The following is a 102,608-nucleotide window of genomic DNA, read 5'->3' on the forward strand; positions in this document are numbered from 1 at the left end:
ATTCTGCGATTGACGGCCTCATCTCGCTCACCGGCCGGGACAAGCTGAACGTCTTCCCGGTCTATGAAGTGAACGGAGATGTCGACTACACGACAGGGAACATCGACTTTGTCGGGACCATCGTCATTTGGGGCAATGTCCTGAGCGGCTTTCGCGTCAAAGCATCGGGCGATATCCGTATTTACGGCGGCGTAGAAGGGGCACAGATCGAGGCCGACGGCTGCGTCGAGATTAGCGGAGGCATCATCGCAGGGAACAAAGGCTGCGTCAAGGCGGGTACGCATGTAAAATGTAGCTTCATCCAGGAAGGGAATGTGAATGCGGCGACCGACGTGATGGTAACGCAGAGCATCATGCATTCCACGGTACGGGCCGGTACGCAGGTCATCTGTCAAGGAACCAAAGGACTTATTGTCGGAGGCGTGATTCAAGCGGGAGATAGGGTCATAGCTCGCACCATCGGCAACTCGATGTCTACCGCGACGACCATCGAGGTAGGCGTGAGGCCGGAGCTGCGGAACGAGCTGGCGGAGCTCCGCCAAAAATTTAAAACAAGCCTGGAAAATTTAGAGAAAACGAAGAAAGCACTTTGTATTTTGGATCAATTGGCGTCTGCAGGCCAGCTCTCGAGCGACAAAGCGGCGATGCGGAGCAAGCTGAGTTCCACCAAGAAGCAGGCCGAGGAGCAGCAGTCGGACATGCGGGATCGCATGTTCGAGATTGAGAAGGTGTTGGAAGAAACCGCTTCGGCTTCGGTCGATGTGTTCAATGTGATATATGGCGGGGCTAAAATTGTAATCGGCCACAATGCGCGGTATGTGAAGGATGCGGCGAAGAGGATCTCTTTCCGGATGCTTGACGGCAATATTACGATGTCTTCAGATTTGTAAGTGCATGTTCTAGCGGATTTTTTGAACGTTCTCAATCAAGCGATTGCTGGGGTGATGAGATGAATGTGAAGCCGGTAGAGTTGCAAATCGCAATAACTAGGACGCAAGAGGCATCGGAGGTTCATCAACAGCAGCAGCAGCGTCCTGCTACCGAACAGATGCTTTTGAACGAGCAAGCGGAGAAGATGACGAAAAAGCGGCGCGAGCGCAACGAGCAGGTAGAAACTGCGCAGGAGGCCCGGATCCGGGATAAGGCAAAGCGCGACCCATCGCACGCGGACGGATCCGGCCCCGAGTCGGAGCCAGCAGCTCCTCTGCCGGCTGTTCCCGCAGAGCACCCTTACAAAGGAAATCATATTGATTTCACGTGCTGAACACGTGCTGAATCGGTAACGCTGACCACCTTGTCTACAAGGTGCCACGTTGCCTTTTTTGCCGTAACGGCGGCCATGATGGGTGCGGGTGAAGCAAGAGATGGATGCCCTGCATTCGCACTGGAGCGCAAAGAGTCTGACCACAGCTGAAAAGGAGGTGCCCGCGATGGGACCTTGGATCTATGTAGCGCTGCTGGGGGCGGTCCTTGTCGTGCTTGGCCTGCTCAGGCCGAGAACAGGGAACGACAGTACCGAGCTTCGGCACAATATGGAGGAGACGCTTGAGCATTATATGCGAGAGCTGGAAACCGATAACGAGAAATTGATCAGCGTGATTGAGCAGATGAAAAAAGAAGGGCAGTTGACGGACGAGGCGCTGAGGAAGCGAATTGACCAGCTTGAGCAAAGATGGAGCCGAAGCGAGGAACGGCATGCGGCTCTGGAAGCGCGTGTGGCGGAGCAGCAGGCAGTCCGCTTGTGGAACGGACAGGCTCCCGCGCTGCAGAGGGTGGAAGCGGTGGAGACGGCAGCGCCGCATTCCATGCCGATGGAAGCAGCTTCCCTTCCTCCGGAGGCAGAGCCTGTCCAGGATGCACGAGCGCAAGCGGATTCCGAGACGCCGGAGCCTTCTTTGATTCGCAGCCGGTATCCGGAGCTGTTCGCCCTGGCCGATGAGCAGGTGCCTGCGAACCAGATTGCCGAGCGGCTGTCCATGCCGATAGGCGAAGTTCAGCTTATTATCCAACTTGGCATACAGGAGGTCGGCCGTGTTTAAAGATCGTCGGTTACTTATCGGACTTGGCGCAGGGATGATTTGTGGCAGCCTGCTGCTTCAGCTGATGCTTTTCGGCGAGCGCGCCGCCGAGCCGCTGACAGAACCGGAACTGCGCAGACAGGCGGAACGGGCCGGTTATGATCTGATTCCGCGCGGCGCGATGGCGAACGGAACGGAGGAAGGCGGAAGCGCGACCCAGCCGCAAGCGCCTGCAAGCAATGGAACACCGCGTCAGCAGGAGGGCGTGGAGAAGAAGGCGGCCGGCGGCAGCGACTCGGCGGCGGAGCCGGGTTCATCCGCTGAGAAGAAGCAGGATCCTCCCTCTGAGGTGGAACAGGAGGCGAAGATTAAGGTGGCCTACGGCAGCGGTTCCCGGGATATCGCCAAGCAGTTGGCCGAAGCGGGAATTGTTGAGAGCGCGGAGGAGTTCGAACGCTATGTTGCCAACCAGAAGAAGCAAGGCAAGCTGCGGACGGGTACGTTCCGGTTCCCTGTTCCCTCCACAAAGGAGGAAGCGCTGCGAATCCTTACCAGCAAGCCGAACGGCTAGTTGCTCAACGCGGCGTTATTGTTCTGGGAGATGTTTTTTCAACGATGTATGTATTGGCCCAATCTAAAAATGTCATACACTCCCTAAGTAGGGGGACATTTTGTAAGACATTGAACAATCGTTGTTGCAACTCATGGGTCATTATGGTATATTAATTAACGGTGCTAAGAACACACGTCGATCAATTTCTGCAAGGGTGCTCTGTCTCATCGGGCGGAGTCTTGGAGGAAGATGACATCGGCGGAGGACAAATAACCATATTGGGAGGTGCAGTGAAGATGGCAGTTATCTCCATGAAGCAGCTGTTGGAAGCTGGGGTACACTTCGGTCACCAGACTCGTCGTTGGAACCCGAAAATGGACAAATATATCTTCACCGAACGTAACGGCATTTACATTATTGACTTGCAAAAGACAGTGAAAAAAGTCGAGGAAGCTTACAATTTCGTAAAATCCCTCGCCGCTGAGAACGGGACAATCCTGTTCGTCGGCACGAAGAAGCAAGCTCAAGATTCCGTGAAGGAAGAAGCAGAGCGCTGCGGAATGTACTATATCAACCAACGTTGGTTGGGCGGTACGCTCACGAACTTCCAGACGATTCAGAAGCGCATCGATCGCCTGAAGCAGCTGGAAGCGATGGAGCAAGACGGTACATTTGAAGTGCTGCCTAAGAAAGAAGTTATCTTGCTCCGCAAAGAGCAAGAGCGTCTGGAGAAATTCCTGGGCGGTATCAAAAATATGAAGGGCTTGCCTAGCGCATTGTTCATCATCGATCCTCGCAAAGAACGCATTGCGGTGGCGGAAGCTCGCAAATTGGGCATCCCAATCGTAGGTATCGTTGACACGAACTGCGATCCGGACGAGATCGATTATGTTATCCCTGGTAACGACGATGCGATCCGCGCAGTCAAGCTGCTCACTTCGAAAATGGCAGACGCGATTGTCGAAGCGCATCAAGGCGAAGAAGCATCCGCGTAATATAACAGCTTGCATTTGGATGAACAAATAAGGGTGGTTGGCAGGTGATTCACCTCTCACCGCCCTTTTTTTAAGCGGTACGAATAGCTTGAATCCTCCCGGTATCACGCTGGGGCATATCTCATTGATGGAGGGAATTAGGCATGGCAGTTAATGCAGGTGCAGTTAAAGAATTGCGTGAAAAAACAGGCGCAGGTATGCTTGATTGCAAAAAAGCATTAGAGGAAGCAAATGGCGATCTGGAAAAAGCGGCTGAATTGCTTCGTGAGAAAGGCTTGGCGGCAGCAGCGAAAAAAGCGGGCCGCGTAGCTACGGAAGGCGTCGTTGAATCCTACATCCACGCTGGCGGACGCATCGGCGTCCTGGTAGAGATCAACTGCGAGACGGACTTCGTCGCGAAGACGGATCAATTCAAGGAATTCGCACGCGACATCGCGATGCAAATCGCGGCAGCTTCGCCGAAATTCGTTCGTCGCGAAGAAGTGCCTCAAGAAGAGATCGAGAAAGAAAAAGAAATTTTGAAGGCGCAAGCGCTGAACGAAGGCAAGCCTGAAAAAATCGTCGAAAAAATGGTCGAAGGTCGCATCAACAAATATTTCGAAGAGTTCTGCTTGCTGGAGCAATTCTTCATCAAGGATCCGGACAAGACAATCGAGACGCTGCTGAACGAAAAAATTGCAGCGATCGGTGAAAACATTTCGATCCGCCGCTTCGTTCGTTACGAGCTGGGCGAAGGCTTGGAGAAAAAAGAAGATAACTTTGTTGAAGAAGTCATGGCGCAAGCGAACTTGAAGTAATCCTGGTCAATGGGCGCTTCCGTTCATAAACTGCTAGCAATCAACAGTCGGGCTGGAAAAGATGGAACACGTAGTGTTCCTTCTTTTTTAGCACGTTGTTAAAAGTGGAGGGTAAACATTGAAAGAACCGGTTTTTAAACGCATCGTGCTAAAAGTAAGCGGCGAATCACTGGCAGGTCAGGCAGGCTACGGGATCGAATCCGGCGTCATCAATTCTATTGCAGAACAGGTGAAGGAAGTTGTGGATCTTGGGGTTGAAGTTGCCATCGTATGCGGCGGCGGAAATATATGGCGCGGCATCGCAGGAAGCGAAAAAGGCATTGACCGCGGGACGGCTGACTATATGGGGATGCTTGCCACGGTAATGAACGCACTTGCCTTGCAGGATGCGCTCGAGCAAATCGGCGTGCCGACACGCGTGCAGACTTCGATTGCCATGCAGCAAATCGCTGAACCTTATATCCGTCGCCGTGCCATCCGCCACTTGGAAAAAGGGCGCGTCGTCATTTTTGCGGCAGGAACCGGGAATCCGTTCTTCTCGACGGATACGACAGCAGCTTTGCGTGCGGCAGAGATTGAAGCCGATGTTATCCTCATGGCTAAGAACAAGGTCGACGGCGTGTACTCTGCCGATCCGTTCAAAGACGAGACTGCGGAGAAATTCGAGCAATTGACTTACATGGAAGTGCTGAACCGCAATCTGGGCGTTATGGACTCGACCGCTTCTTCGCTTTGCATGGATAACAACATTCCACTCATTGTGTTTGCGATGACGGAGAACGGCAACATCAAGCGAGTCGTGCTCGGTGAGAAGATTGGAACCATTGTAAAAGGGAGTGTAGACTAGTGCCACAATCAGTAAAGAAACACGCAGAAGAACGTATGGAAAAGGCAATTGTGGCTTTGAAGCGCGATTTGGCTACGCAGCGCGCCGGACGTGCTTCCGCCGCGCTGCTTGATCGTATTCAAGTCGAATATTACGGTGCGATGACGCCAATCAATCAATTGGCGAACATCAGCACGCCGGATCCGCGCACGCTGCTGATCCAACCCTGGGACAATAGCTCGCTCGGAGAGATTGAACGCGCGGTCATGAAGTCGGATCTTGGCTTGACGCCAGCCAATGATGGCTCCATCATCCGCATCTCTATTCCGGCATTGACCCAGGAGCGTCGTACGGAACTTGTGAGACAGACGAAGAAATTCGGTGAAGACGCGAAGGTAGCCATCCGCAACATCCGCCGCGACGCGAACGATGACATCAAGAAGCTGGAAAAAACCGATATTTCGGAAGATGATTCCCACCGTCATCAAGAGGATATTCAGAAGATGACGGACAAATATATCGCGGAAGTCGATAAAGTATTGGCAGCAAAAGAAAAAGACATTATGGAAGTCTAATGAAGGCGCACCGCAATGTGCGACATCTTAATGCCCCTCCGCACGGTGGGGTTTATTGTCTTTTTCCGGTGCCGGTTTTATCAACAGGTTGGAGGAGACCGAATGATTAAGCGATTCCAAGCGTGGGTGCAGTGCAGGAAGGATAGACTAGGGCCTGAGCTGCTGCCGGACAATATCCCACAGCATGTCGCGATTATTATGGACGGCAACGGACGTTGGGCGAAGAATCGCGGATTGCCGCGTGTCGCAGGACACCATACGGGGATGAAAGCCGTAAAGCGAGCGACCATCGCCGCCAATGACATCGGAATCAAAATACTGACGATGTACGCTTTTTCCACAGAGAACTGGGTGCGCCCGAAAGAAGAAGTGGAGTTTCTGATGAAGCTTCCTCAGCAGTTCCTCACCATTGAACTCGATGAATTGGTGGAGAAAAATGTGCAAGTGCGCATGATGGGCTATCGGGACCGCCTTCCCGTTCATACGCTTGCGGCGATGGAAGAAGCCGTGGAGAGAACGAAAAATAATACGGGACTCATACTCAATTTTGCGTTGAATTACGGCGGAAAGCGGGAATTGATCGAAGGCTTCCGCGAGATTGCCCGGGACGTCGCTGCGGGCGCGGTACGGCCGGATGATATCGACGAGGATCTCATTCATCATCATCTGTTGTCCAGCAGCTTACCGGACCCGGATCTGCTGATTCGCACGAGCGGGGAATTGCGGCTAAGCAATTTCATGCTGTGGCAACTGGCTTACAGCGAGCTGTGGTTTACCGATGTGTACTGGCCCGAGTTCACGGAACGGCATCTGAAGGAAGCCGTGCTGGAATATCAGCGCCGAACACGGAGATATGGCGGATTACAATAAGTTGGAGGAACAGTCGTTATGAAACAGCGTATCGTTACGGGGCTTACAGCCGGTATCCTATTCGGCGGACTGTGCGTCATGGGCGGCATGCCGTATGAGCTGCTTCTCCTCGCATTGGCCCTGATTGGCTATTACGAGTTTGCCCGTATGCATCATTCCCGGCCCTTTGATTTCACATCCATCATCGGCTATGTTACGCTGCTTGCTGTGGCTGTGCCTTGGCAGCGTTGGTCCATCACATGGCCGGTCTCGTTCGAGACGCTTCTATGGTTCAGCATGTTCATCCTGCTGTGTATGACCGTCGTGACCAAAAATCGAGTGCCGATCGGGAACGCCGCCCAATTATGGCTGGGGGCGTTCTATATCGGCAGTGGATTCAAATATATGATGCTGACCCGTACGATGATGGAGGAGGGCCTGTTCTGGACGCTGCTGCTCTTTGCTGCCATCTGGTCCTCCGATATCGGCGCTTATTTTACGGGAAGAGCCTTAGGGAAGCATAAGCTGTGGCCCGCCATCAGTCCGAACAAGACGATGGAAGGGGCGCTGGGCGGGATCGCGGCATCGGTAATCGTGTCGTTCTTGTTTATACTCGCCCGGCCGGATATTCTCGATTGGCGCACGGCACTAGCGATCGGGGCTTCGGCCGCCGTAATCGGGCAGCTTGGCGATCTCATCCAGTCTGCTTACAAGCGGGTGCGCGGGGTCAAGGATTCCGGCATGATTCTGCCTGGGCACGGCGGCATTCTAGATCGCTGTGATAGCTGGATCGTCGTATTCCCGTTCGTTCATCTGATCGGCTTACTGACACTATAACAGCTGGACGGGCAGTCCGGGCCACGAGCGGGCGATGATAGTACACTTGAATGAAGATGAGGTGCAGGAATGAAACGGATTACAGTACTTGGCTCGACGGGATCGATCGGTACACAGACGCTGGACGTTGTCCGCCATCATGCGGACGAGTTCGCGGTTGAAGCCCTTGCGGCAGGGCGGAACGCGGAGTTCATCGTTCAGCAGGCGAAGGAATTCCGGCCTCGCAAAGTATCCGTTCAAGACCGGGAGACGGCGGAGCGGATCCGCCACGATCTCCCCGCCGGAACGGAACTCTATTACGGAGACGAGGGTCTGATTGAAGTGGCGGCTGCAACGGACGCCGATACCGTCATTACGGCGGTTGTCGGCAGCGTCGGGCTGGAGTCGACCTTGGCCGCGATCGCCGAAGGCAAGAGCATCGGCTTGGCGAACAAGGAGACGCTCGTGTCGGCTGGACACCTGGTGACCGAGCTGGCTGTGGACAAGGGTGTGAGCATCCTGCCTGTGGACAGCGAGCATTCCGCTATCTTCCAATGCTTGAACGGAGAAGCGGTCGCGGATGTGCAATCGATTACGGTAACGGCTTCTGGCGGCAGCTTTCGCGATTATTCACGGGGCGAGCTAGAGAACGTGACGCTGGAGCAGGCGCTGAATCATCCGAATTGGTCGATGGGAGCGAAGCTGACCGTCGACTCGGCGACGATGGCCAACAAGGGCTTAGAGGTAATTGAGGCGCACTGGCTGTTCGGGATGCCGTATGACCGGATTCATGTCCTGATTCATCCGGAAAGCATCATCCATTCCTTCGTGGAATATAGGGATGGCAGCATCATCGCCCAGTTGGGCGTGCCCGACATGCGGGTTCCGATACAATACGCGCTGACGTATCCGAAGCGTCTGGACAGCCCTGCGGCCCGTCTCCATTTGGCGGAGTTCGGCAAGCTTCATTTCCGGGAAATGGATTTCAAACGCTTTCCGATGATGCAGTGGGCCTATGATTGCGGTCGTGCAGGCGGAACGGCGACAACCGTGTTCAACGCGGCAAACGAAGTGGCCGTAGGGCGCTTCCGAGAGGGCGAGATCAAGTTCCTCGACATCGAGCGCATCGTGTACGAGATCATTTCCGGACATGAGCGTATCCCGCATCCTTCGCTCGCAGAGATTAAGGACGCGGATCGACGGGCACGCGCGGAAGCACGGCAAATGTTGCGGCCCTGATGGCATCCGGTCGATTCTCTTGTGCGGGATCGGAGAATAATGATAATCTAAAAGAGGTTGTTCAAAACGTCCGTGCTTCGAGTTCGGTGCTGAGAGAAACGTAAAGGAGGATGCATCGCGTGCAGATGGTACAGATTGTAATATTGACGATACTTGTCTTCTTCATCATTGTGACGATTCACGAGTGGGGACATTTTATCTTTGCGAAACGTGCGGGCATTCTCGTTAGAGAGTTCGCCATCGGGTTTGGTCCGAAAGTGTTCTCCCATACGCGCGGAGAGACCCGTTATACGCTCCGGCTGCTGCCGGTCGGCGGCTTCGTCAGGATGGCGGGGGAGGATCCGGAACTGGTGCAGATTCAGCCCGGGCAGACGATTGCCGTCCGGCTGAAGGACAATCAAGTCGTAAAGCTGTATTTGGATCAACTGGATATGCGCAAGCAAGTCGTGCGTGGTGAAGTGAAGGAGATCGATCTGGAGCACGCATTGAAGCTTACGATGGACGTGGAAGGGGAAGAAGTGATCTTAGACGTTCATCCGCAAGCGAAAATGATCGTCAAAGGCGAGGACACGCAAATTGCACCTTGCAATCGCCAGTTCGGCAGCAAGACGGTCGGACAGCGGGCGCTGGCTATTTTCGCCGGGCCTTTCATGAACTTCGTGCTGGCGTTTATTTTATTCGGAGCCTACATTCAGATGGTCGGCATGCCGGTCGAGAACCCGTCGTATGTTAAGATTGGTGACGTGACTTCGAATATGCCTGCGGCGGAAGCGAATTTGCAGAAGGGCGATATTATTGAAAAGGTGAACGATTTCGTCGTCGGAGGCAACCGGGACAAAATGATCGAGATGATCGAGAAATCGGAAGGCAAGCCGGTGGACATGACGATTGTTCGGGGAGACGAACGGTTTACCATCCGGCTGACGCCAGTGAAGGTGGAAGGCCAGAAAGGCGGCAAGGTCGGAATCGCGCCCGTATTCCCGACCCGCAGCGCCACGATCGGGGAGACGTTCAAATATGCGGGCATGTCCATGGTCGACACGACACAGCGTATCTTCGAAGGCTTCCGCATGCTTGTTTTTGGCCAGTTCAGTCTGGATGATCTGGGCGGGCCCGTGCGAACGTTCGAAGTGACGGGACAGTTCGCGAAGCAGGGGATTGGCCAGCTCACCTTATGGACTGCTATTCTTAGCCTGTATCTGGGCATATTTAATCTGCTGCCCATTCCAGCATTAGACGGAAGCCGTCTTGTCTTTCTCGGCATTGAAGGACTTCGCGGCAAGCCCGTCGATCCGAACCGGGAGAGCATGGTGCACTTCGTCGGCTTCGCCATGCTGATGCTGCTGATGCTGGCGGTGACCTACAACGATATATTGCGATTGGTAAAAGGTTGACTATCGGCACGATCATTGTTCGCAACATCATGCGCGATGGGGTTGTGTCTTCGGGAGGATGGTAACGGTTATGTCGAAACAGAAACAGTTCGTTACGGAAATTACGCCCCAGCAGGAGGATTTTTCCCGTTGGTATATTGACGTTATCAAAAAAGCGGAGCTGATGGACTACTCGCCAGTGCGCGGCTGCATCGTCTTCCGTCCGGATGGCTATGAGATCTGGGAGCATATCAAGGACGAACTGGATCGCCGCTTCAAGGAGACGGGCCATCGCAACGCCTATTTCCCGCTCTTCATTCCCGAGAGCTTCTTCCAGAAGGAAAAGGAGCATGTCGAAGGGTTCAACCCGGAGCTGCCGTGGGTTACGGAAGCGGGCGGCGAGGAACTGGAAGAGAAGCTCGCGATCCGTCCGACATCCGAGACGATGATTGGGCATATGTATGCGAAGTGGATCCAATCCTATCGGGATCTGCCGGTGCTTATTAACCAATGGGCCAACGTCGTCCGCTGGGAGAAAAGAACGCTCCCGTTTTTGCGTACGAGCGAATTTCTGTGGCAGGAGGGCCATACTGCGCATGAGACCGAGGCGGAAGCGCGCAAAGAGACGATGCGCATGCTTGCGATCTACCGCGAATTCGTCGAGGATTACTTGGCGATACCGGTAATGAAAGGCCAGAAGACGCCATCCGAGAAATTCGCTGGAGCGGTAGACACGTACTCTATCGAAGCGATGATGAAGGACGGACGCGCTGTTCAGGCCGGAACATCCCACTATATGGGCACGAATTTCTCCGTCGCGTTCGATATTCAATTCCTGGGGCGGGAGAACGAGCTTGAATATGCACATACGACATCATGGGGCGTAAGCACCCGGCTTATCGGATCGCTCATTATGGTGCATGGGGACGATCGGGGACTCGTACTCCCGCCGAAGGTCGCTCCGACCCAAGTCATCATGATCCCGATCGGTCCGGCGAAGCTGCGCGATCAAGTCGGCGGCCGCGCCGACGAGCTGTTTACGGAATTGAAGCGGTCCGGCATCCGTGTCCGGATGGACGACCGCAGCGACATTAGCCCGGGCTGGAAGTTCAACGAGTATGAGATGCGTGGCGTTCCGGTCCGCCTCGAGATCGGGCCGCGGGATATGGAGAACGGCGTGTGCGTGCTCGTGTCGCGCGTATCCGGCGAGAAGCGGATCGTGGAGCAGAGCAAGCTGGTTGAAGAAGTGAAGCGGATGCTGGAGGATGTCCATCAGGAGATGTACGAGCGTGCGCGCCAGTTCCGCGACGACCACTTCTATTCGGTCGACTCGATCGAGGAGATGAAGGCGCTGATGGAAGAGAAGCGCGGCTTCACGCTCGCCGGCTGGTGCGGCTCGGAGGTGTGTGAGAAGCATGTCAAGGACGAGACCGGCGCCACAAGCCGCAATATCCCGTTCGCGTCGCAAGAGAGCAAGAAGACCTGCCTCGTATGCGGAGAAGAGGCGAAGCATACCGTCGTCTTCGCCCGCGCGTATTAAGGAGACATCCAACGGAATACAAGATTACGAACCGATACAACCGGTTGTCATGGGGGTGGAAATCGGCATGTCGGATAACAGAATGCGATTCGAGTTGTTAATGAAGCAGGCGGGCATTTCTGCGAAGCTGGCGGAAGGAAGCTATCATGACGCCAGAATTGAGCGGGTCGAGTGCAGCCGTTCCCATCAGGAATGGACGATCCATATCGGCAAGGCGTCGATAGCGTCGGCGGAGGCTTACCGTACCTTTTGTCTACGCGTGCAGGAGAAGCTGTCCCATATCGCCAAGATCCGAATTATTTTTCATTATGATGGAAATGTGAGCAACGCGGAGGTCGTGGATGCCTATTGGGGGCTGTTCGTCGAATGGGTCAAGCGGGAAGTCGCGTCGGTCAACGGCTGGCTGCATCGCGCCAAGTTCGATGTGAAAGGTGATCTGGTCAAGCTGACTCTGGCCGACGCGACGACCTTGGAGCTCGCCAAGAAGAAGCAGATCGATAGCTACGCCGTTCAATTTTTCCAGACGTATTTTACCCGTTCCTTGCGCTTCATGATGCAGAGTGGCAGTTTTGATGCGGATGCTTATGAGGCGTTTCAGGCCAAGCTCGTTGAGGAAGAGCGGCAGGTCGTCCAGCAGATAATGGTGGAAGCCGAGCGCGAGGCCGCCGAAGCGGCCGCTCCCGGAGCAGCGCCGGAACGTCTCCATGTCGGTTATGATATTAAGGACGATGCGACACCGATTATGGATATTCAGGACGAAGAGAAGCGGATCACGATTCAGGGAACCGTCTTCGGACTCGACATGAAGGAGCTGCGGAACGGCAGTACGCTGTTCACCTTCAACGTGACGGACTTCAGTGATTCGCTTATGATGAAGATGTTCGCGAAGACGAAAGAAGATCTCGCCATGCTTCGCCTCATCGCCAATGGCAAATGGGTGAAGGCGCGCGGACGCGTGGAGTATGATCGCTTCATGACCGTGCCCGAGCTTGTCATGATTCCTTCGGACTTGAACGAAGTAACGCCGCCTGCACAGCGGCAGGATACAGCAGAGGAGAAGCGAGTCGAATTCCATCTCCATTCCACGATGAGCACGATGGATGCGGTGGCGCCGATTGACGCTTATATGAAACAGGCGGCCAAATGGGGTCACCGTGCGATTGCGGTCACGGATCACGCCAACGTGCAGTGCTATCCGGAAGCGGCCAAGGCGGCCAAGAAGCATGGCTTGAAAATGATCTACGGCCTGGAAGCGAACGTCATCAACGACGATCTGGAAGTGGTCATGAACGCTGAGCCCCGCAACTTGAAGGAAGCGACCTATGTCGTGTTCGATATCGAGACGACGGGTCTATCGGTCACGAATACGAAAATGACGGAGATCGCCGGTGTCAAAATACAGGACGGCAAGGAGATCGGACGGTATGCCACCTTCGTCAATCCGCATGAGCCGATTCCGTACCCTATTCAGCAGTTGACGAATATAACGGATGAGATGGTGAAGGATGCGCCGGATATTGATCAGGTGCTGCGCGAGTTCATGGAATTCGTCGGCGATGCAATATTGGTCGCGCATAACGCGAGATTCGATGTCGGGTACGTTCAGTACAATCTACAGAAGCTGGGTATGCCCGAGTTGACCAACCCGGTCATCGATACGCTGGAGTTGGCCCGATTGATCCATCCGAAGCTGAAAAATCACCGTCTGAATACGCTGGCGGACAAATATAAGGTGTCGCTGGAAAACCATCACCGCGCCATTGACGACACGATTGCGCTGTTTGGCATTTTGAACGGGTTGATGAAGGACGCCCTGGCGATCTACGGCATTGAGATGCTCGACCGCTTGAATGATTATGTTGGCCAGAATCTGAAGACCGCGCGGCCGTTCCACTGCAATATTTACGCGTTGAACAGCATTGGCAAGAAAAATTTGTACAAGCTCGTCACGCTGTCGCATACCGAATACTTCAATCGCGTCGCCTGCATTCCGAAGAGCAAACTGGTGGAGATGCGGGAAGGGCTGCTGCTTATGTCGGGCTGCGAAAAGGGCGAGTTTTTCGAGACGGTGCTCAACAAATCGAGCGAAGAGGCGGAGCGGGTAGCGGAGTTCTATGACGTGCTGGAGATTCAACCGCTGACGATGTATATGCATTTAGTTGAAAAAGGACTTGTCGCCTCGAAGCAACAGATCGAGGAGGCACTGCGCAAAATTGTCCAGATTGGGGAGAAGCTGAATAAGCCGGTAGTCGCTACGGGCAACGTGCACTATCTCAGCCCTAGGGACAAGCTGTTCCGCGACATTACGATTCACGGCATCACGGGCTTTAGCCCGCTCAAAGATATGCGGAAGCCGGATGCCCATTTCCGCACGACGACGGAAATGCTGCAGGAATTCGAGTTCCTCGGCAAAGAGACGGCCTACGATGTCGTCGTCCGCAATACGAACGAGCTCGCGAATCGGTTCGAGGAATTGGTTCTGTTCCCGGACAAACTGTTCACTCCGATGATCGAAGGGGCAGACGAAGAGATTCGGACGACCTGCTATCGGACGGCGGAAGAAATCTACGGCAAGCCTCTGCCGGATATCGTAGTCAAGCGGCTCGAAAAGGAGTTGGAGCCGATTGTCAAATACGGCTTCTCCGCCAACTACCTGATCTCCGAGCGGCTCGTCAAAAAATCGAATGAGGACGGCTATCTTGTCGGTTCGCGGGGCTCTGTCGGCTCATCGGTCGTCGCGACCTTCCTCGGCATATCCGAGGTCAACCCGCTGCCGCCGCATTATACATGCAAAAATCCCGAATGCAAGCACAGCGAATGGATTACGGACGGAAGCGTGCCGAGCGGCTTCGACCTTCCGGACAAGCGGTGCCCGCAATGCGGGCGCATGCTGAAGGGCGAGGGCCAGGATATCCCGTTCGAGACGTTCCTCGGCTTCAAGGGAGACAAAGTTCCCGATATCGACTTGAACTTCTCCGGGGAGTATCAGCCGCATGCCCATAACTTCACGAAGATCATGTTCGGAGAGAAGAGCGTATTCCGCGCAGGGACGATCGGAACAGTGGCGGAGAAGACGGCGTTCGGCTTCACCAAAAAGTATGAGGAAGCGCACGGGAAATCATGGCGAGGCGCCGAACTGAACCGGTTGGCGGCAGGCTGCACTGGGGTGAAGCGGAGCACCGGCCAGCATCCTGGCGGGATCGTTGTCGTCCCGGATTACATGGAAGTCGAGGAGATAACGCCGGTTCAATATCCGGCGGACGACACGTCAGCCGAATGGAAGACAACGCATTTTGACTATCACGCCTTCGACGCCAATCTGCTCAAGCTCGATATTCTTGGACACGATGATCCGACGATGATGCGCATGCTGCAGGACCTGACCGGCGTAGATCCGACGGCGATTCCGATGAACGATCCGAAGGTGATGAGTTTGTTCAACTCGACGGACGCGCTGGGCGTCACGCCGGAGCAAATACGCACGCCGGTCGCCACCTACGGGATTCCGGAGATGGGAACGCGCTTCGTCCGGCAGATGCTTGTGGAAGCTCAACCTTCCTCGTTCGCGGATTTGCTGCAAATCTCGGGCTTGTCCCACGGGACAGGCGTATGGCTCGGCAATGCGCAGGAGCTTATCAAGAACGGGGTCTGCACGATCAAGACGGTCATCGGCTGCCGGGACGAGATTATGCTGTACTTAATCTACAAGGCGGGAATGGATGCCGGCCTCGCCTTCAAAATAACCGAGAGCGTGCGGAAGGGGAAAGGATTGACTCCGGAATGGATCGAAGAGATGAAGCGGTGCAACGTGCCGCAATGGTACATTGATTCCTGCCTTAAGATCCAGTACATGTTCCCGAAAGCCCACGCTGCGGCGTACGTTATCTCGGCGGTGCGAACCGCGTATTTCAAGCTCTACCACCCGATTGAATACTACGCGACGTACTTCACGGTGCGCGCCGAAGACTTCGATATCGAGCTGTGCTGCCAAGGCTATGATGCGATCAACCGCAAGATCGGCGAGATCGAAGCGAAGGGATTCCAGGCGACGACGAAGGAGAAAAGCATGGTGTCGATCCTGGAGATGGCGCTCGAAATGACCGCCCGCGGGTTCACGTTCAAGCCGATCGATCTGTACCGGTCCGACGCCACCCGCTTCCAAGTGGACGATGGTGCGCTCATCCCTCCGTTCTCTGCCGTGCAGGGCATCGGGGAGAATGCGGCTCGCAATATCGCGGCTTCCCGCGAGGCGGGAGAATTCCTGTCCGTGGAGGACTTCCAGAACCGCTCCAAGGCGACGAAAACAATCGTAGAGCTGCTGAGCCAGATGGGCTGCTTCCGCGGATTGCCGGAGAGTAATCAGCTATCGCTGTTCTGACCGGGTGCTTCGAGAGCCGGCGGGCACATTCCCGGAAGGCAGAGGTTGGGATTGCCCTTGCCATTCCGTATCGGGCTATGATATAATTTTTTTGGTAATCATGTGGATAAATCTGTTGCGCAAAGAGTGGGGAAACCCACTCTTTCATGTTTGCGTACGGATTCTGAAATATACTGCAACTATTTCCAACGAAGCAGGAGGTCCTTGAATTTGAGTTCACCGAACATTAAATCGGTAGTCGAAAGCATGATCACGCCGTATTTGGAGGAAAACGGTTTCGATTTGGTCGACATCGAGTATGTCAAAGAAGGCAGCAGCTGGTTTTTGCGCATTTTTGTCGACAAAGAAGGCGGTATCGATATCGAGGACTGTGGGCGCATCAGCGAGTACGCAAGCCAGAAGCTGGATGAGACCGATCCGATTGAGGATGCTTATTTCTTGGAGGTATCGTCTCCGGGGGCGGAACGTCCGTTGAAAAAGCCGCAGGATGTGGCCAAGTCGGTTGGCAAGCATGTATTTATCACTACATACGAACCAATTGGCGGAGGGAAGGAGTTCGAGGGAGAACTGGTGTCATTCGACGGCGAGACGATGGTGATTCAAGTTAGGGGCAAAGATCGCGCCATCCCGTATAACAAAGTAGCCAGCGCGCGACTCGCGATTGTCTTTTAAATCACTACGCGTTCAAAAAGGCCGGTTTTCAGGGCTTGAACTCGCATCCTTTTTGAACGGAATAGGAATCAGGCCGTGACCGGTCGGAAGGGGGAGCTAACCAATCATGAGTACGGATTTTATTGAGGCGTTGACCGAAATCGAACGAGAAAAAGGAATTAGCAAGGATGTATTGATTGAGGCGATTGAAGCGGCTCTAATTTCCAGCTATAAGCGCAATTTCAACACCGCACAAAATGTGCGTGTCGACGTGAACCGCGCGACGGGCGTCATCAAAGTATTCGCCCGTAAGACGGTCGTGGACGAAGTTCTCGACCCTCGTCTCGAAATCTCGCTTTACGCTGCCCGCGAAATGAACCCGAATTACCAGATGGATGACATTTGCGAGATCGAAGTGACGCCGCGCGATTTCGGGCGCATTGCGGCCCAGACGGCGAAGCAGGTCGTGACCCAGCGCATCCGCGAGGCGGAGCGCGGCCTTATCTATAACGCGTTCATCGACAAGGCGGAAGATATCGTGACCGGTATCGTGCAGCGTCAAGATATGCGCAACGTCTTCGTCGACCTGGGCAAGGTGGAGGCGGTTCTGCCGCTGAATGAGCTGATGCCGAATGAGAAGTTCAAGCATGGGGACCGGGCGAAGGCCTATATTACGAAGGTGGAAAATACGACAAAAGGGCCGCAGATCGTCTTATCCCGGACGCATCCGGGTCTGCTGAAGCGGCTGTTCGAACTGGAAGTGCCCGAAATTTTCGATGGGGTCGTCGAAATCAAGTCGGTCGCACGCGAAGCGGGGCAGCGCTCCAAAATCGCTGTTCATTCCCGCAACGAAGAGGTAGATCCGGTAGGATCCTGCGTCGGACCTAGAGGCATGCGGGTGCAGACGATTGTGAATGAGCTGCGCGGCGAGAAAATCGATATCGTCCGCTGGTCGGATGATGTGAAGGAGTATGTCGCCAATGCGCTCAGCCCTTCCAAAGTCGTCGATGTCACCGTATACGAATCCGATAAGATGGCACGGGTTATCGTGCCGGATTATCAATTGTCGCTCGCTATCGGTATCAAAGGTCAGAATGCGCGCCTCGCCGCCAAGCTGACCGGATGGAAGATTGATATCAAGAGCGAATCTCAGGCAGAGCAGGAGCCTGTTCAAGCCGAGAGCGGCATAGCGGAAGACACAGACAGCCTCGATAGCTTCGAAGAATAACACCGAAGGCGCGACCATCACCATATGTTACGGTCGCAGCCTCCACCGGAAGCTCGATCGGATCGTAAGGGGGAATGAGTCATGAGAACAAGGAAGGTTCCGCTGCGCAAATGCGTCGCCTGTCAAGAAATGATGCCGAAAAAAGAACTGATTCGCGTCGTCCGGACGCCGGAAGACGAAGTCCTCATTGATCTGACCGGCAAGAAATCGGGCCGTGGTGCTTACTTGTGCGGGAAGCTGTCCTGCTTCAAGCTGGCGCATAAATCGCGGGCTTTGGACAGAGCATTGAAGCATCAGGTGCTGCCTGAACTCTATGAGCAGCTTGCGCAAGATTTCATCAAGGTGGAAGATAAATTCAATGCGATGAAGGAACAGGTGGACGAGAATGAGTAAGCTGATGTCCCAGCTCGGCCTTGCTCAACGGGCGGGCAAGCTGGTGACGGGCGATGAGATTGTCCTTAAGGCGATTCGCGGCAGTCAGGCTCAGCTCGTCATCGTAGCGGGGGATGCATCCGAGAACACGAAGAAGAAGTTTCGGGATAAGTGCAAATCGTACGGTATTCCGTTGGCCATCGGATTTGACAGAGACAGGCTGGGAGGCAGCATCGGCAAGCCGGAGCGGGTCGTGCTGGCTGTATTGGACGGTGGATTTGCGACCATGATGCGGAACGGACTGAAAACTATGTCGGAGGTGGAGTATATTGAGTAAACAAGAGAAGGACAATAAAGATAAATTGAGAGTTTACGAATATGCCAAATCGCTCAATATGAGCAGTAAGGAAATTATTACGATACTAAAGCGTTTGAATGTTCCAGTCAACAACCATATGAGCGTAATGGAGAATGATGCCGTGAAGAAGGTTGAACAGTTTTTCCGTGATGTCAAAGCAAATGCGCAAGCCAAGCGAGAAGGAGGGCAACCTTCGAAGCCGCAAGCGCGAACGAATCAAGCGGGAATGAAGCAGACCGAAGCGGCGAAAAAGCCGGAACAGCACAAAGAATCGAATGACCGATCGCAAGGCCAGCGCGGTTCGCGCGACGGCCAGCGCCAACCGCAGCGTGGCGATCAGCAGCGTGAAGGCAATCGCGGACAAGCGGGACGCAATTCCGAACATAGTGCCCAGCGTGGCGGAGGCGGTCAACGAGATCAACAAAGACAGGGCGAGAAGCAAACGACAATGAATACGAGACCGAACCAAACCAACAACAGACCGGGCGGACAGAATTCCACACAACGCAAGCCTCAGGGCGGACCAGCTAACCATTCGAACCGTGGCGGCGGACAAGGCGGCCAAGGGCAACGGCAAGGGCAAGGACAAGGGAAGCCGGGCACTGCGGCAGCTTCGAACCGTCCCAACTCGCCGCGCCGCTCCGAGGGTTCTAACGAGAAGGAGGGCAATCGGAACAACAATAAGCCAGGCAACCGCCGCTTCGACGACAATAAAAAGTTCGGCGGTTCCCGGGGCGGACAAGGCCGTGGCCGCAACAAAGGCAAGAACAACAATCAGCAGCAGGAGCGCCGTGAGAAAGTCGACAATACACCGAAGAAAATTATCGTTCGCGGTACGATGACGGTGGGGGAACTGGCGAAGCTGCTTCATAAGGATGCTTCCGAGGTGATCAAGAAGCTGTTGTTCCTCGGGGTCATGGCGACGATCAACCAAGAAGTCGATCTGGATACGATCCAGCTGATTGCCGCTGAGTTCAAGGTCGAAGTCGATCTGAAGCTTCCGGCTGTCGAGGATCCGTTCGAAGCAGAGGAAGAAAGGGAAGACGAGGCCGATCTGATAGAGCGTCCGCCGGTCGTTACGATAATGGGCCACGTCGATCACGGGAAGACGACGCTGCTCGACGCTATCCGCAAGACGAACGTCACAAGCGGCGAAGCGGGCGGCATTACCCAGCATATCGGCGCATATCAAGTTGAATTCAATCAGAAGAAGATTACGTTCCTGGATACCCCGGGCCACGAAGCGTTCACGCTGATGCGGGCGCGCGGTGCGCAGGTAACGGACATTACGATTATCGTCGTCGCGGCGGACGATGGAGTCATGCCGCAGACGGTAGAGGCGATCAGCCACGCGAAGGCGGCGAACTGTCCGATCATCGTCGCTGTCAACAAAATTGACAAGCCCGAGGCGAATCCAGATCGCGTAAAGCAGGAACTGACAGAGTACGAGCTCGTACCGGAGGAGTGGGGCGGAGACACGATCTTCGTTAACGTATCTGCGAAGCAGCGCATGGGTCTGGAAGAACTGCTAGAAATGATTCTACTCGTCGCCGAGCTCAATGAATTCAAGGCGAACCCGGACAAACGCGCCCGCGGCACCGTCATTGAAGCCGAGCTCGACAAAGGACGCGGCCCGGTTGCCCGCATTCTCGTGCAGCACGGCACCTTGCGCGTCGGTGACGCGTTCGTCGCAGGCACCTGCTTCGGGCGTGTGCGCGCGATGGTCAATGACAAGGGACGCCGGCTCAAGGAGGCAGGGCCGTCGACGCCGGTCGAAATTACCGGTCTGACGGATGTTCCGCAGGCGGGCGATCCGTTCATGGCGTTCGAGGAAGAGCGCAAAGCCCGCTCCATCGCTGAGAAGCGCGCGACGACGCTTCGGGAAAGCCAGTGGGGTGCGAACTCCCGCGTCACCCTGGACGATCTGTTCAAGCATATTAAGGAAGGCGAGATGAAGGAACTGAACGTCATCATTAAGGCGGACGTTCAGGGATCGGTAGAAGCCTTGCGTGGATCGCTCGAGAAGATCGATGTCGAGGGCGTGCGCGTAAAGATCATTCATTCCGGCGCTGGGGCGATTACCGAATCGGATATTATTCTCGCAACGGCGTCCAACGCGATTGTTGTCGGCTTCAACGTGCGTCCGGACGCTCAAGCGAATGCGACGGCCGAGCAAGAGAAGGTGGACATCCGCCTGTACCGCGTCATCTATTCCATCGTGGAAGAGATTGAACAGGCGATGAAAGGGATGCTCGATCCGGAGTACAAGGAAGTCGTCATCGGACACGCGGAAGTGCGCCATACGTTCAAGGTCGGCAAGGTTGGGACGATCGCCGGCTGTATGGTGACGCAGGGCAAGATTTCGCGTTCTGCCGGTGTTCGCCTGATTCGCGACGGCATCGTCGTGTTTGACGGCAAGATCGATTCCTTGAAGCGCTTCAAGGACGATGCCAAGGAAGTGGCGCAAGGCTACGAATGCGGAATTATGCTGGAGAAGTTCAATGACCTCAAGGAAGGCGACATTATCGAGGCGTTCGTCATGGAAGCCGTTGAGCGATAATCGTGCGGCCTGGCTTGGCCAGCATAGGTTGAACCAACAAATGAAATGAGGTGTATCCCATGGCAAACTTCCGATCCGGACGGGTTGGAGAACAGATGAAGAAGGAGCTGAGCCAGCTCATCCAATTGGAATTAAAAGATCCTCGAATCGGGTTTGTCACGGTGACAGGCGTCGATGTGACGAATGATCTGTCGCTGGCCAGAGTCTATCTCAGCGTGATGGGGACGGAAGAAGAAAAGGAAGATACGATCAAAGCACTGGAAAAGGCCAGCGGCTTCCTCCGCTCCGAGATCGGCAAGCGAATCCGTCTGCGCCATACGCCGGAGCTTTCGTTCAAGATAGATGCTTCCATTGAATATGGCAGCCGGATAGAAAAGCTGCTTGGCGATATTCGCGATGATCGCGAGACGACATAAATGCAAATGAAGGATTGAACAGGCAAATCGAGCTTCTGGCTCGGTTTGCCTGTCTTCACGGAGGTGCCTATGGCAGAAATGTTATCCGACCGCTATGCAGACGATATCGAGCGGGCATGCGCGTTCCTGCGATCATGTGACGATGTGCTCGTCGTGTCGCATGTGCAGCCGGACGGAGATGCGATCAGCTCTACACTCGTTATCGGCTGGCTGTTGGACAAATGGAACAAAACATACCGGCTGGTCAACGAAAATGGTGTGCCGGGCCGGCTGGCTGACTTGCCGATGGCCGAGCAGATCGACAGTTACCAGGATGGAGAAGGAGTGCCGGAAAAGAAAGCATCGACGGTCATATGCGTAGATTGCGCCGATTATGCCCGGATCGGCAAGATAGCGAACTGGATTGCGCCAGATGCCCGCATCTTGAATATCGATCACCATCCAACGAATGATCGATATGGCGAGGCGGCGCTGATTCGCGACAATGCCGCAGCGACGGCGGAGATTCTGTATGATCTTCTGCTGGCAGCGGGCGTCGAGCTGGACGAGTTGGTCGGGACGATGCTCTATACCGGGCTGTTGACCGATACGGGCGGCTTTCGCTACAGCAATACGACTCCCCATGTGATGAGCATGGCCTCCGAGCTGCTGAAGCTGGGGGTGCAAGGGAACGCCATCGCGGAACGGTTGCTGGAGACGATGTCGATGGCGCAGTTGAAGCTGATTCAGCGCGGATTGTCCCGGCTCGCTTTTACGCCGGATCAGCGAATCGGCTGGCTCTTCGTCACGCCGGATGATATGCGGGAGACGGGGGCGGTCAATGAAGACCTGGAAGGTCTCGTTAACTATGCCCGCAATGTCGAAGGGGTTGACGTTGGCTTGCTGTTCAAGCAAATCGATGATCGGAGCGTTAAAGTGAGCCTGCGCTCCTCGGAGCGGGTCGACGTGGCTGCGATCGCGCAATCGTTCGGAGGCGGAGGTCATATCCGAGCGGCTGGCTGCAAAGTATCCGGCCCGCTGGAGGATATCATAAGACAAGTAGTGGAACGGGTGAAACAAGAATGTTGACAGAGCTTCATGGTGTTCTTCCGGTATGGAAGCCAGCTGGCTGGACGTCGCACGATGTCGTGGCCAAAGTCCGCCGACTCATTCGGGAAAAGCGGATCGGGCATACGGGCACGCTCGACCCTCAAGTCGTGGGGGTCCTGCCGTTATGCGTCGGCAGAGCGACCCGACTGGTTGAGTATTTGCAGGAAATGCCGAAGGAATATGAAGCGACACTGCGGCTTGGCGTGTCGACCGATACGGAGGATATGTCAGGCGAAGTGGTGGAACGCGCCGATGCATCCCATGTAACCGAAGCGATGATCGCGGAAGCGCTGCTATCGTTCATCGGGCCGATCGAACAGGTTCCTCCCATGTACTCCGCGGTTAAAGTGAACGGCAAGCGGCTCTATGAGCTGGCGCGCGAAGGCAAGACCGTGGAGCGCAAGCCCAGACAAGTAACGATCCATCACATCAAGCTGATCGGATTGAGGCTTGGCGACGTGGAACCGGAGGTGCGGTTCCGCGTTCAATGCTCCAAAGGAACGTACATACGCACCCTGTGCGTCGACATCGGACGCAAGCTAGGGGTGCCGGCGACAATGGCAAAATTGATCCGGACCCGCTCCGCCAACTTCGGACAAGAGGACAGCGTCACCTTCACCCAGATTGAAGCAGGGATGGCGGCCGGAACGCTTGATGAGCTGCTGGTTCCGATGGATCGCGCCGTCTCGCATTTTCCCGAGCTGTGGGTCGCTCCCGCCTTCGCGCCGCATGCGGTTCAGGGCAAGGGCATACCGGAACGAGGGCTGAGCGTTCCGCCTTTGACGAATTGCATCTATCGGTTGTATGATGAAGAGGGAACTTTCTTCGGCTTGTATCATAAGCCAGACACGGAGCAGGTGCTGCGTCCGATCAAGGTTTTCGTGCCTTAATCGTTCTGCGCAAGAAGGGGAACCCCTTTTTGCGCTGTCCCTTGCCCTGTTTTGTGAAACAGATAACATACCGACAATGTATGCTTGTACCGGATTTGTGGCAACAACTACCAAGGTGGGAACGGCGGTTGTGTGCAACCGGAAATACGAATGCAGGGGTTCTGATTTCAAATGGAAAAGATAGTGATACATGCAACAGACGGACATGCGGATTGGAGGGTATGGCAACAGCCGCAAGTGGTGATCATGGGTCATTTCGACGGTATACATGCCGGTCATGTGAAGGTGATCGAGCGTGGGCTTACGTATGGGCGGAAGCATGGCCTGCCTGTCGCCCTGATGACCTTCCACCCTCATCCGAAGGCGGTACTTGGAAATGATCGGTATGCAAGATGCTTAACTCCGCTGAAGGAGAAGGAACGGATTCTGGCCCAGCTCAGAATCGATCGCTTGTACATCTTAGACTTCAATCTGAGCTTCGCCCAGCTTCAGGCCCGCAAGTTCGCAGACTCCCTGTGTAATCTAGGCGTGAAGCATGCCGTGGTCGGCTTCGATAACCGATTCGGCTATCGCGGGGAAGGCTCGGCCGAGTTGCTGGCCGAATGGGGAGAGGGCTGCTTCTCCGTCGATATTGTGCCGGCCCACAACGATGATCATGCGAAGATAAGCAGCACCCGTATTCGCCAATGCCTTGCCGAAGGCGAAATCACGAAAGCCAATCAATTGCTGGCTCGCCCTTATCTGCTGCGCGGGAAGGTCATCCATGGGGATGCCCGCGGCCGCACGATCGGCTTCCCGACCGCGAACATTGACCTGAATGAACCATATGTCATTCCGAGAAACGGCGTCTATGCCGTCAAGGTGAAGGTTGGCGGGAAGTGGCATGACGGCGTGATGAACATTGGCTTGAAGCCTACCTTCAAGAGTGGGGAGACGAGACCTTCGATCGAGGTGCATCTGTTTGGCTTCGATGGGGACATTTATGGGGAGGAAGCGACCGTTGCCGTCATGGATTTCCTGAGAGCTGAGCAGAAATTCGACGGTATTGCGGCGCTCGTCGCTCAGATAACGGCGGATGCCGAGGAAGCCCGTCGGCGGCTGGCTTTCATTGAGGGCGCGCCTGCATTGGAGAGCATGTTTCAGGGATAGCATCGGCTGCCATGAAAACTTCGCGAATCTGCGTTTACTTTTAAATCTGATAGTGATATACTAATAATGTTGTCGCGAATAAGCGGCAATCGCGTTAGCTTGGTTGTTCGATCTCACCGTCGGCAACGAGGCTATCGGTTGAATGGATAACATATTGGGAGGTGAATAGGATGGCATTGACTCAAGAGCGCAAGCAAGAGCTCATTGACATGCATAAGAAGCACGAATCGGATACTGGATCTCCGGAAGTGCAGATCGCTATCCTTACAGAGAACATCGTTAATTTGACGGATCACTTGCGGACACATAAGAAAGACCATCATTCCCGCCGCGGATTGTTGAAAATGGTCGGTCAACGTCGTAAGCTTCTTGCTTACTTGAAGAAGAAGGATGTTAAACGTTACAGCGTATTGATCGAGAAGCTCGGACTGCGCCGTTAATAGCAAAAACCTCTAGCAGCCTGGTTGCTCATCCCGCCTGATAGTGCGGCATGCAGCCGGGTTGCTTTTTAACGATGGGCGAACTTTGCCAGCTTGCATTGATGCGATGGAGATGAGATCAGGCAGAAGGCTGGACGAGCCCCGGCCCGAAGCGTGTTGATACATAATCCGATAACTACATTTAAATGATTTGCCGATTGATTCCGGGTTTACATCCCCCCCCCCCTTGTTTTTTCAGATGGGATGCAGGAGATAATGGTAGATGTAACGAAGATAACTATGGGTAGAAGGTAAGGAGGGATCCGATGAACCGAATCGAGATGGAACTTGGCGGAAGACCGCTTGTACTTGAGACGGGACGATTGGCGAAGCAGGCCAACGGCGCTGTCAAGGTTCAATACGGTGACACGGTCGTCCTATGTACCGTGACCGCTTCGAAAGAACCAAAAGATTTAGACTTTTTTCCGCTAACCGTGAATTATGAAGAGCGTCTGTATTCCGTAGGCAAGATTCCCGGGGGATTCATCAAGCGGGAAGGACGTCCGAGCGAAAAGGCGATCCTGGCGAGCCGTCTCATTGACCGCCCGATTCGCCCGTTGTTCCCGGACGGCTTCCGCAATGATGTTCAGATTGTCGATCTCGTCATGAGCGTCGATCAGGATTGTTCGCCAGGGATAGCGGCCATGATTGGAACGTCTGCTGCGCTATCGATCTCCGATGTGCCGTTCAATGGTCCTATCGGAGGGGTTATCGTCGGTCGGATTGATGGTCAATTCATCATCAACCCTACCGTGGAGCAGGAAGAGAAGACGGACATTCACGTCACGGTCGCAGGCACGAAGGATGCGATCATGATGGTCGAAGCGGAAGCGAACGAAGTGCCTGAAGAAGTGATGCTGGAAGCGATTATGTTCGGCCACGAAGAAATTCGCAAGATTGTCGACGTGATCGAGCGGTTCACCGTGACTGCCGGAACGGCGAAGATGGAGGTCAAGCTCCATGCCGTTGACGCCGACGTCAATGCCGCGGTGCGCGCATTTGCGCAGGATCGCCTAGTGGAAGCGATCCGCATTCCGGAGAAGCATGCACGCCAGGATGCGATCGATGTCATCAACCAAGAAGCGCTCAAGCATTTTGAAGCGCAGTATATCGAGTCGCCTGACCGGATGGATGATGTGAAGGAGACGCTGTACGACATTGTCAAGGAAGAAGTGCGCCGCTTGATTACGCATGAGAAAGTGCGCCCGGACGGCCGCAAGCTGGATGAGATTCGACCGATCGAATGTGATACGAGCCTGCTGCCGCGCACGCACGGATCAGGTCTGTTCACACGGGGCCAGACGCAGGCGCTGAGCATCTGTACGTTGGGTGCCCTGGGTGATGTGCAGATTCTGGACGGCATCTCGCTGGAAGAATCGAAGCGCTTTATGCATCATTATAACTTCCCCCCGTTCTCCGTAGGGGAAGCTCGTCCATTGCGGGCGCCAGGTCGCCGTGAGATTGGACATGGCGCTCTCGGCGAACGCGCGCTATCCAAGGTGATTCCGCCGGAGTCGGATTTTCCGTATACGATCCGTCTCGTATCCGAGGTGCTGGAATCGAACGGCTCTACATCCCAGGCCAGCATCTGCGCAAGCACGCTGGCAATGATGGATGCAGGCGTTCCGATCAAAGCGCCGGTCGCCGGCATTGCGATGGGACTTATCAAGGACGGAGAGCATTTCTCAATTCTGTCCGATATTCAAGGGATGGAAGATCATCTCGGAGATATGGACTTCAAAGTGGCAGGGACCTCTGAAGGGGTTACCGCCATCCAGATGGATATTAAAATTGATGGCATTGACCGCAGCATATTGACGCAAGCCTTGGCGCAAGCTCGTGAAGGGCGCATGTTCATCCTCGACAAGATGCTTCAGGTCATCGACATGCCGCGCGCAACGCTATCTCCGTATGCGCCTAAGATTTTGATTATGCAGATCAATCCGGACAAAATTCGCGACGTCATCGGCGCAGGCGGCAAGGTGGTCAACAAAATCATCGATGAGACCGGTGTCAAAATCGATATCGAGCAGAATGGACGCATCTTCATTGCATCGCCGAATGAAGAGTCCAATATCCGCGCTCGCGATATGATCGAAGCGATCGTCAAGGAAGTCGTCGTTGGTGAAGTATATACCGGAACGGTGAAGCGCATCGAGAAGTTCGGCGCGTTCGTAGAGATTCTCCCTGGCAAGGAAGGGCTCGTTCATATTTCGCAAATGGCGGCCGAGCGCATCGTGAAGGTGGAGGATGTGGCTTCCATTGGTGATAAGATCGAAGTCAAGGTTGTCGAGATTGATCAACAAGGGCGCATCAATCTGTCACGCCGCGTATTGCTTGAGCCGACACAGCCGGAAGGGGCAGCGCCTGCAGACGGAAGTGCATCGGATCGTCCGCGCAGCGGAGGACGTCCGTCGCATGGAGGATCGCGTCCAAGAGGACCGCGCCCGCCACGGCCGCAATCAGAATGAGGAAGAACAGCATAGAAACAAGGAAAGAGGCAGACTGGTTTCTGGCTCTTTTTTTGCGTTCATGTTTTTATGGGTTCGAACCAGCGCCGTCTTCCGCCGCATAACGAAGCCCGATTTGGCATAGAATCAGAAGGACAAACTGTGGAAAGGAATGGACTCCATGCGGCCAGTCACACGAAAATGGATTTTCATCATCGTTGCCTTCATCGGGGCGCTATATATCGGAACGGGAACAGAGGCCGACTCTTTCATTAAAGAGCGCAAAGCGATGCTCGCTATCAGCGAGGCATACCAGCTGCATGAGGCGGGATCGCTGGTACAGATTCCGCAGCGAAAACGGATTGCGGAGGAAGCTAAAAGCAAATATATCGCACCGATCGACGCGCGAATCGACCGGGTCTGGAAGGCCATTCCGGGGTACAACGGGTTGGAGGTTGATCTCGAGCGAACGTACGAAGCCAATAAAGCGAAACCGGTGGATGCCAATATCACGTGGGTCATGCGAGAAATTCCACCGCGGGTGACGCTCGATCAATTGGAGCCGCAGCCGATCTATCGCGGTAATCCGAATAAGAAGATGGCCGGGCTGATGATTAATGTCGCTTGGGGGAACGAGCATATCGAGCCGATGCTGGCGACGCTGAAGGAAGAAAAAGTAAAGGCGACGTTCTTCCTTGATGGAAGCTGGCTGAAAAAAAACCCGGAGATGGCGAAGCGGATTCAGGAGGAAGGGCATGAGCTTGAGAATCATGCTTATTCCCATCCGAACATGAGCGAGTTGAGCGCGGGCTTGCAGGTCCAGCAAATCGAGAAAACAAAGCGCCTGCTGGAGACGACCCTTCAGGTGAAGAACAAATGGTTCGCGCCTCCATCCGGTGATTTCAACGCGCTGACGGTTCAGACTGCTCACGCGTATGGATTGAAGACCGTCCTGTGGACGGTGGATACCGTCGATTGGAAAGATCCGGAACCTTCTGCCGTCATTCGCAAAATCGACGCGAAGGTGGAGCCCGGCTCTCTCATCCTGATGCATCCGACGCCTTGCTCCAAGGCTGCGCTCCAAGGCATCATCCGCACGATTCGCAACAAAGGCATATTGCCCGGAACGGTCAGCGAGACGCTGTCCGAGAAGCGGCTTGAATTGGAGTCGGTTGAGCGGCGTTACGTTTTTTGGTAGGATTAGAGAGGCAACAAGGTTGAACTTCGGATGAGGAGGATTACCGGTGGAGAAAGTGCAGTTAAGCAACGGCCTTCGGGTCGTTATGGAAAAAATACCAACTTGCCGTTCCGTGTCATTCGGCATTTGGGTAAAGACCGGTTCGCGCAATGAGAATGAGACGGCCAACGGTATTTCTCATTTTATTGAGCACATGATGTTCAAAGGTACGGAGCGGTTCGATGCCAAGGCGATTGCGGATTCGTTCGATGCCATCGGAGGGAATGTGAACGCATTTACTTCGAAGGAATATACGTGCTACTATGCGAAAGTGCTGGATGAGCATCTCCCGATAGCCGTCGATGTGCTATCGGACATGTTTTTCCGTTCTGCCCTGCAGGCAGAAGAGCTGGGCAAGGAAAAAAACGTCATACTCGAGGAAATCGCGATGTATGAAGATACGCCCGATGATACGGTACATGATCTCGTAACTCGTGCCGCCTATGGCAGCCATCCGCTCGCGTATCCGATACTCGGTACGAGGGAACGTCTGGAGCCGATGGGATCTGCCGACTTGCACCAATACATGCAGGAGCACTATACGATTGAAAATACGGTGATCGCCGTGGCGGGCAATTTCGATGCCTCTCTGTTGGAGGTACTGGAGAAGCATTTCGGATATTTCCGCAATTCCCGCCCGTCTCATCTGTTGGCTGCGCCGATATTCGGCGGGAACTCACTCTTCCATCAGAAGAAGACCGAGCAGAATCATATTTGCTTGAGCTTGCCAGGCTGCTCCATGACCGATCCGCGGCTCTATGCCATGATCTTATTGAATAACGTTATCGGAGGCGGCATGAGTTCGCGCCTGTTCCAGGAAATCCGCGAGAAGCGTGGCTTGGCCTACGCGGTCTATTCCTACCATTCCTCTCATACGGATTGCGGACTGTTCACTATCTATGCGGGCACGGCACCGAAGCAGACGCAGGACGTGCTGGACATTACGCTCGAGGTGCTTGGCAATCTCGCTGCGCACGGTCTGACGCAGGATGAATTGAAGAAGGGCAAGGAGCAGTTGAAAGGAAGCTTGATACTGGGGCTGGAGAGCACCGGCGCCCGAATGAACCGGTTGGGCAAGAACGAGTTGATGCTCGGTCGGCACTATACATTAGATGAAATGATTGCGCGGATCGAATCGATTACGATGGATGACATTACATATGTTTTATCCCACATGCTGTCCGAGCCGCTGGCTGTGGCCATGGTTGGAGCGAACGAACGCGCAATTTCGGCTTTCAGGAGGGATTACTTTGTTACAGCAAGTCCATCAAGTTCAAATTAAAAAAATGCCCGGCAATGAAGACATTCCTTTGCCGCAGAAGATGTCCGATCTGGCGGCAGGCTTCGATCTATATGCGGCGGTTGTGGAGCCGCTGACGCTGGCGCCAGGCCACCGCGCTCTGATACCGGCCGGATTCGCGATGGCGATGCCTCCCTATTTGGAAGCGCAGATTCGCCCCCGCAGCGGGCTGGCCTTCAAGCATGGCATAACTTGTCTCAATTCGCCAGGAACGATTGACGCGGATTACCGCGGCGAGGTGAAGGTGCTGCTTATCAATGTCGGACAGCAGCATTTCACGATTGGGCGCAAGGAGCGGATTGCACAAATGGTGCTTCAGTTCGTGCCACAGATCGAATTGGTCGAAGTGAATGAGCTGTCCGACACCGCTCGCGGCGAAGGTGGCTTCGGCCACACCGGAACGAAATAGGTTGCCAATGCAGTCACTCTTACGGGAGTGGCTGCTTTTTCGATCTCACAGACAGGGACGGACCGCCGCTTGAAGCCGCTCCGTCGCGGAAGAACGGCCGAGCGCGTTTCTCCTTCCGGCTGTTCGTTGCACCTTTTGTGGGCTCACGAATAAAATGTTCTATACACTGCAGGTATAAAGGAGTGAACGGCAAGCATGTTAACCGGAGTTCAAGTGGTGTTCATCGGCGGCGACGCCCGACAGCTTGAAATCATTCAAAAGCTATCCGAGCTGGACGCTACCGTTATTTTAGCGGGCTATGAACAGCTGCAAAATCCGTTCCACGGCGTTCAGCGCCTGCCGTTGACACCGGAGCTGCTGAGAAAAGCCGATGCGGTCGTCCTGCCAGCGGTAGGGACGGATGACAAAGGCAAGGTTCATGCCATATTCACGTCGGAAGAGTTGGTGCTGGCGGAAGAGCATGTGGCCGCTTTGCCGGAGCATGCCGTGCTGTTTACCGGAATGGCGAAATCGTATGTAAGCAAGTTGTGTACGAAATATCGGCTGAAGCTGTTCGAGCTGTTCGATAGGGATGACGTGGCGATCTATAACTCGATCCCGACGGCCGAGGGCGCCCTCATGATGGCGATTCAGCACACGGACATTACACTGCACGGCTCCGAGTCGGTCGTGCTCGGCATGGGACGAACCGGATTTACGATGGCACGGACGCTGCTCGGTGTCGGAGCGCGGGTGCGCATCGGGGTAAGGCGGAACGAGGACTTCGCCAGGGCGATGGAGATGGGCTTCAACCCTTTCTATATAAGCGATTTGGCGCGGGAAGTATCGAACATCGACTTGCTTTTTAATACGATACCGACTATGATAGTCACAGCGCAGGTCATTGCCCAAATCCCCCATCGCGCGGTCATTATCGACCTGGCCTCGATGCCTGGAGGCATCGACTTCCGGTTCGCCGAGAAGCGCGGAATCAAGGCGATGCTGGCCCCGGGATTGCCGGGGATCGTCGCTCCGAAGACGGCGGGACGTATCTTGGCTCAGAGCATCTCACAGCTTCTGCAAGAGTCCATGGTGGAACGGGGGATAGTAGGGCAATGAATACCAAGGGAATCACGGTAGGTTACGCGCTGACGGGATCTCACTGCACGCTCGAGGAAGCGATGTCCCAGATTCAGCGGTTCGTCGATGCGGGAGCGCAGGTGATACCTATTGCTTCGAATACGGTGATGACGACGGACACACGGTTCGGAACATCGCAAGGTTGGCAAGAGCAGTTGAAAGAAATCACGGGGAATGATATCATTTCTACCATTGTGGAGGCAGAGCCGCTTGGCCCGTCCAGGCTGCTGGACGTTCTGGTTATCGCTCCTTGCACGGGCAATACGACGAGCAAGCTGGCGAATGCGATGACAGACAGCCCGGTCCTGATGGCCGCCAAGGCGCAGTTGCGCAATCAGCGTCCGCTTGTGCTGGCTATCTCCACGAATGACGGCCTTGGATTGAATGCGGCCAATATCGCCAAGCTGTTAGTGGCGAAGAACATATACTTCGTTCCATTTGGGCAGGACAATCCGGTTCAGAAGCCGAATTCGCTTGTCGCCCGGATGGATCTCGTGCTCGAGACCTGTCTTGCGGCGCTGGAGGGAATACAGCTTCAGCCCGTGCTGGTGGAGCGTTGCCAATGAACATAACGTAGTGAATCATCTACTGCGGGGCGCTTGCAAGCATCCCTCGACACTTGCAAGCATCACTCGACAGATTGATATAGACGATGGCAAGAGGGGAGAAAGGACAAATGACTAATCAGAAGCGGCACAATGTTGCAGTAGTTGGCGCAACTGGCGCTGTAGGAGAACAGATTATCAAATTGCTGGAACAACGTCAATTTCCTATTGAGACACTGACCTTGCTGTCATCCGCGCGTTCCGCCGGAACGAAGATTGCATGTAACGGTCAGGAGATTACGGTGCAGGAAGCGAAGCCGGAGAGCTTCGAGGGGATAGATATTGCCTTATTCAGCGCAGGCGGCGACGTATCGAAGGCGCTTGCTCCGGAAGCGATAAAGCGGGGAGCGGTATGCATTGACAACACAAACGCCTTCCGCATGAATCCGAATACGCCGCTCGTCGTTCCTGAAGTGAATATAGATAAAGCGGCAGAGAATCAGGGCCTCATTGCGAATCCGAATTGCTCGACGATCCAGATGGTTGTCGCGTTGAAGCCGCTTTATGATCGGTACGGCATCTCCAAAGTAATCGTCTCTACTTATCAAGCGGTATCCGGAGCGGGAAGCCGCGCGATTGACGAGTTGCATCGCCAGACGAAGGAAGCGCTGGAGGGACGTGACGTGAATCCGGATATCCTTCCGGTGGGCTCCTTGCCGATGAAGCACCAGATTGCCTTTAATGCGATCCCGCAAATCGATAAATTCGAAGACAATGGCTTTACGCTCGAAGAAATGAAAATGATTCGGGAAACGAAAAAAATTATGGGGGATGAAGATATACAAGTTACGGCGACATGCGTACGCATCCCTGTCGTTTACGGCCATTCCGAGTCCGTATATGTCGAATTGAAGGAAGACTTCCAGCTTGATGAAGTCAAGGAGCTGCTGGCCAACGCCCCGGGCATTACTGTGGTAGACGATCCGGAAGCTCAACAGTACCCGCTGGCGACGGAATGCGCCGGGAAGCCGGACGTATTTGTAGGACGGTTGCGCAGGGACTTGAACAAACCGCGCGCGCTTAACATGTGGATTGTATCCGATAACTTAATGAAGGGCGCTGCATGGAACGCGGTTCAAATTGCTGAACATATTGCGTCGGAGCGGCCATAACGGCAGGTTGCTCCTGCCTTTTTTTGTCTATCGGCGGTTATCTGGCAGTAAGTCTTCATGGTTGGAGGAAACGCTATGCGTATACGAGTACAAAAATTCGGTGGCACTTCTTTATCTACCGCCGAAGCAAGAGAAAAAGTAGTTCAACATATACGGCGGGAGCTGGATCAAGGCTACCGCCTTGCCGTCGTCGTCTCAGCGATGGGCAGACGGGGAGAGCCTTATGCAACGGATACCCTGCTTGATTGGATGCAAGAGAACGGTAGCGATCTGCCTCCGCGAGAGAAGGATTTATTGCTGTGCTGCGGTGAAATCATATCGGCCACGACCTTGTGCGGCCTGCTTCGCCGCCACGACATTTCGGCGACCGTGCTAACGGGAGCCCAGGCTGGATTCCGGACGGACCGCCAGTTCGGCAAGGCCCGTATCCTGGACGTATGTCCCGAACGAGTTGTCGAAGGCTGGAACCATGCTGATGTCGTTATCGTCACCGGCTTCCAGGGCCAGACCGATGAGGGCGATATCACGACTTTCGGCCGGGGAGGAAGCGACACGTCCGCCACGGCGCTGGGTGCGGCGCTGCATGCGGAAATTGTAGATATATATACCGATGTGAACGGCATATTGACCGCCGATCCGCGCGTGGTGGAGGATGCGAGGCCGCTATCCGTCGTAAGCTATACGGAGATGTGCAATCTGGCCCATCACGGGGCGAAAGTCATCCATCCGCGTGCGGTCGAGATTGCGATGCAGGCTCAGGTGCCTGTCCGCGTCCGCTCTACCTTCAGCGAAGACGAGGGGACGTTGGTTACTCATCCAGAAGGCTTCCAGTCAGTAGAGACGGCCTTCGTCGATCGGTACGTGACAGGGATTGCTTACGTGAGCAACGTGACGCAGATCTCGGTGGAAGCCGAGGTCGGCGTCTATGATTTGCAGCTCAAAGTATTTAAGGCGATGGCGCAAAATCATATTAGCGTAGACTTTATTAATGTTACCCCGTCGGGCGCCGTTTATACGGTGTTCGATACCGATGCGCCAAGAGCGCGGGAAGTGCTGGAGGAGATGGGCTTTGTGCCCAGATTCCTGTCCGGCTGCGCCAAAGTGTCGGTTATCGGCGGCGGCATCAATGGTGTACCGGGAATTATGGCCACGATTGTGGAAGCATTGACGGAGCAGGAGATACAGATACTACAATCCGCCGATTCGAATACAACGATATGGGTTCTTGTACGGAAGGAAGATATGGTCCGGGCGCTGCGGGCGCTGCATTCCAAGTTCCATCTGGATCGGTGATACAGGATGCCTTTCAGGCACTTAAGTCTGAAGCTGCAAGAGGAGGAGTCTGACAGTGGAGTTCGGAAGATTGATAACCGCCATGGTGACCCCGTTCGATGCTAACGAACGGATTTATTGGCCTGAAGTGGAACGTCTGATTAAGGATTTGATTGAGGTGCAGAGGAACGACAGTCTGGTCATATGCGGAACGACGGGCGAATCACCGACCTTAACCGATGAGGAGAAGGTGGAGCTGTTCAAGTTCGCTGTGCAAAAGGCCGCCGGACGCGCTCGGATTATTGCTGGAACAGGCAGCAACAACACGGCCCACTCGATTCATCTGACGAAGCTGGCCGAGGAATCCGGTATCGACGGCGTTTTATTGGTCACTCCTTACTATAACAGACCGAATCAGGAAGGCTTGTACCGCCATTTCAAGGCGATTGCCGAATCGACGAAGCTGCCGGTCATCCTGTATAACGTTCCGGGACGGACCGCTGTAAGCCTGTCCGTCGAGACAACGCTTCGGCTGGCGGAGATACCGAATATCGTCGCGACGAAGGAATGCGCTTCGCTCGAGCAGATGACGCTGATAGCAAACGGCGCACCGCAAGGGTTCTACGTTTACAGCGGCGACGACCCGTTGGCGCTGCCGCTCCTGGCCGCGGGCGGGCACGGCATTATTAGCGTAGCGAGCCATCTTGTCGGCGCGGAGATGAAGACGATGATCGAATCCTATTTAAACGGCAAGCATGCGGAAGCGGCCCGTTTGCATCGCCGTCTGTACCCGGTCTTCAAGGGTCTGTTCCACTGTCCGAATCCGGTTGCTGTGAAGTACGCACTTCAGCTCCGGGGCTATCATGTCGGCGGTGTCCGTCTTCCGTTGACAGAGCCGTCTGAGAGCGAGGCCGCATTTATTCGCGAACTGGTTGAAGCGCTTAATTGAGGTCTAATTTTAGTGAAATGTAATGAATGCTTTTAGGAGCCGATGCCTTGCGGGGGATCGGTTTTCGTTTTTAGGAGATCATCGCTGACTTGTGTTTTTTACTTTTGTTCATGTATAATGGGAATTAAGTGACTGGGTGCGGTATAATTTGAAATGAAGGATGTTCATTGGTTGACGGCCAACTGAATATTGTAGGAGGTTAAGATCCACTTGTCGAAGAAAAACACCGCTGACAAATTATCTATCTTCGCATTGGGTGGCGTGGGCGAAATCGGGAAAAATATGTACGTCGTCCAATACGGAAACGATATCGTCGTCATCGATGCAGGGTTGAAGTTCCCGGAAGAAGATATGCTCGGAATTGATATTGTCATTCCGGATATTTCATATTTGACCGATAATCGTGACAAAGTAAGAGGAATCCTCATTACGCACGGACACGAAGATCACATCGGTGGTCTTCCCTATGTACTGAAGCATTTGAATGTGCCTGTGTATGGCACACGCTTGACGCTCGGCTTGATTGAGAGCAAGCTGCGCGAAGCCAATCTCCTGGGTGAGACGAAGCGCATGCTGATTACGGCAGATTCCGAAGTGCAGCTCGGGTCGATCCAGGCGACGTTCTTCAAGACGAACCACTCGATACCGGATTCGGTGGGGGTATGTCTAGAGACGCCGGAAGGCAATGTCGTCCATACGGGCGATTTCAAGTTCGATCATACGCCAGTTAATGGGCAATATGCCGATCTGCAGCGCATGGCTGAAATCGGTAGCAAGGGCGTGCTTGCCCTGTTGTCCGATAGCACGAATGCTGAGCGTCCAGGCTATACGCCTTCCGAGAGCAGCGTCGGCATTGTATTTGAGGACATTTTCCGCAGCGCTCAACAGCGCGTCGTGGTTGCCACGTTCGCTTCCAACATTCATCGGATACAGCAGGTGATTGAGGCAGCCCATGCGACGAACCGGAAGCTAACCGTGGTAGGGCGCAGCATGGTCAATGTCGTTACGATCGCTTCGGAACTCGGATATTTATATATTCCGGACGGCATGCTGATTGAACCCGATGAAGTGAACAAGATGGCTGCTGACCGGGTAGTCATTTTGTCAACCGGCTCCCAGGGCGAGCCGATGTCAGCTCTGACGCGGATGGCGCGTTCGACGCACCGCAAGGTTGATATTTTGCCGGGCGACACCGTCGTTATTGCCGCTACTCCGATTCCCGGGAATGAGAAGTATGTTGGACGAACTATCGATGAGTTGTCTCGCTTAGGCGCGCATGTCATCTATAGTGGCATGAGAGCCGGCATCCACGTATCCGGACACGGCAGCCAGGAGGAGCTCAAGCTGATGCTCAACTTGATGCGGCCTACATTTTTCATTCCGATTCACGGCGAGTACCGGATGCTAAGACACCACGCTCAGCTCGCGGAGTCGGTCGGAATTGAGAAAGAAAATATTTTCATTACGGACATCGGAGATACCGTCGAGATTCAGAATGGCGTCGCCCGGCGCGGATCGAAGGTGCAATCGGGCTACGTGCTCATTGACGGACTCGGCGTCGGCGATGTCGGCAATATCGTATTGCGTGATCGCAAATTGTTGTCTCAGGACGGTATTCTGGTCGTCGTTGTCACTTTAAGCAAGCAGGATGGAACGATTCTGTCCGGTCCGGATATCATTTCTCGCGGATTCGTCTATGTCCGTGAATCGGAAGGTCTGCTGGATGAAGCCAATCGCATCGTCACTTCGACGCTTCATAAGCTGATGAACGAGAATGTCAATGAGTGGGCTTCGCTTAAGACGAATGTGAAGGATGCGCTGGGCCGGTTCCTGTATGAGCAGACCCGCCGCCGTCCAATGATTCTCCCTATTATTATGGAAGTCTAATAAGGATGAGGACGGGAACCCCAGTCACCAGTTATTCTCGTCCCGGCTTATTTTGAAGGAAAGCTGACACCCTTGTATTCGGCGGGGGCTGTCAGCTTTATTGCACGCCGGAGAGGATAGGCATAACGTCAGTATGAGTTGTGCAACCTATGACAGCACCCACTAGACATAATGGAGGGATTACAACAGATGCCTGATCCGAACATAGATCCTTATCAGCCGGCATTTCATCAGAACGATACCCCGCCCCACGGAACCAATCCATCTGGTGCGAACACCCCGCCCCCTGTCGAGAACATCCAGCAGTTGGGCACCGCTTCCACACCGTCGCCAGGAGAATCCAACATGTACTGCCTGAATATTATCGGGCAGATTGAAGGACATATCGTACTGCCGCCTCAAAATAAAACGACGAAATATGAGCATGTCATTCCACAGTTGGTCGCCGCGGAGCAGAATGCCAAAATCGAAGGCGTCCTGATTATATTGAATACGGTTGGAGGAGACGTGGAAGCAGGCTTGGCGATTGCGGAAATGATCGCATCAATGTCGAAGCCGACTGTCACGCTCGTATTGGGCGGAGGGCACAGCATCGGCGTGCCGATAGCTGTTGCCTCGCAGATGAGTCTGATCGCGGAGACGGCCACAATGACAATTCATCCGATTCGGTTGACTGGGCTTGTCATCGGCGTACCGCAAACGTTTGAATATTTAGATAAAATGCAGGAGCGAGTCGTAAGGTTCGTAACCGCTCATTCTCGTGTATCCGAGCATAAATTCAAAGAATTGATGTTCACGACGGGAGAGCTGACCCGGGATATCGGAACGACGGTTATCGGGCACGATGCGGTACGTTACGGCCTCATCAATGAAGTAGGCGGAGTTGGAGCGGCTCTGGGTCATCTCAATCGTCTGATTGACGAGTGGAAATTGAATAAAAAAGTACAGCCAGGCAACGGAGCAACGATGCCGCGTCCCGTCCAGCAGCCGCCATTCGAGGGAGGGGAAGTCTGATGCTCCATTCGATCATTCCAATGGAAGAAATATGGAGAGACTATGAGAAGGAGCCCCGCTTCTTCGAGATGAAGTGGAACGGGCGGACACTGCTCGTCGCAGCGGTCGATGGCAGAACGGTCCGGATCGAACGGCTGCTGCAGGAGCAGGATATTCAAGATTTCCTTCAACCCGAATATATGCCAGGCACGATGATTTCTCTCGGATAAGACGGACTCGCGGGACCGAAAGCTAACAAGCACGCTTCATGATTGGAGCGTGCTTGCTCCTGTTCTGAGGTAGGTCCCCGTTAATCAATGATGTGTAGAATTACGCCCCAAGGACTCTTCCATCCCGATAGGAAGAACGGTTGTTCTGTGATATAATGGATGGATGGATGGAGGTGAGGTACTTGCCACGGAGGAAGAAAAAAAAGGCGTCCTTCAGCAAGAGTCTAAAATATGAAATCTACGGTATTTTGCTGATAACCTGTTCGGGAATTGCTCTTGCTGGCGGCGCGGCATTCGGCCGCTCTTTGTCCAAAATCGCGGGTATGCTGCTGGGGAAATTCTATTTTGTTATCCCGCTCGTGTTCATATATTTCGGACTTACTGCGATGATTAAGCGCCAGTGGCCTTCCGGCTGGAATCCGCGAAAAACGGGGATGCTCTGCATCATACTGGCTCTGACGATGATACCTACAGTCCATACCGTGGAGCAGCGAATACTTCCTGGTGCGGAGGAGGTTCGTGCAGCCATTATTTTTCAAGACATACATAACGCATTGAAAGTGGAATTGCTGCAGTCTCCGGACACGGGCTCAACCGGTACGATGCTGCAAAAGGATATAAGCGGTGGATATGTCGGGGCAGCGCTATATTGCGCCCTGTTCGTGCTGTTTGGCTGTCAGGGCGCGAAGCTGCTGATGATCGTGTTGCTGTTCATCGGCTTTATGCTGGCGACTCAGTTGTCCTATGTCGAGATGGCGCGCTTAATACGAACCCAAATTAAGAAATGGACCGTCATGATGTACAAGAAGCGCAAAGCGCGGCTCAATGAACGCAGGGTAGTGGAGAGCAATAGCCAGACTGCCGTGAAAGCGAAGCGTTCGCGCGATCGAATTCCTGATCGGGTGGAAGAAGAGGATGAGGACGGTCCTCCACGGCGGAAAAAGGTTCCTGTCTTTTTTCAATTGTTCGACGGCGAGCGCCGAACCGATAGGGAGGGCAAAGAATATGCCGAAGATCCGGCCGTATTCATGGCTGACGCTCCGGGCGCGGTTTCGTTGCACCAGGAGACGGAAGAACCGTCTGCTGCTGCTGACGGAGCGAAGGAAGCCGCGCCGCTGTTCCGCGATTTCACCGCCCAGCAGGCATCGGATGCGGCCGGATGGCAGAATGACCAAACCGATGAAGATGGCATCTCAGAGATGAAGCGTGTCATCCCGCAGGGCGGCGAGCATTCGGGCGGGGAAGAGAAGACTGCCTCCGATTCCGCGCCGACGGATGCCGGACACGGGGGATTGGACGGGGGTGAAGCGGATGCAGCCGGAGCTCCGCCTGCACCGGTCAAGAAGCCGCCGAAGCCGTACCGGCTCCCTTCCTTCTCTCTTCTTGCCAAGCAGCAGAGCGCTGGCAAGGGCGGCGAGCATTCCGACTTCATGCAGACGGCACGCAAGCTGGAGGCGACGCTGGAGAGCTTCGGGGTGCGCGCCAAAGTATTGGAAGTGGTGCGGGGACCTGCCGTTACGCGCTACGAGATTCAGCCGGATATCGGCGTCAAGGTGAGCCGCATCGTCAGCTTGTCTGATGATATCGCACTCGCCCTGGCGGCGAAGGATATTCGTATGGAGGCGCCGATTCCGGGGAAATCGGCCATCGGCATTGAAGTGCCGAATCATGAAGTGTCGGTCGTAACGATGCGGGAAGTGATGGAGACGCCAACCTTTACCGAAGCGCCTTCCCGGTTGTCCATCTCCCTCGGCCGCGATATTTCCGGTATGCCGATCGTCGGCAATCTGGCGCGAATGCCCCATCTGCTCGTCGCGGGCGCGACCGGCTCGGGGAAATCGGTCTGCATTAATGGCATTATTACGAGCATTCTGTACAAGGCGAAGCCGGATGAGGTCAAGTTCCTTATGGTCGACCCGAAGATGGTCGAGCTAAATGTCTATAACGGCATTCCGCACTTGCTTGCTCCGGTCGTCACCGATCCGAAGCGGGCGTCGCTTGCTCTCAAAAAAATCGTTGTCGAGATGGAGAAGCGCTATGAGCTGTTCTCCAAATCCGGAACGCGCAATATTGAAGGCTACAATAAGTTGATGGCGGAGCAGCCGGATATGCTGCTGCCGTACATTGTCGTCATCGTGGACGAGCTGGCCGATCTGATGATGGTCGCCGCGAACGATGTAGAGGATGCGATCTGCCGTCTCGCCCAGATGGCGCGGGCAGCGGGGATCCACCTCATCATCGCGACCCAGCGGCCATCGGTTGATGTTATAACAGGGCTTATCAAGGCGAACATTCCTTCCCGGATTGCCTTCGGCGTGTCGTCGCAAGTTGATTCGCGAACGATTCTCGATTCAGCCGGAGCAGAGAAGCTGCTTGGACGGGGAGATATGCTGTTCCTCCCGGTAGGCGCTTCGAAGCCGGTTCGCGTTCAGGGCGCCTTCTTGTCCGATCAGGAGGTAGAGGCGGTTGTCGCGTATGTGAGCAGCCAGGGAGAAGCGGAATTCAACGAAGAGCTTGTTCCCGAGCTGGATGAGAATGGGATGGCTTCGGATGAACCGGTCGATGAATTGTATAACCAGGCGCTGCAGATTGTGCTGGAGGCTCAGCAAGCATCGGCCTCGCTGCTGCAACGGCGGATGCGCATCGGCTATAATCGCGCAAGCCGATTGATCGATTATATGCAAATGCAGGGAATTATCGGGCCGCATGAAGGAAGCCGCCCGCGCGAAGTGCTCATGACGCTGGAACAATTTGAACAGAGCAAGCTATCCTCTTAAGGCGGATGGCAACTCGATAAGCTTTGATGAAAAGACGCTACGGCGTCTTTTTTTTGCAGCTGGAAAAATCGAGAGCACATTCCTTCGCCAACAGGCGTTATCCCCTCAACTCCGTATGTGGAATCCCCTGCGGCACCGTCGAACTGGCAGGGTGAATAGAACATGCCTGGTTTTCTCATAATAAAGTTGCCAATCCTGTCAAATTCACAAGAGAGAGGTAGACGTTAGGTCATGAGAAAACACATGATTTGGATTACGATGTGTATGGTATTCGTTCTGTTCGGCGCTTACCAATACAAGCATATGACGGAAAACGCGGCCACCTTCAGCGGTGCAATGTTAACGTACGGTTCACAGGGGCAAGACGTAAGTGAGCTTCAGGGCCGCCTGAAATTTCTCGGCTTCTATTACGGCAATGTTGATGGCAGCTTCGGCAGCAAGACTCGCAACTCCGTCAAATGGTTCCAATCGGAATTCGGAATGACGGTGGACGGCATTGTCGGATCGAAAACGAGAGACAAGCTGGTCAAGGCGACAAAGAACTGGAAGCCTAAGACGGCGCCGAGCGGAGGCAAGCCAAGCAATATTAGCGGCTCGAATGCGATGGGGTTATCGGACAACGATCTGAAGCTGATGGCCAATGCGGTCTACGGGGAAGCCCGGGGAGAGGTGTATGAAGGCCAGGTGGCGGTTGCTGCGGTTATTTTGAATCGGGTCAAATCCCCTAGCTTCCCGAATACCTCATCCGGCGTCATCTTCCAACCGGGAGCCTTTACTGCCGTAGCCGACGGACAGATCTGGCTTGAGCCGAATGAAAGGGCCCGGCAGGCTGTTCAGGATGCCTTGAATGGCTGGGATCCTTCGGGAGGGTGCTTATATTACTTCAATCCAGAGACGGCGACGTCCAAATGGATTTGGACACGGCCGCAGGTGAAGACGATTGGAAAACATATCTTCTGTATGTAATCCATGACGAAGAAGCAATGGTCTGATCGGCCGTTTGCTTCTTTTGTTCAAATATAAGCAAGTACGGGATCCCATCTATACTTGGCAAGTTGTTCAACCAGAAACGCTTTCCGTCCTTGAAGGGGACGAAGGTGTTTCTGCTTATCTCGCGGCCCACTATTTCTTTTAGGACATGCTCCTGTAAAACAGGTATACATCGGGTACGAATCGAATATAACATGCATGACATCAGCCGTGCATCGTACACGGAAGAAAAGGGGTAAGTACATGGAGAAGCAATCGACGTTCGAACGAGGAACGGCCAATGGGATTCGCATTCACGTCCTGCCGACAAAGCGGTTCAAGACCTATGCGATCGCCGTCTACATGGGCGCGCTGCTGCAGGAAGACACCGTGACTCCGCTGGCGCTAACGCCATTCGTGCTGCGGCGGGGGACAGCAGCGTACCCGGAGACGATCCGGTTCCGTGAGAGACTCGATGAACTGTATGGAGCTGGGTTCGGCTTCGATATTTATAAACGCGGCGATTACCAGATTGTGCAGTTCCGAATGGATGTCATCAACGACGCTTTTGTGCAATCGGCCGATTCCTTGCTGGAGAAGGCATTTGAATTTTTAGGAGGATGCATAACAGCACCAGTGATTCAAGACGGCGTCTTTCGCTCGAAATATGTGAAGGAAGAAAAAGAAACGCTGATGCAGCGAATTGAAGCGATCATTAATGACAAAATTCGTTACGCCGCGGAGCGCTGCATCGAAGAAATGTGCAAGGAGGAACCATACCGTCTTCATGCGTTGGGCAACAGCCGCGAGCTGGAGGGCATCGACGCCGGTTCGCTGTACCGGCATTACCAGAAATGGCTGCAGCACTCGGCCATCGATGTATATGTCATCGGCGATACGAGCCTGGAGGAGGTCGAACGGCTCGTAAAGGAATCATTCCGCATCAACCGCGTCGGAGAGACGCCTTATGCCCGTTCGATTCCGGTGCCGCGCACAGGAGAACCGAACACAGTCGTCGAGAAGCTGGAAGTGAATCAGGGCAAGCTCAATCTCGGTCTCCGCTCCACGATAACATACGCCGACGACGCGTACCCTGCCGCCCTGCTGTTCAACGGCGTGCTTGGCGGATACCCGCATTCGAAGCTGTTTATTCATGTCAGGGAAAAGAACAGTCTCGCTTACTACACATCGTCGCGGCTGGATGGCCATAAAGGGATTTGCGCCATTCAATCAGGAATTGAATTCCAGAACTATGAAAAAGCGAAGCAGATTATTATGGAGCAGATCGAAGCGATGAAGGCAGGACGCATCGACGAGAAGGAGCTGCAGCAGACAAAGGCGATGATTGCCAACCAACTGCGGGAAATCGGGGATTCCGCCTTCGAAATGATCGGGTTCGATTTCAACCGCGTGCTGTCCGGCAAGGAACGGTCAACATCGCAACTGATCGCCGCCACGGAGCAGATGGAAGCGACGGCCATCCAGGCCGCCGCCGAGACGTTTCATGTCGACACGATTTATTTTTTGCGCAACCGGGAGGAGGTATAAGGCATGGAACAACGCCGCTATTCCCAACTACAGGAAACGCTCTATTACGAGCGAATGGACAATGGTCTGGACGTCTATGTCCTGCCGAAGTCCGGCTTCCAAAAGACGTATGCGTCCTTTTCTACCAAATACGGATCGATTGACAATCACTTTCGGGTAGAGGGGCAGGATGCCGTCAAGGTTCCGGACGGGATTGCCCATTTCCTGGAGCATAAAATGTTCGAAGAGCCGGAAGGCGACATCTTCGCCACCTTCGCGGAGCAGGGAGCTTCGGCGAATGCGTTCACGACATTCGATCGGACGGTCTATTTATTCTCTTCCACGAGCAATATCGAGAAAAATGTGCAAACGCTTGTCGATTTTGTGCAGCGTCCTTATTTTACGGATGAAAATGTGGAGAAGGAAAAGGGCATTATCGCCCAGGAGATCAATATGTACCGCGATAATCCAACTTGGCGCGTCTACTTCGGGCTCATTGCAGCGATGTATCAGGTCCATCCTGTGCATATCGATATCGCCGGCACGGTAGAATCGATTGGCACGATAACGAAGGATACGCTGTATACATGCTACCATACGTTCTACCACCCGACCAATATGCTTCTCTTTATCGTCGGTGGCGTCGATCCGGAACGGATGATGGCTTTCATCCGCGAGAACCAGGCCCGCAAATCGTTCGAGCCTCAGGGCAAGATTGAACGTATTTTCGACATCGAGCCCGAGACGGTACCCGAAGCCCGTAAAGTAGTGAAGCTTCCAGTTTCGCTGCCGCGCTGCTACTTCGGTTGCAAGGAGCAGAAGCCGGGTCTGAACGGTCGTGCCCTGCTGGAATATGAAATCGCGACGCGGCTCATGATGGATCTGCTCCTTGGCTCCAGCTCGGCCTTAAACCAGATATTATACGAAGAAGGACTGACGACGGATTCCTTCGGGAGCGAGTTCAACTGCAGCCCGGATTATGCCTTCTCGATTATGGGAGGAGAGACGAAGGATCCGGACCGTCTGGTGGAGCGGGTGCGCGAGCTGGTGGACGACGCGAAGACGACGGGATTCGAGCCGGCTTCCTTCGAGCGCATCCGCAGCAAAGCGATCGGGGCCTACTTGCGAATGCTGAATTCACCAGAGACCATTGCGAATGAATTCACGAAGTGTAAGTTCCGGGATGCGGATTTATTTGATATACTTTCCGTATACGAATCGCTGACACTGGAACAGATTCACCAACGGCTGCAGGATCATTTCGATTGGAACCGTCTGGCCATCTCGATCGTCGAGAAGCCGGATTGAAGCATGAATACCCTTCGAATGGCATTGCTCTTCGAAGGTGAAGGAGGAGGGCGTGCCAGACGGGCGCGCCTTCTGTTCTGATTAACGGTCGGCGGGAACAAAGGAGTGCATGACAGATGAAAGCATTGGCAGACACCTCGGTGCTCATTACCGGAGCAAGCCGTGGCATAGGCGCCGCGATTGCGCATAGGTTCGCCTCCGTCGGAATGAAGGTTATCATCCATTACTTGAACTCGCATGAAGCTGCCAACGAAGTCGCGAGAACCTGTCTTGCCTACGGCGGTGAAGCCATTACGATTTGCGCCGATCTTCGTTCGGCCGAACAGATCGACCGCATGAATTCAAAGCTGGACGAGTTGGGCTTTACGCCCGATATTTTGGTGAACAATGCGGGAACTGCCTATTACGGTCTGTTCACCAATGTGACGGAGGAGGAATGGGACGAGTGCATGAATATCAATCTGAAGGGAATGTTCCTCTGCACCCGGCGATTCGCTCCGCATATGATCTCGCAAAAGTACGGCCGCATTATTAACGTCTCCTCGGTATGGGGAATTACGGGTGCCTCATGCGAAGTGATGTATTCAACCGCCAAGGGAGGCGTCAATGCCTTCACGAAATCATTAGCCAAGGAGCTGGCCCCGTCCGGCGTTACCGTGAACGCCGTCGCACCCGGGGCCGTGGATACCGATATGATGAAGCATTTGGATACGTCGGAACGGAACGCTCTGGAGGAAGATATCCCAGTAGGCCGGTTAGGCACGCCAGACGAAATTGCCTCGCTAGTCTATTTCTTGGCTTTGCCGGAAGCCAGCTACATTACCGGACAAGTCATCAGCCCGAATGGGGGCTGGCAGACGTAACCCGCCCTGCAGCCAGCCTGCTCCATGCATAATTCATGCTCCGGAGGACCATATTACGACTGTTGACGCATGATTATAATTAGCCAACAAGGAGGCGTACTCATGTCATCTGTACTGAAAAATTTCGACACATGGAAAAAGTTTCTGGGGGAGCGCGTCAAGCAGGCGAAAGGAATGGGCATGAGCGAAGAGACCATCTCTAACCTGGCCTATGAAATCGGTTCTTTCCTAGAGGAGAAGGTCGACCCGCAAAGTCAGGAAAACCGGGCACTGAAGGAATTGTGGGAAGTCGGCACCGAACAGGAGCAAAAGGTGCTGGCGAGCCTAATGGTCAAATTGGCGGAACACCAGAGTTAAAAAGTACGGTTGAATAAAGGAAGGAAGTTCTGTACAAGAGCTTTCTTTCTTTTCATCTTAAAAAAATATGATCGGAAATACATGTCATATAAGTTGACAATCTGCTATAATGGATATGTCCGCCAAGCGGTAATTTGTGACCGCTTTTTCTTATTTGCTCGGTGGATCCAGGTGGAATTTGCGTGCCGAGTATTGTAGAATGAGAACGGCGGAATTGTAACCGTGGACGAGGTGTGTCATGAAGTATAAACAGTGGTATATGGAATATAAAATACATAAGAATCGCCCAGGCTTGCTGGGAGACATCGCGTCGCTGCTCGGTATGCTGGAGGTCAACATTTTGACGATTAACGGGGTGGAAGATAAGACCAGAGGTATGCTCCTTCAGACCGATGACGATGAGAAGATCGAAGTAATGGGCAAGATGTTGAGAAAGGTAGACAACATTACGGTGTCCGCGCTGCGGCAGCCCCGGCTGGTAGATATTTTGGCCGTGCGCCATGGCCGCTATATCGAGCGCGATTCGGATGATCGGAAGACGTTCCGCTTTACCCGGGATGAGCTTGGCTTGCTCGTTGATTTCCTTGGCGAAATATTCAAGCGCGACGGCCATCAGGTGATCGGCGTGCGCGGAATGCCGCGGGTCGGCAAGACAGAGTCCATCATTGCGGGAAGCGTCTGCTCCATGAAGCGCTGGTCCTTTGTCTCATCGACGCTTCTGCGCCAGACGGTGCGAAGCCAAATGTCCGGGGACGAAATGAATGTCAACAATATTTTCATTATTGACGGCATCGTAAGCACTATACGGTCCAATGATCGCCATGCGGCCTTGCTGCAGGAAATACTCGGGATGCCGTCGACGAAGGTCATCGAGCATCCGGATATATTTGTGAAGGAAACCCGCTACGATTATGATTTCTTTGATTATATCATTGAACTGCGGAACAGCCCCGACGAAGAGATTACATATGAGTCTTTTACGGCGAATTATTATGATATATAAATAGGATGAAAGCACCATTCGGGGAGAGATTCTATGCAGGAGGTGAAAATGTGTCAGAATTGGGGCAGTTGTTGAAAAAGTCCAGGCTTGAAAAGGGCCTCACGCTGGATGACGTTCAAGAAGCGACCAAAATCCGCAAACGTTATCTGGAAGCGATAGAGGAAGGGGATTACAAAGTGCTGCCGGGCTCGTTCTATGTACGCGCCTTCATTAAGACGTACGCAGAGACGGTGAGCTTGAATCCGGATGAGCTCCTGCAATTTTATCGCAATGATATTCCCGCTCCGGAGGTGGAGACGCCGGTAGAGCCAATGATTCGCAAGAAGCGCCGTACGGTTCATTCGGATAAGTTCGGGCGTTGGGCGACGACGATACTGATGTGGTCGTTTTTGGCCCTAATCATTGTGATTTTTTATTTTTATGCAGTGAACAATAAGACGCCGGATAATCAGATATCTGACAATTCCGGAATTATAAGCGCCACTCCAGGGCAGGCAACACCGGGCCATGGCGCCCAGACTCCGTCCCCGGGCAGCGTCAGCGGAGCCAAGGAGCCGGAGACGCCGGTAGAGCCGGAGAAGGAGCCTATCGTTGAGCGCACGTCGGCGAACGGATATGAATATGCCGTCGCGTCGCCGGAAGATGGTAAGGTGGAAGCCGAGATTGCCGCTACGGGCCGAAGCTGGATCTCGGTACGGGAAGGCAACGGCCAAGGCAAGATATTGTTCGAGGGCACCGTTGATGCGGATTTCAAGCAGACCTTCGAAATTCCCGAAGCGGGATTGTATTTCCGATCCGGGAGAACGGATAATACGTCCATTACCGTGTTTGACCAGATGCTAGATGACGGTAATTCCGCCAATAACCCTGCCAACGTCATCGTCAAGGTCGTCTCCTATGAAGAAGCAGAGAAGCTGGCGGCAGAGGGCGGCGGCGCTTCCGGGGGCCAATAAATATCGACCGGCTTGAATAGAACCCATTCGAAGAGATGGATGATCGGCCTGCATGCGCTATCGCATAATCGCACCTGAACAGAAGATACTAATGCTGCGGCGTACGTTTACTCTCTCTGGAAGTGAGGTGTCGAACATGGCAGTCAGTTGGATCGTCACAGGCTTGGGCGTCATCGTCAGCTTATTGGGCTATTACTTGACTCCGAGTGCATGGGGCTACGGAATTTTGGGATTCGGGCTGGCACATATTGTGCTAGGCGTGCTAGATATGTTCCGTGCGCCTTCACGAAGTCGTTACTAAATGCTGTTTTACGGCACGGGCATTCCTTTATGCTGACCAGCGAAAGGAGTGCCTTTGTGCTGTACATATTGGAGATAGGTTGTTCATGCACATTATGATTCATCTGCTGAGAGAGGCCGACATTCCATTGGCTTTGCAGTTTACGAATTCCCATTAATCGAAGGTTCATTCTATGGGTCTTAAATGTAAAAAGCCCTCACTTTTTCTATGAGGGCTTCTAACTCATCTTTCAAATTCTGCCATATATTTCACACAGGGAGCATTACAGTTTGGAGCTGAGGGTGGTAACAAAATCCTTATTCCTACTATTTCCGAAGCATTTGCTAAGCAATATATATGGTGTCATCAGCAAAGTTACTTAACGATTTACTTTGTTGTGCTCGTTCTTCATCCAATTTGTCCCTAGAAATTCTATAATTCCATATTGCTTCGGAAAGTTGCTGGCCGAGTTCATACTCCCAACCTCTTTTTTCACGTATTTTAGATTCAGAGGAGTCTAAGATACTAACCTTTTCGGCTTCCTTAATTGTTTCTTGTGCAGAAACGAGGGGTACATAAGTAAGAAGCATAAGTGATGCCAGTAAGATTGAACAGTACTTTTTCATTTTAGTTACCTCCTAAATTGATTATAGGATATAATATCCTATGGGACCATGATATACTAGTATTGGATATATTTCAAGTAGGAGAGAAGGTTTATGTCGAAAAAAAAATCATTTGTCAAAGGTACGTTTATTTTCGTTGCAGCATCGTTAGTAACGCGCATGCTTGGCTTATTTCAGCGTGTACCACTTGATTATATGCTGGATTCCGTAGGGCGTTCGTTTTTTGTGGCGTCACAATCGGTATATTTAATGTTTCTAGCAGTAGCAACGGCCGGTGTTCCAAGTACGTTGAGTAAAATGGTTTCTGAGTACGATGCATTAAATAAAGTGCGTGAAGCTGAACGGTTGTATTATGCAACGCTCATATTTGGCATATTATCTGGTTTTATCTGTGCATCTTTTATTTTTATATTTGCCCCTCTGTATGCGTCAATGATTAAAATTCCAGACGCGGCTTTAGCCATACGCGCGCTTGCTCCAGCATTACTCCTGTTTCCTGTACTAGCTATGATGAGAGGTTATATGCAAGGTAAAAATAGGATGCAAGCTAGTGCGGTATCCCAAATAACGGAGCAAATAGTAAGAGTATTATTTGCGATTTGCCTTGCCTTATTATTTTTGAAAAATGGTGCTTCTCAAAAATGGATAGCGGCAGGTGCATCTTTTGGTGGTGTTTTTGGGAGCATTGGTGCATTTATAATAATGGTCTATTATATTCGTAAGTTCCGTCAACTCGATCGTAAAATTGGGACCCATTCGCGTCGTACAGGTGTGAGAAAGGTTCCGCTAAATAATGTATTTCGTTCTATATTTAAATTATCTGTACCTACCGTAATTGCATCATTGGCTGTTCCAGCCACTAATTTTATTGATGTCTCTATTACTACCCAGTTGCTTTCATTACAGGTTGATTTATTAAGTGCCCAACAATTGTCCTCTATTTTAACGTATCGTAGCCAATCCATAGCTGGAATTCCACCTATTTTGGCTACCGCACTATGTATGTCTATTATTCCTATTATTTCCGAAGCATTTGCTAAGCAAGATATTAGTCATTTAAAACAACAAATTTCTCTAGGTATGAGGATCTCTTTATTAAGTGGTATGCCGATTGTAATTGCATTGACAGTCGGTGCATATTCTGTAAACGGTTTTTTATTTAGTACGCCAGATGGTTCTGGGATTGTAGCCATGGCTACATTTGGAACGATTTTTCAAATTACGATGATGATAACCAGTTCTATTTTACTCGGTTTAGGTAAACCCTATATCCCTATGATTAGTGTTACAATTGGTATTATCATTAAATTGGGGGCAAGTTTTTGTCTTTTTCCCTTTTTTAATATTTATGGTATCATCGGCGGGACAGCGGTAAGTTTTCTTATCATTACATGGCTTAATTTGCGTGTTATGAAAAAAATAGTTCCTTTTGAGGTGTTTGGTACTCGTTGGCCTGGTTTTCTATTGACCGTCGCATTAACTAGTGGCTTTGGTCTTTTTGTAGAGAGGCTAGGTGAACAGCTAGTTACCATCATGTCAGTTAAGTTAGCCTACCTGATAACGATTAGTCTAGTAACATTGTTAACTACGGTTTTGTTTGTGATAGGATTCGCCGTTTTTGGTGTAGTGCAACGCGATGAATTACATAGTTACCCTCGGGGGGTGCAAAAAGTGTTGCGCCCTTTAATGCGCGCACATAGAAGTTCGACACGATAATGTTTTTGATGAGTGCACCGGATATTGATAAGCTCTATACTAAGCATCCGTTCATGGGCTATCGAACGATTGCTTCAATTATGAATTGGGAGAACGATTCGATTTATGAAAATACCGTAAGGCGCTGGATGATTTATACGCTATTATAGACTGGTACTCACGTTACATTGTAGACTGGCAATCAGTATGGATGGAGTATGGATGGCAAAGGCCGTGCAACTGCCGATATCGGCATTGAACAATTTTGGCGCAGCATAAGTATAACGAGATTTATCTAAATGCAATCCACATTTGAATAACTCGCATCCATAGGAGAGATGCTGTGCTGGGCTTCTCCTGTTTTTTGACGAGAAATGAACCGTGTATTATACTGATGAGATAGAAAAGGCGTTTAAATATCGTTGCTTATTCCTAGAATAAATGTAGATGGATAGGTTATAGGGATACGTAACATCTATCATCGTTTTTGAACCGTGATTTGAATTCATTGGTTATTCAAAGAGCCTTTATTACGGCCTTTAATATTGCTGCTGCAGATGGTTGGGGGATGTATACATGACAGAACAAATCAAAATCGTAACGCTGGGCTGCGACAAGAACTTGGTGGATTCCGAGATGATGTCCGGAATAATGGATCAGTACGGGCATGAGTTGGTAGAGAACGCGGAGGATGCAACCGTCATTATTGTTAATACTTGCGGGTTCATCGATGCAGCGAAGGAAGAATCGGTCAATACGATTTTGGAACTGGCAGACTTGAAGGAGACCGCCCGCCTGAAGGCGCTCATCGTCTCCGGATGTCTGACGCAGCGATACAAGGAGCAACTGTTGGAAGAAATGCCAGAGATCGACGGCATCGTCGGCACGGGGGACTTCCACAAAATTAACGAGATCGTCGCCGAAGCGCTTCAAGGCAAGAAGCCGGTCCGCGTTGGCAATCCGGTATTCAACTATGAACAGATCTTGCCGCGCAAAGTCGCGACGCCGCGTTACACCGCTTATGTCAAAATCGCGGAGGGCTGCGATAACAATTGTACCTTCTGCAGCATTCCGATGATGCGGGGCAAATTCCGCAGCCGCTCGATGGAATCGATTCTGACCGAGGTGAAGCAGCTTGCGGAGCAAGGCGTGAAGGAGATCAGCCTGATCGCCCAGGACTCCACTAACTACGGGATCGATCTGTATGACGGCTTCAAGCTGCCGGCATTAATGAACAAAGTAAGCGAAGTGCCTGGCGTCGAGTGGGTTCGTCTGCATTATGCGTATCCGGGATTTTTCACGGAAGAGCTAATCGACACGATCGCCACGAATCCGAAGATCTGCAAATATGTTGATATGCCGCTGCAGCATAGCGAAGACACGATTCTCAAGCGGATGCGCCGGCCAGGCCGTCAGTGCGATTCCCGCGAGCTGGTACGCAAAATCCGGGCGGGGATTCCGGAAGTGGCCCTCCGCACCTCGATTATCGTTGGTTTTCCGGGCGAGACGGACGAAGATTTTGAAAATTTGGCTTCCTTCGTACGCGAGATGAAGTTCGATCGTCTCGGCGTCTTCTCGTATTCGCCGGAAGAAGGTACGGCGGCAACGCGCCTTCCGGATCATGTGTCGGGTGAAGTGAAGGAATGGCGCGCGAATACGCTGATGGAGATCCAGCGCGAAGTATCGAAGAACGTGAACGAGCGCCATATTGGCCGTACGCTGGACGTGCTGGTTGAGCGTTATGACGGTCGTAGTGACGTATATATCGGACGTTCGCAGTACGATGCGCCGGAGATTGACGGTGAGGTGTTCATCTCGAACTGCAAATGGAGCATCGGGGAGATCGCTAAGGTCAATATTACGCATGCACTCGAATTTGATTTGGCCGGGGAGGGTGTCTTGTGAATCTGGCGAACAAGATCACGTTAACTCGCATATTTCTTGTGCCGATCATGATGTTCTTCTTGCTGGTGAATTTTGATTATTTGCCGCCGATTCAGATAGAAGACTTCTATATTACGTACAATCAAATTATTGCTGCCCTTATCTTCATTATTGCGGCCAGCACCGATGGTGTGGACGGGTATATCGCCCGCAAGCGCAAAATGGTGACGAACCTGGGTAAGTTGCTTGATCCGTTGGCAGACAAGCTGCTGGTGGCTGCCGTGCTCATCTCGCTGGTTGAGATGGGAAAATGCGACGCTTTGATCGCGATCGTCATCATTAGCCGCGAGTTCGCCGTCACGGGGCTTCGTCAGGTAGCGCTGCTGGAAGGAACGGTCATGGCCGCGAGCAAGTGGGGGAAATGGAAAACGGCCACCCAAATTACCGCCATCATCGCGATGCTGCTGAACAACTTTCCGTTTGTTCTGGTGGGTATTCCGTTCGACGTGATTTCTACCTGGATCGCTGCCATCATTACGATCTATTCGGGTATTGATTATTTTGTCAAAAATAAAAATGTGCTTCATTACTCGTAGCAGCCTGTCTGCAGGACAATAGGCGCTTTTTCCCGTCTGGACCCGTATGGAAAAAGGCCTATTTTTACTTGGAAAGCGTACGGTATGATTCGAATGTGCACTTATGTTGAACAAAAAAGGGATGATGTGGGATGAATGCGGAAATCATTGCCGTAGGTACGGAGCTGCTGCTTGGCGAAATCGTAAACACGAATGCGCAGTTTATTTCGCAGCAATTGGCGCTGCTTGGCATCGATGTTTATTTTCAGACGGTTGTGGGAGATAATCCGCATCGGCTTCGCCATGTGCTGGAGATAGCGAGAACCCGCTCGGGGCTCGTTATTTTGACAGGCGGCCTCGGGCCGACGATGGATGATATTACGAAGGATATCGTGGCTGAGATACTGGAACGCGAGACCTGCTTGGACGAAGCGTCGGTGACCAAGCTGGAGGAAATGTTCTCCCGCCGGGGAACGCCTATGGTGGAGAGCAATAAGCGCCAGGCGATGGTAATCGAGGGCGCCACGATTCTGCCGAATGAGACGGGGCTTGCGCTCGGCAACGCGCTGCTGACGGACGGCACGGCCTTTATCTTGCTGCCGGGACCGCCGCGCGAGATGAAGCCGATGTTCGAGCAGGAAGTCATTCCGTGGCTAGACGGCAGCGGATTGCTGAACGAGTCGGTGCTGCATACGCGGAAGCTCAAGTTCGCGGGAATCGGCGAGTCGAAGCTGGAGGATAGGCTTCGAGACCTGATTGAGACACAGGAGCATACGACGATCGCCACCTATGCGAAGGAAGGCGAAGTGCTGGTCCGTCTCGCGACGAAGACGGCGGATGAACGGGAAGCAGTACAGCGACTCGGAGAGACGGAGTTGGCGATAATGAGCCGTATCGGAGAGCATCTGTTCGCAGCGGAGGATATCTCCTTGCCAGAGGCGCTGCTTCAGCTGATGAGCGAGCGGAAGCTTACGCTGTCGGCGGCCGAGAGCTGCACTGGCGGATTGTTCGCCGGGATGATTACGTCCGTTCCGGGAAGCTCGGATGTGTTCCAGGGAGGCGCTGTCACGTACTCGAACGAGATGAAGGAGCGAATCCTCGGCGTCCCGCACGAGCTGCTTGAAGGAGAGCAGGCGCCTGGAGCGGTCAGTGCCGAGACGTCGAAGGCGATGGCGGAAGGAATGCAGGAAATCGCGGATACCGACTTCTCGATCGCGATTACGGGCGTCGCGGGACCGGGCCATTCCGAACGGAAGACGGTCGGCCTTGTCTATATCGCCATCGCCGAGAAGGGGAGAGATACACAGGTCGAGGAACTTCGATTGACAGGAGATCGATCGACGATTCGGCTGAGAACCGTAAATGCGGTCATGTATCGGCTATGGACCCGTGTGCGGCAGCATGGATAAGCTTGACTGCTGTGGCGGATGCCGTTACAATTGAACTAACGGAAGTACCGTAGCAAGGCGCCAGTCGCTTTTGCTGCGGTTTTTTTCATAAAGAGGGAAGGGGGAAGCTTAATACCGTTCTTCTTGTGGGAATTTAATCCAAATTCCTTCGAGAAAAACGAATGTATGTTCGAAAAAAGGCTTGGCAAACGGATCGAAAGACGGTATGATAGATGTATCAAATGGAACAAAGGAAGTGAGTATGTGTCAGATCGCCGTGCTGCTTTAGAAATGGCATTACGCCAAATCGAGAAACAATTCGGTAAAGGCTCGATCATGAAGCTTGGGGAGTCCAACCATATGCAGGTTGAGATCGTACCGAGTGGATCGTTGGCACTTGATATAGCTCTTGGAATCGGCGGATTGCCAAGGGGACGAATTATCGAAGTATATGGACCGGAATCTTCCGGTAAGACGACGGTTGCGCTTCACGCGATTGCTGAAGTGCAGAGGGTTGGCGGACAAGCTGCGTTCATCGACGCGGAGCATGCGCTCGATCCTGCCTACGCGAGCAAGCTTGGCGTCAACATCGACGAGCTGCTTTTGTCCCAGCCGGATACAGGGGAGCAGGCGCTCGAGATTGCCGAGGCGCTCGTGCGCAGCGGCGCGGTAGACATTATCGTCATCGACTCTGTCGCGGCTCTCGTTCCGAAGGCGGAGATAGAAGGTGAGATGGGAGATTCTCACGTCGGTCTGCAGGCCCGCCTCATGTCCCAGGCGCTTCGCAAATTGTCCGGGGCGATCAGCAAGTCCAAGACGATCGCTATCTTCATCAACCAACTGCGCGAGAAGGTCGGTGTTATGTTCGGCAACCCGGAGACGACGCCAGGCGGCCGCGCATTGAAGTTCTACTCGACGATCCGGCTGGATGTCCGGCGGGTCGAGACAATCAAGCAGGGTACCGACATGATCGGGAACCGAACACGCATCAAGGTAGTGAAGAACAAGGTCGCGCCTCCATTCAAGCAGGCAGACATCGATATTATGTACGGCGAAGGGATCTCCCGTGAAGGAAGCATCGTAGATATTGGCACGGAGCTGGACATCATCCAGAAGAGCGGGGCCTGGTATTCGTTCGAGGGCGAGCGTCTGGGCCAAGGCCGTGAGAATGCGAAGCAATTCCTGAAGGAACATGCGGAGCTCGCTCTGACGATCGAGAACAAGGTTCGTGAAGCAAGCAATTTGTCGACGGTGGTCCGGAACCATGCCGAGCATGAGGCTGAGGAGGCTGAGGACGCTCTTGTGCTGGAGCTGGAATCGTAAGCCTGTTTCTGGAACAAGCGCCTTCCTGTGAGGGTGCTTGTTTTGTCATGTCCATGTACAAAGGGATGCGGGGGAACCCGAATTCATGCGAGGATGCCGCGAAGCCAACGAATCATGGCTTTGCCGACCGATGGCGCAAACAGGAGGAGTAGACGGATGAGCAAGCAGGAATGCGTCGTAACGATTATGCGGGTGGAGCAGGATCGAACCCAGCGCGGGCGCTATGTCCTGCATTTCGACAGCGGCGAGTCTCTCAACGTGCATGAGGATGTCATGATCAAGTATCGTCTTCTTAAAGGAGCGGACATCGCTATCGATATGGTTGACGATATATTGCGGGCTGATGAGGGGAACAAGGCCTATGTGCAGGCGCTGCGCCATCTGCAGCGCAAGCCGAGAACGAGGATGGAGATCATCCGCTATCTGAGTCAGAAAGGCTATGAAGAAGAGAGCGTGTGGGAGGCCGTCTCGCGTCTGGAGGACGAGCGCCTGGTAGATGATCGGGCGTACGCCGAGCAGTGGGCATACGAGCGGACGGTGATGCATGCGAAGGGCCGACGCTTCATTGAACAGGAGTTGAAGCAGAAGGGCGTGCCGGAGCGCCAAATCGCTGCTGCCCTTACTTCCATCGACCCGGAGGAGGAGCGGGACGGGGCGCAGCGCGCTGCCGCCAAGAAATGGCGCCAGACGCAGGGCGATCCGCATATGCGGAAGCAAAAAGTGATTGCCTTCTTGCTCCGGCGCGGCTATCCGACAGATCTGGCCTGCCGCGCAGCCGGGGAGGCGGCGCAGGAGGCCGATGCGGAGGAAGACTTCTAAGCTTGCGACTTCGGTCAAAGAAATTACTCTTCCCGTCATTTGCTTGACAATATCTTTTCATGAATAATAAAATGAATTATGTATCTTTATTATTGCGAAATCAGTTTCCACTTCCAGAAATTGATTTCTACATGATTTATTTCGCCAATATTCATGATTTCCGATTGGCCGCTTTCGGGCGGCGCACGCCTTCGTGCGTACACTTCGCCGGCGCTCATGCGTCGGTCCAGTGTCTGAACCTGAATTTTGTAATGAAACACGTGAACAACTGAACAAATGAAACCTGTCCCAAGCAGTGCTTGGAGCAACCAACGGGGAGGTGAGGCAATGGAGATGAACATATGGCTCGCACTCGCTCTCGTTGTGGCCGCATTGATCTTGGGGTTTGGAATCGGGTACCTGATTCGCAAATCGCTTGCTGAAGCGAAGATAACGAGTGCCGAGCATGCCGCAGAGCAGATTATGGACAGCGCGCGCAAGGAAGCGGAGGCACTGAAGAAGGAAACGGTGCTCGAAGCGAAGGACGACATCCATAAACTGCGTACCGAAGCAGAGAAAGACATTCGCGATCGCCGAAATGAAGTTCAACGTCTGGAAAGACGCGTTGTACAAAAAGAAGAGTCATTGGATAAAAAGCTGGAGTCGTTGGAGCGCAAAGAAGAACAAGTCGTTACCAAAGAAAAGCGCATCGAAGAGACCCGGCAGCAGGTTGAACGGACGCTGCAGCAGCAAGCTGCGGAGTTGGAACGGATCTCGAATCTGACGATGGAAGATGCTCGGAGTATCATCCTCTCCAATGTGGAGCAGGAGGTACGGCACGAGACCGCACAGATGATCAAGGATATCGAGCAGCAGGCACGCGAAGAAGCGGACAAGCGCTCACGCGAGATTATTACGCTTGCTATCCAGCGTTGCGCCGCCGATCACGTAGCAGAGACGACGGTCTCTGTCGTGGCATTGCCGAACGAAGAGATGAAGGGCCGGATTATTGGCCGCGAAGGCCGGAATATCCGTGCGCTTGAGACACTGACAGGCATCGATCTGATCATCGATGATACGCCGGAAGCGGTGATACTGTCCGGATTCGATCCGATACGGCGGGAGGTCGCGCGGACGGCATTGGAGAAGCTGGTCGCCGATGGGCGTATCCACCCGGCTCGAATCGAGGAAATGGTGGAGAAGTCCCGCAAGGAAGTTGACGAGCGGATTCGCGAATACGGAGAACAAGCGACGTTTGAGGTCGGAGTGCATGGCTTGCATCCGGATCTGATCAAGATTCTGGGACGTCTGAAGTTCCGTACGAGCTACGGTCAGAATGTGCTCAAGCATTCCATGGAAGTGGCATATCTCACCGGCTTGATGGCGGGAGAGCTGGGCGAAGATGTAACCTTGGCACGCCGTGCCGGGCTGTTGCATGATATCGGGAAAGCACTGGATCACGAGGTGGAAGGATCTCATGTCGAGATTGGCGTGGAGTTGGCGAAAAAGTATAAAGAACACCCTGTAGTCATTAACAGCATCGCGTCCCATCATGGGGATTGTGAAGCGACATCGGTTATCGCAATGCTGGTGGCAGCGGCGGATGCGCTGTCTGCAGCCAGACCGGGAGCGCGTCGTGAGACGCTCGAAACCTATATCAAGCGGCTGGAGAAGCTGGAAGACATCACCGAGTCGTTCGAAGGGGTGGAGAAATCGTACGCCATCCAGGCTGGGCGCGAAGTTCGCGTCATGGTCCAGCCGGATAAGATTGACGATGCGGAAGCGTACCGACTCGCTCGCGAGATTACGAAGAAAATCGAGAGCGAGCTGGATTATCCGGGTCATATCAAGGTAACGGTAATCCGCGAGACCCGTGCGGTAGAATATGCGAAATAAGCAAAAGATATTGCGTAAGTGCGAGAAGTGGCCTTCTGGGCCACTTCTCCTGATTTTAAGGAGGACCCAATCTTGAAAGTCTTGTTTATCGGCGATATTGTGGGCAATACGGGGCGCAAGGCCGTGAAGCAGCAACTGCCGGAGTTGAAGCAGAAATATAACCCGCATATCATAATCGCCAATGCGGAAAACGCCGCTGGCGGGCGGGGCGTCACGCGGGCAATCGTAAAGGAGTTCCTTGACCTGGGCGTTCACGGCTTTACGATGGGGAACCATACGTGGGACAACAAAGATATTTTCGAGTGGATTGACGAGGAGCTGCGGTTGGTGCGTCCCGCCAATTTCCCGGAAGGAACGCCCGGCAGGGGGTATACTGTCATCAAAGCCAACGGCAAAGAGCTTGTCATTATCAATTTGCAGGGGCGTACGTTTCTCCCGGCCATTGATTGCCCCTTCCAAAAGGCAGATGACATTTTACAGGGGCTCGGCAAAAATCCGCGCGCCATCCTTGTCGATTTCCATGCCGAAGCGACATCGGAGAAGATTGCCATGGGCTGGCATCTCGACGGCCGCGCTTCGCTGGTTGTAGGCACGCATACGCATGTCCAGACGAATGATGACACGATACTCCCTAACGGCACGGCCTATTTGACCGATGTCGGCATGGTCGGTTCCCGGGAGGGCGTGCTTGGCATGGAGCGGGAAGCGGTATTGCGCAAGTTCAGAACCCAGCTTCCGGTACGGTTCGTCGTCGATGAAGGGAAATGGCAATTCCACGCGCTGGTTGTTGAGATTGACGAAGCGACCGGCAAAGCGACGAAGCTGGATAAATTCCGTATTCGCGAAGGTGAGTGGATGATGAGCTAGGAACAGTTGGAACGCGTTCGGGCCAGGAGGCGTACAAAGGGGGCTCACCCACGATATGGATTGCCCGCCGCACGGTTTTCCACTACGGTTTTTGCGTGGATAGGCACGGGTTTTCCCGATTGCTAACTGTTTTCATGGATAGGAACGAAGCAGCCCGGCCACTGCACCTCCTCGGCGCAGCAACGGAAGATGACAGGAATTTTTGGCTCGCTTGTGAATAGATTGTAATAGTGGAGTCAACCATCATTCCCGAGGAGGTACTTTCCATGGAAGTATTAAAGGTGTCAGCTAAGTCCAACCCGAATTCCGTCGCGGGCGCATTGGCCGGGGTGCTGCGTGAACGCGGAGCGGCCGAACTGCAAGCGATTGGAGCGGGCGCATTGAATCAGGCGATTAAAGCAGTTGCGATTGCACGAGGATTCGTCGCACCAAGCGGGGTTGATCTGATTTGCATTCCTGCATTCACCGATATTGTCATTGACGGCGAAGACCGTACGGCAATTAAATTAATCGTCGAGCCCAGATAAAAAAATGCATACATGGAAATGACCGGGGAACCTTACTCTGCCTGTTTACGACGTAAGCAGGTTTTTTGCTTTCCATGATGGGACACGCCATGCAGAAAGGAATGAAACCAAATGAACGCTCGTATTATCGATTTTCATTGCGATGTGCTATACAAGATGCTCTATCACGGCGCAGGCCGCTTCGAGAAGGAAGAGGACTTCGACGTCACCTTGCCGCGTCTGAAGCAAGGGGGAGTCGGCATGCAAGTATTCGCGGTGTTCCTGGAGGACTCCGTGCTGGCCGGACCGCCAAAGTTTGCGCAGGTGCTGAGAAGCATCGATCTGCTGCGCGAGCGCATTAACACACTTCCCGGCATGCGTCTTATTCGCTGGCGCGACGATCTGGAGCGCTGGCAGCAGCAGCCGGACCAGATCGGATCGCTGCTGTCGCTGGAAGGCGTTGACGCGCTGGAAGGGGATTTGGTGAATCTTCGCACGGCTTACGAGCTTGGCGTCCGCTTCATTGGGCTGACCTGGAATCATGCGAACTGGGCCGTGGACGGAACGTTGGAGGAGCGGCAAGCCGGCTTTACTGCGATGGGCCGCAGTCTAATCCAAGAATGTGATCGGCTTGGCCTCGTCATCGACGTGTCGCATTTGAACCGTACGGCATTTTGGGAGCTCCTCGAGCTGACGGAGCGGCCGATCTTTGCCTCTCACTCCAATGCGGCGGCCGTGCTCGATCATCCGCGCAATCTGACGGACCAGCAGATCCGGGCCATTATCGCGCGCGATGGAAGAATCGGTGTTACGTTCGTGCCGCACTTCATCCATGAAGGGGACAAGGCTTCCATTGATCAGATGCTCCGCCATATCGAGCATATCGGCGCATTGGGCGGTGAGGGGCATCTGATGTTCGGATCGGACTTCGACGGCATCGATAAGAAGGTAGAGCGGTTGGAGCATGCGGGACAGTATATGAACTTACTGAATGAACTGCATAAAAGATACAGTCCGGATTTCGTAGAACGGATCTCTTCTGCCAATGCCTTATCGTTTCTCGCGACCCATCTTCCCGGGCGCGAACAATAACCTGGATATTCATCTCGGCCGGGTATCATATCCATCGAATCCCGCTATCGTGGGGAGACAGAAAACGCTTGTTTTTTCAAATACCCGGACATAGAATGAGATTGACTCAGCCATTTTCTAATATTTGATTTGTTACATGATTTGAAAATATTTATATCGTAACAGTGAATAAGGATGCGAGTCACTTTGCAAAAGGAGTGGGCGAGCTTGATTAGTCAATTATCTTGGAAAATCGGGGGTCAGCAAGGAGAGGGTGTAGAAAGTACAGATCGTATTTTCTCAACGGCATTGAATCGTCTAGGCTATTATCTATACGGTTATCGTCACTTTTCTTCCCGAATCAAGGGTGGACATACGAATAACAAAATACGCATCAGCACAAGGCCAATCCGTGCGATATCGGACGACTTGGACATTCTCATCGCCTTCGATCAAGAAACGATCGATCTGAATGCGCAAGAATTGCGGCCGGGAGGCGTTATCGTAGCCGATGCGAAGTTCGCGCCAGTCGTGCCGGAAGGAATCGATGCACGGCTATTTGCTGTTCCATTTACCGCCATCGCGGACGAACTAGGCGCATCTTTGATGAAAAATATGGTCGCCTCCGGCGCGTCATGGGCCTTGCTCGGATTGCCGCTGGACGTATTCAATAAGGCGCTGGAAGAGGAATTCGGGCGCAAAGGGCCGGCAGTCGTCGAGAAAAATGTCGAGGCGTCGCGTAGAGGGGCAGAATTCATCCTGGGGCAGGCCGGCGGCCCACTGACCGAGTTCCAGCTTGAACCGGCGGACGGGAAGCAGAAGCTCTTCATGATCGGCAACGATGCGATTGGATTGGGCGCGATCGCCGCAGGCTGCCGCTTGATGGCGGCCTATCCGATTACGCCGGCATCGGAGATTATGGAATACTTGATCAAGCGGCTGCCGAAGTTCGGCGGAACGGTCATACAGACGGAGGACGAGATTGCTGCGGTTACTATGGCCATTGGGGCCAACTACGGCGGAGTCCGGGCAATGACCGCGTCCGCGGGTCCGGGGTTGTCGCTGAAGGCGGAAGCGATCGGGCTAGCGGGAATGACAGAGACGCCGGTTGTCATCATCAATACGCAGCGCGGCGGTCCAAGCACCGGCCTGCCGACGAAGCAGGAGCAGAGCGACCTGAATGCGATGATATACGGCACCCATGGCGAGATTCCGAAGATCGTCATGGCGCCGAGCTCCATCGAAGAGTGCTTCTACGATATGATCGAGGCATTTAACCTTGCGGAGATATACCAGTGTCCGGTCATCGTCATAACCGATCTGCAGCTGTCGCTGGGTAAGCAGTCGTGCGAGCTGATCGATTACGACCGCATCGTCATCGATCGCGGCAAGCTGGCAGCGGATTTGCCGCCGCTGGAGCCCCGCAGTCAATTCAAGCGTTATGAGTGGACGGAGGACGGCATCTCGCCGCGCGTCATCCCGGGGGAGAAGAGCGGCCTGCATCATGTGACCGGCGTAGAGCACGACGAGGTCGGGCGTCCGTCCGAGAGCGCGGTGAACCGGAAGAAGATGATGGATAAGCGGCTGCGGAAGATCGAGGACTTGCAGATTAGGAATGCGATTCATGCCGATACACCGCATGAGGAGCCGGATCTGCTGTTCGTCGGCATGGGCTCTATCGGCGGAACGATAGATGAAGCGCGTAGCAGACTGGAAGCGGAAGGAATGAAGACGAACCATGTTACCGTGCGGCAGATTCACCCGTTTCCGGCGGAGTTGTTCAAGCCGCATGCAAAACGGGCTCGTCGAGTGGTCGTCATCGAGAACAACGCTACCGGACAATTGGCGGATCAGATTCAGCTGCATGTCGGCTGCAGAGAGAAGCTGTGCCGCGTCAACAAATACGACGGCACTCCATTCCTGCCGTCCGAATTGTACAATCATAGCAAGGAGCTGGTCTAAGAATGGCTACGTTTAAAGAATTCCGTAACAATGTGAAGCCGAATTGGTGCCCGGGCTGCGGTGATTTCTCTATACAGGCAGCCATTCAGCGCGCGGCAGCCCATGTCGGACTCGAGCCTGAGCAGTTGGCGGTCGTATCCGGAATTGGATGCTCGGGCAGAATCTCCGGTTACATTAATGCGTACGGCTTCCACGGTATCCATGGACGCGCGCTGCCGATTGCGCAGGGGCTGAAGCTGGCGAACCGGGATCTGACCGTTATCGCCTCCGGGGGAGACGGTGACGGCTTCGCGATCGGGATGGGGCATACGGTTCACGCCATTCGCCGGAACGTCAATATTACGTATATTGTGATGGATAACCAGATTTATGGCTTGACAAAGGGGCAGACCTCTCCGCGCAGCGCCGTTGGCTTCAAGACGAAGAGCACCCCGGAAGGCGCGATCGAATCCATCTTATCGCCGCTGGAGATTGCGCTCGCGTCCGGAGCCACATTCGTCGCGCAGTCGTTCTCAAGTGATCTAAAGCAATTGACCGCGCTAATCGAAGCGGGTATACAGCATGAAGGCTTCTCGCTCATCAACGTGTTCAGCCCGTGCGTTACGTTCAACAAGATCAACACGTATGACTGGTTCAAGGAGCACATCATCAATCTCGACAGCGTCGAGAACTATGACCCGTCAAACCGCGTGACAGCAATGACGAAGCTGATGGAGACCGGCGGCATGATAACCGGACTGATCTATCAGGATACTTCCCGCCGCTCCTACGAGAATCTCGTCCCGGGCTTCCGGGAAGAGCCGCTCGCTCATCAAGATTTGCAGATAACGCCGGATCAATTTGATATATTGGTATCGGAATTCAAATAACGAATCCCATTAAGGCATGCTTCATAAGGCGCGTGCCTTATTTGGGCGTGCGATGTGTACGAGCGAACAAGGGATCGGCAGGCGTAGACGACGAAACGCTGGCAGATACCGAGAAGGAGGGCGAGCGCCAGTTCATCGAGGAATGCTGAGCTGGTGTGTCAATACTTCTGGCAGGATAGGGAATTACGCGTGTTCGCTAGAAGCTACTTCGCGCCTGAGTTTCAAAAAGATGAAAGGCGATCAAGCCAAAATGTCGACTTTTTGCCAGAGCGGGAGTATAATATGATGTGGAAAAAGACAGAACGATCACAACAACATGAGGTGGATGAGAAATGAAAATTGTACCCGTCGGCGTGTCAGGACGTCATATTCATTTAACGCAGCAAGATATCGAGACTTTGTTCGGAGCGGGCTATCAACTGACCGAGTTCAAGTCGCTGTCCCAGCCCGGGCAATTCGCGGCCAATGAGACGGTGGAAGTTATCGGTCCGAAAGGTTCGTTCAAGAAAGTTCGCATTTTAGGCCCTGCGCGCCCGGCTTCTCAATTGGAAGTGTCGCGGACGGATGCATTTACGCTCGGAGTTAACTCGCCAGTTCGAGAGTCGGGCAATATCGAAGGCACACCAGGCATTCAATTGAAAGGGCCTACAGGCGAAGTGGAGCTGCAGCAAGGGGTTATTGTTGCTGCACGCCATATCCATTTCCATACTTCGGATGCCGAGAAGTGGGGCATTCAGGACAAAGCAAAGCTTCGGGTTCGCGTGGGCGGAGATCGCGGTGTTGTCTTTGAAAATGTGATTGCGCGCGTCCATGACAATTTCGCATTGGACATGCATATTGATACGGATGAAGCGAATGCAGCTGGCGTGAAGAACGGAGACACGGCTGAAATCGTTGATTAATAGAAGCGGGAACATTGAATGCAGCTGCTCGGAAGGGCAGCTGCATTTTTGCGTACGCCCAGCATGGGCGTCATCTTTAGGGTAAATATCCGCCAGCAAGGACGACCTGCATTGTGCGAAAGGGCGTTCGTCTGTGCGTGGACGTCGGCAGAGGTTTTTCTTGGCTTGGCTCCGCGCGCGGAATAATGATATAATTTATTGTAATGCTTTTTTTGAAGAGGCATCAATCATTCACCTTAAACTTATGACATTACGATATGAAGGAGTGACCGACATCATGAGCAAAGAGTCGAAGGATTACTCCAAGTATTTTGATTTCTCGAACGCAAAAGTGATTTCGGAGGATGAACACGGGAAGCGCATCCGTATCCATGGTCGCGAAATCAACATTATTTCGGAGCCTAATCATCGAGCAGAGAAGCAGCGGGGGAAGCAGGACATCGTTGTCCATTACGAGGAGACATTTCCCGCGGAGCTGCAGCAGTTAGGTACAGGCAAGCATTATCTGATCTACACGTTCGGATGCCAGATGAACGAGCATGACTCCGAAACGATGAGCGGGCTGCTTGAACAGATGGGGTACCGGAAGACGGAGGATCGCCAGGTGGCGGACATCATTCTGTTAAATACATGTGCGATCCGGGAAAATGCCGAGGATAAGGTATTCGGCGAACTGGGCCATCTGAAAACGCTCAAGCTCGAGCGTCCGGGTCTGCTGCTTGGGGTCTGCGGCTGCATGTCTCAGGAAGAAACTGTCGTCAACCGGATTATGCAGAAGCATCCGTTCGTCGATCTCGTCTTCGGTACGCATAATATTCACCGCCTGCCTTATCTGGTTCGCGATGCCCTATTTAACAAGGAGATGGTCATCGAAGTATGGTCGAAGGAAGGAGACATCATCGAGAACCTACCGAAGAAGCGGGAGGGGATGCGCGCCTGGGTGAACATCATGTATGGCTGCGACAAGTTCTGCACCTACTGTATCGTACCTTATACACGGGGCAAGGAGCGGAGCCGCCTTCCGGAGGATGTCATCGCGGAAGTGCGCGAGTTGGCGCGGCAAGGCTTTAAGGAGATAACTCTGCTCGGGCAAAATGTCAACGCCTACGGCAAAGACTTCACGGATCGGAAATATACATTCGGCGATCTGATGGATGATATCCGTAAAATCAATATCCCTCGTATCCGCTTCACGACCTCTCATCCACGCGATTTCGATGATCGGCTCGTGGAAGTGCTGGCGAAGCGCGGCAATCTGGTGGAGCATATCCATCTGCCGGTGCAGTCGGGCAGCAGCGAGGTGTTGAAAAAGATGAGCCGTAAGTATGATCGCGTCCGCTTCCTCGAACTCGCCGGCAAGATAAAGCAGGCGATCCCGGATGTCGTGCTGACGACGGACATTATCGTCGGGTTCCCGGGCGAGACTGACGAGCAGTTCGAGGAGACGATGACCTTGGTGAAGAAGGTCGGATTCGATTCCGCCTTCACGTTCATCTACTCGCCGCGCGAGGGCACTCCTGCTGCTCAGATGGAAGATAATGTTCCATTCGAGGTGAAGAAAGCGCGGCTTCACCGTTTGAACGAGCTGATGACGGATTTGAGCCGCAAGAGCAACAAGAAGCTTATCGGCACGATCGTCGATGTGCTAGTAGAAGGCGTGAGCAAAAACAACGCCAACATTTTGTCCGGCCGCACGCGCACGAACAAGCTGGTTCATTTTCCAGGATCGGAAGAACTAATCGGCCGCTTTGTCCACGTGCGCATCGACGATGCCCTGTCCTACTACATTAAGGGCGAAATGGTTCCGGAGCCGGTGCATATCAGCTCTTAGTCGGCGCAAGCTTTCTACATGATCCGACGTGAAGTCTTGATGCGGAAGCCCTGCAGCTTATTTTGCAGCCATACGATAATTAAGATGGGAGAGGTTCGCATTGACGCACCATTCACATGATTCGTCCAACGCTTTACCGTGCAGCAGCATGCCCTCCTATAATACGCGTGATCTGCTGGTCCACGACGATATTATAGCGAAGGCGAAGCAGCTTGCCGAGATGATTTGCATGACGGATGAAGTTATTCATTACCAGAAGGCGGAGAAGCTCGTCCAGAAGCATGAACGGGTGCAGGAGCTTATCTCGTCCATGAAGAAGAAGCAGAAGGAAATTGTCGCCTTCGAATCGTTCCAGAATCAGGCGATGGTGGACAAAATCGAACAGGAAATCGACGAGCTGCAGCAGGAGCTCGACAATATCCCGCTCGTCTTGGAATTCCAGCAGAGCCAGACCGATGTGAACTACATGCTGCAGCTTGTCATGTCTGTCATTCGGGATACGGTTGCCGAGAAGATTGATGTCGAGGCAGCGACCCTAGATGCTCCACAGACGTGCAGCGACTAAGCGGAGAACGAAGCGATATTAATAGATCAGCCGAGGCGGGCTTCCATCCCTGATTCTACAAGGGAAGGAGGCCTGTTCGTTTAGGATGAAAGGGGCTTTTAGATAAGTGATATGCACCTGTCTTCCCCGGAACATTGGCGAGTTGAACATTTGACATCAATTTGTCATAATGACGTTAAGCTTATCATTGCCCTTACTGGGCTGAAGAGGAGACGATTCGCGATGAAAGCATTAGTCGTCATTGATTACACGTATGATTTTGTCATCGGTCGGCTTCCGTGCGGACAGCCGGCTATTGACATTGAACGCCGGATTGCGGAGCTAACCGAGCAATTCGTCGCTTGCGGCGAATTCGTGGTCATATCCGCGGACATTCACGACGAGCAGGACCCGTATCATCCGGAGACCGCGCTGTTCCCGTCGCACAATATTCGCGGGACGGAAGGCCGCGAGCTGTACGGCGCTCTGCGGGAGGTACATGAACGCCATGCCTCGGCGATATACTGGATGGACAAAACCCGGTACAGCTCCTTTTGCGGCACAGATCTCGACTTGCGGCTGCGGGCGCGCGGGGTGAAGGAAGTCCACCTGGTTGGGGTCTGCACGGATATTTGCGTGCTGCATACGGCGATTGAGGCGTATAATCTCGGTTATCGCATCGTCGTGCACGAGGATGCGGTCGCTTCATTCCATGCCGAGGCGCATCGCTGGGCGCTGGAGCATGTCCGCAATACGCTGGGTGCTCAAGTCGTCAGCGGATATTGATGGATAAGTGGCTCGGGTCGAGGAAAAGCAAAGCACCTCAGAAAGAAGGATGAAATAATGAATGCGTCAATGGCATTGCATACCGACAAATATCAGATCAATATGATGTATGCGCATTGGAAGCATGGCACGCACAATCAGAAAACGGTGTTCGAAGCGTTTTTCCGCAAGCTGCCCTTCCATAACGGGTACGCCGTGTTTGCCGGCCTGGAGCGGATTATCGAGTATATGGAGCAGCTCCGCTTCACGGAGGAGGATATCGCGTATTTGCGCGAACAGGAGGAAGAGTACGACGAAGCGTTTCTGCAGGAGCTGATCAACTTTTGCTTCACCGGCCGCATCGATGCGGTTCGGGAAGGAACGCTCGTGTTCGCGAATGAACCGCTTATTCGCGTGGAAGGACGGGTCTTCGAGACGCAACTGATTGAGACGGCACTACTTAATTTCATGAACTTCCAGACCTTAATCGCGACGAAGGCGTCCCGGATCAAGTATGTGGCGGGCAATGATATTTTGATGGAATTCGGGACGAGACGGGCGCAGGAAGCGGATGCCGCGCTCTGGGGAGCGCGGGCCGCGTACTTGGCGGGTTTCCATGCGACTTCCAATATGCTGGCAGGCCGTCGCTTCGGAATTCCAACGAAGGGAACACACGCGCATGCGTGGGTGCAGAGCTTCGAGAACGAGCAAGAGGCGTTCCAAGCATTCGCCGAGGCGCTCCCGAATCAGGTGACGCTGCTGGTAGACACCTATGATACGCTGCACAGCGGCATTCCGAACGCGATCCAGACCGGCAAGGAATTGGCGAAGCGAGGCAAGAAGCTGCAGGCGATTCGCCTCGACAGCGGGGATTTGGCGTATTTGTCAATCGAAGCCCGCCGGATGCTGGATGAGGCCGGCTTGAACGAGGTTCAGATCGTCGCTTCCAACGATTTGGATGAGTACACGATCTCGGATCTGAAGCTGCAGGGAGCGCGCGTAGATATGTGGGGTGTTGGCACACAGTTGATTACCGCCGCAGATCAGCCGTCTCTCGGCGGAGTGTACAAGCTGGTATCCCGTGAGGTCGACGGGGTAATGCAGCCGACGATCAAAATATCGGCCAATCCGGAAAAAGTGACGACGCCGGGCAAGAAGGACGTCTACCGCATCATTCATAAGAAAAAGAAAAAAGCGATTGCTGATTACATCTGCCTTACAGAGGAAGATGACGTCGAACGCCGCGCCCAAATCAAGCTGTTCGATCCGGTACATCCGTATCTTTATAAATATGTCGAGCACTACGACGCCGAGAAGCTGCTGCATCCGATCTATCGGGATGGGAGGCTGGTGTATGAGCGGCCGCCGCTGAACGAGATTCGCCAATATCATTGCGAGCAGTTGCAGCTGTTCTGGCCGGAATACTTGCGCAAGACGAATCCGGAGCGCTATCATGTTGACATCAGCACGAAGGCGTGGCAGATGAAGCATGATATGATCGAGTCTTGTGTACAGGAGCAGGAGCAGTGGATGCGTATTTTGCGGGAGAACGGGGACGACGGTGCCAAAGGCCGTTAAGGTGAATAGGTACCAAGCGGCTAATGACAAGCCTGCTGGGATCCTGCGTCGGATGTTGGCTTGGAGGTAGGGTACATCAATAGTCGCCCGCGCAATTCGGTTCAGATAACCGATAAGGTGATGAAATTCACATGAAAAGTTGGATGGCAAGTTATGGGATGCCATAAATGTTATGGTAACCGATAACGCGACAATACAATGAGATTCGATAGCGTTACGTCAGACAACGAACAGAGGAACAAATTAGCGGGCAGGTTGTTCGATAGAGGAGACGAGATAGCGCATACAGCTGAATTTTTCTGGTCCGGATCGGGGAGAGAAGACGATGAGTGCAAGGATCCCTTTCTATTTACCACCGTTATGTTTTTTACTAGGTGTATGTTTTTTCGGGGGGACGATTCGGATTTTTATTTGGATTACCTCTCCATTATTCCCGTGCCTGTCCATTTGGCTCCCCAGCCTGGGCGGGTGTTTTATTTTTTTAACCATGAGTGCTTCTCCTATCATCCTGACCTCTCTGACCCTTGACAGCGTATCTGCCTGGCGCATCATATCCGCATCTGGCCCAACGCATCGACCCTTCGACGTTTTTCCGACATAGCCAATTTAAGTATCTGCAAATCCATGTATTGCTTACGCTTCCGCCGCAAGTCCTCTGGAAAGTCCATACATCAGCGTCAAGAGGCAACTCCTCATTAAGTACAAGCATCTGTAGACGTCCCCGAATCTGTGCAACCTCTCGACGCTTCTCCGAATCAATATCCCGTAGCTGAAACAAAAAGTTTTGGCACTGTATAAACTTGTCCGGATCGCCTTGCTGCAAAACACGCCAAAAAACCGAGTCATGTACAAAGCGTGTAACCAAATGTGTCCAGAGCATCGACAGACGATCATAGCGTAAAAGGTAATCCAATGAAAACCCTTGTTTCTCCTGTAGCTGCATTAGCAAACTCCCGCATAAAATCACGATGCACTTCAAATTCACAGTTCCACACACCTATCACCAAAGTATACAGTCCCAAATTCGTCAGTGCCCCTTTTACCAATCCGGGTACAGATCCGTGCGGTAGGGCCATCATGGCGGAGGAGGGCGTGGTAGCGGCGTAGACGTACGCGGATCCGCTTCCGGCACGTGCGAAACGGAGTTGCTTCATCCTACCGCGATGGTGCCGCATATGCATGCAATCTGCCTGAGCGGGGGCACGCATTCGGGCTGGAAACCACTCACGGCACATTATCAACCCGGTTACGGTCGTCGAATCCGCGGGGACGCGCCATTGGACGGCGCAGCCGCCGCAATAAGGGGCAAAAGCGCACCGGACAGAATGCCGGCACGCTCAGGCTCAGGATGGGAAGATGGACGCGATAGCTTCCTTTATCACGGAGGCGGAGTGGTGGAGCTTCTGCTTCTCCTCCGCGGAGAGATGCAGTTCGTACACATCGCGGATACCCCGGCGGTTAACGACCGCCGGAACGCCGAGATAGACATCCTCCAGCCCGTATTCTCCGGTCAGCAGCGTCGAGATCGTGAGAATAGAATTTTCGTTCTTCAGAATGGCCTTCGTGAGGCGGGCCAACCCCATGGCGATGCCGTAGTAGGTAGCTCCTTTGCGTTCGATGATCTGATAGGCCGCGTCGCGGACATTGATGAAGATGCGGTTCAACTCCTCATCGGTTGGTTGGCCGTGCGTCTCGCGGTAGTTGGCCAGTGGCTGGCAGCCGATGCTAGCGGCGCTCCAAACCGGAAGCTCCGTGTCGCCATGCTCGCCCATAATATAGGCGTGGACGTTGCGCGGGTCGACCTCCAGACGCTCGCCGAGCAGATAGCGCAGCCGGGCGGTGTCCAGAATCGTGCCGGATCCGATAACGCGGCTTGCCGGCAGGCCCGAATATTTCCAGGTCGCATACGTAAGCACATCGACCGGATTCGTCGCGACAAGGAACAGGCCATTGAAGCCGCTCTCCATGACCGATTGGACGATCGATTGGAAGATTCTCGCGTTTTTACCGATCAGATCGAGTCTTGTCTCTCCGGGAGCCTGATTGGCCCCAGCGGTGATGACAACCAGATCCGCATCTTTGCAGTCACTGTAGTCGCCGGCCCAAATGCGCATAGTGGATGCAAACGGCAGTCCATGGTTCAAATCCATGGCATCTCCCTCGGCCTTCGGCCGGTTGGCGTCGATGATAACCAGCTCGGCGGCCAGCGCTTGGTTGAACAGGGCAAAGGCGTAGCTCGAACCGACGAAACCGGATCCGACGAGCGCTACGCGTGTTACTTTCGTGAATTCACTCATGGATAGTGCCTCCTTATGTGCGTATGTATGTAAATTCGAGCATATACAAGGCCGAGTGCAACGTATCGGCAGTTATGCTGATACTTTAAATTGTAAACAATTTGAAGGTAACAATTCAAATTCAAATGAAAAAAAGATTAAAAACTGTCTTTTAATAGGGTGGGGGGGTATGTTATTATAGGTGCAAGAGGTGGTGATAAGATGAGTTTCCGAGAAGACGTGCTTATCAACAACGATGAAGCTAGCGGCATGGAGGATGCGTCCGGCGAGACGTACTGCCATCGCCGCGAGGCAACGGGCGAACGGAAGAGCCATCATTCGGCTGAGATGAAGAAGAAGCTCATTCATCGTCTGAACCGCATCGAAGGACAAGTGCGCGGCGTCAAGGCAATGATCGACAAGGATACGTATTGCGATGATGTGCTGCATCAGATCGCGTCGATGCAATCGGCGTTGTATTCCGTCGGACGGCTCCTGCTCGAAGGCCATATGAAGAGCTGCGTCTTCGAACGGCTTCAGGAAGGCGATGATGAAGTCATTGACGAGCTGCTGGTTACGATACACAAATTATTGAAATAACAGGCATGTTCAAAAAGGTCGTACTTTTTGCACAACTTATCATACATCCTGAGGAGGAATGGACAATGATTCAAGTAACTTGGAAGGTAGAAGGCATGACATGCGGACACTGCAAGCAGGCGGTCGAGAAGGCTGTTCAAGAGGCCGGCGGCGAAGCACAGGTCGATCTCGGCTCCAAGCAGGTGAAGATTTTGTACGATGAGGCGAAGGTTCAGCCAGAGAAGATTCGGGAAGCGATCGAGGATCAAGGCTACGACGTCATCTCATAAGACGGATGAGGCGGACTTGGTCTGCTGGTAATCCTGCATGATACAGGAACTCCTTGCGGGGAGTTTTCTTTTTCAATATTCACATAGGGTATAGGGGTATATTATAAATGGGAGGAACACAAAATGGCTTCCAAGCAGCAGACCGTCAAAATCGAAGGCATGACCTGTGCCGCTTGCGCCACCCGGATCGAAAAAGGATTGATCCGGATGGACGGCGTCGTGAAAGCGAACGTGAATTTGGCGGCAGAGCAAGCTACGGTGGAGTATGACGAAAGACAGCTCTCGCTTCAGCAGGTTGCGGAAAAGATTGAGAAGCTGGGCTATAAGGTTCCAGCGGAGACGCTTGATGTGGACATCGAAGGGATGACCTGCGCGGCGTGCGCAACACGGATTGAGAAGGGGTTGAAGCGTCTGCCGGGGGTTGACTCCGCCAATGTCAATCTGGCCGCCGAATCAGCCCGCATTACCTTTATCGGCTTGCATCCGGAGGACATATTGTGCAAGCTTGAGCAGCTCGGCTATAAGGGCAAGGTGAAGACGGGGGAAGCAGGAGCGGAGGGGGCGTTGAACCGAACTGCGATCCGGCTGCGCAATTCGTTCATCATTTCCGCCATCTTGTCGGTGCCGCTGCTCTGGTCGATGGCAGGGCACTTCTCATTCACCTCGTGGATCTGGGTGCCGGAGTGGTTCATGAATCCTTGGGTGCAGATGATATTGGCCGCGCCCGTCCAGTTCATTATCGGCGCCCGCTTCTACAGCGGGGCGTACAAGGCGCTGCGCAACGGCAGCGCGAATATGGACGTGCTCGTGGCCATCGGAACGTCAGCCGCCTATTTCTATAGCGTCTATCTCGTATGGGAATGGACACGAGGGGAATCTCATCATCCGGACATGTACTTCGAGACGAGTGCGGTGCTGATTACCCTTATCCTGCTCGGGAAATGGTTCGAAGCGGCAGCCAAGGGGCGCACTTCGCAAGCAATACGCGTCCTGATCGGCCTGCGAGCGAAGACGGCCACCGTCATCCGCGACGGGATCGAGCAGGAAGTGCCGGTCGATGATGTTCATGTCGGCGACTGCATTATCGTGCGGCCTGGTTCGAAGATACCGGTCGACGGCATCGTGCTCGACGGCACCTCGACGATCGACGAATCGATGCTGACCGGCGAAAGCGTCCCGATTGAGAAGCAGCCGGGGGACCGCGTGTACGGCGCGACGGTGAACGCGCAGGGGGCCTTCACGATGGAAGTGACACAGGTCGGCGCCGATACTGCGCTGGCGCAAATTATCCGTATCGTCGAGGAAGCGCAGGGCTCGAAGGCGCCGATACAGCGCATAGCCGACAAAATATCCGGTGTCTTCGTGCCGATTGTTGTCGGTATCGCTATTGTCGTCTTCGGCCTGTGGTACTTCGCCATTGCACCGGGCAATGGCGGGGAGGCGTTGGGGAAGTTGATTGCCGTGCTGGTTATTGCCTGCCCTTGCGCGCTTGGTCTGGCAACGCCGACCTCGATTATGGCCGGGACGGGCCGTGCAGCCGAATATGGCATACTGTTCCGCGGCGGCGAGCATCTGGAAGGAGCGTACCGGGTGCAGACCGTCGTGCTTGACAAGACGGGCACCGTAACCGAGGGCGAGCCTTCCCTTACCGACTTCATCGCGAATGATCCGGAACGCGAGCAAGAGCTGGCGCTCTGGGTGGCTTCCGCCGAGCGACGATCGGAACACCCGCTCGCCCGGGCGATCGTGAAGGGCCTTGACGCCCGCGGCCTGCCGGGGATTGCGCCGGAATCGTTCCAGGCCGAGCCCGGCTTCGGCATTACCGCGCGGGTTGACGGGCATGAAATCGTCATTGGCACACGGAACCTGTTGCGGAAGCAGGGCATTGATGCGGAGGAAGCCGAAGCGGAGTTGCAGCGACTGGAGATCGAAGGCAAGACGGCGATGCTCGTCGCGGTTGACGGGCGCTGGGAAGGCATCGTGGCGGTAGCGGATCAGGTCAAGACATCCTCGCAGGCAGCGATTAGCCGCCTACACGGCATGGACATTCGCGTCGTCATGATGACGGGGGACAATGAGCGAACGGCGCGTGCCATCGCCACCCAGGTCGGGCTGGACGACGTGTTCGCCGAGGTTCTTCCCGAACAGAAGGCACAGCATATCCGCGAGCTGCAGCAGAACGGCACCGTCGTTGCGATGGTAGGCGACGGCATCAACGATGCGCCAGCCCTGGCGGCGGCGGATATTGGATTCGCGATTGGCACCGGAACGGATGTGGCGATGGAGACGGCAGGCGTAACCCTGATGCGCGGAGACTTGAACGGCATCGCCGACGCGATGGAGATGAGCCGGCGGACGATGCGGAACATCAAGCAGAATCTGTTCTGGGCACTTATCTACAACAGTCTGGGCATCCCGGTGGCAGCGGCCGGCCTGCTGGCTCCTTGGCTTGCGGGTGCGGCGATGGCCTTCAGCTCCGTATCGGTCGTGCTCAATGCGCTGCGGCTGCAACGCGTCAAGCTGTAAACGGAAAGTCGAGGTTTTCAATGCCGTGCCTGCATGGTATGATCATTACGGTCATAAGAATGAGGGAGAACGAGCATGCACTTACGGGTGACAGCGGAAGCGATTCAACGCTTTCAAGCAGATTGGGGCTATAATGCAGGGGATACCGTGCGTATCTTCGTACGATATAGCGGATTCAGTGCATCCGGGCCCTATTCCTTCGGCATGATGAAAGACCAGCCGCAGTATCCGGCGGTGTCGGAGACGGTAGAGGGAATTACCTTCTTCATGGAGGAGAACGATCTGTGGTTCCTTGATAACCGCGAGCTGGTGCTGGATGTGAACGGCGAAGACATCGTCATCGTCCATAACGGTATGGCGATCTGATGGATACATTACAGGAGATACGTTCTTCTTCGAGGAGATGGAAGAATAGAAGCGTTGCAGATGGTAGCAAGACTGCCGGAATTATCCTGGCAGTCTTGTTTTGTTGTTCGCCACAACTTGTCATACTGGCGCAACATAACGGACACTAGGGAGGTCTGCAAGAATCATTTCCCCTAAATGAATTTCTGCGTTCAGCGTCAATGCAAGCTCAAATCAGAACTCGCGCAGATTGGCCCGCGACAATGTATACGGCCTTCAAGGCAACGGTCATGTAGGGACGAGAATGATGATGGGAAGATGGATCTGTCTTTTGGGCGAAGCAGCCCCCTTCCGCTTTCGTTCCAACCAGCTTGCGCTGAGTTTTCTGAGTTTTCTCAGATTTTCTCCACAATAAGTACTGTCTTCATGTCTGCTTTTGTCAATGTCATTGTCTCCAATTCCGCAGCAATATCATCCTAAAAAGGTATGGAATTACATATCCACAGGGAAATAACAATTATTACAAAAATAACTTGTCATTCCGTACGCTTGCGTATATAATCATTCTCAACCGGGCTGCTGCCTGTGCTGAGGCGCAGTCCGATTTACAACATATAAGGGGAGCAGGTGCTTTGCGTAATAGCAAAGCTTAATAGGGAAACCGTTCGAAGCCGACGCGTCCCGCCACTGTTACAGACGAGGTGCAGTTCAGGAAGCCACTGGTCGAACGACCGGGGAACGAGAAGGCCGCCGCCACCGATGACGCTGAAGCCAGGAGACCTGCCTGTTCTGACAGCACTGTTCGTACCTACGGGAGATAGGGAAGTGTTCGTAGCGGCCATATGCATCCAGGTTGCGGGAGATAGCCGGTCCCGAAGGAGCACGAAGACCTGCGGCACGGTGTATTGTGATTTTAATTCCTTGTTAACGGATATGAATTATCGATATTTTATTTCCCTGTACTCCCGGTAGGAAGTTCCGCATAAGGAGAGGAGACACGACATGGCGAAAGGGCAAGTGATGACGAGTGTGGCCGGGTATCCGCGCATCGGATACGACCGGGAGTGGAAGAAGGCATTGGAGCAGTATTGGAGGGGCGAGTTGACGCGAAGCGAGCTGGGGGCGGAGATGGAGCAGATCGAGCTACTTCGTCTCACGAAGCTGAAGGAGGAAGGCATCGACTACATTCCCGTTCATGATTTCTCCTGGTATGATCATGTTCTCGACATGACGGTCATGTTCGGACTGATCCCGGAGCGGTTCGGCTACGAGGGTGGCCCGATTACGGAGGACCTGATGTTCGCGATCGCGCGCGGTACGGAGAAGGCGGTCGCCTGCGAGCTGACCAAATGGTTCAATACGAACTACCACTATATCGTTCCGGAGTGGGAAGGGAAGCGACCGGTCCTGACAGAGAACCGGCCGCTCGCTTCGTATCGAAGAGCGAAGGAGAAGCTGGGCATCGAAGGGAAGCCGGTTCTGGTCGGACCGTACACGTATGTCGGCTTCATCAAGGGCATCCCGCAAGGCGAGCGCCAGCAGGTGCTTGATCAGTTCGTCGAGGTGTACTGCCGGATCTTGCAAGAGCTGGAGGCGGAAAGGGTCTCCTGCGTGCAGCTCGATGAGCCGGCCTTCGTGAAGCCGATGACGACGGACGATTGGCTGGCGGCCCAAGCCGTGTACGAGCGGCTCCGCCAAGCGGCACCGGGCTTGACCATCTGGGTGCAGACGTACTTCGATTCCGTATCGGGACTTGATTCTTACCTACAGCTCCCGGTTGATGTCTACGGCCTAGATTTCATCCAGGGGAAGGAGCGGAACGAAGCTGCGCTTTGCCAGACCGGCGTTCCGGCAGGGAAGCGCATCGCGCTCGGCATCATCGACGGGCGCAATATTTGGCGGGCCGACTTGGTTGCCACAGCAACCTGGCTGGAGTTGATCGAGCCGATCGTGCCGCGGTCGCACTGGATCGTGCAGCCGTCCTGCAGCCTGCTGCATGTGCCGTTGACGGCAGAGCGTGAGCGGGATCTGCCGGGCTATGTTCGCGGGGCGCTCGCGTTCGCGGACGAGAAGGTGGCCGAGACGGTGCGGCTGGCCGCCCATCTGTCCGCGCCGACGGCAGAGAGCGCGGCGATGCTGGCAGCGAGTGCGGCCGACGTACTCGCCTGGCGCGAGGAGCCGGCGCGGAAGCGTCCGCATGTCGTCGAGGCCGTGGAGCGCCTGCTCCGGGAGATGGAGGCCGATGGCGGCCGCCGCGCGCCGTATGAGAAGCGGCGCGAAGCGCAGCGCCGCCGTTGGCCGGAGCTGCCCTTGCTGCCGACGACGACGATCGGCAGTCTTCCGCAGACGACGGAGATTCGCAAGGCACGACTCCGCTTCCGCAAGGGCGAGTGGAGCGTCGGCGTGTATGAGTCGTTCCTGCGGCAAGAAATCGAGCGTTGGGTGCGGATTCAGGAAGAGATAGGCATCGATGTGCTCGTGCATGGTGAATTTGAGCGGACGGATATGGTCGAATATTTCGGGGAGAAGCTGGACGGCTTCGTCTTCACAAAGTTCGGGTGGGTGCAGTCGTATGGCTCCCGTTGCGTCAAGCCGCCGATTCTATACGGCGATGTCGCCTTCCGCGAAGCGATGACCGTAGTGGAGACGGCATATGCCCAATCATTGACGCAGCGGCCCATAAAGGGCATGCTGACCGGACCGGTTACGATTCTTAACTGGTCCTTCGTACGCGACGATATTCCGCGCGAACTGTGCGCATATCAGATCGCTTACGCGCTGCGGCAGGAGATTCGGGAGCTGGAGAAGGCGGGAATCGGTATGATTCAGGTCGATGAGCCGGCCGTGAAGGAAGGGATGCCCCTCAAGCCTGAGGATGAGGCGCGTTACCGGGTGTGGGCAGTGCTCGCGTTCCTGCTGGCGACGAACGGGGCTGTGGCGGATACGCAGATTCATACGCATATGTGCTACTGCGATTTCTCCGATATGGTGGAGACGATTCGCCGCATGGATGCGGATGTCATCTTGCTGGAGACGGCGCGCAGCGGCGGAGACATGGTCGACACGCTGCGGAAGGAGCGGTATGAGCTCGGCATCGGCCTGGGCGTGTATGATATTCATAGCCCGCGCGTCCCATCCGTCGAGGAGATCGAGCGGTTCATCGAGACTGCGCTGACGGTGCTGCCGGCCGAGTCGTTCTGGATTAACCCGGATTGCGGACTCAAGACGCGCAATGAGCTGGAGACCGTCGCCGCGCTTAAGCATATGGTCGAGGCGACGATGTCGATACGCCAGGCTCGTGCCGAGGCGGCGAAGCGGTAAGAGAGGAGCGAGTCGGCTACGTGCGAGGCAGGCTGCGGCTTACGGGCGCCATGAAGCTGCGATGGGGAGCCCGAACGGCTGTGCATCCCGTCATGCTGTATACGGACGGTCTGCGCTCCGTATTATCGCCGATATGGGTCTCGATCGCCCCGGGTCAGATCACATTCATGCGAATCCGATAACGGGCCAGTTCTAGCGCCATCATTTTGGCGAAGGTGAGCTGGCCCGCTTTGGGTGTGTTGTAGGCAGATTGGTTTGAATCGTATCTTCCAATTCTCCGCTATCTTGTTCTCGATCGAGGACAGCACCCCATTGATGCCGGCAATCGCGAACACGGCCCTAACCGGCTTATGCGCTGCGGCTTCCTTGATCATGTTCTCGACGCGGGAAGCATCCTTCAGGCCGACAACGTACGCGATCGCCCGCCCGGGATAAAAGGGGTTCATCTGCTGTCCCGCTTGGTAGGTCCGATCGTCCTTCAGATCGAGCAGGGCGACAATCATGCCGGCTTCCGCCAAGCGGAGGGCGGCCGCTTCGTGCTGCCACCTATTCCCTTTGAAAATAGGTCGGAAAACAGAGGAAAGCAAAGGCATTCCATGTTATAATGGGACTGTAAGCGAATACATTATTCTTGCCTCCTGTATGATTACAGGAACAGGAGAAAGGTGGATTCGATGATACGGTGGTTCAAGCGTCGCAAGCCTTCTGCCCCCCGACACGAAGCGGTTCATGTCACGTTGGACGAGGTGAAGCGGGCGGTGCTCCAGTATGAGCAGGATATGCAGGAGCAAATACCTCGAACCACGCTGCTCCGTCCCGACCAAAGCATTGATTTAGCCCGATTGAAGCGTTACCTTGGGGGAATTTCGGATCAGCGTTTTTATATGTCCCGCATGACCTATGAGATTTTTGAGGAACAAGACAAGCATATTCCGCTGTCCCTTGACGTCGTTCAGGTAGCGGTTGACGATTATTTGGAGAAACATGATGATTTGCCGGTTATTCCGGGAACCCGGAACCGCCAGATTCATTACGACAAGTTGATCGAGCGACATTATTTAAAAGAGAAGCCGTCGATTGTGCTCTACCTGACGACAGAGCAGTTCATGCTGACCCATGAGCCAGACTGGCCGGGGCGGCTGAACTAACCTTTGCACATGGTACCAACGCGTTAGCGTGGCGCCTGCTGCCGCAAAAGATCTTGAGGGAGACCGCTTACCGCAACCTTTCGCTGGCTTATGATTTGAAGGACAATGGCATTATGGAAGGAGACGTGGAGGCGACTGCTAGACGTCTATTCCGGCAATGCACTGTTCGGCAAAATCGTCCGCACAGGCTGCCGAATCGCGCATAGGCTGATGTATATCCCAGTCTGTGGAAGGAGTGCCCGCCATGGGGCCTTATGTGCCCGGATCCCGTTATCCATCCGCGCCCGGAAGCGCGGCAGCGAGCGGAACGTATTCGCTCTCCAGGCCTGCTCCCTATCCGGAGGTGAGACCGGGTAAGTTCATCACCTCCGCATCGACATCGAAGCACCTATCCCGACAGGCGTTCAAGCTGCTATCCGCCATCGAGGGAGATCGAAATCTGGCCGCCTCCGTCATGGACGCGGCTCAACGCGGTCACGAGCAGGAGGTACTCCGGCTGCTCCGTTCAACGGGGATCTCGGTTGCGATTGCGGTCAAAGCGACGCCGGACGGAATCCTGATCGCGCTGCGGCCCGATACAAACCCGAACAATTGCTGCGAGCTGGATGTGAAGATGCGGTGGAGCGAACAGAATTGACGCATGGTGCGTCCTTGCGTTCCGCATACTGGCACGTTGTCAAATGCGCAAAAGCGCCGGTTCACTATGAGGGCATCGGCGCTTCGAATATGCGCAAGAGAGATTACAATTGCTCCGGGAATCGTTCCCGAATGACGGTCTGTTCCAACGGGAAGCGCCCGGTCGGATGAGCGGGCGCAGCCGCTTGCCCGATCGTGACGAGCATAACCGGGACATACCGCTCCGGAATGCGGAATGTCTTGATCAGCTCGTCCCGGTGGAAGCCGCCGATCGGACATGTAGCGTAGCCTGCAGCGGTTGCCGCGAGCATAAGCTGCATGGCTGCCAGGGAGCCATTGCGGATCGCTTCCTCCACACCGACTTGAGGCGATGAGGCATAGGCCCGATTAATATTGCCGACCAGCGTGTCATGCACCTGCTGCGTTACCGAACCCGCTGCCAGTTGGGCGCCGTAGATGTCGGCAGCGACCCGATTCGCTTGCGTGTCGCCCAAAATAGCGACGACGGCGGAGCAGTCGACAATCTGCTGCTGATTGTTCGCGATCGCCAGCAGGGCCCGCTTGTTCTCCTCTTCCTCGATCACCAGAAAGCGCCAATGCTGCAAATTCCATGAGGATGGGGCCGTTCCGGCTAAGCGAAGTATTTCATTCATGTCTGCTTCCGGGATGCGTACGCCCGGAACATATTTGCGCACCGAATGCCGGGCGCGCATCGTCTCGGCGGCCGTTGCCGCAGCGTGTTTTTGGTTCATGCTGATATCATCCTTCCTGTGTCTACTAGAGTAGCATGGGCTGAGATAGCCTTGATTTATTCAAAGGCTTAAAACTAACAATAATATGGTAACATATGTTATGTATTTATGCTATTGATTTGCGCTATAGGGTGCTGCTTGGTATCGCTAATCTGGACGTACAAAGCGGCTGACTGTTGGCGTCGATTACAGCGGTACGGACTTCCCCGGCGTGATCGATCCCGCAATATCGAGGTGACCGATTGCAACGCGATGTTGTTCGATGCGGCCCACCCGTTCGTCGGCTGCATTCCCGGCATTCACGAGGTGCTGGGCCGACAGGGCCTGCTGCCGGGCATATGGAGCCTCAATCCGGAGGAGACGCTCTCTCCTGGCCAGGCGGAGAAGATCGACCGCATCCAGCGGGATGATCCGCACTGGGGCGATGATGCGATCGTGAAGGCGCATCTTGAGCAATGGCTGTCCTGAATTCGACTATGATATGATATGGGTATCTGCAAGATGCGGACACTAACCTTTGTGAATGTCGGACAAAACCTAAGTGAATGAGTGGAGTCGATAGCTATGCCGGACATGATTAAACAACCCGTATCGCGACGCATTCAGATTGGACTTGCCGGCTGGGGGGATCATGATATTTACCCGCCGGGAACGAAGGGGACGGAGAAGCTGGCGGAATATGCCAAGCGGTTCCCGGTTGTCGAGATGGACAGCTCTTTCTATGCGATCCCGTCGCCGGAGCGGATGGAGAGATGGGCGGCCCAGACTCCGGACGGATTCCGCTTCGTCGTCAAGGCATACCAAGGGATGACGGGCCATACGCGTGGCCGCATCCCGTACGATAATGCGCAATCCATGTTTCAGGCCTGCCGGGAGGCGGTCGAGGTGCTGCATTCCGCCGGGAAGCTGCACTCCGTGCTGTTCCAGTACCCGCCCTGGTTCCACTGCGTACGCAGGCACGTCGACATCCTGCGCCGCACCCGGCAGTGGATGGACTCGCTGCCGGTTACGCTCGAGTTCCGGCATCAGAGCTGGTTCACGCTGGAGATGCACGAGCGGACGTTAGCGTTCATGCGCGAGGAAGGCTGGATTCACAGCGTCTGCGACGAGCCGCAAGCTGGAGAAGGCTCGATCCCGATCGTGCCGGTGCCGACAGACAATCGGCAGACGCTGATTCGCCTGCATGGCCGGAACTCATCCGACTGGCAATCGCTGGTTCAGGCGAACTGGCGGGATGTCCGCTATTTGTACCGTTACAACGAGCAGGAACTGCTGGAGTGGAAGGAGCGGCTGTTGGCGATGCTGGCCGAGACGGAGCAGTGCTGCGTTATTTTCAATAATAACTCCGGCGGGGACGCCGCTCCGAATGCGCTCCTGTTGATGCGTCTGCTCGAGATGGAACCACCGACCATCGGACCGGTGTGGAAGCAGATGAGCTTGTTCGGGGAGATGCCATAGCCGAAGCGGCAATAATTAGGAAGGGATGGTCTAAGACCCACCCCTTTGCTGGTTTGGAACACGTCCTTCTCCAATATGCGAGGGGTGGATAGATCCGCAAGCTTCGAGGCGTCTCTAACGATCGCCGTTACTTGATGCCCCCGCTCCAATGCTTCTGCCATCATGCGTTTCCCGGCTTTGCCGGTCGCTCCGATAATTCCGATGTTCATGGAAATCGCTCCTTTTCTTGACATTGATTCATGATGTCACCTTTGTTGTAACCCATTTAGGTACAACATTTTCACAACATTACTTTGAATCAGGCGGAGGCTTATGGGATCTGGAGCAAATGTCGATACAGGGCAGCCTCGGTTCGGCCTCGCGGGAAAAGGGCATCGAGCGGGTATGATTGATTTTCAGAACTTTTCTCTTCCCATTCCAGTGAACTTGTTGTATACTTCTCGACATATTCAATCGATACAATGCGTCTTCCTCTGCCGATGCCGGCAGGGGAAGACGGCTATCATTAGCAGCGACTCTTTATTCTCGTATATGTGCAGGAATCGGCCTGCATGTCTCTACCCGATCACCGGAAATGATTGGACTACGGGAACCCAATTCGACAGCTTGCCGCGAAGGGCGCGCCGCGCCGCTTATTTGGCCTGCTGCCGTAATCGATCATGCCGCAAGCCGGCATGATTCGAAGCGGTTCTCCAAGCCTGTGCCTCTCATTTCCTTGTGAAATGCGTGGCGTGGGCTTTTTGTTATTGGCATAGGGTATCAAATACAGAAAAAAGATGGATAGGCTGCCATTATCGAAAGGGGAACATGACCAGTGAAACGGCTTCAAGACAAAGTGCTGCAAGAGGGATTGGTGCTAAGCGACCGCGTGCTCAAGGTGGATTCCTTCTTGAACCATCAGATGGATCCGGTACTAATGAAGGAAATCGGGGAAGAATTCGCGCGCCGCTACGACGGCAAGCAGATTACGAAGGTGCTGACAATCGAGTCTTCCGGTATCGCGCCCGGCTTAATGACGGCGCTGGAGCTTAATGTGCCGCTCATCTTCGCGAGAAAGCAGAAGTCGCTGACGCTGCGCGACGATATTTATGTCGAGAAGGTATACTCCTTCACGAAGCAAGAGACGAATGAAGTGACCGTTTCCAAAAAATTTCTCTCGCCGGGCGATTGCGTCCTCATCATCGATGATTTCCTTGCGAACGGCGAAGCGGCTTCTGGCCTGGCCCGCATCGTCGAGCACGCTGGGGCGGCTGTCGTCGGCTTCGGCATCGTCATCGAGAAGTCGTTCCAGCCGGGCCGCGATCATTTGCTGGCTGCTGGTTACCGCGTTGAATCGCTGGTCCGTGTCGCCTCGCTTGCGGACGGAACCGTGGTCTTCGTCGATGAGGCGCAGGAGGTGGCTACCGAATGAGCATGGTGGACAACAAGGTGTTCCAAAAGAACCGCCACCCGCTGAAGACTTTCTCGCTCGGTCTCCAGCATGTGCTAGCGATGTACGCCGGCGCGGTCATCGTGCCGCTGATCGTCAGCAGCCAGCTCGGCTTTACTCAGGAACAGACAACATATCTCGTCGCGATCGATCTGCTCATGTGCGGCATCGCGACGCTGCTGCAAGTCTTTACGAACCGCTTTTTCGGGATTGGCCTGCCGGTCGTCCTCGGCTGCGCTTTCCAGGCGGTTATGCCGATGATCGCCATCGGTTCGGAGTACGGCATACCGTATATATACGGGTCGATATTGGCGATGGGGCTGTTCGTTATTCTGTTCGGTGGATGGTTGGGGAAGATGATTCGCTTCTTCCCGCCGGTCGTGACCGGTTCGGTCGTCACCATTATTGGCATTACGCTCATCCCGGTCGCCTTCGGCAATCTGGGCGGAGGACAGGGAAGTCCGGACTTCGGCAGTCCGGACAATCTGCTGCTCGGGTTCGGCGTGCTTATTTTTATCGTGCTGCTTACTAAATTTTCGAAAGGCTTCATGCGCGCGATCTCGGTCTTAATCGGCCTGTTGATCGGGACGTTGGCTGCGGCGCTGATGGGTAAGGTCGATATCGCCCCTGTGCTGGACGCAAGCTGGTTCCATGCCGTGCAGCCATTCTATTTCGGAACGCCGAAGTTCAATCCGACGGCCATCTTGACGATGATTATCGTCGCGATGGTCGGCATTGCCGAGTCGACCGGGGTATTCATGGCCTTGAGCAAGATCGTGGACCGCGATCTTGATTCAAAAGACCTGGCCCGCGGCTATCGGGCCGAAGGAATAGCCATCTTCATCGGCGGACTGTTCAATGCGTTCCCGTACACGACCTTCTCGCAAAATGTCGGCCTCATCCAGATGAGCCGTGTCAAGACGCGGGACGTCATCGTCGTCGCGGGCGGTCTGCTCATGCTGCTTGGGTTCGTGCCGAAAATCGCCGCGCTTACGCTGCTCATTCCCGATTCGGTGCTGGGCGGGGCGATGGTCGCGATGTTCGGCATGGTCATCTCTAGCGGTCTGCGCATGATCGGTTCCCAAGTCGACCTGAACCGCCACGAGAATCTGTTCGTTATCGCGTGCTCGGTCGGGATGGGGCTTGGCGTCACGGTTGCGCCTGGCATCTTCGACAGCCTGCCTGACACGGTGCGGATTCTGACGGACAACGGGATCGTCGCAGGGACGTTCACCGCGCTCGTTATGAATCTGCTGTTCAATGGCGTGATGCTGCCCCAGCCGGCGGAGGCGAAGACAGAGGAGAACGTTGTTGCTTAAAGCTGATATAAAGCAAAGCCCCGCATCCTTTTCGGAGCGGGGCTTCTGTTTGTGCCGGATTACTCGGCTTCCGTATAGGCGCGGTTGCGGAAGAACAGGGCAAGTGTGCCCGGACCCGAATGGGCGCCGATGGCGCAGCCGATCGAGCCGGTCATGATGTTATGTATGCCGAACCTTTCGTTAATGATTTGCTTCAGCATCTCCATCGCTTCCGTATCGTCGCCGTGGGCGATCCCAATTAGCTGATCCTTGTCATCCAGATTGGCGTACTGTTCCATCAGGTCGGCCAGCCGCTGAATTGATTTCTTCCTTCCTCTGACCTTGTCTACAGGGATAAGCTTGCCATCCTCCACATGCAGCACTGGCTTAATGTTCAACAAGCCTCCGATCACGGCGGAAGATTTGCTTACCCGCCCCCCACGGTACAAGTACTCTAGATTTTCCACGGTGAATACATGCTCTAGCCCTGCGGCCAAGTCGCGCACCTTGGACACGAGACGCTCGCGGGACATGCCTTCGGCCGCCCAGCGCGCTGCTTGCTCGACGACGAGGCCGAAGCCCATGGAGGCGCATTTGGAATCGATGATATTTATCGCTACGTCGGGATAATCCTCCTGCACCATATCGAGCATCATCCGCGAGGACGCGTATGTGCCCGATAGTTCGGAAGAGAAAGCGATGTAAATCGCTTCTTCGCCGGATTCCGCAATGGTTGCGAAGGTCTGCCGGAACCGCTCCATCGGAACTTGGGACGTCTTGTACACTAGCCCCTGGCGCATGCCGTCGAACATTTGCTTCGGTTGTATCGTAACGCCGTCCTCGTATTGATTCTGATCGAGAGTTACGATTATCGGCATCACTGTGATGTTCAGTTCCTCGAGGATGGAGCGGGGAAGATCGATCGCGCTGTCTGTTAGGATACGAACTTGATTCATGAGGATACCTCTCCTTAACAAGCTTTTACTTCTATCATACCATGTCTTGGCCGGGTTCGATGCGAAAAATACACGCTGGGGAAATCCCGCGTCATATTTGTCGCTCCTGCCTCATACCCGTAAACGAACCGGTTGCGGGGGGAGCATGAGGAAAGGAGGGTGAGAGGGAACATGGCGAAAAACAAACGGGGAAAATCGCTGTGGAAGCTGCCGGCGCGTGGGAGAGGAACCTGTCCCGTCTGTGCTAGCACGCGAATCAAGCTGCTTTACAGCCGGACGAAATCTGACGGCCAGGAATTGAAGGTATGCAAGAAATGCTATCAGGCTGTCCAGGAACGGATTGACGCCTGCACCGGCTGAAAGCGCGCTGCGCCATTGCGAACCGGGAGGGCTTGGAACCGAGCGCCTGGCTTGCCGCAGGCGCTCGGCATCATTCTCCCCTCGACTCAGCCTGAAGCAGCGGAAGGGCAGGAGCGGTGAAATTCATCGGACGCTCTTCAAAACTTTGATTTGGCCTTTGCAGGGTCTTCCTTAGCGAAAGAGCTGACCAGCATTACGATCAGGTGAGAAAATATGCCGGACGTCAACACGCTGCTGCCAAGGATACGTCTTGACGTATCCGAACGGCGTCTCGGTTCAGGTCGGAAATACCGATTCGGAAGCCAGATCGTGCTGGGAGACGCGTTGATTAATGCGCATGCGCTCAGTGCGAAGGAAGTAGTCGATTTGGCGACGCTGACGTACTCCCGCTAAGGCGCACTAAGCTCGAAGTATGCGGGGATCTGGGGCGACGAGCCTACCGTGCTACCGTGTCGACGCTCCGGAGCCTGGGTCGGCTCACGGGGGGAGAAGGTATGGGAGGAGGACAGGATCGATTGGCGGCCAGCGCCCATTATGACTGTCCCGTCGGCTATGTGAAGAAGTACGGGCTGTAGGCTGCCACAGCCGCGGGCGTCTATTTTGTTGTCGTGCCGAATCGGAATTCAGACCCCAGCGCGAATATAGTGTTCGGGCCGCTTCCTCACTGAAGAGCGGCCCGATATATACGGGGGAATCGGCATTAGTAAGCGCGATTCGTATAGGAGCCTGCCGCGTAGGACGGCTGGACATAGCTAAGGTTGCTGACACTATGTATCGAATGATCCATTTGTTGACAGATATGGGTGGCTTGCTGCATTTGCTGCATTGCCGTCTGATGGCCTTGTATTGCCGTCTGGATAATTTGAACCGCTTGACGCTCGCGCTGTGCCAGCTCTTCCAGACGGGAAGCATTTTGCTGCTCCTGCTGCATCAACTGTTGGTACATTTGCGATGCTTGCTGCGTTTGATGCATCATTTGAGCAATGATTTGCTCGCATTGCTTGATTTGGGATGAGATGGATGCATTGTACATCGTGTTGGCCTCCTACTTATTGTGGATAGTTGCATACTTTGCTAGTATTGCGTATGCATGAGAAATTATGTATTCATTGATTTTTTTGCCGTTTCAAATCGTTATATGCAAATGAAAACGCTTATATATGCCGCCTAATTATGGGATAGGGTGGTAATACGATCGATTTCAGCCTACATTTTTTGTGGAGGCGAGAGCGAGCAGGAGATCGGCATTTGGCTGGCGGATTGGATGAAGGTCCTTCTGAAGCCGTGTGCCCGCTAGGGCAAGCGCTACACTGCCGCTGCAGGACGCGGTTATGTGCGCGATTCTTCGGAAGTATGCCCAAGGACATAATCCGTTCACGCTGAACCGGCCTCTGTCCCAGCTTGCACTCAAGGTGATCGGCATGAACCGTCAGGGCAGACTGTGGCGGACAACAAATACGGGAAGGGCAGCCATACCGGGGCACGATCGGGACCCCGGTGGCGAAGGTGTTCGATCTGACGGTTGCAGTGGTGGGCAGCAATGCGAAGACGCTGCAAAAGCTGGGCGTTCCTTATGAATCCGTCCATATTCATCTGGCTTCTCATGCCGGGTACTATACTGCACCTTAAATAAAAAATACTAGCGCAAGTGGGGCAACAGCAAGAACTAAAAGTCCAATCAAAAATGCCCAAGATTGCCAACATGCAAAATTGTTGGTAAGGCCGAGTCCGGAACGTTTTTCAACCCAAACAGCTGGATCATTAGGGTTGTAATAAAACATTCCCAGCTTCCAATATTTATCATCATCAACCACTTGATATGACTCGTTCTTTTTCTCTGCTTCCTGTAGCTGATATCGTTCTCCACCATTTAGACATCGCATAGCGATAGACACGATCTTGTTCCACTGATCCTTTAGGATTTTTCGGCTGAATCATTTGTTTAGTGCCTTTTAATATGTAATTGACAAAAACCATGATGGCTAACATAGACAATCATCAATTCATAAATCTGCTGTTTTAAGGCAGCTTTCTTTGTTGGAGTGGGTGTCAAGATCTGCTCAGGGTTGATGACAAATCCATTCTTTTGTTTCAACAGAACATTTATCCGCGTGCCGCCTATGAGGTCCGCCTTCCTTTAGGGCGCGCCGGGGACAGTGCCCATGCTTGAGCGTGCCGACCCGTCCCGGCGGCTTGCCTTTTCCCGTCCAAGTGGTCAATGTTATAATGGAACCCAACTTGAGATAATGAGGTGAATCACCCAATTGCATAATGAATGGATTCCTGGCATGTTAGCGACGATGGGTTGGAGACGGTGGCTAAGTGCTGCTGGAGTATTGCTACTATTCTTGTTGTTCCGCAAGTTGTTCACGAACTATCTGTTCGCCCTGTTGATGCGCGGATTGTCGTACTCGAAGGGGGCCACGCATTTCTTGACGGCGTTCGAGAAGCCGATGCAATGGTTTTTTGTTCTGCTCGGCATCTATTTGGCCTGCAACATGGTCCTTCCTCCAGGTGGATCCTTGATGCCCGCCATCGCCAAAATGTACCGCAACGCCTTCATCGTCCTTATCGCTTGGGGACTCTATCATATGGTGGCCCGCTCATCCAGCATGTTCAGCGTGCTGTCTGCGCGGCTCGGGCTCGATGAGTCGAGCATGCTGATTCCTTTTTTGTCCAAGGTGCTGCGCTTTCTCGTGGTCATCATTGCCATTACGATGATCGCCTCGGAGTGGGGCTACAGCATTAACGGTGTCGTTGCGGGGCTTGGTCTGGGCAGTCTGGCGATAGCGTTGGCGGCTCAGGACACGCTTAGCAACTTTCTGGGCGGCATCGTCATTATTACGGAGAAGCCCTTCTCCAAGGGCGATTGGATTATGACCCCTAGCGTGGAAGGGACGGTCGAAGATATTACGTTCCGCAGCTCGAAAATCCGCACCTTCGCCCATTCGCTCGTCACGGTGCCGAATGCGACGCTGGCGGGCCAGGCGATTACGAATTGGAGCCGGATGGGCAAGCGGCGGGTCATGTTTACCCTGAACGTCGCGCTCGATTCGAATCGCGAGCGGCTGCAGGCGGCCATCGTCAAAATGGACGCCCGCCTGCGGGAGAACGAGGCGGTAGACCCGGATGTCATCATGGTCCGGTTCAGCGAGTTCAACGAGAGCAGTCTGGGTATCTTTTTCTATTACTTCACTAAGACGACAGTATGGGCCGAATATTTGAAGCACAAGGAGCAGATCAATCTGATGATTATGGAGGTACTCGAGGAAGAGGCCATTTCGCTCGCGCTGCCGAGCCAGCGGGTCTATGTGGAAGCGGGCCCTTCTCCGCAGCGTTTTCCGTTGTAAGGCTGTAAGTGGAAGCGGGACTGCCGATCAAAGATAGGCATAAAGACACGAACCCCTCGATCGCGCGTTGGAGGTAGCTCTCCAAGGCGTTTTTTATGATTTCCCTTTTGTTCAGTTATTGTTTAGTTTATTTGACTAAGATGAAAGCGTTCGTGCCTTTCGAAGTAGTTCTCAGGCCTGAAGCAAAAGGCGCAGGCTGTTTCTTTTTCTCCCCCGTCCCTTTATAGTGAAGATGACCGTATGGTCGAGTGACTAGATTGATGGAGGAGAGCAGGCTGCGCGATCGCTTCGGCAACATCGATGCGGGGGGCTGGAAGGGACGAGCCCGGCCGTTCCGCCAGGGGGACATTGCATGATTCCGGCGTGTCCGATGGATGTGAGATGGAGGCCGCTGCGGTCAAGATTGCAAGGGGGAAGGAACATGAAAGCGATCCTTGTCGATGATGAAATGCTAGCGCTGCGACGTATGGAAAAGCTATTGAAGGAACAGGCTGGAAAGGAAGTACTTATTGAAATCGTCGGTTCATTTCAGAATCCGTGTCTGGCCTTGGAAGTAGCGGAACGGGAGACGTTTCATCTTGTCTTCCTGGATATCGAGATGCCGGAAATGGACGGGATGGAACTGGCAGAACGTCTCTTGCGCATTCAACCTCACCTTCATATTGTATTTGTGACCGCATATAACGAATATGCGGTTGAGGCATTCGAGCTGAATGCGTTAGACTATTTATTGAAGCCGGTACAACGGACCCGCATCGAGAAGACGCTGAAGCGGCTCGCCAAGTCGGTACACGCTAACGAAGAAGGGAAGAACAGCCAGCTTGAGGGGATGCTGTGTACATTGTCCTATCTGCATTATATTACTCCCCAACAGGAGCTGAAAACCTTTCACTGGCGGACGGTCAAGGCACAGGAGTTATTTGCGTATCTGCTTCACCACCGAGAGCAGACGCTGCGCAAAGATACGATTCTGGATTTGCTGTGGCCGAATTACCGTTTTGAAAAGTCATCAGCCCATTTACATACGACAATTTACCAAATTAGGCAGGTCATTAAGCAAAGGGCGTTACGAATCCACATTAAGTATATGGATGAAGGGTACCGGCTTGAATTAGGCGGTATGAAGCTGGATAAGGAGGAATGGGAGAAGGCGATGCGTCTGGCCCGGCAGGTGTCTCCCGAGACGATCCAGGATCATCAGAAGCTGCTGAATGCCTATCGGGGAGATTATTTGGCGGAGCATCAATATTTATGGGCGGAAGGCGAACAGGAGAGGCTTCGGTTAATATGGTTCAATCATGCGAAGCAGGTGGCGGAATGCTTGATGCAGATGAACGCATACACGGAAGCGATGCCCCTTTACAAGCAAATCCAGGAGAAATATCCGTATACCGAGGACAGTTATTTCGGATTGATGAAAATTCACGCGCAGTTGGGCAACTATGGGGAAGTCATCAAGCAATTTCAACTGCTGAACCACAATTTAAAAGGAGAATTAGGCATTGAACCTAGCAGGGAAGTATTTGCTTGGTACATGGAATGGAAAAATAGCATTTAATCGCGCCGACCGTCGTGGATTCTGCTTCCGCGGCGGTTATTTTTCTTGGGAAGACGATTCAGTATTTGTTCAGTAGGCCATCATAGAATATTTGATGTTTATTAGAAAAAATCGAAATTTCAGGAAATAAATCGTCCGGTGGGGGGCGATGAATTTCTGTTCATGGTGCCCTGCTCTGACCAGCGCGAACTGCGCAGCATCCGCAGCGGCACAATGAATAAGCTGGGCTTGACCGCAGAGCAGACCTCGGTTCCTTTTGCGGTATCTTACGGCTGTGCGGTATATCCGGAGGAGGGAACATTATTAAGCGATATTGTGGAGATGGCGGACAGACATATGATGCAAATCAAACGAAGCAAGCTCCGCTGCGGCTCTCAGGATACCGCCAAAGTGCAGCCTTCACTACAGTAGGGAGATTGGGCAAATGGCAAAACTATATGTTGTTCGACTCGTCTTTGCATTCGTGACCATTCTATATGTCGTGTTGGCCGGCGATTTCTTCCGGGAATCTGGAACGTTTCCGAAGCCGGTGCAGGGGGTGCTTGATCTCCGCGGCACCGGATGGGAACAAGAGGGCCCTATCAAACTGAAGGGGGAATGGGGATTTTATCCAGACAGGATATTCTCGAACGCTTCACAGATCGCTGCCCTCGGTGCCAAGCCCGTCTTCATCCAAGTACCGGACCCCTGGAGAATCGACAGCGCATGGACGGGCCTCCGGCCATTCTCTACATATGGCACATACCGATTGCGAATTATGCTTGATCACAGCGCGGAACAGATATTTTCTTTTTATGCGAAATCCATGATGAGTTCCCACAACATGATCGTCAATGGCCTGCGTATTAGCACCCCGGACGATTTCCATTCTAATACGTCATACAACACCTCCTATGTTGCCTATGCGCATACGAATAGCAATATTATCGATCTGATGATCCAGATCAACAGGTCAGACTCCGTCTGGTACGTAGCTATCGCCAGGCCGTTATCATTTGGACTGCCGCAGCAAGTGAACTTGGAACGGAACCTCGAACTCGTGCTGGAAATGAGCATTCTATTGACCTTATTGTTGGGTGCTTTTTATACGATACTTATGCATCTGTTCCGATTGTCGCAGCCCGGGTGGCAATATTTTATTCTTTTTTGCATGTCTGCGATAGGGTTCGTTCTTATTTTTGGAGAAAGATGGGGAGCGATGCTGTTCCCGATGCTGTCCTTCTATTGGCGCTACAAGCTGATGACATTGGCGTCGATCGGCATGAATTTGTTCCTGCTGCTCTATGCATCGCGAAGGCGTCGCTGCGATGTTCATCCGCAGAAAGCCCGATTTGCGGCATTCGTCTCTATGCTGGGAACCATCGTCCTTTTGCTGGTGAAGCATACGTACGGCATCATTGCCGTGTCTGTGGTAACTCATGGAATATTTCTAGCTTTATTCCTTTATCTATACTATAGGCTGGTGCTTCGATCGCTGGTTGCCGGTAAGATGTATGCCTACCTGTTGACGGTCGCAATCGTGGCGGGAGGATTTGCGGTATACGGTGGAATATTTGGCGTACATGCGTCGCTTCGGCTGTATGATGTGAGCTTTATCTTCTTTATTTGCGCGCTAGTCTTCCTTCATGCAAGACCGCATTTCGTTGCCTATCGAAGAGAGAAGGAATTGGCCGAAGCATGGTCCAACCAGCAACGCTCGAATGCAGAATTTATGGCAGCGATTGCCAAGGAATTGAAGTCGCCGCTACTTGTGATTACAAATTTGGTGCAATCTCTGCTGGAAGGTACACACGGCAACCTGTCGGTCAAGCAAGAGGAAGATTTGCAAATCGTTGTATTTGTCGCGAAGCATATGACCAGATTGATCAGCGATCTGCAGGATTGGTCAGCATTGAAAGAAGGAAGGATGCTCATCCATGTGAAAGAACTTGATCTGAGGAGAACCGTCACCACTGTGATAGAGATTACCCGCTTTATTATAATGTCTCGAGACATTGTAATATGCAACAAGCTGGATGACTTGCTTCCGCCGGTGCTGGCTGATGAGCAGCGATTGAAGCAGATTATGTCCCAGTTGCTGCACAATGCGGTGAAGAATACGAAGAAGGGCACAGTTACGGTGTCGGCCCTGACATTGGAGGAAGCAGTTGAGGTTCGTATCGCGGATTCGGGAGGCGGAATGACGCAGTCGGAGATGGAAGGTATCTTCGATACGTATGAGCAGGATATGCCGAATCGTTCTTCTTTTTTTGACAGAAGGCTCGGTCTGAATGTCACAAAGCGGCTGGTGGAGCTTCATGGCGGAACCATAGGCGTGACCTCAGACGTAGGCCGCGGTTCAACGTTCTATTTCCGTCTGCCCATCGCTGAACAACAGCAAGGGGTTGAGGGGGAACTGGTGAGAAAGGAAAATGGCAAGTCAGCGGTTCCCGTGCAGATGCCGCTGGAGTATCAGGAGCATTTCGGCTCGGAGATTGCGGAAGAGATCGTGTTCGATGCGCCTTCACCTTCTTTCACGGTTGACGAGATTGGCGAGGCCTATATTCTTATCGTCGATGATGATCCGATTCATCAGAAGGTATTGGAAAATCTGCTCTCCCCTGATCGATTTCTGCTTACCACGGTCTCCAGCGGGGAAGAGGCGTTAGTGCAAATTCGGCACTTCCAGAACTGGGATCTGGTGTTGCTCAATCTGATGATGTCTGGCATGTCAGGCCTGGAAGTATGCCGACGCATACGGGAGATGCATTCTTTATTTGAGCTGCCGGTACTGATGTTGACGGGAAGGGGGCGGACCGATGATGCGCTCGCCGCCTACTCGGCGGGAGCGAATGACTTTGTGGGGAAGCCAATCGACTCTGCCGAGTTGCAGGCCCGCGTGCGGACGCTGCTGCTGATGAAGCATTCGGCGAATGAGCGCTTCCGCATGGAGATGGCTTTTTTGCAGGCGCAAATCAAGCCCCATTTTATTTTCAACACGTTGAACTCGCTTGTCTCGCTCAGTGAAGACGATCCAGAGCAGATGCGCGAACTGCTTGTCGAATTCAGCAATTATTTGCGGCAGAGCTTCCGCTTCGATAATGTTGAGCCATTGGTACCGCTCGAACGAGAGCTTCAACTGGTACGTTCTTATTTATACATAGAGAAAATCAGGTTCGGGGACCGGCTGCAATTTACAATTGATCTGCCTGAATCGCATCGTCTGCGTATCCCGCCGCTATCCATCCAGCCGATCGTGGAGAACGCCGTTCATCATGGGATTATGAAACGAATGGGCGGTGGCACGATTCATATTCGCGTCTATGTGGAGGACAAACATTATTGCATTGAGGTCTGCGATGATGGGGTCGGTATCTCGGCCGAGTGGCAGGGGCAACTGCTGGCGAAGAGCGCGATCGGCGGAATCGGGCTCAAAAACATTGACTACCGATTGCGGCAGTTGTTCGGTACGGGCATATCGGTCCGCAGCGACCCGATAGAAGGAACCTGCGTCAAATTTTGTGTTCCGTACGAAACAGACAACTAAGCCCGGGGGCTGACGATAAGGTCTTATGGACCTTAAGGCAGCCCCCAAGCTGTTTGATCAATGAAATTGAACGATTTGCTCAAGGTCAGGAGTGCCAGGGACATCACTATTTTTCTTTTTTTGTACCGCCCGCCTCATTTGATGATAATGGTATTTGCACAAATTTTTCGCATAGTGACGATCCTTGCAGCCTTCTTCACTGCACAATCGTTGGGTTGCCATTCTAGGTCTGCCCATGAGTACCTCCCTTTTTGACTATGTATTTATTTCGAATTGTAGAGGTTAGGAGTGAACAATTTCTGAACAAAATAAGTAAAAAAATACTGGGAAACAATAAAAAAGGTTTTATTTGAATAAAAAATCTATTTTATATCGTTAATTATAATAATAATTTTTTTTGTTGTCATTTTTCAAGTCTAATTATATCGTTATGGTTCCCCATGCGCGTAATTTCTGATAGGATAGTCGGTGGAATCCCTTCCATAATAAATCAAGGGAATCCGCTTGCTGTAAATAAGGATGACAGCACAGCCTGGAACGGCGGTTCTTCCAATCAAGGGGAAGGGAGAAGTGAAACGATGATTGTGCATATGACGATGTTCTATGTCAAACCAGGAACGGCGAACGATTTTGAGAGCAGCGTTCGCGAGGCATCGGTGATTTTGGCGGAGCGGCCGGGATATATGAAGCACGAGCTCCATAAATGTGTGGAGGTTGCGGATAAGTACATGATGATCGTCGAGTGGAATTCGTTCAAGGATCATATGCCGGGCTTTACGGCATCGGAAGCCTACCTTGAGTGGAGCATGCTGCTGCAGCCCTTTTTGGAGCACCCTCCTGTGTCGGAACATTATGTCGGCATTAGACTGAAATAAGGCGGCCGTACGTTGTGGAAATTGGAGCGTAGTCATCAGGATGGGTTATTCAGTATAATGGAGGAGTATGACTACCTTTTGAAGGGTTGTGTAGTAGCATGACAATTCGCGAGTATCGTTATGAGCGTCCTCATATGGCGGAGATCGGCAAGCGGTTCAAAGAGCATCTGCAGGCCTTCCATGCGGCGGACAGCCTTGAAGAGCAGGATCGGGCCATGGAGGCAGTCAACAAGCTGCGCAGTGTGTTCGATACCCAAAGCCAACTTGTCGCCATACGTCATTCCATCGACACGAATGATAAGTTCTATATGGCGGAGCAGGATTATATGGACGAGATCACGCCGATGTTCCAGGAATACATAACAGATTACTACCGGGCATTGACCGGCTCGAAATTCCGGGCCGAGCTGGAAGAGAAATGGGGCAACCAATTGTTCCAATTAGCAGAGCTGTCGGTGAAGACGTTCCAAGCGGATATCATTGAAGATCTGCAGCAGGAGAACAAGCTGGCGACGGAATATAGCAAGCTGATCGCATCGGCGAAGATTCCATTTGAGGGCGAGAAGCGCACACTGGCGCAGTTAACACCGTTCGAGCAGTCTCCGGATCGGGAAATGAGACGGCGCGCGTCCAAAGCGCGTTACCAGTTCATGGCACAGCATGAGGGGGAGTTTGACCGAATTTATGACGAATTGGTGAAGGTGCGTACGAAGATGGCGAGGAAGCTGGGCTTCTCCAACTTCGTCGAGCTTGCTTATGCACGTATGTGCCGCACTGATTATAACGCCGAGATGGTCGCTAACTTCCGCAAGCAGGTGTTGGATGAGATTGTGCCGATAGCGACCAAACTTCGTGAGCGCCAACGCAACCGGCTCAGCGTCGACACGCTGCGCTTCTATGACGAAGGCCTCAGCTTCAAGACGGGCAATGCGATACCGAAGGGCGATCCAGACTGGATTATCGCGAACGGGGCGAAGATGTATGCGGAGTTGTCGCCAGAGATGAACGAATTCTTCACGTTCATGATTGACAACGGTCTAATGGATCTCGTCAGCAAAAAAGGCAAGCAGGGCGGAGGCTACTGCACCTATTTAAGCGAATACGGAGCGCCGTTCATTTTCTCCAACTTCAACGGTACTTCGGGCGATATCGATGTGTTGACCCACGAAGCCGGGCATGCCTTCCAGGTGTATGAGAGCAGACATTTCAAGGTGCCGGAATACAATTGGCCGACATACGAGGCGGCCGAGATTCATTCCATAAGCATGGAGTTCTTCACTTGGCCATGGATGAACCTGTTCTTCGAAGAGGAGACGGAGAAGTATAAATTCGATCATTTGTCATCGGGACTGCTCTTCCTGCCATACGGCGTATCGGTTGATGAGTTCCAGCATTTCGTCTACGACAATCCGGACGCGACGCCGGCGGAGCGGAAGGCGGCTTGGCGCGATATCGAGCGCAAATATTTGCCGCACCGCAATTACGAGGGCATGGATTACCTGGAGCACGGCGGATTCTGGCACAAGCAGGGACATATTTTCCAGTCGCCGTTCTATTATATTGATTACACGCTGGCCCTAATCTGCGCCTTCCAGTTCTGGAAGCGCATGAATGAAGATTACGAAGCGGCATGGGCCGATTATGTAAAGCTGTGTCAAGCTGGCGGCAGCCAGTCCTTCACCGAACTTGTCGCCGTAGCCGGCCTCATCTCTCCGTTCGAGGACGGATGCGTGGCCTCGGTCATCGGCGTTATCGAACAATGGTTACATGAGGTAGACGATACGCAGCTGTAAGCCTGGGCCAAGGGAATCGCGTGGTTGCTGCGGAGGTGTGTCGCAGTTGGAGAAGCGGCGGGCAGACCCAGGTGGTGCGGAATAAATGAGTTGGCAGGAGGAATGTAACCATGTTCATCAATGTGAAGCCGCAGCTGCGAGAGGCGGACATTCGCGATCTCATCGAGCTGTCTGTTTTTCCCGACCCAGAAAATGTAGAAGCTGTATTGACAAAGTATGAGCAGCATCCTGGAGACGAGTTGTGGGGGTATGAGAGCGAAGGCGAGGTTGTAGGCCTAATCGGTTTCCGGAAGTATGGGAAGGAGATAGAGATTCTTCATATCGCCGTCCATCCGGAGCTGCGAGGCGCAGGGTTTGGCAGGGGCATGATCTTGGAGCTCATACATCAGGAGCAGCCGGATATCGTCACGGCCGTGACGGATGAGGATGCGGTCGATTTTTACCGAAATATCGGATTTACGATTGAGAGTCTAGGCGAAATCGACCCGGGTGTGGAACGGTTTACTTGTACGTTTGAGACTCATCCTTAATAGATTACAACAGGCAACAAAATCTTAATATAGTGCCATATATTATAGCATACTCTCTCCTGCTATTCGTGTTACGATGTATACGAATTCGAATCAAGCCGAAGCTCGGAAGAGCGCGGGGGAACCAACTTCTGGGGTGAAGATGCATACTTGCGTCAGGGGTGACCTCTTTGACCCGAACCCGACAGCTAACCTCGTAGGCTGCAAAGGGAGAGATGCAATTCATGAAAAAGAATACATTCAAAAAAGTCGCAGTAATCAGCGTCATCGCGCTAGCTCCGGTCCTGGCAGCAGGTTCCAGCTTCGCGGCGCCGCAGACGGATGCGGTCCAAGCGCAAAGCCCGAATTGCTATAGGGTCAACGTCAATGGCGTCAATGTGAAGGCCGATATTCCGGAACCGGCGAATTCCGCGGATTGGCAAGCATGGTTGGACAAGCTGGCGAAGGAATGGAATAACGGCAGCCAGCAGTCCGACGTGAAGCAGCCGATGGTTCAAGATCCAGGCAGCGTCGTCAACAAGCCGGAATCCAAGCCGACGCCTGCTCCAGTTGAGACGGAGCCGGCCCAGCCAGCGCCAAGTACGGATAATAATATGGCAACGGATAAGTCCGACTTTGCGAATCAAGTGGTGGATCTGGTCAACAAGGAACGGGCCCAAGCCGGCCTGAATCCGCTTCAGTCAGATGAGAATCTGATGAAGGTGGCGATGATTAAGGCGCAAGATATGTATGATAACAACTATTTTGACCATCAATCGCCGACGCTTGGTTCGCCGTTCGATCTGATGAAGGGGCAGGGCATTCAATACCGCACTGCCGGAGAGAACATCGCAAAAGCCCAGCGTACACCAGAAGAGGTTATGAACGCTTGGATGAACAGCGAAGGCCATCGCCAAAACATTTTGAATCCCGATTATACAGCGATTGGCGTCGCGTACTACAATGGCGAATGGGTTCAAGAGTTCACAGGTTAACAAGTAAATATCGCATCGTAGCAGCGGCACCGGGAGAAGGTGCCGCTGTTTTGTCGTGTTATCCTGTTGCCGCCATTGGGACTTGCTTTTACAATAAGATCAGATAAAATATAACCTTGTCCAGACAAGGCATGTGATGGAGTTTCGTTCATATGGATAGGATAGGAGGAGGGGAGGCCCATGGCTTTTGGCGCCCGGGTGTTGAAGACGGGGATCGCCGTTACGCTCGCCTTATACATCAGTCAATATTTGCAATTCAAAACGCCGGTGATTGCTGCAGTGGCGGCCATCTTCGCTATGCAGCCGTCCATCTACCGGTCATGGCGTTATTTTCTCGATCAACTGCAGACGAATACACTTGGGGCCGCGATCGCTCTCTTGGCCGGCATGGCATTCTCGAACGAGCCGATTGCGGTAGGGATTGCGTGCATCGTGGTCATCATTATCTGTCTAAAAATGAAGATGGAGGAGACGATAGGGCTGACCCTGGTCACCGTCATCTCGGTCATGGAAGCATCGGGGCAATGGAACTTCGCGCTCGGACGGTTCGCGCTGACGCTGATTGGCATTGGTTCGGCATTTCTAATCAATATATTATTCTTTCCACCGAATCCGCAGGCGCAATTTATCGGGCAAATTCAGAATGTATTCAGACGGATGTCGCTTCTGTTGCGCACCGCCATTTCGGATGAGATGAAGGAGAGCGCGTTCCGCGTCGAGAAGCAGGAGCTGGAGGATTCCATGAAATCGATCTCGGACAAATACAAGCTGTTCGAAGAGGAGACGAAGAAGCTGAAGCAGGCCAAATCCCGGCATACGCGCCGCATTGTCGTGTACAAACAGTTGCTAAACACGCTGCGTAAAGGCATCGAAGTGCTGCATATCATCGAGGAGCATTATTTCCAGTCGGCCCGGACGAAGGAATCCGATCTGTACTTTGATCGTCATCTGGGACTGCTTATGAAGTGCCATGAGCATGTCCTGCTCAAGTTCGAGGATAAGGTCAAGCCCGACAGCAGCGAGATTACCAATCTGGAGCAGGAGAACGAACGCTTCATGACCCAGGCACTGCATTACGGCGCGGAAGGAGCGCTGCGGTTGTCGATCGTGGCCGCGTCCTTGTATGAATACGGTCACCAGATTAGCAGGCTTGACCGTCTGGTTGGCCATGTGGATAAGGAAGAAGATAAGAGTCTGCTGCAAAGCTTGCTGTAGACTTGCGATGCCTGCCAATCTGAACCGGTAGTAGACGCTGTGATCTTGCTGCGACCAGTTGGAGACGGCTATCCAACACTTGAACCGGCTGCAAGTCCAAGAATAAACCTTGTTCGCACAGGGCACCCTGAGCCTAACAATACATTTGAGAGAGGTGTCCGGGGTGCCGATTGCCCGCTTGAACGGTGTCAGCCTGCACTATCATGTGCGAGGCAAAGGGGTGCCCATCATCTGGATCCATCCGCCATTGCTGACATCGGAAAATTTCAATTACCAGATGGTCCAACTGTCCGACAGCTTCCGTCTGATCTCGTTCGATATCCGGGGCCACGGATACAGCGGACCGTCCGACGAGCCGATCACGTACCGGCTCATCGTCGAAGATATGCTCGCCCTGATGGATAAGCTGGGCGTGAAGCAAGCGTATGTTGGCGGCTACTCTACCGGAGGATCGATCGCGCTGCAGGCGCTTTTGTCCGACCCAGAGAGGTTTCTCGGCGGCGTGCTGATCAGCGCGATGTCCGAAGCGAGCGATCTGTGGCTGCGCGGCCGGATTCGCGCGGCGGCCGCCTTGACGCGCTTGAAGGCGAAGTCGCTTATATTATGGGCAATCACCAGGGGGAATGCCGACAGTCGCCTTACCTTTAAGAATCTTCAGCGAGCGGCGAGGAGAGGCAATAGTGCCAACTGGAGGCAATATTACCAGTACAGCTTGACCTACAATTGCACGGATCGGTTGCAGGACATCAAGGCGCCGGTGCTGCTCATTTACGGGCAAAGCGACAGAAGTTTCCACAAATATGCACTTATCCTGCATCATGGTCTGCCAAACAGCCAATTGTACTGGATCCCAAAGGCAAAGCATCAAATTCCGACCAAGAATGCATTGGAGATGAATTGGCTGATAGAGCAGTGGTTGAAGAGCCGATACACGACGCGGCACAAGGAAGGGGAGGAAACGTTGGCATGGTCGGGGCAATTGTATACTGCCGATAGGGATGCGCAGGAGCAACATATGCTTGAATAATGATTGCATTTTTGTGAAAAATGTCGAGTTATCATCGAGAGGGCACATAGATTCGGGCTGGACAGGAACAATAAGGGAGAGCCTACGGTGAAAGGATTGTTGTCCATGATGACGAATAGGCAGAAGAAGCAATTCGGGCCAACCTTCGCGCCCGGCATGGAGCTGGATAATTTGAAAGAAAAAGCGACTCCGGAAGAAATTGATCGCGGCGACTCGACTTCCGTTACCAATCTTATTCTGGATCGGACCGGCGACGACAATCAAGGGTAACGAGCCGGAACCTTGAGCCGCCCTGCGATGCCGAAGAGCATGCCGGGCGGCTCTTAATTATATAAGAAAGAAAGCTGTCATAGAAATATACACGGTGAACATAAGTAATAATATAGTAAATATGGCGACCAAGTTCGATAACGGACTTCTTTGGACTATGCTATACTGAAAACCGTAATCGTATAGGTGTCTGACTAGATTTGCTGAAGGCGCAACTGAACGGCAGATTTGACCGTCTAATGTAGGGGGGGGGGGGGGCTTTGCAAAACGGGGGCCGATGCCCCA

At 53.6% G+C, this 102,608-nt stretch carries 95 protein-coding genes, 1 pseudogene and 3 riboswitches (1 of these 99 only partly in view); of the genes and pseudogenes, 87 read left to right on the top strand and 9 right to left on the bottom strand.

What is annotated here, in order from left to right:
- From PPOP_RS12230 to PPOP_RS23425, 45 genes are all read left to right on the top strand, one after another.
- Nucleotides 1-890, top strand: the 3' portion of a protein-coding gene (locus tag PPOP_RS12230; RefSeq protein ID WP_006286743.1) for a DUF342 domain-containing protein. Its footprint begins 517 nt before the window's first position; only the last 890 of its 1,407 coding nucleotides appear in the window; the start codon falls outside the window, past its left edge; it ends in the stop codon at nucleotides 888-890.
- 59 nt (nucleotides 891-949) lie between these two features.
- A complete protein-coding gene (locus PPOP_RS12235; RefSeq protein WP_006286745.1) occupies nucleotides 950-1,264 on the top strand; it encodes a hypothetical protein in 315 nt (104 codons plus the stop codon).
- Nucleotides 1,265-1,430: 166 nt separating this feature from the next.
- Nucleotides 1,431-2,039 (top strand): hypothetical protein, encoded by a 609-nt coding sequence (locus tag PPOP_RS19490; RefSeq protein WP_006286747.1) that lies wholly within the window; start codon nucleotides 1,431-1,433, stop codon nucleotides 2,037-2,039.
- Nucleotides 2,032-2,589, top strand: a complete 558-nt coding sequence (locus PPOP_RS12245; protein WP_006286748.1) for a hypothetical protein — start codon at nucleotides 2,032-2,034, stop codon at nucleotides 2,587-2,589. The genes PPOP_RS19490 and PPOP_RS12245 overlap by 8 nt, the downstream gene beginning before the upstream one ends.
- Nucleotides 2,590-2,867: 278 nt before the next feature.
- On the top strand, nucleotides 2,868-3,566 hold the full coding sequence (gene rpsB, locus PPOP_RS12250; RefSeq protein ID WP_006286750.1) for a 30S ribosomal protein S2: 699 nt from the start codon (nucleotides 2,868-2,870) through the stop codon (nucleotides 3,564-3,566).
- Nucleotides 3,567-3,709: 143 nt separating this feature from the next.
- Nucleotides 3,710-4,363: a translation elongation factor Ts gene (gene tsf, locus PPOP_RS12255; protein WP_006286751.1), complete on the top strand. Its 654-nt coding sequence runs from the start codon at nucleotides 3,710-3,712 to the stop codon at nucleotides 4,361-4,363.
- Nucleotides 4,364-4,481: 118 nt separating this feature from the next.
- Nucleotides 4,482-5,210, top strand: a complete 729-nt coding sequence (pyrH, locus tag PPOP_RS12260) for a UMP kinase (protein WP_006286753.1) — start codon at nucleotides 4,482-4,484, stop codon at nucleotides 5,208-5,210.
- Nucleotides 5,210-5,764, top strand: coding sequence for a ribosome recycling factor (gene frr, locus PPOP_RS12265; RefSeq protein WP_006286755.1), 555 nt, complete (start codon nucleotides 5,210-5,212; stop codon nucleotides 5,762-5,764). The genes pyrH and frr overlap by 1 nt, the downstream gene beginning before the upstream one ends.
- Nucleotides 5,765-5,866: 102 nt before the next feature.
- Nucleotides 5,867-6,634: an isoprenyl transferase gene (locus tag PPOP_RS12270; RefSeq protein ID WP_006286757.1), complete on the top strand. Its 768-nt coding sequence runs from the start codon at nucleotides 5,867-5,869 to the stop codon at nucleotides 6,632-6,634.
- Between the two features lie 18 nt (nucleotides 6,635-6,652).
- Nucleotides 6,653-7,450: a phosphatidate cytidylyltransferase gene (locus tag PPOP_RS12275; RefSeq protein WP_006286759.1), complete on the top strand. Its 798-nt coding sequence runs from the start codon at nucleotides 6,653-6,655 to the stop codon at nucleotides 7,448-7,450.
- 69 nt (nucleotides 7,451-7,519) lie between these two features.
- Nucleotides 7,520-8,668 (top strand): 1-deoxy-D-xylulose-5-phosphate reductoisomerase, encoded by a 1,149-nt coding sequence (locus PPOP_RS12280; protein ID WP_006286761.1) that lies wholly within the window; start codon nucleotides 7,520-7,522, stop codon nucleotides 8,666-8,668.
- A gap of 119 nt (nucleotides 8,669-8,787) precedes the next feature.
- On the top strand, nucleotides 8,788-10,062 hold the full coding sequence (gene rseP, locus PPOP_RS12285; RefSeq protein WP_006286763.1) for an RIP metalloprotease RseP: 1,275 nt from the start codon (nucleotides 8,788-8,790) through the stop codon (nucleotides 10,060-10,062).
- Nucleotides 10,063-10,132: 70 nt separating this feature from the next.
- Entirely contained in the window at nucleotides 10,133-11,581 is a 1,449-nt protein-coding gene (proS, locus tag PPOP_RS12290; RefSeq protein ID WP_006286765.1) for a proline--tRNA ligase, read from the top strand.
- A gap of 67 nt (nucleotides 11,582-11,648) precedes the next feature.
- Nucleotides 11,649-15,959 carry a PolC-type DNA polymerase III gene (locus PPOP_RS12295; protein WP_422730646.1) on the top strand — a complete coding sequence of 1,437 codons (4,311 nt, stop codon included), beginning with the start codon at nucleotides 11,649-11,651 and terminating at the stop codon, nucleotides 15,957-15,959.
- Nucleotides 15,960-16,169: 210 nt separating this feature from the next.
- On the top strand, nucleotides 16,170-16,631 hold the full coding sequence (gene rimP, locus PPOP_RS12300; RefSeq protein ID WP_006286768.1) for a ribosome maturation factor RimP: 462 nt from the start codon (nucleotides 16,170-16,172) through the stop codon (nucleotides 16,629-16,631).
- 106 nt (nucleotides 16,632-16,737) lie between these two features.
- Complete coding sequence (gene nusA, locus PPOP_RS12305; protein WP_006286769.1) at nucleotides 16,738-17,838, top strand: transcription termination factor NusA; 1,101 nt, start codon at nucleotides 16,738-16,740, stop codon at nucleotides 17,836-17,838.
- Between the two features lie 81 nt (nucleotides 17,839-17,919).
- A complete protein-coding gene (rnpM, locus tag PPOP_RS12310; RefSeq protein WP_006286770.1) occupies nucleotides 17,920-18,231 on the top strand; it encodes an RNase P modulator RnpM in 312 nt (103 codons plus the stop codon).
- Nucleotides 18,224-18,547 (top strand): L7Ae/L30e/S12e/Gadd45 family ribosomal protein, encoded by a 324-nt coding sequence (locus tag PPOP_RS12315; protein WP_006286772.1) that lies wholly within the window; start codon nucleotides 18,224-18,226, stop codon nucleotides 18,545-18,547. Before rnpM ends, PPOP_RS12315 begins: the two co-directional genes overlap by 8 nt.
- Nucleotides 18,540-21,128, top strand: a complete 2,589-nt coding sequence (infB, locus tag PPOP_RS12320; protein WP_042228678.1) for a translation initiation factor IF-2 — start codon at nucleotides 18,540-18,542, stop codon at nucleotides 21,126-21,128. Before PPOP_RS12315 ends, infB begins: the two co-directional genes overlap by 8 nt.
- 59 nt (nucleotides 21,129-21,187) lie before the next feature.
- Nucleotides 21,188-21,544: a 30S ribosome-binding factor RbfA gene (gene rbfA, locus PPOP_RS12325; protein ID WP_006286777.1), complete on the top strand. Its 357-nt coding sequence runs from the start codon at nucleotides 21,188-21,190 to the stop codon at nucleotides 21,542-21,544.
- A 69-nt stretch (nucleotides 21,545-21,613) separates the two neighbouring features.
- On the top strand, nucleotides 21,614-22,612 hold the full coding sequence (locus tag PPOP_RS12330) for a DHH family phosphoesterase (protein WP_006286779.1): 999 nt from the start codon (nucleotides 21,614-21,616) through the stop codon (nucleotides 22,610-22,612).
- Nucleotides 22,606-23,523, top strand: coding sequence for a tRNA pseudouridine(55) synthase TruB (gene truB / locus PPOP_RS12335; RefSeq protein ID WP_006286781.1), 918 nt, complete (start codon nucleotides 22,606-22,608; stop codon nucleotides 23,521-23,523). Before PPOP_RS12330 ends, truB begins: the two co-directional genes overlap by 7 nt.
- Nucleotides 23,524-23,694: 171 nt before the next feature.
- Nucleotides 23,695-24,672 (top strand): bifunctional riboflavin kinase/FAD synthetase, encoded by a 978-nt coding sequence (locus PPOP_RS12340; RefSeq protein ID WP_006286783.1) that lies wholly within the window; start codon nucleotides 23,695-23,697, stop codon nucleotides 24,670-24,672.
- Nucleotides 24,673-24,842: 170 nt separating this feature from the next.
- On the top strand, nucleotides 24,843-25,112 hold the full coding sequence (gene rpsO / locus PPOP_RS12345) for a 30S ribosomal protein S15 (protein WP_006286784.1): 270 nt from the start codon (nucleotides 24,843-24,845) through the stop codon (nucleotides 25,110-25,112).
- A gap of 305 nt (nucleotides 25,113-25,417) precedes the next feature.
- Nucleotides 25,418-27,622, top strand: a complete 2,205-nt coding sequence (gene pnp / locus PPOP_RS12350; RefSeq protein ID WP_006286785.1) for a polyribonucleotide nucleotidyltransferase — start codon at nucleotides 25,418-25,420, stop codon at nucleotides 27,620-27,622.
- Nucleotides 27,623-27,773: 151 nt separating this feature from the next.
- The gene (locus PPOP_RS12355; RefSeq protein ID WP_006286786.1) at nucleotides 27,774-28,799 is read left to right on the top strand and encodes a polysaccharide deacetylase family protein; all 1,026 of its coding nucleotides are present in this window, start codon (nucleotides 27,774-27,776) and stop codon (nucleotides 28,797-28,799) included.
- Between the two features lie 46 nt (nucleotides 28,800-28,845).
- On the top strand, nucleotides 28,846-30,120 hold the full coding sequence (locus PPOP_RS12360; protein WP_006286787.1) for a M16 family metallopeptidase: 1,275 nt from the start codon (nucleotides 28,846-28,848) through the stop codon (nucleotides 30,118-30,120).
- 4 nt (nucleotides 30,121-30,124) lie between these two features.
- Complete coding sequence (gene dut, locus PPOP_RS12365; protein WP_234399812.1) at nucleotides 30,125-30,547, top strand: dUTP diphosphatase; 423 nt, start codon at nucleotides 30,125-30,127, stop codon at nucleotides 30,545-30,547.
- A 195-nt stretch (nucleotides 30,548-30,742) separates the two neighbouring features.
- Nucleotides 30,743-31,645: a dipicolinate synthase subunit DpsA gene (dpsA, locus tag PPOP_RS12370; protein WP_006286789.1), complete on the top strand. Its 903-nt coding sequence runs from the start codon at nucleotides 30,743-30,745 to the stop codon at nucleotides 31,643-31,645.
- Complete coding sequence (locus PPOP_RS12375) at nucleotides 31,642-32,232, top strand: dipicolinate synthase subunit B (RefSeq protein WP_006286791.1); 591 nt, start codon at nucleotides 31,642-31,644, stop codon at nucleotides 32,230-32,232. Before dpsA ends, PPOP_RS12375 begins: the two co-directional genes overlap by 4 nt.
- A gap of 110 nt (nucleotides 32,233-32,342) precedes the next feature.
- Nucleotides 32,343-33,383: an aspartate-semialdehyde dehydrogenase gene (asd, locus tag PPOP_RS12380; RefSeq protein WP_006286792.1), complete on the top strand. Its 1,041-nt coding sequence runs from the start codon at nucleotides 32,343-32,345 to the stop codon at nucleotides 33,381-33,383.
- Nucleotides 33,384-33,458: 75 nt separating this feature from the next.
- Nucleotides 33,459-34,676, top strand: a complete 1,218-nt coding sequence (dapG, locus tag PPOP_RS12385) for an aspartate kinase (protein WP_006286794.1) — start codon at nucleotides 33,459-33,461, stop codon at nucleotides 34,674-34,676.
- Nucleotides 34,677-34,731: 55 nt separating this feature from the next.
- The gene (dapA, locus tag PPOP_RS12390; protein WP_006286795.1) at nucleotides 34,732-35,604 is read left to right on the top strand and encodes a 4-hydroxy-tetrahydrodipicolinate synthase; all 873 of its coding nucleotides are present in this window, start codon (nucleotides 34,732-34,734) and stop codon (nucleotides 35,602-35,604) included.
- Nucleotides 35,605-35,814: 210 nt separating this feature from the next.
- Nucleotides 35,815-37,491 carry a ribonuclease J gene (locus tag PPOP_RS12395; RefSeq protein WP_006286797.1) on the top strand — a complete coding sequence of 559 codons (1,677 nt, stop codon included), beginning with the start codon at nucleotides 35,815-35,817 and terminating at the stop codon, nucleotides 37,489-37,491.
- Between the two features lie 189 nt (nucleotides 37,492-37,680).
- Nucleotides 37,681-38,505 carry a ClpP family protease gene (locus PPOP_RS12400; protein WP_042228680.1) on the top strand — a complete coding sequence of 275 codons (825 nt, stop codon included), beginning with the start codon at nucleotides 37,681-37,683 and terminating at the stop codon, nucleotides 38,503-38,505.
- Nucleotides 38,505-38,714: a YlzJ-like family protein gene (locus PPOP_RS12405; RefSeq protein WP_006286799.1), complete on the top strand. Its 210-nt coding sequence runs from the start codon at nucleotides 38,505-38,507 to the stop codon at nucleotides 38,712-38,714. The genes PPOP_RS12400 and PPOP_RS12405 overlap by 1 nt, the downstream gene beginning before the upstream one ends.
- Before the next feature lie 182 nt (nucleotides 38,715-38,896).
- Nucleotides 38,897-41,491 (top strand): FtsK/SpoIIIE family DNA translocase, encoded by a 2,595-nt coding sequence (locus PPOP_RS12410; protein WP_006286801.1) that lies wholly within the window; start codon nucleotides 38,897-38,899, stop codon nucleotides 41,489-41,491.
- Between the two features lie 231 nt (nucleotides 41,492-41,722).
- Complete coding sequence (gene sleB, locus PPOP_RS12415; RefSeq protein ID WP_042228682.1) at nucleotides 41,723-42,457, top strand: spore cortex-lytic enzyme; 735 nt, start codon at nucleotides 41,723-41,725, stop codon at nucleotides 42,455-42,457.
- A gap of 267 nt (nucleotides 42,458-42,724) precedes the next feature.
- Nucleotides 42,725-44,008: an EF-P 5-aminopentanol modification-associated protein YfmF gene (gene yfmF, locus PPOP_RS12420; protein ID WP_006286803.1), complete on the top strand. Its 1,284-nt coding sequence runs from the start codon at nucleotides 42,725-42,727 to the stop codon at nucleotides 44,006-44,008.
- A 3-nt stretch (nucleotides 44,009-44,011) separates the two neighbouring features.
- Entirely contained in the window at nucleotides 44,012-45,295 is a 1,284-nt protein-coding gene (gene yfmH, locus PPOP_RS12425; protein WP_006286804.1) for an EF-P 5-aminopentanol modification-associated protein YfmH, read from the top strand.
- Nucleotides 45,296-45,411: 116 nt separating this feature from the next.
- Nucleotides 45,412-46,158: an elongation factor P 5-aminopentanone reductase gene (gene ymfI, locus PPOP_RS12430; RefSeq protein WP_006286805.1), complete on the top strand. Its 747-nt coding sequence runs from the start codon at nucleotides 45,412-45,414 to the stop codon at nucleotides 46,156-46,158.
- 102 nt (nucleotides 46,159-46,260) lie between these two features.
- Nucleotides 46,261-46,515 carry a DUF3243 domain-containing protein gene (locus PPOP_RS12435; protein WP_006286807.1) on the top strand — a complete coding sequence of 85 codons (255 nt, stop codon included), beginning with the start codon at nucleotides 46,261-46,263 and terminating at the stop codon, nucleotides 46,513-46,515.
- 238 nt (nucleotides 46,516-46,753) lie between these two features.
- Nucleotides 46,754-47,518, top strand: a complete 765-nt coding sequence (locus tag PPOP_RS12440; protein WP_006286809.1) for a DUF3388 domain-containing protein — start codon at nucleotides 46,754-46,756, stop codon at nucleotides 47,516-47,518.
- A gap of 50 nt (nucleotides 47,519-47,568) precedes the next feature.
- Nucleotides 47,569-48,471, top strand: a complete 903-nt coding sequence (locus tag PPOP_RS12445) for a helix-turn-helix domain-containing protein (RefSeq protein ID WP_006286810.1) — start codon at nucleotides 47,569-47,571, stop codon at nucleotides 48,469-48,471.
- A 136-nt stretch (nucleotides 48,472-48,607) separates the two neighbouring features.
- Nucleotides 48,608-48,772 (top strand): hypothetical protein, encoded by a 165-nt coding sequence (locus PPOP_RS23425; protein WP_006678365.1) that lies wholly within the window; start codon nucleotides 48,608-48,610, stop codon nucleotides 48,770-48,772.
- 323 nt (nucleotides 48,773-49,095) lie between these two features.
- Here PPOP_RS23425 and PPOP_RS12450 read toward each other — a convergent pair whose 3' ends face one another.
- Nucleotides 49,096-49,377: a hypothetical protein gene (locus tag PPOP_RS12450; protein ID WP_006286813.1), complete on the bottom strand. Its 282-nt coding sequence runs from the start codon at nucleotides 49,375-49,377 to the stop codon at nucleotides 49,096-49,098.
- A 93-nt stretch (nucleotides 49,378-49,470) separates the two neighbouring features.
- Here PPOP_RS12450 and PPOP_RS12455 point away from each other — a divergent pair, with 93 nt between their 5' ends.
- The 17 genes from PPOP_RS12455 (at nucleotide 49,471) to PPOP_RS12540 (ending at nucleotide 69,831) form a co-directional block, all read left to right on the top strand.
- On the top strand, nucleotides 49,471-51,093 hold the full coding sequence (locus tag PPOP_RS12455; protein ID WP_006286815.1) for a putative polysaccharide biosynthesis protein: 1,623 nt from the start codon (nucleotides 49,471-49,473) through the stop codon (nucleotides 51,091-51,093).
- A 555-nt stretch (nucleotides 51,094-51,648) separates the two neighbouring features.
- Nucleotides 51,649-52,977, top strand: coding sequence for a 30S ribosomal protein S12 methylthiotransferase RimO (gene rimO, locus PPOP_RS12460; RefSeq protein ID WP_006286816.1), 1,329 nt, complete (start codon nucleotides 51,649-51,651; stop codon nucleotides 52,975-52,977).
- Nucleotides 52,974-53,552 carry a CDP-diacylglycerol--glycerol-3-phosphate 3-phosphatidyltransferase gene (gene pgsA, locus PPOP_RS12465; RefSeq protein WP_006286818.1) on the top strand — a complete coding sequence of 193 codons (579 nt, stop codon included), beginning with the start codon at nucleotides 52,974-52,976 and terminating at the stop codon, nucleotides 53,550-53,552. Before rimO ends, pgsA begins: the two co-directional genes overlap by 4 nt.
- 131 nt (nucleotides 53,553-53,683) lie before the next feature.
- Entirely contained in the window at nucleotides 53,684-54,940 is a 1,257-nt protein-coding gene (locus PPOP_RS12470; RefSeq protein ID WP_006286819.1) for a competence/damage-inducible protein A, read from the top strand.
- 243 nt (nucleotides 54,941-55,183) lie between these two features.
- On the top strand, nucleotides 55,184-56,242 hold the full coding sequence (gene recA / locus PPOP_RS12475) for a recombinase RecA (RefSeq protein WP_006286820.1): 1,059 nt from the start codon (nucleotides 55,184-55,186) through the stop codon (nucleotides 56,240-56,242).
- 156 nt (nucleotides 56,243-56,398) lie between these two features.
- Nucleotides 56,399-57,061, top strand: a complete 663-nt coding sequence (locus PPOP_RS12480) for a regulatory protein RecX (protein ID WP_006286822.1) — start codon at nucleotides 56,399-56,401, stop codon at nucleotides 57,059-57,061.
- Between the two features lie 327 nt (nucleotides 57,062-57,388).
- Nucleotides 57,389-58,936 (top strand): ribonuclease Y, encoded by a 1,548-nt coding sequence (rny, locus tag PPOP_RS12485; protein ID WP_006286823.1) that lies wholly within the window; start codon nucleotides 57,389-57,391, stop codon nucleotides 58,934-58,936.
- A 72-nt stretch (nucleotides 58,937-59,008) separates the two neighbouring features.
- Nucleotides 59,009-59,803 carry a TIGR00282 family metallophosphoesterase gene (locus PPOP_RS12490; protein ID WP_006286824.1) on the top strand — a complete coding sequence of 265 codons (795 nt, stop codon included), beginning with the start codon at nucleotides 59,009-59,011 and terminating at the stop codon, nucleotides 59,801-59,803.
- A gap of 266 nt (nucleotides 59,804-60,069) precedes the next feature.
- Complete coding sequence (locus PPOP_RS12495) at nucleotides 60,070-60,330, top strand: stage V sporulation protein S (RefSeq protein ID WP_006286829.1); 261 nt, start codon at nucleotides 60,070-60,072, stop codon at nucleotides 60,328-60,330.
- 111 nt (nucleotides 60,331-60,441) lie between these two features.
- Complete coding sequence (locus tag PPOP_RS12500) at nucleotides 60,442-61,401, top strand: dipeptidase (RefSeq protein WP_006286830.1); 960 nt, start codon at nucleotides 60,442-60,444, stop codon at nucleotides 61,399-61,401.
- Between the two features lie 207 nt (nucleotides 61,402-61,608).
- Nucleotides 61,609-63,342, top strand: coding sequence for a 2-oxoacid:acceptor oxidoreductase subunit alpha (locus PPOP_RS12505; protein ID WP_042228723.1), 1,734 nt, complete (start codon nucleotides 61,609-61,611; stop codon nucleotides 63,340-63,342).
- A gap of 2 nt (nucleotides 63,343-63,344) precedes the next feature.
- Nucleotides 63,345-64,211, top strand: coding sequence for a 2-oxoacid:ferredoxin oxidoreductase subunit beta (locus tag PPOP_RS12510; protein WP_006286833.1), 867 nt, complete (start codon nucleotides 63,345-63,347; stop codon nucleotides 64,209-64,211).
- Between the two features lie 332 nt (nucleotides 64,212-64,543).
- The gene (locus PPOP_RS12520; RefSeq protein WP_006286834.1) at nucleotides 64,544-65,113 is read left to right on the top strand and encodes a phosphate propanoyltransferase; all 570 of its coding nucleotides are present in this window, start codon (nucleotides 64,544-64,546) and stop codon (nucleotides 65,111-65,113) included.
- Nucleotides 65,114-65,390: 277 nt separating this feature from the next.
- Entirely contained in the window at nucleotides 65,391-66,944 is a 1,554-nt protein-coding gene (miaB, locus tag PPOP_RS12525; RefSeq protein WP_006286836.1) for a tRNA (N6-isopentenyl adenosine(37)-C2)-methylthiotransferase MiaB, read from the top strand.
- A gap of 148 nt (nucleotides 66,945-67,092) precedes the next feature.
- Entirely contained in the window at nucleotides 67,093-67,509 is a 417-nt protein-coding gene (locus PPOP_RS12530) for a YlbF/YmcA family competence regulator (RefSeq protein WP_006286837.1), read from the top strand.
- 222 nt (nucleotides 67,510-67,731) lie between these two features.
- The gene (locus PPOP_RS12535) at nucleotides 67,732-68,274 is read left to right on the top strand and encodes a cysteine hydrolase family protein (RefSeq protein WP_006286838.1); all 543 of its coding nucleotides are present in this window, start codon (nucleotides 67,732-67,734) and stop codon (nucleotides 68,272-68,274) included.
- 57 nt (nucleotides 68,275-68,331) lie between these two features.
- On the top strand, nucleotides 68,332-69,831 hold the full coding sequence (locus tag PPOP_RS12540) for a nicotinate phosphoribosyltransferase (protein ID WP_006286839.1): 1,500 nt from the start codon (nucleotides 68,332-68,334) through the stop codon (nucleotides 69,829-69,831).
- Nucleotides 69,832-71,174: 1,343 nt separating this feature from the next.
- Here the strand turns inward: PPOP_RS12540 and PPOP_RS12550 are convergent.
- The gene (locus PPOP_RS12550) at nucleotides 71,175-72,128 is read right to left on the bottom strand and encodes an L-lactate dehydrogenase (protein WP_006286841.1); all 954 of its coding nucleotides are present in this window, start codon (nucleotides 72,126-72,128) and stop codon (nucleotides 71,175-71,177) included.
- Between the two features lie 249 nt (nucleotides 72,129-72,377).
- On the opposite strand from PPOP_RS12550, the gene PPOP_RS12555 reads away from it, so the two are divergent.
- From PPOP_RS12555 to metE, 5 genes are all read left to right on the top strand, one after another.
- Nucleotides 72,378-72,707: a metal-sensitive transcriptional regulator gene (locus PPOP_RS12555; RefSeq protein WP_042228725.1), complete on the top strand. Its 330-nt coding sequence runs from the start codon at nucleotides 72,378-72,380 to the stop codon at nucleotides 72,705-72,707.
- A 65-nt stretch (nucleotides 72,708-72,772) separates the two neighbouring features.
- Entirely contained in the window at nucleotides 72,773-72,976 is a 204-nt protein-coding gene (locus PPOP_RS12560; protein WP_006286845.1) for a cation transporter, read from the top strand.
- A 123-nt stretch (nucleotides 72,977-73,099) separates the two neighbouring features.
- Entirely contained in the window at nucleotides 73,100-75,502 is a 2,403-nt protein-coding gene (locus tag PPOP_RS12565) for a heavy metal translocating P-type ATPase (protein ID WP_006286846.1), read from the top strand.
- A gap of 75 nt (nucleotides 75,503-75,577) precedes the next feature.
- Entirely contained in the window at nucleotides 75,578-75,868 is a 291-nt protein-coding gene (locus tag PPOP_RS12570) for a HesB/YadR/YfhF family protein (protein ID WP_006286847.1), read from the top strand.
- A 587-nt stretch (nucleotides 75,869-76,455) separates the two neighbouring features.
- A riboswitch (cobalamin riboswitch) is annotated at nucleotides 76,456-76,649 on the top strand.
- A 200-nt stretch (nucleotides 76,650-76,849) separates the two neighbouring features.
- Nucleotides 76,850-79,168, top strand: coding sequence for a 5-methyltetrahydropteroyltriglutamate--homocysteine S-methyltransferase (gene metE, locus PPOP_RS12575; RefSeq protein WP_006286848.1), 2,319 nt, complete (start codon nucleotides 76,850-76,852; stop codon nucleotides 79,166-79,168).
- Nucleotides 79,169-79,290: 122 nt separating this feature from the next.
- Here metE and PPOP_RS12580 read toward each other — a convergent pair whose 3' ends face one another.
- Nucleotides 79,291-79,671 carry a hypothetical protein gene (locus tag PPOP_RS12580; protein ID WP_006286849.1) on the bottom strand — a complete coding sequence of 127 codons (381 nt, stop codon included), beginning with the start codon at nucleotides 79,669-79,671 and terminating at the stop codon, nucleotides 79,291-79,293.
- Nucleotides 79,672-79,842: 171 nt separating this feature from the next.
- On the opposite strand from PPOP_RS12580, the gene PPOP_RS12585 reads away from it, so the two are divergent.
- Together PPOP_RS12585 and PPOP_RS12590 are read left to right on the top strand one after the other, a co-directional pair.
- Nucleotides 79,843-80,316, top strand: a complete 474-nt coding sequence (locus PPOP_RS12585) for a DUF3939 domain-containing protein (RefSeq protein WP_006286850.1) — start codon at nucleotides 79,843-79,845, stop codon at nucleotides 80,314-80,316.
- Between the two features lie 244 nt (nucleotides 80,317-80,560).
- Nucleotides 80,561-80,953, top strand: a complete 393-nt coding sequence (locus PPOP_RS12590; RefSeq protein ID WP_006286851.1) for a YuzC family spore coat inner layer protein — start codon at nucleotides 80,561-80,563, stop codon at nucleotides 80,951-80,953.
- Between the two features lie 103 nt (nucleotides 80,954-81,056).
- On the opposite strand, the gene PPOP_RS12595 is transcribed toward PPOP_RS12590, so the two are convergent.
- Nucleotides 81,057-81,704 (bottom strand): nitroreductase family protein, encoded by a 648-nt coding sequence (locus PPOP_RS12595; RefSeq protein ID WP_006286852.1) that lies wholly within the window; start codon nucleotides 81,702-81,704, stop codon nucleotides 81,057-81,059.
- Between the two features lie 138 nt (nucleotides 81,705-81,842).
- Here PPOP_RS12595 and PPOP_RS12600 point away from each other — a divergent pair, with 138 nt between their 5' ends.
- The gene (locus PPOP_RS12600) at nucleotides 81,843-82,172 is read left to right on the top strand and encodes a hypothetical protein (RefSeq protein WP_199898972.1); all 330 of its coding nucleotides are present in this window, start codon (nucleotides 81,843-81,845) and stop codon (nucleotides 82,170-82,172) included.
- A gap of 96 nt (nucleotides 82,173-82,268) precedes the next feature.
- Nucleotides 82,269-83,162, top strand: a complete 894-nt coding sequence (locus PPOP_RS12605; protein ID WP_006286854.1) for a DUF72 domain-containing protein — start codon at nucleotides 82,269-82,271, stop codon at nucleotides 83,160-83,162.
- 56 nt (nucleotides 83,163-83,218) lie between these two features.
- On the opposite strand, the pseudogene PPOP_RS20645 reads toward PPOP_RS12605, so the two are convergent.
- Nucleotides 83,219-83,371, bottom strand: a pseudogene (locus PPOP_RS20645) (NAD(P)H-binding protein); the annotation flags it as partial.
- 296 nt (nucleotides 83,372-83,667) lie between these two features.
- Nucleotides 83,668-83,768: riboswitch (purine riboswitch) on the top strand.
- Between the two features lie 208 nt (nucleotides 83,769-83,976).
- Here PPOP_RS20645 and PPOP_RS12610 point away from each other — a divergent pair.
- Nucleotides 83,977-84,573, top strand: coding sequence for a xanthine phosphoribosyltransferase (locus PPOP_RS12610; protein ID WP_006286855.1), 597 nt, complete (start codon nucleotides 83,977-83,979; stop codon nucleotides 84,571-84,573).
- Nucleotides 84,570-85,910, top strand: a complete 1,341-nt coding sequence (locus PPOP_RS12615; protein ID WP_006286856.1) for a nucleobase:cation symporter-2 family protein — start codon at nucleotides 84,570-84,572, stop codon at nucleotides 85,908-85,910. The genes PPOP_RS12610 and PPOP_RS12615 overlap by 4 nt, the downstream gene beginning before the upstream one ends.
- A 59-nt stretch (nucleotides 85,911-85,969) precedes the next feature.
- On the opposite strand, the gene PPOP_RS12620 is transcribed toward PPOP_RS12615, so the two are convergent.
- Nucleotides 85,970-86,845, bottom strand: a complete 876-nt coding sequence (locus tag PPOP_RS12620; protein WP_006286857.1) for a DegV family protein — start codon at nucleotides 86,843-86,845, stop codon at nucleotides 85,970-85,972.
- Nucleotides 86,846-87,016: 171 nt separating this feature from the next.
- Here PPOP_RS12620 and PPOP_RS12625 point away from each other — a divergent pair, with 171 nt between their 5' ends.
- Nucleotides 87,017-87,205 carry a hypothetical protein gene (locus tag PPOP_RS12625; RefSeq protein ID WP_006286858.1) on the top strand — a complete coding sequence of 63 codons (189 nt, stop codon included), beginning with the start codon at nucleotides 87,017-87,019 and terminating at the stop codon, nucleotides 87,203-87,205.
- 213 nt (nucleotides 87,206-87,418) lie between these two features.
- The gene (locus PPOP_RS12630; RefSeq protein WP_006286859.1) at nucleotides 87,419-87,598 is read left to right on the top strand and encodes a hypothetical protein; all 180 of its coding nucleotides are present in this window, start codon (nucleotides 87,419-87,421) and stop codon (nucleotides 87,596-87,598) included.
- Nucleotides 87,599-87,905: 307 nt separating this feature from the next.
- On the opposite strand, the gene PPOP_RS12635 is transcribed toward PPOP_RS12630, so the two are convergent.
- Nucleotides 87,906-88,238 carry a hypothetical protein gene (locus PPOP_RS12635; RefSeq protein WP_006286860.1) on the bottom strand — a complete coding sequence of 111 codons (333 nt, stop codon included), beginning with the start codon at nucleotides 88,236-88,238 and terminating at the stop codon, nucleotides 87,906-87,908.
- A gap of 464 nt (nucleotides 88,239-88,702) precedes the next feature.
- Here PPOP_RS12635 and PPOP_RS25970 point away from each other — a divergent pair, with 464 nt between their 5' ends.
- Nucleotides 88,703-88,834: a hypothetical protein gene (locus tag PPOP_RS25970; protein WP_422730649.1), complete on the top strand. Its 132-nt coding sequence runs from the start codon at nucleotides 88,703-88,705 to the stop codon at nucleotides 88,832-88,834.
- Here PPOP_RS25970 and PPOP_RS12640 read toward each other — a convergent pair.
- Complete coding sequence (locus PPOP_RS12640; protein WP_006286861.1) at nucleotides 88,831-89,100, bottom strand: DUF5808 domain-containing protein; 270 nt, start codon at nucleotides 89,098-89,100, stop codon at nucleotides 88,831-88,833. The two genes, PPOP_RS25970 and PPOP_RS12640, sit on opposite strands and share 4 nt — an antisense overlap.
- Before the next feature lie 369 nt (nucleotides 89,101-89,469).
- Here PPOP_RS12640 and PPOP_RS12645 point away from each other — a divergent pair, with 369 nt between their 5' ends.
- From PPOP_RS12645 to PPOP_RS12660, 4 genes are all read left to right on the top strand, one after another.
- Entirely contained in the window at nucleotides 89,470-90,555 is a 1,086-nt protein-coding gene (locus PPOP_RS12645) for a mechanosensitive ion channel family protein (protein WP_093471050.1), read from the top strand.
- A gap of 421 nt (nucleotides 90,556-90,976) precedes the next feature.
- A complete protein-coding gene (locus PPOP_RS12650; RefSeq protein ID WP_006286863.1) occupies nucleotides 90,977-92,113 on the top strand; it encodes a response regulator in 1,137 nt (378 codons plus the stop codon).
- 138 nt (nucleotides 92,114-92,251) lie between these two features.
- On the top strand, nucleotides 92,252-92,524 hold the full coding sequence (locus PPOP_RS12655) for a GGDEF domain-containing protein (protein ID WP_006286864.1): 273 nt from the start codon (nucleotides 92,252-92,254) through the stop codon (nucleotides 92,522-92,524).
- A gap of 13 nt (nucleotides 92,525-92,537) precedes the next feature.
- Nucleotides 92,538-95,639, top strand: a complete 3,102-nt coding sequence (locus PPOP_RS12660) for a hybrid sensor histidine kinase/response regulator (RefSeq protein ID WP_042228697.1) — start codon at nucleotides 92,538-92,540, stop codon at nucleotides 95,637-95,639.
- 57 nt (nucleotides 95,640-95,696) lie between these two features.
- Here PPOP_RS12660 and PPOP_RS22795 read toward each other — a convergent pair whose 3' ends face one another.
- Nucleotides 95,697-95,876, bottom strand: coding sequence for a hypothetical protein (locus PPOP_RS22795; RefSeq protein WP_006286866.1), 180 nt, complete (start codon nucleotides 95,874-95,876; stop codon nucleotides 95,697-95,699).
- A 341-nt stretch (nucleotides 95,877-96,217) separates the two neighbouring features.
- Between PPOP_RS22795 and PPOP_RS12665 the strand changes: the two genes are divergently transcribed.
- The 7 genes from PPOP_RS12665 (at nucleotide 96,218) to PPOP_RS12695 (ending at nucleotide 102,323) form a co-directional block, all read left to right on the top strand.
- Nucleotides 96,218-96,514: an antibiotic biosynthesis monooxygenase family protein gene (locus tag PPOP_RS12665; RefSeq protein WP_006286867.1), complete on the top strand. Its 297-nt coding sequence runs from the start codon at nucleotides 96,218-96,220 to the stop codon at nucleotides 96,512-96,514.
- 98 nt (nucleotides 96,515-96,612) lie between these two features.
- On the top strand, nucleotides 96,613-98,307 hold the full coding sequence (locus tag PPOP_RS12670) for a M3 family oligoendopeptidase (RefSeq protein ID WP_006286868.1): 1,695 nt from the start codon (nucleotides 96,613-96,615) through the stop codon (nucleotides 98,305-98,307).
- A gap of 110 nt (nucleotides 98,308-98,417) precedes the next feature.
- Entirely contained in the window at nucleotides 98,418-98,837 is a 420-nt protein-coding gene (locus PPOP_RS12675; RefSeq protein ID WP_006286869.1) for a GNAT family N-acetyltransferase, read from the top strand.
- 86 nt (nucleotides 98,838-98,923) lie between these two features.
- Nucleotides 98,924-99,055: riboswitch (cyclic di-AMP (ydaO/yuaA leader) on the top strand.
- Complete coding sequence (locus tag PPOP_RS12680; RefSeq protein ID WP_006286870.1) at nucleotides 99,053-99,811, top strand: CAP domain-containing protein; 759 nt, start codon at nucleotides 99,053-99,055, stop codon at nucleotides 99,809-99,811. Its footprint overlaps the riboswitch before it by 3 nt.
- 180 nt (nucleotides 99,812-99,991) lie before the next feature.
- Nucleotides 99,992-101,026 carry an FUSC family protein gene (locus tag PPOP_RS12685; RefSeq protein ID WP_006286871.1) on the top strand — a complete coding sequence of 345 codons (1,035 nt, stop codon included), beginning with the start codon at nucleotides 99,992-99,994 and terminating at the stop codon, nucleotides 101,024-101,026.
- Between the two features lie 163 nt (nucleotides 101,027-101,189).
- The gene (locus PPOP_RS12690) at nucleotides 101,190-102,053 is read left to right on the top strand and encodes an alpha/beta fold hydrolase (RefSeq protein WP_042228699.1); all 864 of its coding nucleotides are present in this window, start codon (nucleotides 101,190-101,192) and stop codon (nucleotides 102,051-102,053) included.
- Between the two features lie 87 nt (nucleotides 102,054-102,140).
- A complete protein-coding gene (locus PPOP_RS12695; protein WP_006286873.1) occupies nucleotides 102,141-102,323 on the top strand; it encodes a hypothetical protein in 183 nt (60 codons plus the stop codon).
- Nucleotides 102,324-102,608 lie beyond the last annotated feature (285 nt).

It is taken from the genome of Paenibacillus popilliae ATCC 14706 (genome assembly GCF_000315235.1).
In the GTDB taxonomy this organism is placed as follows: domain Bacteria; phylum Bacillota; class Bacilli; order Paenibacillales; family Paenibacillaceae; genus Paenibacillus_B; species Paenibacillus_B popilliae.

Coding starts and splice junctions, on each gene's coding strand:
- PPOP_RS12235 (WP_006286745.1), top strand. CDS start 950: ATGAATGTGAAGCCGGTAGAGTTGCAAATCGCAATAACTAGGACGCAA.
- PPOP_RS19490 (WP_006286747.1), top strand. CDS start 1,431: ATGGGACCTTGGATCTATGTAGCGCTGCTGGGGGCGGTCCTTGTCGTG.
- rpsB (WP_006286750.1), top strand. CDS start 2,868: ATGGCAGTTATCTCCATGAAGCAGCTGTTGGAAGCTGGGGTACACTTC.
- tsf (WP_006286751.1), top strand. CDS start 3,710: ATGGCAGTTAATGCAGGTGCAGTTAAAGAATTGCGTGAAAAAACAGGC.
- PPOP_RS12270 (WP_006286757.1), top strand. CDS start 5,867: ATGATTAAGCGATTCCAAGCGTGGGTGCAGTGCAGGAAGGATAGACTA.
- PPOP_RS12275 (WP_006286759.1), top strand. CDS start 6,653: ATGAAACAGCGTATCGTTACGGGGCTTACAGCCGGTATCCTATTCGGC.
- PPOP_RS12280 (WP_006286761.1), top strand. CDS start 7,520: ATGAAACGGATTACAGTACTTGGCTCGACGGGATCGATCGGTACACAG.
- proS (WP_006286765.1), top strand. CDS start 10,133: ATGTCGAAACAGAAACAGTTCGTTACGGAAATTACGCCCCAGCAGGAG.
- PPOP_RS12295 (WP_422730646.1), top strand. CDS start 11,649: ATGTCGGATAACAGAATGCGATTCGAGTTGTTAATGAAGCAGGCGGGC.
- nusA (WP_006286769.1), top strand. CDS start 16,738: ATGAGTACGGATTTTATTGAGGCGTTGACCGAAATCGAACGAGAAAAA.
- rnpM (WP_006286770.1), top strand. CDS start 17,920: ATGAGAACAAGGAAGGTTCCGCTGCGCAAATGCGTCGCCTGTCAAGAA.
- PPOP_RS12315 (WP_006286772.1), top strand. CDS start 18,224: ATGAGTAAGCTGATGTCCCAGCTCGGCCTTGCTCAACGGGCGGGCAAG.
- rbfA (WP_006286777.1), top strand. CDS start 21,188: ATGGCAAACTTCCGATCCGGACGGGTTGGAGAACAGATGAAGAAGGAG.
- PPOP_RS12330 (WP_006286779.1), top strand. CDS start 21,614: ATGGCAGAAATGTTATCCGACCGCTATGCAGACGATATCGAGCGGGCA.
- truB (WP_006286781.1), top strand. CDS start 22,606: ATGTTGACAGAGCTTCATGGTGTTCTTCCGGTATGGAAGCCAGCTGGC.
- PPOP_RS12340 (WP_006286783.1), top strand. CDS start 23,695: ATGGAAAAGATAGTGATACATGCAACAGACGGACATGCGGATTGGAGG.
- rpsO (WP_006286784.1), top strand. CDS start 24,843: ATGGCATTGACTCAAGAGCGCAAGCAAGAGCTCATTGACATGCATAAG.
- pnp (WP_006286785.1), top strand. CDS start 25,418: ATGAACCGAATCGAGATGGAACTTGGCGGAAGACCGCTTGTACTTGAG.
- PPOP_RS12355 (WP_006286786.1), top strand. CDS start 27,774: ATGGACTCCATGCGGCCAGTCACACGAAAATGGATTTTCATCATCGTT.
- dut (WP_234399812.1), top strand. CDS start 30,125: ATGCCCGGCAATGAAGACATTCCTTTGCCGCAGAAGATGTCCGATCTG.
- dpsA (WP_006286789.1), top strand. CDS start 30,743: ATGTTAACCGGAGTTCAAGTGGTGTTCATCGGCGGCGACGCCCGACAG.
- PPOP_RS12375 (WP_006286791.1), top strand. CDS start 31,642: ATGAATACCAAGGGAATCACGGTAGGTTACGCGCTGACGGGATCTCAC.
- asd (WP_006286792.1), top strand. CDS start 32,343: ATGACTAATCAGAAGCGGCACAATGTTGCAGTAGTTGGCGCAACTGGC.
- dapG (WP_006286794.1), top strand. CDS start 33,459: ATGCGTATACGAGTACAAAAATTCGGTGGCACTTCTTTATCTACCGCC.
- PPOP_RS12400 (WP_042228680.1), top strand. CDS start 37,681: ATGCCTGATCCGAACATAGATCCTTATCAGCCGGCATTTCATCAGAAC.
- PPOP_RS12405 (WP_006286799.1), top strand. CDS start 38,505: ATGCTCCATTCGATCATTCCAATGGAAGAAATATGGAGAGACTATGAG.
- sleB (WP_042228682.1), top strand. CDS start 41,723: ATGAGAAAACACATGATTTGGATTACGATGTGTATGGTATTCGTTCTG.
- yfmF (WP_006286803.1), top strand. CDS start 42,725: ATGGAGAAGCAATCGACGTTCGAACGAGGAACGGCCAATGGGATTCGC.
- yfmH (WP_006286804.1), top strand. CDS start 44,012: ATGGAACAACGCCGCTATTCCCAACTACAGGAAACGCTCTATTACGAG.
- ymfI (WP_006286805.1), top strand. CDS start 45,412: ATGAAAGCATTGGCAGACACCTCGGTGCTCATTACCGGAGCAAGCCGT.
- PPOP_RS12435 (WP_006286807.1), top strand. CDS start 46,261: ATGTCATCTGTACTGAAAAATTTCGACACATGGAAAAAGTTTCTGGGG.
- PPOP_RS12440 (WP_006286809.1), top strand. CDS start 46,754: ATGAAGTATAAACAGTGGTATATGGAATATAAAATACATAAGAATCGC.
- PPOP_RS23425 (WP_006678365.1), top strand. CDS start 48,608: ATGGCAGTCAGTTGGATCGTCACAGGCTTGGGCGTCATCGTCAGCTTA.
- PPOP_RS12450 (WP_006286813.1), bottom strand. CDS start 49,377: ATGAAAAAGTACTGTTCAATCTTACTGGCATCACTTATGCTTCTTACT.
- PPOP_RS12455 (WP_006286815.1), top strand. CDS start 49,471: ATGTCGAAAAAAAAATCATTTGTCAAAGGTACGTTTATTTTCGTTGCA.
- rimO (WP_006286816.1), top strand. CDS start 51,649: ATGACAGAACAAATCAAAATCGTAACGCTGGGCTGCGACAAGAACTTG.
- PPOP_RS12470 (WP_006286819.1), top strand. CDS start 53,684: ATGAATGCGGAAATCATTGCCGTAGGTACGGAGCTGCTGCTTGGCGAA.
- PPOP_RS12480 (WP_006286822.1), top strand. CDS start 56,399: ATGAGCAAGCAGGAATGCGTCGTAACGATTATGCGGGTGGAGCAGGAT.
- rny (WP_006286823.1), top strand. CDS start 57,389: ATGGAGATGAACATATGGCTCGCACTCGCTCTCGTTGTGGCCGCATTG.
- PPOP_RS12495 (WP_006286829.1), top strand. CDS start 60,070: ATGGAAGTATTAAAGGTGTCAGCTAAGTCCAACCCGAATTCCGTCGCG.
- PPOP_RS12500 (WP_006286830.1), top strand. CDS start 60,442: ATGAACGCTCGTATTATCGATTTTCATTGCGATGTGCTATACAAGATG.
- PPOP_RS12510 (WP_006286833.1), top strand. CDS start 63,345: ATGGCTACGTTTAAAGAATTCCGTAACAATGTGAAGCCGAATTGGTGC.
- PPOP_RS12520 (WP_006286834.1), top strand. CDS start 64,544: ATGAAAATTGTACCCGTCGGCGTGTCAGGACGTCATATTCATTTAACG.
- miaB (WP_006286836.1), top strand. CDS start 65,391: ATGAGCAAAGAGTCGAAGGATTACTCCAAGTATTTTGATTTCTCGAAC.
- PPOP_RS12530 (WP_006286837.1), top strand. CDS start 67,093: ATGCCCTCCTATAATACGCGTGATCTGCTGGTCCACGACGATATTATA.
- PPOP_RS12535 (WP_006286838.1), top strand. CDS start 67,732: ATGAAAGCATTAGTCGTCATTGATTACACGTATGATTTTGTCATCGGT.
- PPOP_RS12540 (WP_006286839.1), top strand. CDS start 68,332: ATGAATGCGTCAATGGCATTGCATACCGACAAATATCAGATCAATATG.
- PPOP_RS12550 (WP_006286841.1), bottom strand. CDS start 72,128: ATGAGTGAATTCACGAAAGTAACACGCGTAGCGCTCGTCGGATCCGGT.
- PPOP_RS12555 (WP_042228725.1), top strand. CDS start 72,378: ATGGAGGATGCGTCCGGCGAGACGTACTGCCATCGCCGCGAGGCAACG.
- PPOP_RS12560 (WP_006286845.1), top strand. CDS start 72,773: ATGATTCAAGTAACTTGGAAGGTAGAAGGCATGACATGCGGACACTGC.
- PPOP_RS12565 (WP_006286846.1), top strand. CDS start 73,100: ATGGCTTCCAAGCAGCAGACCGTCAAAATCGAAGGCATGACCTGTGCC.
- PPOP_RS12570 (WP_006286847.1), top strand. CDS start 75,578: ATGCACTTACGGGTGACAGCGGAAGCGATTCAACGCTTTCAAGCAGAT.
- metE (WP_006286848.1), top strand. CDS start 76,850: ATGGCGAAAGGGCAAGTGATGACGAGTGTGGCCGGGTATCCGCGCATC.
- PPOP_RS12580 (WP_006286849.1), bottom strand. CDS start 79,671: ATGATTGTCGCCCTGCTCGATCTGAAGGACGATCGGACCTACCAAGCG.
- PPOP_RS12585 (WP_006286850.1), top strand. CDS start 79,843: ATGATACGGTGGTTCAAGCGTCGCAAGCCTTCTGCCCCCCGACACGAA.
- PPOP_RS12590 (WP_006286851.1), top strand. CDS start 80,561: ATGGGGCCTTATGTGCCCGGATCCCGTTATCCATCCGCGCCCGGAAGC.
- PPOP_RS12595 (WP_006286852.1), bottom strand. CDS start 81,704: ATGAACCAAAAACACGCTGCGGCAACGGCCGCCGAGACGATGCGCGCC.
- PPOP_RS12605 (WP_006286854.1), top strand. CDS start 82,269: ATGCCGGACATGATTAAACAACCCGTATCGCGACGCATTCAGATTGGA.
- PPOP_RS12615 (WP_006286856.1), top strand. CDS start 84,570: ATGAGCATGGTGGACAACAAGGTGTTCCAAAAGAACCGCCACCCGCTG.
- PPOP_RS12620 (WP_006286857.1), bottom strand. CDS start 86,845: ATGAATCAAGTTCGTATCCTAACAGACAGCGCGATCGATCTTCCCCGC.
- PPOP_RS12625 (WP_006286858.1), top strand. CDS start 87,017: ATGGCGAAAAACAAACGGGGAAAATCGCTGTGGAAGCTGCCGGCGCGT.
- PPOP_RS12630 (WP_006286859.1), top strand. CDS start 87,419: ATGCCGGACGTCAACACGCTGCTGCCAAGGATACGTCTTGACGTATCC.
- PPOP_RS12635 (WP_006286860.1), bottom strand. CDS start 88,238: ATGTACAATGCATCCATCTCATCCCAAATCAAGCAATGCGAGCAAATC.
- PPOP_RS12650 (WP_006286863.1), top strand. CDS start 90,977: ATGAAAGCGATCCTTGTCGATGATGAAATGCTAGCGCTGCGACGTATG.
- PPOP_RS12660 (WP_042228697.1), top strand. CDS start 92,538: ATGGCAAAACTATATGTTGTTCGACTCGTCTTTGCATTCGTGACCATT.
- PPOP_RS22795 (WP_006286866.1), bottom strand. CDS start 95,876: ATGGGCAGACCTAGAATGGCAACCCAACGATTGTGCAGTGAAGAAGGC.
- PPOP_RS12665 (WP_006286867.1), top strand. CDS start 96,218: ATGATTGTGCATATGACGATGTTCTATGTCAAACCAGGAACGGCGAAC.
- PPOP_RS12670 (WP_006286868.1), top strand. CDS start 96,613: ATGACAATTCGCGAGTATCGTTATGAGCGTCCTCATATGGCGGAGATC.
- PPOP_RS12675 (WP_006286869.1), top strand. CDS start 98,418: ATGTTCATCAATGTGAAGCCGCAGCTGCGAGAGGCGGACATTCGCGAT.
- PPOP_RS12680 (WP_006286870.1), top strand. CDS start 99,053: ATGCAATTCATGAAAAAGAATACATTCAAAAAAGTCGCAGTAATCAGC.
- PPOP_RS12685 (WP_006286871.1), top strand. CDS start 99,992: ATGGCTTTTGGCGCCCGGGTGTTGAAGACGGGGATCGCCGTTACGCTC.